Source organism: Amycolatopsis camponoti (assembly GCF_902497555.1).
GTDB classification, from domain to species: domain Bacteria; phylum Actinomycetota; class Actinomycetes; order Mycobacteriales; family Pseudonocardiaceae; genus Amycolatopsis; species Amycolatopsis camponoti.
The window spans coordinates 2,893,877-3,006,384 of sequence record NZ_CABVGP010000001.1 but is presented as its reverse complement, the minus strand read 5'-3'; the positions used below and the strand labels follow the sequence as shown (position 1 = coordinate 3,006,384).

105 protein-coding genes and 1 pseudogene (2 of these 106 running past the window's edge) are annotated in these 112,508 nt (G+C 72.2%); 52 read left to right on the top strand and 54 right to left on the bottom strand.

Annotated elements, in window-relative coordinates:
- Positions 1-1,252: the 5' end (the start) of an ATP-binding protein gene (locus AA23TX_RS14240; protein WP_230862484.1), read on the bottom strand. Its footprint begins 1,904 nt before the window's first position; 1,252 of the gene's 3,156 nt are visible here — the first part of the coding sequence; the start codon lies at positions 1,250-1,252; its stop codon lies off the left edge, out of view.
- A gap of 463 nt (positions 1,253-1,715) precedes the next feature.
- On the opposite strand from AA23TX_RS14240, the gene AA23TX_RS14235 reads away from it, so the two are divergent.
- Positions 1,716-2,999 (top strand): low temperature requirement protein A, encoded by a 1,284-nt coding sequence (locus tag AA23TX_RS14235; RefSeq protein WP_196425317.1) that lies wholly within the window; start codon positions 1,716-1,718, stop codon positions 2,997-2,999.
- Between the two features lie 48 nt (positions 3,000-3,047).
- On the top strand, positions 3,048-3,965 hold the full coding sequence (locus AA23TX_RS14230; protein WP_155543000.1) for a sensor histidine kinase: 918 nt from the start codon (positions 3,048-3,050) through the stop codon (positions 3,963-3,965).
- Positions 3,966-3,990: 25 nt separating this feature from the next.
- On the opposite strand, the gene AA23TX_RS14225 is transcribed toward AA23TX_RS14230, so the two are convergent.
- The gene (locus AA23TX_RS14225) at positions 3,991-4,665 is read right to left on the bottom strand and encodes a TetR/AcrR family transcriptional regulator (RefSeq protein WP_196425316.1); all 675 of its coding nucleotides are present in this window, start codon (positions 4,663-4,665) and stop codon (positions 3,991-3,993) included.
- Between the two features lie 123 nt (positions 4,666-4,788).
- Between AA23TX_RS14225 and AA23TX_RS14220 the strand changes: the two genes are divergently transcribed.
- Positions 4,789-5,694 (top strand): NAD-dependent epimerase/dehydratase family protein, encoded by a 906-nt coding sequence (locus AA23TX_RS14220; protein ID WP_155542998.1) that lies wholly within the window; start codon positions 4,789-4,791, stop codon positions 5,692-5,694.
- A 27-nt stretch (positions 5,695-5,721) separates the two neighbouring features.
- Here AA23TX_RS14220 and AA23TX_RS14215 read toward each other — a convergent pair whose 3' ends face one another.
- The gene (locus AA23TX_RS14215) at positions 5,722-6,144 is read right to left on the bottom strand and encodes an STAS domain-containing protein (protein ID WP_155542997.1); all 423 of its coding nucleotides are present in this window, start codon (positions 6,142-6,144) and stop codon (positions 5,722-5,724) included.
- Positions 6,145-6,449: 305 nt separating this feature from the next.
- Here AA23TX_RS14215 and AA23TX_RS14210 point away from each other — a divergent pair, with 305 nt between their 5' ends.
- The 6 genes from AA23TX_RS14210 (at position 6,450) to AA23TX_RS14185 (ending at position 12,748) form a co-directional block, all read left to right on the top strand.
- Entirely contained in the window at positions 6,450-8,015 is a 1,566-nt protein-coding gene (locus AA23TX_RS14210) for an acyl-CoA synthetase (protein WP_155542996.1), read from the top strand.
- A complete protein-coding gene (locus AA23TX_RS14205; protein ID WP_155542995.1) occupies positions 8,012-8,788 on the top strand; it encodes a crotonase/enoyl-CoA hydratase family protein in 777 nt (258 codons plus the stop codon). Before AA23TX_RS14210 ends, AA23TX_RS14205 begins: the two co-directional genes overlap by 4 nt.
- On the top strand, positions 8,785-10,701 hold the full coding sequence (locus tag AA23TX_RS14200) for an acetoacetate--CoA ligase (protein WP_155542994.1): 1,917 nt from the start codon (positions 8,785-8,787) through the stop codon (positions 10,699-10,701). Before AA23TX_RS14205 ends, AA23TX_RS14200 begins: the two co-directional genes overlap by 4 nt.
- The gene (locus AA23TX_RS14195) at positions 10,698-11,585 is read left to right on the top strand and encodes a 3-hydroxyacyl-CoA dehydrogenase NAD-binding domain-containing protein (RefSeq protein ID WP_155542993.1); all 888 of its coding nucleotides are present in this window, start codon (positions 10,698-10,700) and stop codon (positions 11,583-11,585) included. The genes AA23TX_RS14200 and AA23TX_RS14195 overlap by 4 nt, the downstream gene beginning before the upstream one ends.
- Positions 11,586-11,598: 13 nt before the next feature.
- Entirely contained in the window at positions 11,599-12,465 is an 867-nt protein-coding gene (couO, locus tag AA23TX_RS14190) for a 4-hydroxyphenyl-beta-ketoacyl-CoA hydrolase (RefSeq protein WP_155542992.1), read from the top strand.
- A gap of 67 nt (positions 12,466-12,532) precedes the next feature.
- Entirely contained in the window at positions 12,533-12,748 is a 216-nt protein-coding gene (locus AA23TX_RS14185) for a DUF2188 domain-containing protein (RefSeq protein WP_155542991.1), read from the top strand.
- A 112-nt stretch (positions 12,749-12,860) separates the two neighbouring features.
- On the opposite strand, the gene AA23TX_RS14180 is transcribed toward AA23TX_RS14185, so the two are convergent.
- On the bottom strand, positions 12,861-13,580 hold the full coding sequence (locus AA23TX_RS14180) for an ATP-binding protein (protein ID WP_155542990.1): 720 nt from the start codon (positions 13,578-13,580) through the stop codon (positions 12,861-12,863).
- Positions 13,581-13,658: 78 nt separating this feature from the next.
- On the opposite strand from AA23TX_RS14180, the gene AA23TX_RS14175 reads away from it, so the two are divergent.
- From AA23TX_RS14175 to AA23TX_RS14165, 3 genes are all read left to right on the top strand, one after another.
- On the top strand, positions 13,659-14,369 hold the full coding sequence (locus AA23TX_RS14175) for an HAD family hydrolase (RefSeq protein ID WP_155542989.1): 711 nt from the start codon (positions 13,659-13,661) through the stop codon (positions 14,367-14,369).
- A gap of 228 nt (positions 14,370-14,597) precedes the next feature.
- Complete coding sequence (locus tag AA23TX_RS14170) at positions 14,598-14,813, top strand: hypothetical protein (RefSeq protein ID WP_155542988.1); 216 nt, start codon at positions 14,598-14,600, stop codon at positions 14,811-14,813.
- A gap of 11 nt (positions 14,814-14,824) precedes the next feature.
- Positions 14,825-15,349, top strand: coding sequence for a sigma factor-like helix-turn-helix DNA-binding protein (locus AA23TX_RS14165; RefSeq protein WP_196425315.1), 525 nt, complete (start codon positions 14,825-14,827; stop codon positions 15,347-15,349).
- Here AA23TX_RS14165 and AA23TX_RS14160 read toward each other — a convergent pair.
- Both AA23TX_RS14160 and AA23TX_RS14155 read right to left on the bottom strand, forming a co-directional pair.
- Positions 15,342-15,959 (bottom strand): class I SAM-dependent methyltransferase, encoded by a 618-nt coding sequence (locus AA23TX_RS14160; RefSeq protein WP_155542986.1) that lies wholly within the window; start codon positions 15,957-15,959, stop codon positions 15,342-15,344. The genes AA23TX_RS14165 and AA23TX_RS14160 overlap by 8 nt on opposite strands.
- 55 nt (positions 15,960-16,014) lie before the next feature.
- Positions 16,015-16,488, bottom strand: a complete 474-nt coding sequence (locus AA23TX_RS14155) for a carboxymuconolactone decarboxylase family protein (protein WP_155542985.1) — start codon at positions 16,486-16,488, stop codon at positions 16,015-16,017.
- Between the two features lie 142 nt (positions 16,489-16,630).
- On the opposite strand from AA23TX_RS14155, the gene AA23TX_RS14150 reads away from it, so the two are divergent.
- A complete protein-coding gene (locus AA23TX_RS14150) occupies positions 16,631-17,509 on the top strand; it encodes an RNA polymerase sigma-70 factor (protein ID WP_155542984.1) in 879 nt (292 codons plus the stop codon).
- A 99-nt stretch (positions 17,510-17,608) separates the two neighbouring features.
- Here the strand turns inward: AA23TX_RS14150 and AA23TX_RS14145 are convergent, their stop codons facing one another.
- A complete protein-coding gene (locus tag AA23TX_RS14145; RefSeq protein WP_155542983.1) occupies positions 17,609-18,313 on the bottom strand; it encodes an alpha/beta fold hydrolase in 705 nt (234 codons plus the stop codon).
- A gap of 122 nt (positions 18,314-18,435) precedes the next feature.
- Between AA23TX_RS14145 and AA23TX_RS14140 the strand changes: the two genes are divergently transcribed.
- The 8 genes from AA23TX_RS14140 (at position 18,436) to AA23TX_RS14105 (ending at position 27,491) form a co-directional block, all read left to right on the top strand.
- Positions 18,436-18,993 (top strand): TetR/AcrR family transcriptional regulator, encoded by a 558-nt coding sequence (locus AA23TX_RS14140; RefSeq protein WP_155542982.1) that lies wholly within the window; start codon positions 18,436-18,438, stop codon positions 18,991-18,993.
- 87 nt (positions 18,994-19,080) lie between these two features.
- Positions 19,081-21,057, top strand: a complete 1,977-nt coding sequence (gene ligD / locus AA23TX_RS14135; RefSeq protein ID WP_155542981.1) for a DNA ligase D — start codon at positions 19,081-19,083, stop codon at positions 21,055-21,057.
- Positions 21,058-21,327: 270 nt separating this feature from the next.
- Entirely contained in the window at positions 21,328-22,179 is an 852-nt protein-coding gene (locus AA23TX_RS14130) for a geranyl diphosphate 2-C-methyltransferase (protein ID WP_155542980.1), read from the top strand.
- A 25-nt stretch (positions 22,180-22,204) separates the two neighbouring features.
- The gene (locus AA23TX_RS14125) at positions 22,205-23,320 is read left to right on the top strand and encodes a family 2 encapsulin nanocompartment cargo protein terpene cyclase (protein WP_155542979.1); all 1,116 of its coding nucleotides are present in this window, start codon (positions 22,205-22,207) and stop codon (positions 23,318-23,320) included.
- Positions 23,321-23,347: 27 nt separating this feature from the next.
- Positions 23,348-24,751, top strand: a complete 1,404-nt coding sequence (locus AA23TX_RS14120; protein ID WP_155542978.1) for a family 2B encapsulin nanocompartment shell protein — start codon at positions 23,348-23,350, stop codon at positions 24,749-24,751.
- 5 nt (positions 24,752-24,756) lie between these two features.
- Positions 24,757-26,136 carry a family 2B encapsulin nanocompartment shell protein gene (locus AA23TX_RS14115; RefSeq protein ID WP_155542977.1) on the top strand — a complete coding sequence of 460 codons (1,380 nt, stop codon included), beginning with the start codon at positions 24,757-24,759 and terminating at the stop codon, positions 26,134-26,136.
- A 123-nt stretch (positions 26,137-26,259) separates the two neighbouring features.
- Positions 26,260-27,150 carry an NAD-dependent epimerase/dehydratase family protein gene (locus AA23TX_RS14110; RefSeq protein WP_155542976.1) on the top strand — a complete coding sequence of 297 codons (891 nt, stop codon included), beginning with the start codon at positions 26,260-26,262 and terminating at the stop codon, positions 27,148-27,150.
- Positions 27,147-27,491 carry a darcynin family protein gene (locus AA23TX_RS14105; RefSeq protein WP_360488396.1) on the top strand — a complete coding sequence of 115 codons (345 nt, stop codon included), beginning with the start codon at positions 27,147-27,149 and terminating at the stop codon, positions 27,489-27,491. The genes AA23TX_RS14110 and AA23TX_RS14105 overlap by 4 nt, the downstream gene beginning before the upstream one ends.
- Here AA23TX_RS14105 and AA23TX_RS14100 read toward each other — a convergent pair.
- From AA23TX_RS14100 to AA23TX_RS14070, 7 genes and pseudogenes are all read right to left on the bottom strand, one after another.
- Positions 27,488-28,489, bottom strand: coding sequence for a proline racemase family protein (locus AA23TX_RS14100; RefSeq protein ID WP_155542975.1), 1,002 nt, complete (start codon positions 28,487-28,489; stop codon positions 27,488-27,490). The two genes, AA23TX_RS14105 and AA23TX_RS14100, sit on opposite strands and share 4 nt — an antisense overlap.
- Positions 28,490-29,401: a dihydrodipicolinate synthase family protein gene (locus tag AA23TX_RS14095; RefSeq protein WP_155542974.1), complete on the bottom strand. Its 912-nt coding sequence runs from the start codon at positions 29,399-29,401 to the stop codon at positions 28,490-28,492.
- A complete protein-coding gene (locus tag AA23TX_RS14090; protein ID WP_439328768.1) occupies positions 29,398-30,669 on the bottom strand; it encodes an FAD/NAD(P)-dependent oxidoreductase in 1,272 nt (423 codons plus the stop codon). Before AA23TX_RS14090 ends, AA23TX_RS14095 begins: the two co-directional genes overlap by 4 nt.
- 240 nt (positions 30,670-30,909) lie before the next feature.
- Positions 30,910-31,047: pseudogene (locus AA23TX_RS51215) on the bottom strand (FAD-dependent oxidoreductase); the annotation flags it as partial.
- Positions 31,044-31,295 carry a (2Fe-2S)-binding protein gene (locus tag AA23TX_RS14080; protein ID WP_230862624.1) on the bottom strand — a complete coding sequence of 84 codons (252 nt, stop codon included), beginning with the start codon at positions 31,293-31,295 and terminating at the stop codon, positions 31,044-31,046. The pseudogene AA23TX_RS51215 and the gene AA23TX_RS14080, both read right to left, overlap by 4 nt.
- Positions 31,295-32,440: an NAD(P)/FAD-dependent oxidoreductase gene (locus tag AA23TX_RS14075; protein ID WP_155542972.1), complete on the bottom strand. Its 1,146-nt coding sequence runs from the start codon at positions 32,438-32,440 to the stop codon at positions 31,295-31,297. The genes AA23TX_RS14080 and AA23TX_RS14075 overlap by 1 nt, the downstream gene beginning before the upstream one ends.
- Before the next feature lie 60 nt (positions 32,441-32,500).
- The gene (locus AA23TX_RS14070; RefSeq protein ID WP_155542971.1) at positions 32,501-33,133 is read right to left on the bottom strand and encodes a helix-turn-helix domain-containing protein; all 633 of its coding nucleotides are present in this window, start codon (positions 33,131-33,133) and stop codon (positions 32,501-32,503) included.
- Between the two features lie 104 nt (positions 33,134-33,237).
- On the opposite strand from AA23TX_RS14070, the gene AA23TX_RS14065 reads away from it, so the two are divergent.
- Positions 33,238-33,732: a hypothetical protein gene (locus AA23TX_RS14065; RefSeq protein WP_155542970.1), complete on the top strand. Its 495-nt coding sequence runs from the start codon at positions 33,238-33,240 to the stop codon at positions 33,730-33,732.
- On the opposite strand, the gene AA23TX_RS14060 is transcribed toward AA23TX_RS14065, so the two are convergent.
- Positions 33,729-34,679, bottom strand: a complete 951-nt coding sequence (locus tag AA23TX_RS14060) for a threonine ammonia-lyase (RefSeq protein WP_155542969.1) — start codon at positions 34,677-34,679, stop codon at positions 33,729-33,731. The two genes, AA23TX_RS14065 and AA23TX_RS14060, sit on opposite strands and share 4 nt — an antisense overlap.
- Positions 34,660-35,865, bottom strand: a complete 1,206-nt coding sequence (locus AA23TX_RS14055) for an MFS transporter (protein ID WP_155542968.1) — start codon at positions 35,863-35,865, stop codon at positions 34,660-34,662. Before AA23TX_RS14055 ends, AA23TX_RS14060 begins: the two co-directional genes overlap by 20 nt.
- Before the next feature lie 90 nt (positions 35,866-35,955).
- Between AA23TX_RS14055 and AA23TX_RS14050 the strand changes: the two genes are divergently transcribed.
- Together AA23TX_RS14050 and AA23TX_RS14045 are read left to right on the top strand one after the other, a co-directional pair.
- Positions 35,956-36,654, top strand: a complete 699-nt coding sequence (locus tag AA23TX_RS14050) for an ArsR/SmtB family transcription factor (protein ID WP_230862623.1) — start codon at positions 35,956-35,958, stop codon at positions 36,652-36,654.
- Between the two features lie 76 nt (positions 36,655-36,730).
- Entirely contained in the window at positions 36,731-38,248 is a 1,518-nt protein-coding gene (locus AA23TX_RS14045; protein ID WP_155542966.1) for a T6SS phospholipase effector Tle1-like catalytic domain-containing protein, read from the top strand.
- Here the strand turns inward: AA23TX_RS14045 and AA23TX_RS14040 are convergent.
- Positions 38,241-39,029 carry an NAD(P)H-binding protein gene (locus tag AA23TX_RS14040; protein WP_155542965.1) on the bottom strand — a complete coding sequence of 263 codons (789 nt, stop codon included), beginning with the start codon at positions 39,027-39,029 and terminating at the stop codon, positions 38,241-38,243. The genes AA23TX_RS14045 and AA23TX_RS14040 overlap by 8 nt on opposite strands.
- Positions 39,030-39,109: 80 nt before the next feature.
- On the opposite strand from AA23TX_RS14040, the gene AA23TX_RS14035 reads away from it, so the two are divergent.
- Complete coding sequence (locus tag AA23TX_RS14035) at positions 39,110-40,036, top strand: AraC family transcriptional regulator (RefSeq protein ID WP_155542964.1); 927 nt, start codon at positions 39,110-39,112, stop codon at positions 40,034-40,036.
- On the opposite strand, the gene AA23TX_RS14030 is transcribed toward AA23TX_RS14035, so the two are convergent.
- The gene (locus tag AA23TX_RS14030; protein ID WP_155542963.1) at positions 40,026-42,038 is read right to left on the bottom strand and encodes a phosphocholine-specific phospholipase C; all 2,013 of its coding nucleotides are present in this window, start codon (positions 42,036-42,038) and stop codon (positions 40,026-40,028) included. The genes AA23TX_RS14035 and AA23TX_RS14030 overlap by 11 nt on opposite strands.
- 165 nt (positions 42,039-42,203) lie before the next feature.
- On the opposite strand from AA23TX_RS14030, the gene AA23TX_RS14025 reads away from it, so the two are divergent.
- From AA23TX_RS14025 to AA23TX_RS14010, 4 genes are all read left to right on the top strand, one after another.
- Positions 42,204-42,731, top strand: a complete 528-nt coding sequence (locus tag AA23TX_RS14025) for a MarR family winged helix-turn-helix transcriptional regulator (protein WP_155542962.1) — start codon at positions 42,204-42,206, stop codon at positions 42,729-42,731.
- Positions 42,728-43,090, top strand: coding sequence for a nuclear transport factor 2-like protein (locus AA23TX_RS14020; RefSeq protein WP_155542961.1), 363 nt, complete (start codon positions 42,728-42,730; stop codon positions 43,088-43,090). The genes AA23TX_RS14025 and AA23TX_RS14020 overlap by 4 nt, the downstream gene beginning before the upstream one ends.
- Before the next feature lie 179 nt (positions 43,091-43,269).
- On the top strand, positions 43,270-45,198 hold the full coding sequence (locus tag AA23TX_RS14015) for a LamG-like jellyroll fold domain-containing protein (RefSeq protein ID WP_155542960.1): 1,929 nt from the start codon (positions 43,270-43,272) through the stop codon (positions 45,196-45,198).
- Between the two features lie 185 nt (positions 45,199-45,383).
- A complete protein-coding gene (locus AA23TX_RS14010) occupies positions 45,384-46,151 on the top strand; it encodes a glycoside hydrolase family 75 protein (protein WP_155542959.1) in 768 nt (255 codons plus the stop codon).
- Positions 46,152-46,211: 60 nt separating this feature from the next.
- Here the strand turns inward: AA23TX_RS14010 and AA23TX_RS14005 are convergent, their stop codons facing one another.
- The 4 genes from AA23TX_RS14005 to AA23TX_RS13990 form a co-directional block, all read right to left on the bottom strand.
- Positions 46,212-47,063, bottom strand: a complete 852-nt coding sequence (locus AA23TX_RS14005; RefSeq protein ID WP_500676492.1) for a DUF72 domain-containing protein — start codon at positions 47,061-47,063, stop codon at positions 46,212-46,214.
- A gap of 127 nt (positions 47,064-47,190) precedes the next feature.
- On the bottom strand, positions 47,191-47,490 hold the full coding sequence (locus tag AA23TX_RS14000) for a muconolactone Delta-isomerase family protein (protein WP_155542958.1): 300 nt from the start codon (positions 47,488-47,490) through the stop codon (positions 47,191-47,193).
- Between the two features lie 13 nt (positions 47,491-47,503).
- Complete coding sequence (locus AA23TX_RS13995) at positions 47,504-47,851, bottom strand: SgcJ/EcaC family oxidoreductase (protein ID WP_155542957.1); 348 nt, start codon at positions 47,849-47,851, stop codon at positions 47,504-47,506.
- Positions 47,852-47,855: 4 nt separating this feature from the next.
- Positions 47,856-48,563, bottom strand: coding sequence for an SDR family NAD(P)-dependent oxidoreductase (locus tag AA23TX_RS13990; RefSeq protein ID WP_155542956.1), 708 nt, complete (start codon positions 48,561-48,563; stop codon positions 47,856-47,858).
- A gap of 119 nt (positions 48,564-48,682) precedes the next feature.
- Between AA23TX_RS13990 and AA23TX_RS13985 the strand changes: the two genes are divergently transcribed.
- On the top strand, positions 48,683-49,657 hold the full coding sequence (locus AA23TX_RS13985; protein ID WP_155542955.1) for a LysR family transcriptional regulator: 975 nt from the start codon (positions 48,683-48,685) through the stop codon (positions 49,655-49,657).
- Here AA23TX_RS13985 and AA23TX_RS13980 read toward each other — a convergent pair.
- Positions 49,584-50,381 carry an SDR family NAD(P)-dependent oxidoreductase gene (locus tag AA23TX_RS13980; protein WP_155542954.1) on the bottom strand — a complete coding sequence of 266 codons (798 nt, stop codon included), beginning with the start codon at positions 50,379-50,381 and terminating at the stop codon, positions 49,584-49,586. The genes AA23TX_RS13985 and AA23TX_RS13980 overlap by 74 nt on opposite strands.
- Before the next feature lie 79 nt (positions 50,382-50,460).
- On the opposite strand from AA23TX_RS13980, the gene AA23TX_RS13975 reads away from it, so the two are divergent.
- Both AA23TX_RS13975 and AA23TX_RS13970 read left to right on the top strand, forming a co-directional pair.
- Positions 50,461-51,363 carry a LysR family transcriptional regulator gene (locus AA23TX_RS13975; RefSeq protein WP_155542953.1) on the top strand — a complete coding sequence of 301 codons (903 nt, stop codon included), beginning with the start codon at positions 50,461-50,463 and terminating at the stop codon, positions 51,361-51,363.
- Between the two features lie 55 nt (positions 51,364-51,418).
- Positions 51,419-52,270: a helix-turn-helix domain-containing protein gene (locus AA23TX_RS13970; RefSeq protein ID WP_155542952.1), complete on the top strand. Its 852-nt coding sequence runs from the start codon at positions 51,419-51,421 to the stop codon at positions 52,268-52,270.
- Here AA23TX_RS13970 and AA23TX_RS13965 read toward each other — a convergent pair.
- From AA23TX_RS13965 to AA23TX_RS13950, 4 genes are all read right to left on the bottom strand, one after another.
- Positions 52,260-52,760 carry a hypothetical protein gene (locus AA23TX_RS13965; RefSeq protein ID WP_155542951.1) on the bottom strand — a complete coding sequence of 167 codons (501 nt, stop codon included), beginning with the start codon at positions 52,758-52,760 and terminating at the stop codon, positions 52,260-52,262. The two genes, AA23TX_RS13970 and AA23TX_RS13965, sit on opposite strands and share 11 nt — an antisense overlap.
- Positions 52,761-52,895: 135 nt before the next feature.
- Positions 52,896-53,219: a hypothetical protein gene (locus AA23TX_RS13960; RefSeq protein ID WP_155542950.1), complete on the bottom strand. Its 324-nt coding sequence runs from the start codon at positions 53,217-53,219 to the stop codon at positions 52,896-52,898.
- 71 nt (positions 53,220-53,290) lie between these two features.
- On the bottom strand, positions 53,291-54,787 hold the full coding sequence (locus AA23TX_RS13955) for an MFS transporter (RefSeq protein WP_155542949.1): 1,497 nt from the start codon (positions 54,785-54,787) through the stop codon (positions 53,291-53,293).
- A gap of 184 nt (positions 54,788-54,971) precedes the next feature.
- The gene (locus AA23TX_RS13950) at positions 54,972-56,168 is read right to left on the bottom strand and encodes an FAD-dependent oxidoreductase (protein ID WP_155542948.1); all 1,197 of its coding nucleotides are present in this window, start codon (positions 56,166-56,168) and stop codon (positions 54,972-54,974) included.
- A gap of 131 nt (positions 56,169-56,299) precedes the next feature.
- On the opposite strand from AA23TX_RS13950, the gene AA23TX_RS13945 reads away from it, so the two are divergent.
- Positions 56,300-56,983 carry a TetR/AcrR family transcriptional regulator gene (locus AA23TX_RS13945; RefSeq protein ID WP_155542947.1) on the top strand — a complete coding sequence of 228 codons (684 nt, stop codon included), beginning with the start codon at positions 56,300-56,302 and terminating at the stop codon, positions 56,981-56,983.
- A gap of 42 nt (positions 56,984-57,025) precedes the next feature.
- Here the strand turns inward: AA23TX_RS13945 and AA23TX_RS13940 are convergent, their stop codons facing one another.
- On the bottom strand, positions 57,026-59,938 hold the full coding sequence (locus AA23TX_RS13940; RefSeq protein WP_155542946.1) for an AfsR/SARP family transcriptional regulator: 2,913 nt from the start codon (positions 59,936-59,938) through the stop codon (positions 57,026-57,028).
- A 130-nt stretch (positions 59,939-60,068) separates the two neighbouring features.
- Between AA23TX_RS13940 and AA23TX_RS13935 the strand changes: the two genes are divergently transcribed.
- Positions 60,069-60,521 carry a peptidase inhibitor family I36 protein gene (locus AA23TX_RS13935; RefSeq protein ID WP_155542945.1) on the top strand — a complete coding sequence of 151 codons (453 nt, stop codon included), beginning with the start codon at positions 60,069-60,071 and terminating at the stop codon, positions 60,519-60,521.
- 110 nt (positions 60,522-60,631) lie between these two features.
- On the opposite strand, the gene AA23TX_RS13930 is transcribed toward AA23TX_RS13935, so the two are convergent.
- Positions 60,632-61,480, bottom strand: a complete 849-nt coding sequence (locus AA23TX_RS13930) for an LLM class flavin-dependent oxidoreductase (RefSeq protein ID WP_155542944.1) — start codon at positions 61,478-61,480, stop codon at positions 60,632-60,634.
- A gap of 95 nt (positions 61,481-61,575) precedes the next feature.
- Between AA23TX_RS13930 and AA23TX_RS13925 the strand changes: the two genes are divergently transcribed.
- From AA23TX_RS13925 to AA23TX_RS13880, 9 genes are all read left to right on the top strand, one after another.
- Positions 61,576-62,454, top strand: a complete 879-nt coding sequence (locus AA23TX_RS13925) for a LysR family transcriptional regulator (RefSeq protein WP_155542943.1) — start codon at positions 61,576-61,578, stop codon at positions 62,452-62,454.
- 104 nt (positions 62,455-62,558) lie between these two features.
- The gene (locus tag AA23TX_RS13920) at positions 62,559-65,642 is read left to right on the top strand and encodes an MGH1-like glycoside hydrolase domain-containing protein (protein ID WP_230862483.1); all 3,084 of its coding nucleotides are present in this window, start codon (positions 62,559-62,561) and stop codon (positions 65,640-65,642) included.
- A gap of 407 nt (positions 65,643-66,049) precedes the next feature.
- Complete coding sequence (fabG, locus tag AA23TX_RS13910; protein ID WP_155542942.1) at positions 66,050-66,811, top strand: 3-oxoacyl-ACP reductase FabG; 762 nt, start codon at positions 66,050-66,052, stop codon at positions 66,809-66,811.
- Between the two features lie 5 nt (positions 66,812-66,816).
- The gene (locus AA23TX_RS13905) at positions 66,817-67,269 is read left to right on the top strand and encodes a MaoC family dehydratase (protein WP_155542941.1); all 453 of its coding nucleotides are present in this window, start codon (positions 66,817-66,819) and stop codon (positions 67,267-67,269) included.
- A gap of 110 nt (positions 67,270-67,379) precedes the next feature.
- Positions 67,380-68,396 carry a phosphotransferase family protein gene (locus tag AA23TX_RS13900; RefSeq protein ID WP_155542940.1) on the top strand — a complete coding sequence of 339 codons (1,017 nt, stop codon included), beginning with the start codon at positions 67,380-67,382 and terminating at the stop codon, positions 68,394-68,396.
- Positions 68,397-69,620 (top strand): acyl-CoA dehydrogenase family protein, encoded by a 1,224-nt coding sequence (locus tag AA23TX_RS13895; protein ID WP_155542939.1) that lies wholly within the window; start codon positions 68,397-68,399, stop codon positions 69,618-69,620. It begins immediately after the preceding gene.
- A complete protein-coding gene (locus tag AA23TX_RS13890; protein WP_155542938.1) occupies positions 69,617-70,801 on the top strand; it encodes an acyl-CoA dehydrogenase family protein in 1,185 nt (394 codons plus the stop codon). The genes AA23TX_RS13895 and AA23TX_RS13890 overlap by 4 nt, the downstream gene beginning before the upstream one ends.
- A complete protein-coding gene (locus AA23TX_RS13885) occupies positions 70,798-71,892 on the top strand; it encodes an acyl-CoA dehydrogenase family protein (protein ID WP_155542937.1) in 1,095 nt (364 codons plus the stop codon). Before AA23TX_RS13890 ends, AA23TX_RS13885 begins: the two co-directional genes overlap by 4 nt.
- Before the next feature lie 814 nt (positions 71,893-72,706).
- Positions 72,707-73,594 (top strand): alpha/beta fold hydrolase, encoded by an 888-nt coding sequence (locus AA23TX_RS13880; protein ID WP_155542936.1) that lies wholly within the window; start codon positions 72,707-72,709, stop codon positions 73,592-73,594.
- Here the strand turns inward: AA23TX_RS13880 and AA23TX_RS13875 are convergent.
- From AA23TX_RS13875 to AA23TX_RS13860, 4 genes are read right to left on the bottom strand one after another with little or no spacing between them, the layout of a single operon-like run.
- Complete coding sequence (locus AA23TX_RS13875; RefSeq protein ID WP_155542935.1) at positions 73,591-75,792, bottom strand: translocation/assembly module TamB domain-containing protein; 2,202 nt, start codon at positions 75,790-75,792, stop codon at positions 73,591-73,593. The genes AA23TX_RS13880 and AA23TX_RS13875 overlap by 4 nt on opposite strands.
- A complete protein-coding gene (locus AA23TX_RS13870) occupies positions 75,789-76,412 on the bottom strand; it encodes a TetR/AcrR family transcriptional regulator (protein WP_155542934.1) in 624 nt (207 codons plus the stop codon). The genes AA23TX_RS13875 and AA23TX_RS13870 overlap by 4 nt, the downstream gene beginning before the upstream one ends.
- A gap of 43 nt (positions 76,413-76,455) precedes the next feature.
- Positions 76,456-77,424, bottom strand: coding sequence for a phosphotriesterase family protein (locus tag AA23TX_RS13865; RefSeq protein WP_155542933.1), 969 nt, complete (start codon positions 77,422-77,424; stop codon positions 76,456-76,458).
- Entirely contained in the window at positions 77,424-79,076 is a 1,653-nt protein-coding gene (locus AA23TX_RS13860; RefSeq protein ID WP_155542932.1) for an AMP-binding protein, read from the bottom strand. Before AA23TX_RS13860 ends, AA23TX_RS13865 begins: the two co-directional genes overlap by 1 nt.
- Before the next feature lie 288 nt (positions 79,077-79,364).
- Here AA23TX_RS13860 and AA23TX_RS13855 point away from each other — a divergent pair, with 288 nt between their 5' ends.
- Positions 79,365-80,168: a hypothetical protein gene (locus AA23TX_RS13855; protein WP_155542931.1), complete on the top strand. Its 804-nt coding sequence runs from the start codon at positions 79,365-79,367 to the stop codon at positions 80,166-80,168.
- A 3-nt stretch (positions 80,169-80,171) separates the two neighbouring features.
- Here AA23TX_RS13855 and AA23TX_RS13850 read toward each other — a convergent pair whose 3' ends face one another.
- A complete protein-coding gene (locus AA23TX_RS13850; RefSeq protein WP_155542930.1) occupies positions 80,172-83,201 on the bottom strand; it encodes a glycoside hydrolase family 2 TIM barrel-domain containing protein in 3,030 nt (1,009 codons plus the stop codon).
- Between the two features lie 145 nt (positions 83,202-83,346).
- Between AA23TX_RS13850 and AA23TX_RS13845 the strand changes: the two genes are divergently transcribed.
- Entirely contained in the window at positions 83,347-84,144 is a 798-nt protein-coding gene (locus AA23TX_RS13845; RefSeq protein ID WP_155542929.1) for an enoyl-CoA hydratase-related protein, read from the top strand.
- A gap of 71 nt (positions 84,145-84,215) precedes the next feature.
- Here AA23TX_RS13845 and AA23TX_RS13840 read toward each other — a convergent pair whose 3' ends face one another.
- Complete coding sequence (locus AA23TX_RS13840) at positions 84,216-84,467, bottom strand: hypothetical protein (protein WP_155542928.1); 252 nt, start codon at positions 84,465-84,467, stop codon at positions 84,216-84,218.
- 65 nt (positions 84,468-84,532) lie between these two features.
- Complete coding sequence (locus AA23TX_RS13835) at positions 84,533-87,190, bottom strand: lectin (protein ID WP_230862482.1); 2,658 nt, start codon at positions 87,188-87,190, stop codon at positions 84,533-84,535.
- A 190-nt stretch (positions 87,191-87,380) separates the two neighbouring features.
- Here AA23TX_RS13835 and AA23TX_RS13830 point away from each other — a divergent pair, with 190 nt between their 5' ends.
- Entirely contained in the window at positions 87,381-87,905 is a 525-nt protein-coding gene (locus tag AA23TX_RS13830; protein WP_155542927.1) for a dihydrofolate reductase family protein, read from the top strand.
- Between the two features lie 23 nt (positions 87,906-87,928).
- Here AA23TX_RS13830 and AA23TX_RS13825 read toward each other — a convergent pair whose 3' ends face one another.
- The 4 genes from AA23TX_RS13825 to AA23TX_RS13810 form a co-directional block, all read right to left on the bottom strand.
- A complete protein-coding gene (locus AA23TX_RS13825) occupies positions 87,929-89,476 on the bottom strand; it encodes an acyl-CoA carboxylase subunit beta (protein ID WP_155542926.1) in 1,548 nt (515 codons plus the stop codon).
- Complete coding sequence (locus AA23TX_RS13820) at positions 89,473-90,243, bottom strand: SDR family NAD(P)-dependent oxidoreductase (RefSeq protein WP_155542925.1); 771 nt, start codon at positions 90,241-90,243, stop codon at positions 89,473-89,475. The genes AA23TX_RS13825 and AA23TX_RS13820 overlap by 4 nt, the downstream gene beginning before the upstream one ends.
- Positions 90,240-90,992 carry an SDR family oxidoreductase gene (locus tag AA23TX_RS13815; RefSeq protein WP_155542924.1) on the bottom strand — a complete coding sequence of 251 codons (753 nt, stop codon included), beginning with the start codon at positions 90,990-90,992 and terminating at the stop codon, positions 90,240-90,242. The genes AA23TX_RS13820 and AA23TX_RS13815 overlap by 4 nt, the downstream gene beginning before the upstream one ends.
- Positions 90,993-91,116: 124 nt before the next feature.
- Positions 91,117-91,977, bottom strand: a complete 861-nt coding sequence (locus AA23TX_RS13810; protein ID WP_155542923.1) for a helix-turn-helix domain-containing protein — start codon at positions 91,975-91,977, stop codon at positions 91,117-91,119.
- A gap of 101 nt (positions 91,978-92,078) precedes the next feature.
- Here AA23TX_RS13810 and AA23TX_RS13805 point away from each other — a divergent pair, with 101 nt between their 5' ends.
- The gene (locus tag AA23TX_RS13805) at positions 92,079-92,576 is read left to right on the top strand and encodes an SRPBCC family protein (RefSeq protein WP_155542922.1); all 498 of its coding nucleotides are present in this window, start codon (positions 92,079-92,081) and stop codon (positions 92,574-92,576) included.
- Positions 92,577-92,615: 39 nt separating this feature from the next.
- Here AA23TX_RS13805 and AA23TX_RS13800 read toward each other — a convergent pair whose 3' ends face one another.
- From AA23TX_RS13800 to AA23TX_RS13780, 5 genes are all read right to left on the bottom strand, one after another.
- On the bottom strand, positions 92,616-94,031 hold the full coding sequence (locus tag AA23TX_RS13800) for a carboxylesterase/lipase family protein (protein WP_155542921.1): 1,416 nt from the start codon (positions 94,029-94,031) through the stop codon (positions 92,616-92,618).
- Between the two features lie 26 nt (positions 94,032-94,057).
- Positions 94,058-94,975, bottom strand: a complete 918-nt coding sequence (locus AA23TX_RS13795) for an MBL fold metallo-hydrolase (RefSeq protein ID WP_155542920.1) — start codon at positions 94,973-94,975, stop codon at positions 94,058-94,060.
- A 146-nt stretch (positions 94,976-95,121) separates the two neighbouring features.
- Complete coding sequence (locus AA23TX_RS13790; RefSeq protein ID WP_155542919.1) at positions 95,122-96,513, bottom strand: hypothetical protein; 1,392 nt, start codon at positions 96,511-96,513, stop codon at positions 95,122-95,124.
- Between the two features lie 197 nt (positions 96,514-96,710).
- Complete coding sequence (locus AA23TX_RS13785) at positions 96,711-97,451, bottom strand: hypothetical protein (protein ID WP_155542918.1); 741 nt, start codon at positions 97,449-97,451, stop codon at positions 96,711-96,713.
- A 106-nt stretch (positions 97,452-97,557) separates the two neighbouring features.
- Positions 97,558-98,442 carry an SDR family NAD(P)-dependent oxidoreductase gene (locus AA23TX_RS13780; RefSeq protein WP_155542917.1) on the bottom strand — a complete coding sequence of 295 codons (885 nt, stop codon included), beginning with the start codon at positions 98,440-98,442 and terminating at the stop codon, positions 97,558-97,560.
- Between the two features lie 93 nt (positions 98,443-98,535).
- Between AA23TX_RS13780 and AA23TX_RS13775 the strand changes: the two genes are divergently transcribed.
- Positions 98,536-99,198, top strand: a complete 663-nt coding sequence (locus AA23TX_RS13775; protein WP_155542916.1) for a TetR/AcrR family transcriptional regulator — start codon at positions 98,536-98,538, stop codon at positions 99,196-99,198.
- A gap of 3 nt (positions 99,199-99,201) precedes the next feature.
- On the opposite strand, the gene AA23TX_RS13770 is transcribed toward AA23TX_RS13775, so the two are convergent.
- From AA23TX_RS13770 to AA23TX_RS13735, 8 genes are all read right to left on the bottom strand, one after another.
- On the bottom strand, positions 99,202-100,506 hold the full coding sequence (locus AA23TX_RS13770) for a serine/threonine-protein kinase (protein ID WP_155542915.1): 1,305 nt from the start codon (positions 100,504-100,506) through the stop codon (positions 99,202-99,204).
- A 214-nt stretch (positions 100,507-100,720) separates the two neighbouring features.
- Positions 100,721-101,599, bottom strand: a complete 879-nt coding sequence (locus AA23TX_RS13765; protein WP_155542914.1) for an SIS domain-containing protein — start codon at positions 101,597-101,599, stop codon at positions 100,721-100,723.
- Between the two features lie 21 nt (positions 101,600-101,620).
- Complete coding sequence (locus tag AA23TX_RS13760; protein ID WP_155542913.1) at positions 101,621-102,928, bottom strand: alpha-glucosidase/alpha-galactosidase; 1,308 nt, start codon at positions 102,926-102,928, stop codon at positions 101,621-101,623.
- Positions 102,925-103,857, bottom strand: coding sequence for a carbohydrate kinase family protein (locus tag AA23TX_RS13755; RefSeq protein WP_155542912.1), 933 nt, complete (start codon positions 103,855-103,857; stop codon positions 102,925-102,927). Before AA23TX_RS13755 ends, AA23TX_RS13760 begins: the two co-directional genes overlap by 4 nt.
- Before the next feature lie 2 nt (positions 103,858-103,859).
- A complete protein-coding gene (locus tag AA23TX_RS13750) occupies positions 103,860-104,741 on the bottom strand; it encodes a carbohydrate ABC transporter permease (protein ID WP_155542911.1) in 882 nt (293 codons plus the stop codon).
- On the bottom strand, positions 104,738-105,664 hold the full coding sequence (locus tag AA23TX_RS13745; protein WP_196425313.1) for a carbohydrate ABC transporter permease: 927 nt from the start codon (positions 105,662-105,664) through the stop codon (positions 104,738-104,740). The genes AA23TX_RS13750 and AA23TX_RS13745 overlap by 4 nt, the downstream gene beginning before the upstream one ends.
- Before the next feature lie 9 nt (positions 105,665-105,673).
- Positions 105,674-106,942: an ABC transporter substrate-binding protein gene (locus AA23TX_RS13740; RefSeq protein ID WP_155542910.1), complete on the bottom strand. Its 1,269-nt coding sequence runs from the start codon at positions 106,940-106,942 to the stop codon at positions 105,674-105,676.
- Positions 106,942-107,775, bottom strand: a complete 834-nt coding sequence (locus tag AA23TX_RS13735; protein WP_230862481.1) for an endo alpha-1,4 polygalactosaminidase — start codon at positions 107,773-107,775, stop codon at positions 106,942-106,944. The genes AA23TX_RS13740 and AA23TX_RS13735 overlap by 1 nt, the downstream gene beginning before the upstream one ends.
- Before the next feature lie 260 nt (positions 107,776-108,035).
- Here AA23TX_RS13735 and AA23TX_RS50710 point away from each other — a divergent pair, with 260 nt between their 5' ends.
- From AA23TX_RS50710 to AA23TX_RS13715, 4 genes are all read left to right on the top strand, one after another.
- Positions 108,036-109,124: a sensor histidine kinase gene (locus tag AA23TX_RS50710; protein WP_155542909.1), complete on the top strand. Its 1,089-nt coding sequence runs from the start codon at positions 108,036-108,038 to the stop codon at positions 109,122-109,124.
- Between the two features lie 145 nt (positions 109,125-109,269).
- Positions 109,270-110,550, top strand: coding sequence for a hypothetical protein (locus tag AA23TX_RS13725; protein ID WP_230862480.1), 1,281 nt, complete (start codon positions 109,270-109,272; stop codon positions 110,548-110,550).
- On the top strand, positions 110,535-111,185 hold the full coding sequence (locus tag AA23TX_RS13720; RefSeq protein WP_196425312.1) for a response regulator transcription factor: 651 nt from the start codon (positions 110,535-110,537) through the stop codon (positions 111,183-111,185). Before AA23TX_RS13725 ends, AA23TX_RS13720 begins: the two co-directional genes overlap by 16 nt.
- A gap of 167 nt (positions 111,186-111,352) precedes the next feature.
- A complete protein-coding gene (locus AA23TX_RS13715) occupies positions 111,353-111,976 on the top strand; it encodes a hypothetical protein (protein WP_155542908.1) in 624 nt (207 codons plus the stop codon).
- A gap of 54 nt (positions 111,977-112,030) precedes the next feature.
- Here AA23TX_RS13715 and AA23TX_RS13710 read toward each other — a convergent pair whose 3' ends face one another.
- Positions 112,031-112,508, bottom strand: the final stretch of a protein-coding gene (locus AA23TX_RS13710; protein WP_155542907.1) for a bifunctional sugar phosphate isomerase/epimerase/4-hydroxyphenylpyruvate dioxygenase family protein. The gene runs 1,337 nt beyond the window's last position; 478 of the gene's 1,815 nt are visible here — the last part of the coding sequence; its start codon lies beyond the right edge, outside the window; the stop codon is at positions 112,031-112,033.

The following is a 112,508-nucleotide window of genomic DNA, read 5'->3' as shown; positions in this document are numbered from 1 at the left end:
GCGACTGGCTCCGCCGCGACAGCGTCATGAACATCTCGCTGACCTGCTTGCGCAGCTCGGCCTGCTCGACGGCCAGCCGGACCGCCTGGCGGTGCATGTCGTCGAAGGCGCGGGCCAGCTGCCCGATCTCCTCCTCGGTCTTGACGCCGGAGTCGGGCACCGCGCGCCAGTCGACGTCGTGGCCTTCGCGGACCTGCCGGACGGTCTCCGGGAGCTGTTCGTTCGCCGCGCGCAGGGCGGCCGCGCGCAGCCGGCGCACCGGCGTGACGAGCGAACGCACCACCAGCAGGGCGATCGCGAGCGCGCCGAGCAGCGCTCCGAGGACCAGCGCGGTGTCACGCAGGGAGTCCGACCGGGCGCGGTCGGCCGCGGCCGAGACGTCGGAGCTCAGCTTCGCCACGACGTCGGTCAGCACCGCCGTCACCCCGGTGGTCTCGGCGGCGATCGAGGGGGCGAACGACGCGAGCCCCACGTCCCCGCCCGTGCCGGATTCCTGCAGGGTGTCGCTCCGGCCTTCGGCGGAGCTCGTCGCCGCCTTGAAGCGGTTCAGCTGGTCGCCTGAGAGCTGGTGCTCGACCTGCTCGGCGAGCACCTCCTGCTCGGCGGCGGTCTGTACGACGGCCGGGCGCAGCGAAGCGTCGCCCGGGCTGTTCTGCGCCGCCCGCGCGTAGGTCTCCTCGGTGGCCAGCTCGCCCCGCAGGTGCACGATCAGCCGGGCGGTCTCCGCGCCGGAGGCGGTTTCGCTGCCGGCGTCGGCCGGGGCGAACGTGGGCACGAGGTCGCCGAGGGTGGCGATGATGTCGTTGTAGCCGGCGGCTTTCGTGCGGACGTCGCCGCCGCCGACGCCGGCCGCGCGGATGCCCGAGAGCTTGCCCAGCGCGGTGTTCAACGCCCGGCCGGTGTCCGCGGCCAGAGGCGAGAAGCCGATGTCGCGCTGGACCGCGGCCACCTTCGCGTCGACGGCGGCGGTCAGCGTGTCCGGCGCTCCCGCCGGCACCGCCACGGCCGCGACCATCTCCTGGCCCAGGGACGCGGTCAGGTCGATCGTGTCCCGCAGCACCGGCAGCCGGTCGCGCGCCGCGCTGAGCGCGGTCGCGCGGTCGAGCTCGCTCTGGATCCGGATCTCCGCGAGCGCCACCGCGACGAGCACGGGCAACAGCAGGACGACGCTGATCTTGGTGCGGACGCTCCAGTGCGCCGGGGACCACGCGGTGTCCGCCGAGCGGCGGAGCGTGGATCTGCTTTCGTGCATGGTGGAACCGCTCGATTCCCAGCCGCGCGGACGGCTGACGTCGAACTCGGACAGGACGGGGGCCCCAGGGCCGACCACCGACGTCCTGAGTGGTCCGGAAACCCCGGCTCCCGGACCGGGGGAAGACGTGACGTTGATCGAGCCGACCAGCAGAGAACCTCACGCGCGCCATCCTTGTCAACCCTAAGGACCGGCGTTTCCGAACGCGGGTAATGAATTCCTTCCGCGGTTCACGCATTGTGTCCCGACGGTCGCAGCTTGTACACCGTACAACGCTGTTCGCCCAGCTCCGGGGCCTGACACGACGTAAACAACCGACTTCGGCACACTGGCGGCAGAATTACCCACAAGAGCCACCACGACGAATCCAGTGGCGAATCCCGCCATTGTTCGAATGGTGTGTTATTAATTCCCCCGACGCCCGGGTGGGAGCGTGACCGCCGGACCCGGCAGAATCGCCGTCGTGACCGAAGTGGACGTTGACACCGGCGGCGGCCCGGCCCACGGCAAGCGGGTCGGGTGGGTCGAGCTGTACTTCGACCTGGTTTTCGTCTTCGCGGTGGGCCAGGTGGCGCACGGCATCGTCGCGGACCCGCACTGGATGCGCGCCGCCACGGCGCTCGGCCTGTTCGCGACGCTGTGGTGGACGTGGATCGGCTTCGCCGTGCTCTACAACCGCCGCGGCGACGACAGCCGCGCCGCCGACCGGCTGTTCGTGCTCGCGGGCACCATCCCCTGCGGGATCGCCGCGACGCAGGCGCACCACGCGTTCGACGGGCATCCCGCGGTCTTCGCGGCGGCCATGGCCGGGGTGCGCCTGATCCTGGCGGCCGCGCACCGGTGGCCGGCGCGGCCCGGCCTCGACCAGAGCCGGATCAGCTGGGGCTACCTGGTGTCGGCAGCCCTGTTCGGCGTTTCGGCGGTCGTCCCGCACACGTGGGCGCTGTGGGTGTTCGCGCTGCTGGGGGAGGCGGGGTTCCTGCTGCTCGGCGACCGCCGCGGACGGCGTCACCGCGGCGAGTCCCGGGAGCGGCCCTCGCCGGCGGCGCAGTGGCGGGTGCTGCTGAAATCGCCGCGCGACCCGAACCTGGCGGTCGACTCGGCGCACCTCGCCGAGCGCTTCGGCCTGTTCATGATCCTGCTGCTCGGCGAGCTGGTGATCACGGTCGGCACCGCGGCACTGGAACGGCCGGCCGACGACGTCACGTACTGGGCTTCGCTGATCGCCGGCCTGGTGATGGCGGGCGCGCTGTGGTGGCTGTACTTCTCCTCGGCCGCGCGGATCTACGAGCGGCTGCTCGACCTTTCCGGCGGCAACCCCTCGCTCGCGTATTCGCTGTACGCGGTCGGGCACTTCTTCCCGGCCTTCGCGCTGCTGCTCATCGCGGCGGGGGTGAACCTGTCGCTGCACGAGTCCCCGCCCCAGGCCGCGGCGTGGTTCACCACGGTGGGCCTGACGATGTACCTGGCCGGCACCCGGGTCTTCTCGGTGCCCGGCCGCCCGCGCTGGTACGCGAGCGTGGCCCGGATCGCGGCACTGGCGGCCACGGTGTGCCTCGCGTTCCTGAGCCGGGTGCTGCCGGCACCGGCGGTGATCTCGGTGATCGCGGTATGGGCCGTGCTCACCACGGTGGTGGCGGCGGGCATCCGCCACCGCACGCTCGACGGCCTGGGCGACGACCCGGTGGCGTTCCTGCGCGGCATCGAAGAGGAACGGCGGCGCCGGACACGCCCGTCCGAGAGCTGACGGGACGCGCCGCGCATACTGGAGGCGCCCTCGGTCCAAGGAGGCGATGTGAGCGCGGACCCTTTCGCGCACCCGGCGCTGTTCTACCGGGACGACGCCGAGTTCCTGGCCGGCACCGTGCCGTTCGTGGGGCACGGGCTCGCCGCCGGCGAACCGGTCGCCGTCGCCGTGCCGGGGCGCAACCTCGAGCTGCTGCGGCGTGAGCTGGGCACGGACGCCGAAAAGGTCCGTCTGCTGGACATGACCGACGCCGGCCGCAATCCCGGGCGGATCATCCCCCGCGTGCTGCGGGCCTTCGCCGACGCTCACCCCGGCGGTCCGGTGCGGATCATCGGCGAACCGATCTGGGCCGGGCGGTCGGACGTCGAGTACCCGGCGTGCGTGCAGCACGAAGCGCTCATCAACCACGCCTTCACCGGCCGGGACGTGACGATCCTCTGCCCGTACGACGTTTCGAGCCTGGAGGCGGCCGCGCTCGCCGACGCCGAGGCCACCCACCCGGTGCTGATCGACAGCGCGGGCCGGCGTCCCAGCACCGCGTACGCCCCCGACGACGTCGTGGCGCGGTACAACCGGCCGCTTCCGCCGGCGCCCGAACGCGTGGCGGAGCTGGCGGACACGACGGATCTCGCCGCGGCCCGGGCGCTGGCCCACACCCACGCGGCCGCGGGCGGGCTGAGCGCCGACCAGGCCGCCGACGTCGAGGTGGTCGTCACGGAGCTGCTCGCGAACTGCGTCGAACACGGCGGCGGCACCGGCACCGTCCGGCTGTGGACCGAAGACGGCGAGTTCGTCTGCGAAGTCCACGACCGCGGCACGCTGGCCGACCCGCTCGCCGGCCGCCGGCCCGCGACGCCGGAGCAGCACCGCGGCCGCGGGCTGCTGCTCGTCAACTACCTCGCCGACCTGGTCCGGTTGCACACCGGCGACCACGGCACGACGTTCCGCGCGTACTTCCGCACCTGACGAGCCGGCCGTCCGGGCACGCCGATCAGGGCAGGCCGGCGAGGTCGGCCAGCAGGGCCAGGTGGTGCCCGAAGTACTCGGCGCGCGCCTGGACCATGTCGTCGAGGCGGTGGAAGACCTCGAAGTTGACCTGGCCGAACAGGTGCGTCCACGCGAGCAGCGCCCGGTCCAGCCGCTCTTCGGACAGGCCGCCGCCCTGCTCCTCGATCAGGCGGCGCAGGTCCTCGCGGACCGGCCCGGGCAGCGGCGGCCCGGCCGGGACGTCCGGAGCCTCGCCGACGATGGCCGCGAGCAGCAGGATCACCTTCGACGCCGGCCCCACGGTCTCCGGCGGCGCGGCGTACCCGGGCACGGGGTTGCCGTACAGCAGGCCGTACTCGGCCGGGTGCGCCAGCGCCCAGGACCGCACCGCGTGGCACGACGCGAGCCACCGGCCGCGCAGGTCCTCGCGCGGGACCGCCGCTTCCGCCTCGGCCGCCGCCGCGCCGAGCGCCTCGTACGCGTCGATGATCAACGCCGTCAGCAGGGCGTCACGGCTCGGGAAGTACCGGTACAGCGCCGAAGCGACGATGTCCATGTCGCGCGCGACGGCGCGCAGGGACAGGTTCGCGCCCTCCGTGGCGAGGCGACGGCGGGCGGCTTCCTTGATCTCCTGGTGCATCTCCGAGCGGACCCGGGCGCGCAGCGACGAGGCGGACACGGCCTCAGTGTCGCACATCGCGAGAACACCCGGACTCTCACGAGAACACTGTTCTTGACGCAGCCCTGGAGCGGGCAGTACGGTGTTCTTGTCCGAGAACAGTGTTCTCCACTGGGGGTTTCCATGGCTCTGCACGTCATCGTCGGCGCCGGTCCGGTCGGCACGGCCACCGCGCGCCTGCTCGCCGGACGCGGCGAAGAAGTCCGTCTGCTCAGCCGCCGGGGACAAGGCCCCGACGGCGTCCAGCTCGTCGCCGCGGACGCCTCCGACACCGCCACCCTCGCGCGGCACACGGCCGGCGCGACCGCGTTGTACTGCTGCGCGGGCCCGGCGTACCACCGCTGGGCCACCGACTGGCCGCCACTCGGCGCCGCCCTCCTGCACGCGGCCGAAAGCAGCGGCGCGGTGCTCGTCACGACCGGCAACCTTTACGCGTACGGCGCCGTCGACGGCCCGATGACCGAGCGGCTGCCGGCGCGGCCGAACTCGAAGAAGGGCGCGGTGCGGGCCAAGCTCTGGGCCGACGCGCTCGCGGCGCACGAAGCCGGGCGGATCCGCACGGCCGAGGTCCGCGGGTCCGACTACCTCGGCGCGGGCACGCTGTCGGCGTTCACGGCCTTGGTGCTGCCCAAGATCCTGGCGGGCAAGCGCGCGTCGGCCCCGGCCGACCTCGACGCCCCGCACAGCTGGACCTACGTCGGCGACGTGGCCCGCACCCTGATCGCCGTCGCCGCCGACGAGCGGGCGTGGGGCAGGCCGTGGCACGCACCGACCGCACCGGCGAGGTCACTGCGGTCGCTGGCGACCCGGGCGGCGGAGCTGGCGGGCGCACCGGCGGCCCGCCTCACGACGATGCCCGCCGCCGCCCTGCGCCTGGCCGGGCTCTTCACCCCGGCGGCGCGGGAGATGGTGGAGGTCCAGTACCAGCTGCGGGCGCCGTTCGTCCTGGATTCCTCGGCGGCGACGGCGGCGTTCGGCATCGAGCCGACGCCCACCGACGACGCCTTGCTGGAGACGATCAAGAACTGAGCGCGCCGCCGGGTACCGGAAGGCCCGCTAGTTCGGGATCTCCGTCGCCCGCTCCCAGCCCGACGGCAGCCGGCTCAGGTTCAGCGCGTGGTCGAGGCCGCTCCCGGCCAGTGCCCGGCGCACGACGCGGTTGTCGCCGGTGACGATCCGGAGGGTGGTGCTCTCGCGGACCGTCCGGACGTGGATGCCGGCGAGCACCGAAAGCCCGGCCGAGTCCAGGAAGTCGACCTCGGACAGGTCGAGCACCAGGACCGGGAACTTCCGGTGCGCCCACGTGCTCAGGACCGAGGCGAGCTCGGCGGCGCTGTCCTCGCCGAGCGCGCCGCGGATCCGGACCATGACGGCGCCGAAGTACGGCCGGATCACCTGGATGTCGAACGGGCTTCGCTCGATGAGGGGGGACGGCGCCGCCACCGGGATCGCCGTCGCGGGGTGCTGCACGACTAACATCTTCAGTACGCCTTCAGTCGCGGATGGCGTGCCGAGCGGTGTCCACTGCCCGCTCGGACGCCGTAAGTCGAGGGAGGGGCGGCTGCTCCTGAACCGCACCTTTACAGCCTAGTACTTGATCCAAACGGCGCAACCCCGCCAACGGCCGAACCGGCCGTCTCCCGCCGTCCGCCGAAAGCGCGCCTTCCCGGCGTACGTACCAAAAACCGGCGTTCCGACGGCTCACCCTTGACAGCCCGCCCGGGGGACGGTCATGCTCGATGGCGTCTCAGGGTTCCTGATATATAGTGTGGAGGTACTCCGGCGTGACCCGTTCGCCGCACGGCCCGGCCGACTTCGGCCTCGGCAGCTGGCCCGCGCGCCGGGCCCGGATCTCCCCCGGCCGCACCGCGCTCGTCCAGCCCGGCCGCACGCGCACCTACGCGGAGCTCGCCGACCGCGTCGAACGGCTGGCCGGCGCGCTCGCCCGGCTCGGCGTGCGCCCGGGCGACCGCGTGGCCTACCTCGGGGTCAACGACGTCACCGTCTTCGAGACGCTCTTCGCCACCGCCCGCCTCGGCGCGCTCTTCGTCCCGCTCAACTTCCGGCTCTCCCCCGCCGAGATCCGCTACATGCTCGAAGACAGCGGCGCTTCGGTGCTGGTGCACAGCCCGGACACCGACGACCTGCTGGCCGGCCCGCTGCCGGAGACCCTCCGGCACGTCGTCGCGACGGATCCCGCGTCGTGCCCGGCCGGCGGCCTGGACTTCGAGGCCGAGCTGGCCGCCGCCGGCGACCCACCACCCGCCGGGGTGCGGCTGGAGGACCCCTGCCTGCTGCTCTACACCTCCGGCACCACCGGCCGGCCGAAGGCGGCGGTCCTCACCCACGGGAACCTCACCTGGAACACCGTCAACCAGCTCGCCCACCTCGACGTCCTGGGCACCGACAAGGCGCTGTGCATCGCGCCGCTGTTCCACTGCGTCGGGCTGGGCCAGATCACGCTGCCGACGCTGTTCAAGGGCGGCAGCGTGGAACCGGTGGCGAAGTTCGACCCGGGCGCGATCCTCGGCCGGATCGGCGAGGCCGGGATCACGAGCTTCTCCGCGGTCCCCACGATGCTGGAAATGCTGTGCCGCCACGAGGACTGGGACCGCACGGACCTGAGCTCGCTGACGTGCGTGCTCTACGGCGGCTCGCCGGTCGCCGAACGCGTCGCCCGCGCGTGGCTCGACCGCGGCGTGAAACTCCTCCAGGGCTACGGCATGACCGAAGCCTCGCCGGGTGTCTCGATGGCCACCCACGAGGGCACGCTCGACCACCCCGTCGCCGCCGGCGTGCCGCACTTCTTCACCGACGTGGCCGGTCTCGGCCCCGATTTCACGCCCGAGCCGCTCGGCGAGACACCCGCGGAGCTGCTGGTGCGCGGCCCGCACGTGTTCGGCGGCTACTGGAACCGGCCCGAGGAGTCGAAGGCGAGCTTCGTCGACGGCGACTGGTTCCGCACCGGCGACGTCGTCCGCGTCGACGACGACGGCTGGGCCCACGTCGTCGACCGCGTCAAGGACCTGATCATCTCCGGCGGCGAGAACGTCTACCCCGCCGAGATCGAGGCGGTCGCGGTCCGGCTCGACGAGGTCGACGCGTGCGCCGTCGTGGGGGTGGCCGACGAGCGCTGGGGCGAGGTCGGCGCCGCCTTCGTCGTCCGCCGCGCCGGCGCCCAGCTCGGCGAAGCCGCCTTCCGCGCCCACCTCGAACGGCACCTCGCGCGCTTCAAGGTGCCCAAGTACGTGCAGTTCACCGAAACCCTGCCGGTCAACGCCACCGGCAAGATCCGCCGCGTCGAGCTCCGCGCGCGAGCCGCCGCGTCCTTCCCGAACGGACCCGCATGACGATCCCCCTCCTGCCGCCTTCGCTGCACCTGGAGCTGCTCGACGACGTCGCCGTGCTGCGGTTGGCGCGCCCCGAGAAGCGCAACGCCCTCGACGACGCCACCGTGCTCGGCCTCGAAACGTTCTTCGGTGCCCCGCCGCGCGGGGTCAAGGCCGTCGTGCTCGACGCCGTGGGCGAGCACTTCTCCGCCGGGCTCGACCTTTCCGAGCTCACCGAGCGCGACGCGTTCGAGGGCCTGGAGCACTCGATGATGTGGCACCGCGCCTTCGAGCGGCTCGAGCGCGGGCGCGTCCCGGTCGTCGCCGTGCTCCGGGGTGCGGTCGTCGGCGGCGGCCTGGAGCTGGCGGCGGCCGCGCACATCCGCGTCGCCGAGCCGTCGGCGTTCTACGCGCTGCCGGAGGGCCAGCGCGGGCTGTTCGTCGGCGGCGGCGCGTCGGTGCGCGTGCCGCGGCTGATCGGCGCGAGCCGGATGGCCGACATGATGCTCACCGGCCGCGTCCTCGACGCCGACGAAGGCCACGCCGCCGGGCTGTCGCACTACCGCGTCGACGACGGCTTCGAGCACGGGCTCGCCCTGGCCCGCAAGATCGCCACGAACTCGCCGATCACGAACTTCGCCGTCCTGCAGGCACTCCCCCGCATCGCCGAGGCCAACCCGGCCGAGGGCTACTTCATGGAGTCGCTGATGGCCGCGGTGGCGACCGGCAGCGCCGAGGCCAAGGAACGGATGCAGGCCTTCCTCGACAAGCGCGCCGGGAAGGTCGGGCGATGATCCTGCGCCCGGTCGCCCCCGACGTCCGCGAAACCACCGAGATCGGCCGGTACCTGGGGTGGCTGGCCGCCCGCGGCCGTTCGTTCGACGACTACGCCGCGCTCCACCGCTGGTCGGTGACCGACCTCGACGGCTTCTGGGCGTCGATCAAGGACTTCTTCGGCGTCCGCTTCCACTCCCCCGCCGAAAGCGTCGTGCCGGACCGGAGGATGCCCGGCACCGAGTGGTTCCCCGGCGCGACCCTCAACTACGCCGAGCACGCCCTCGGCGGGCCGCCGGATGACGTCGCCGTCATCGCGTACTCCCAGACCCGGGAGCGCGCGGAGCTGACCTGGGGTGAGCTGCGCGAACAGGTCGAGAAGGCCCGCGCGGGCCTCGCCCGGCTCGGGGTCGGGCGCGGCGACCGCGTCGTGGCGTACCTGCCGAACATCCCCGAAACCGTGGTCGCCTACCTCGCGGTCGCGAGCCTCGGCGCGGTCTGGGCGTCCTGCGCGCCCGAGTTCGGCGCCCGCTCGGTCGTCGACCGGTTCGGCCAGATCGAACCCCGCGTGCTGCTGACCGTGTCCGGCTACCGCTACGGCGCCAAGGACGTCGACCGCCGCACCGAGGTGGCCGAGATCCGCGGCGGCCTGCCGACCGTCGAGCACGTCGTCCACGTTCCCTACGGCGACCACGATCTCCCGGACACCTTGGACTGGAGCATCCTCCTCACCGACAGCGCGCCCGGGTTCGAGCCGGTCGGCTTCGCGCACCCGCTGTGCGTGCTGTTCTCCTCCGGCACCACCGGCAAGCCGAAGGCGATCGTGCACGGCCACGGCGGGATCCTGCTGGAGCACCTCAAGAACCACGGCCTCAGCTGGGATCTCGGGCCCGGCGACCGGATCCTGTGGTTCTCCACCACCGCCTGGATGATGTGGAACGCGCTCGTCTCGGGGCTGCTCACCGGCGCGTCGATCGTGCTGGTCGACGGCAACCCGATGCACCCCGACCTGGCGTGGCAGTGGCGGCTCGCCGCCGAAACCCGCGCGACGCTGATGGGCGCGAGCCCGGGCTTCCTGATGGCGTGCCGGAAAGCGGGCCTGAACCCGGCGTCGGAGTTCGACCTGAGCGCGGTGCGGCAGATCGGCGCGGCGGGCAGCCCGCTGCCGGCCGAGGGCTACCACTGGGTGCGGGACGTCTTCGGGCCCGGCGTGCTGCTCAACGTCGGCAGCGGCGGCACCGACGTCTGCAGCGGGATCGTCCAGGGCGGCCCGCTGCAGCCCGTGGTGGCCGGCGAGATCTCCGGGCCGTGCCTCGGCGTCGACGCGAAGGCGTTCGACGAGCACGGCGCCCCGGTGGTCGGCGAGCTGGGCGAGCTGGTGATCACCGCGCCGATGCCGTCCATGCCGGTCGGGTTCTGGGGCGACGACACGGGTGCGCGCTACCGCGAAACGTACTTCGACGTCTATCCCGGGGTCTGGCGCCACGGCGACTGGATCCGGTTCTCCCCGGAGGGGAGCTGCGTCATCGCCGGACGCTCCGACGCGACGCTCAACCGCGGCGGTGTCCGGCTGGGCACCGCCGAGTTCTACGCCGTCGTCGAGGAACTTCCGGAGGTCGACGACTCCCTCGTCGTGCACCTCGAAGACCCCGCCGGCGGCAACGGCGACCTCCGTCTCTACGTCGTCGTCCGGGACGGCACCTTGGACGCGCCGCTGCGCGAGAAGATCACGACGGCGTTGAAGAGCGCGCTGTCGCCGCGGCACGTGCCGGACACGATCACCGCCGTCCCGGTGATCCCCCGCAACCGCACCGGGAAGAAGCTGGAGCTGCCCGTGAAGAAACTCCTGCTCGGCGCCCGGGCCGAGGACGTCGTCGGCCGGGACGTCCTGGCCGATCCCACCGCTCTGGACCACTTCGGGGCGCGCGCATGAGCACCGTCGCGGTCGTCGGCACCGGCGTGATCGGCGCGAGCTGGGCGGGGCTCTTCCTCGCCCACGGCCACGACGTCGTCGCCACCGATCCGGCGCCGGGCGCAGAAGAGCGGTTGCGAGATGCACTCGAAGACACGGATCGGCTGCGGTTCGTCGCCGACGCCGGCGAAGCCGCCGCCGCCGCGGACTTCGTCCAGGAGAACGGTCCCGAGCGCGAGGACGTCAAGCACGCGCTGTTCGCCGTCCTCGACGAGGCCGCGCGGCCGGACGTGATCCTGGCGAGCAGCTCGTCCGGGCTGCTGCCGAGCGTCATCGCCCGCGGCTGCCCGCGCCATCCCGAGCGGGTCGTCATCGGCCACCCGTTCAACCCGCCGCACCTCATCCCGCTCGTCGAGGTGGTGCCCGGCCGCGAGACCGCGCCCGAGGTCGTCGACCGGGCCGTGGCGTTCTACACGTCGCTCGGGAAACGGCCGATCCGGTTGTCGCGGGAAGTGCCCGGCCACGTCGCGAACCGGCTGCAGGCCGCGCTGTGGCAGGAAGCGTATTCGCTCGTGGAACGCGGCATCGCGACGGTCGCGGACATCGACACGGCGATCGCCTACGGGCCCGGGCTGCGCTGGGCCGTGCTCGGCCCGTTCCTCAACCAGCACCTCTCCGGCGGCGCGGGCGGGCTCGCGCACGTCCTGGCGCACCTCGGCCCGCCCACCGAAGAGTGGTGGCGCGACCTGGGCCGCGTCCACCTGACCCCGGAGCTGGCCGAGACACTCGTCGCCGGGGTCGATGCGGAACTCGGCGGCATCGGCGACGATCAGCTCGTCGCCGCGCGCGACGCCGTCCTGAACCGGCTGCTGGCCGCCAAGGCCGCGCAGCCCGACCTGCCCTGAACCTGGAGCTTCCGTGGACCTTTCCGCACTGACCGCCATCGACGTCCACACCCACGTCGAACAGGACGGGCACGGCTGCTTCGCCCTCGACCAGGAGCTGCTGGACGCGTCGGAGAAGTACTTCCGCGCCGGCCAGGACCGGACGCCGACGGTGGCCGCGATCGCCGAGCACTACCGGGCGCGGAACATGGCCGCCGTCGTCTTCACGGTCGAGGCGCCGGCCGCGACCGGGCACCCCGCGCTCTCGAGCGAGGAGATCGCCGACGCGGCCGCCGAGCACGCCGACGTGCTCATCCCATTCGGCTCGGTCGACCCGCACGCCGGGAAGGCCGCCGTGCGCCGCGCGCGGGCACTGGTCGAGGGGCACGGCGTCCGCGGCTTCAAGTTCCACCCCAGCCTGCAGGCGTTCGAGCCGAACGACGTCCGGTACTACCCGTTGTACGACGCCATCCGGGAGCTGGGCGTCCCGGCGCTGTTCCACACCGGGCAGACGGGGATCGGCGCCGGGCTGCCGGGCGGGCACGGCATCAAGCTGCGCTACTCGAACCCGATGCTGCTCGACGACGTCGCCGCCGACTTCCCGGAGCTGACGATCATCCTCGCGCACCCGTCGGTGCCGTGGCAGGACGAGGCGATCTCGGTCGCGACGCACAAGGCCAACGTCTACATCGACCTGTCCGGCTGGTCCCCGAAGTACTTCCCGCCGCAGCTGGTCCGCGCGGCGAACTCGCTGCTCAAGCGGAAGGTGCTGTTCGGCTCGGACTTCCCGGTGATCACCCCGGACCGCTGGCTCGCCGACTTCGCCGCCCTCGACCTCAAGGAGGAAGTGCGGCCGCTGATCCTCAAGGACAACGCCGTGCGGGTACTCGGCCTTTCCTGAAGGTTTGTCCGCATCGTTCCCGGGCACCCGTTCCGTCTGGCGCTTTTGCGGACGGGAGGCGGAAATCGTGGCCGAGGGTGACGTGCACACCTACTTCGAAAACGGGCTGTGGAAGAACCGCGTCGAGGGCGGGCACCGGGCTTCCAACACCTCGCCGCGCCGGACCGACGCCGTGCTCGCCGGCCGGCTGATCGCGAAGAAACGGCGGGTCGGGCACGTGGTCCACACCCCGGAAGGCGACGTCGAAACCGAACGCGACTTCCGGCCGCGGCGTCCACAGTAGACGAAGACCCGCCCCGCCCGGCGAAGGCCGGGGGTGGACCTGCGAGCGGAGGCGGGAGCTTCTGTCCGTTCCCACGCGGGAAACACCGGTGTTCCCCGGCGTGACGCGGACCTCAAGCGCGGCGCAGCACGGCCCACACGGTCTTGCCGCCGGAGCGGCGCCGGCTGCTCCCCCACACCTTCGCGACCTTGGCGACCATCCGCAGCCCGAGCCCCGTCTCGGTCAGGTCGAGCCCTTCGCGCACCACCGCGGGACGCGGGCTTTCGTCGGCCACCTCGACCGACAGCCGGCGACGGCGCAGCTCCAGCCGCAGCCGGGGCACGGAATCCGTGTGCCGCAGGGCGTTTTCGACGAGCTCGGTCGCGACCAGCTCGGCGTCCTCGGCCAGCTCGGGCACCCGCCACTCGGCACAGGTCCGCCGCACGAACGCGCGGGCGGACGTCGAAGTACGGGACGAGCGGGTCAGCACGCGGCGCGCGCGTTTCCGTGCGGGGCGCTCCAGCGCGGCTTCGGCCGAGGCGGCGTCGGCGTACACGGGCGCGCTCTGGGCGGCCAGCACCGCTCGCTGGTCGGGCCGGCCGGTCACCAGCACGAAGGGCACGGCCGGCCAGTCGCCGAGCCGCAGCGCGACGAACGAGAACACCTTGACGAGTTCGCGGTCTTCGAGCTCGAGGCCTTCGACGTCGACGAGGACGCCGTCATCGGACTCGGCGGCGAGTTCGAGCAAGCTGTCGCGCAGCCGCGGACCAGTCGTCCGATCGAGGACGCCGACGACCGCGGTCGTCGAGCCGTGCCGGGGAACCAGCCGGACGGAATTGTGCCGGGCGAGCACCGGGGACCACCTCCTGCCGGGTCTCCCGATCGGGTCCCCCGTCTCGGAGCACTCAAACGGTGACGTGTACTCCCGTCCGTGCGGGGTACCCGAGCGGACCTGCGAACCCGAGGAGCCATCATCGCCACCGCGGTCCTGTTCGACATCGACGGCACGCTCGTCGACTCCAACTACCTCCACGTCCACGCCTGGCGGCGGGCGTTCCACGAGCTGGACCGCCCCGTCGACTCCTGGCGCGTGCACCGCGCGCTCGGCAAGGGCTCCGGCAAGCTGCTGAGCACCCTGCTCGGCGACGACGACGCCGAGCGCGTCGGCGACGAGGTCGAGGACCTCCACAGCCGCTTCTACCTGGAGACGGCCGATCTGCTGCGGCCGTTCGCCCAGGCCCCGGAGCTGATCCGGGCGCTCGCCGCGAAGGGCGTGCGGGTCGTCCTGGCGACGTCGGCGGCGCCCGACGAGCTGGCCGAGCTGCGCCGCGTCCTCGGGGTGGACGACGTGGTGAAGGACGTCGTCGCGGGCGCCGACGTCGACGCGACGAAACCGGACCCGGAACCGGTGCTGGTGGCGCTGGAGAAGGCCGGCACGGCCCCGGCGGACACGATGTTCGTCGGCGACGCGGTCTGGGACGTGCGAGCCGCCTCGAAGGCCGGCGTGCGCACGATCGGCGTCCTGTCGGGCGGAGTCGGCGCGGCGGAACTGGAAGAGGCGGGCGCGATCGCGACCTACGACGATGTCGCGGCCTTGCTCGCGAACCTCGAGAAGAGCCCGCTGGCCGAGCTGTTCAGCTGACGCGTTACGAAAGTTTGTGTCCCGTGAGGTGACACTCTTTCAGTCGCTCTGACCTGCGATAATCCGCGATCATTGTCCCTCCGGGGCGTTTTCCCGGCTGTGCTGTGGTTATCGCCAGTTCGGGAACAAGTGTGCCCGCAAGCCCCCGCCTCTCCGGCAGGGGCTTTTTTTCTGCCCTTTCCGCCGTCGGCCCGCCCACGGCGATTTCGTCGTGCCCGGAGGTTCCCTTTGCTGACGTTGCTCGTCTACCTGTCACCGATGCTCCTGCTCATCATCATCTTCGGCGTGGTCGCGATCGTGGCGCTGTGCCAGGCCAAGCCCGAAGATGTCCCGCGGGTGTTCACCGAAGCCACCAAGGTGTTCCACCGGCTGACCAGCCGCCGTGCGCAAAGGACTACGCACACCGGTGATACTGAGGGGAGCGAAGAGGAGACAAGGCCGTGACGCGTCGGAAGGTGACCGTGCTGGACGGGAGCAGACACGTCACCGCCGTCCTCACGCTGGCCCAGCTCGAGTCCGTGCTCGAATCCCTTTCCTGCCGTCAAGCCGAGCTCGTCACCCTGCGGTACGGATTGCGGGACGGCGCCCCCCGGTCTCGTGCGGAAACGGCGGCGCTCCTCGGTCTTTCCGCGGCTCAAGTGACACGGCTGGAGGAGGAGGCTTTCCGGTTGATGCGCCACCCCAGCCGGTCGCAGCACCTCCGCGACTATGTCGACTCCGATGTGGCGGTCGTCCCGGACACGGTTCGCGCAGGGATCATGGGCAAGGCCGATGCCCCAACTCTCGGTCGTTGTGCACGTCACGGGTACTTTGAACTGGCCACCGGATCCGCGCTCTGCTCGATCTGCCCGTGCCCGATCACCGCGGCGCGTTCGGCGGCCTCCCACCTCGGCCGGCCACGAGACTACTGTTCCAATGCCTGCCGACAAGCGTCCTACCGCCGACGTCGGCAGGCCCGAAAGGATCTTGGCTTCAGCTGACCTTCCGGGCCACCAGCCGTTCGACGAGTCCCAGCTTGAACCGTTCCCGCCGCTCGATCGGCAACCCGTGTGCCTCCACCAGCTTCAGCGGACGCCGCCGGAAGTGCTCGCCCGCCAAGGGAACGCTCGCCAGCTCCACCAGCCACTGGGCCGCGCGCACCGCGAACGACGAGCCCGCCACGTGGTCGACCAGGATCAGCCTCCCGCCGGGACGCAGGACGCGGGCCATCTCCGCGACCGCCGTCGCGGGGTCCGGGATCGCGCAGAGGCCGAACGTGCACACGACCGTGTCGAAGGACGCCTCGGTGAACGGCAGCGCGTGCGCGCTGCCCTGCGCCAAGGTGACCGCGCGGCCGAGTTCGCGGGCTCGCGACCGGGCGATGTCGAGCATCCCGGCGCTCAGGTCGAGCCCGGTGAGCGTCACCTCGGCGGGGTACCAGGCCAGGTTGAGCCCGGTCCCGACGGCGACCTCCAGGACCTCGCCGGCCGCCTGGCCGCAGGCCCACTCCCGCGAGTCGCCGAAGAGGCGGCGGTCCCAGACGCCCATCTCCGCGTCGTAGCTCGCCGACTTGCGGTCCCAGTGCCGGTTCCACCGCTCCGCCTTCGCCATGCCCCCAGCGAAGCACGAACCGGCCCGGGATCGGGTGATCCCGGGCCGGTTCCGCTCAGCCGAACATGCCGGGCTCGTACGAGCCGCCCTTCTGGTGCAGGATCACCGCGAGCCGGTTGGCCGAGTTCATCTGGGCCACGAGGGCGACCAGCGCGGCGGTCCGGTCGTCGTCGTAGTGCTCGCGCACGCGCTCCCAGGTGTCGTCGGAGACGCCGGGGCTCGCGTCGGCGATCCGGGTGCCCTCCTCGGCCAGCGCCAGCGCGGCCTGCTCGGCCTCGCTGAACACCGTGGCCTCGCGCCAGGCGGCGACCAGGTTGATCCGCACCGCGGTCTCCCCGGCGGCCGCCAGCTCCTTCGTGTGGATGTCGACGCACCAGCCGCAGCCGTTGATCTGGCTGACGCGCAGCGATACCAGCTCCTGCGTGACCTTCGGCAGCGGCGACTGGACGATGGCCAGGCTCGCGGTGCCGAACCGCTTGGCGAACTTGGCGCCGATCTCGGTGCCGGTCAGGCTGAAACGGGGTTCCATGGTTCCTCTTCCGTGGTCGTGAACCGGACGACCACGAGATGCCGGGCCACCCCGGCCCCGTGACCGTGACGACGGTCACGGTCACAAAGCGACCCCGACGAGCATCTGGTGGGAAACTCCGCGAGACGAAAGAGGGATCCCCATGGCCGACGCCGCCACCGAGGCGTTCCTCGCGCACCGGAACCTGCTGTTCACCGTCGCCTACCAGATGCTCGGCTCGGCGGCCGACGCCGAAGACGTCCTGCAGGAGACCTGGCTGCGCTGGGTGGGCGTGGACCTCGACGCCGTGCGTGACGAGCGCGCGTATCTGGTCCGGATCACCACCCGCCTGGCGCTCATGCGGCTGCGGACGCTCGGCCGGCGCAAGGAGTCCTACGTCGGCCCGTGGCTGCCCGAGCCGCTGCTGACCGCGCCCGACGTGGCCGAGGACGTCGAGCTGGCCGACAGCGTCTCGATGGCGATGCTGCTGGTGCTGGAGACGCTGACGCCGGCCGAGCGGGCCGTGTTCGTGCTGCGCGAGGTGTTCGACCTGGGCTACGACGAGATCGCCGAAGCCGTCGGCAAGACCCCGGCCACGGTCCGCCAGATCGCGCACCGGGCCCGCTCCCACGTCGCCGCGCGCCGCCCTCGCGGCGCCGTCTCCCCCGCCACGTCCCGCCACGCGCTGGAGGCGTTCCAGCGCGCGGTCGAGACGGGCGATCTGCAGCACCTGCTGGACATCCTCGCCCCGGACGTGGTGTTCCTCGGCGACGGCGGCGGTGTGGTGCAGGCGGTGCTGGAGCCCGTGGTCGGTGCGTCCGACGTGAGCCGGCTGCTGGCCGCCGGCCTGGGCAACTTCGCCGCGGGGTCCCTGGCCGCGGTCCAGGTCAACGGCTACCCGGCGTTGCTCCTGCGCCGCGACGGCGAGGTCGACACGGTGCTGGCGGTCCGCATCGACGACGGGCTCATCACGGGCCTGTACGCGGTGCGCAACCCGGCGAAGCTGTCCCGTTTGGACGAAGAGACGACGCTGCGGCGCTAGCGCTTTTCCTTGAGGTCCTTCGCTTTGACGCCGACCAGGAGCACGACCACGGCGAGCCGTGCGGACCGGGACGGGCTCCCGGTCCGCACGAGCCGGGACTCACTCCGTGGCGTCGGCCGCCGCCACGATCACCTCGGCCACCGTCGCCGGCTGGGACACCGCCACCGCGTGGGAGGCGTCGATCCGGCGGACCGTCGACGACGCGCGGTCGGCCATGAACTCCTGTGCCGCCGCCGGGATCGCGTTGTCCTGGTTGGCGATCAGCGTCCACGACGGCAGCTTCGTCCACGCCGGCGTGCCCTCGAAGGGGGCCGCCAGCGCCTGCTGGGCGACCGCCCGCTGGGTGACCGCCAGGATCGCCGCGGTCTGCGCCGGGACGTCGGCCGCGAACACCTCGGCGAAGTCCGCCGGCTTGATCGACAGCTCGGGCGTCCCGTCGTGGACGAGGACGTTCGTCGTCTCCGGGCCGAGCTTCGCGCCCGGGTAACGGCCGGACAGCTCGAACACGCTCTCGCCGGCGTCGGGCTGGAACGCCGCGATGTAGACCAGCGCGCGCACGTTCGGCGTCTCGGTCGCCGCGCGGGTGATCAGCGCGCCGCCGTACGAGTGGCCGGCGAGGACAACCGGGCCTTCGACGCTCTTGACGACGTCCGCGACGTACGCCGCGTCCGACTCGACGCCGCGAAGCGGGTTCGCCACCGCGACGACCGGGAAGCCCTGCTCCTGCAGCTTGGCGACGACGCCGGTCCAGCTCGACGAGTCGGCGAAAGCGCCGTGGACCAGGACGATGGTGGGCTTGCTCATGACTGGCTCCTCAGAGAGAACGACTGGTCTTTCTGTCTCCACACTCTGGCCGTCCGAGGACGCCTTGGCAATGTGACGTAGCCGATCTAGCAGAACGACCAGTCTTTCTCTATGCTGGCCGGATGAAGTCTGCCGACGTGCACCCGAAAGATCGGCTGCTGGCGACCGCGTCGCGCCTCTTCTACGCGGAGGGCATCCACGCGGTCGGGGTCGAGCGCCTGGTCTCCGAGGCATCCGTGACGCGGGCGACGTTCTACCGGCACTACCCCACGAAGGACGACTTGGTCGCGGCGTACCTCGCCGAGACGAGCCGCCAGATCCGCACGGCCGTCGACGCGGCCCGAGCGGGCAAGCCACCGCGCGAGGCGCTCGCCTCGGCGCTGTCGGTGGTGGGCGAGGCGACGTGCGGCGAGGATTTCCGCGGCTGCCAGTTCCTCAACGCGGCGGCGGAGTACCCCGACGCCGACTCCCAGGTCCGCCGGGTGATCGACGACCACCGCCAGTGGTTCTTCGAGGTCCTCCGGAGCGAGGCGGCGGCCGCGGGCCACCCGGAGCCGGACCACGCGGCCCGGGTCCTGGTCCTCCTTCGCGACGGCGCCCTGCACGGCGGAGAACTGGACGACGCCGAAACCGTGCGGACGACCCTCCGGCGGGCGGTCGAGGACTTCTTCCCCGCCTGACGCCGACCCGCCCACGTTCACCTGCGAAAACCCGGCAGAACTAGGCCGAACGGGTTACCGTCGAAGCAGCACAGACGGAGGTTCGGCATGGCTGCTCACGACGCGTCCCGCGTCCCCGCGTGGGTCGAGCCGATGCTGGCCAAGGCCGACGGCGGCCGCTTGCGCAGCGGCGCCGAGTGGGCCTACGAGTACAAGCTGGACGGCTACCGCGCCGCCATGCGGATCGCCCCGGACGGCACCACCGTCCTCACCAGCCGCAACAACATCGACTTCACCGCCGAGTTCCGGGAACTCGCCGGAGTGCTCGACCTCGACGGGCAGGCCGCGATCCTCGACGGCGAGATCGTCGTCTACGGCGACGACGGCCGGATCGACTTCGAGCTCATGCAGGAACGTCGCGGCCGCTGGGTCCGGCACCAGAGCGCGTCCCCGGGCCGGGCGTTCGACGACGTCCCGGTCCGCTTCCTCGCCTTCGACCTGCTGCGGCTCGGCGACCGCGACCTGCTCAAGGAGCCGTACGACGAACGCCGCCGGCTGCTGGCCGGCCTGCCGATGCCCGATCCCTACCGCGTCTCGGTGGTCCGCGCCGTCACCTTCGACGAGCTCGCCGCGGACCGCCGCACACCGGCGGACTTCCTGGCCCACGCCGCGTCCGCGGGCTACGAAGGCGTCGTGGCGAAGCTCCGCAGCTCCGCCTACCTGCCCGGGCAGCGGCCGGACGCCTGGCTGAAGCACCCGCTGATCCGCACCCAGGAGGTCATCATCTGCGGCTGGCGCCCCGGCCAGCGCAGCTTCAGCGGCACCCTCGGCGGCCTCCTGCTCGGCGCGCACGATCCCGCCAGTGGCGACCTCGTCTACATCGGCGACGTCGGCACCGGCTTCAGCCAGGCCGCCCGCGCCGACCTCAAGGACCGGCTCCAGCGGCTCGAACGCCGCACCCACCCGTTCGCGACGCCGCCGCCGCGCGAGGACACCGCCCGCGCCCGCTGGGTCGAACCGCGGCTCGTCGGCGAGATCGTCTACCGCCAGTTCACGCGCGCGGGGCGCGTCCGCCACACCGCCTGGCGCGGCCTGCGGGCGGACAAGGAACCCGCGGACGTCCTCGCCCCGCGCGCGGCACCGGCGGAACCGGCCGCGCCTCCGCCGCCCGAGCCGGTGGGCCGGAAGATCACCGTGCAGGCCGGCAACCGGCAGCTCACCCTGTCCAATTTGGACAAGGTGCTGTACCCGGCGGACGGGTTCACCAAGGGCGAGGTGATCAACTACTACTCGCGGATCGCCGCGGTCCTGCTGCCGCACCTCGCCGGGCGGCCGGTGACGTTCATCCGGTACCCCAACGGGGTCGACGGCGAGAAGTGGTTCGAGAAGAACGTCCCCAACGGCGCGCCGTCGTGGTTGCGCACGGTCCGCTTGCCCAGCACCGGTTCCCGCGGCAGCGGCGACACCATCGACTACCCGCTCCTCGACGACCTGCCGGCGCTGGTCTGGTCGGCCAACATGGCCGCACTGGAGCTGCACGTTCCTCAGTGGACGGTCACTTCAGACGCGACGCCGCAGCCGCCCGACCGCCTGGTGTTCGACCTGGACCCCGGCCCGGGCACGAGCGTCGTCGACTGCTCGCGCGTCGCCGAACGCCTCCACGACGTCCTGGTCGCCGACGGCCTGACGCCGTTCGCGAAGACCTCGGGGTCCAAGGGAATGCAGCTGTACTGCGGCATCCGGACCGACGACCCCGCCGCGCCCTCGGCCTACGCCAAGCGGCTCGCGCAGCGCCTGGCGCGGGAGACGCCGGACTCGGTGACCGCGGTGATGGCCAAGGCGCAGCGCGGCGGACGGGTGTTCATCGACTGGAGCCAGAACAACCCGGCCAAGACGACGATCGCCCCGTACTCCCTGCGCGGCCGCGACCGGCCGACGGTGTCGACGCCGGTGACGTGGGACGAGGTCCGCGCGTGCCGGCACGTGAACCACCTGACCTTCACCGCCGACGAGGTCCTGGACCGCGTCGCCGAGCACGGCGATCTGCTCGCCGGGCTGGCCGGGAGCCGCGCGTCCCTCCCCTGACCCGGCCGTCGCGACCCACGGTCGCAGCGCGTCATCCCAACGAGGTGCCCCGGGTCCCGAAAGAGGCTGCCGAGTGCGTCGCGGACCACCCCGCGCAGGGGTGCCGCTGGGCCAGACGGGCACCGCACGGCCAGCGCGAGTGAAGCTCCTTGTCCGCGGGAATCACTACTCGCTAGCGTCGTCGGGGAGGGGACGAGGCCGGGCGCCCGGTGCGTTTCCTTGCACCCCAAGGGATTTCCCCTTTCAAGAAGACGAACGAGGAGTTTCTCGATGACGGCTCTCGACCAGCCCGTGACCCGCACCGCGTACCAGCAGTCGGTCGCCGACTACTGGAACGCGGAAAAGGACCCGGTGAACCTCCGGCTGGGCGATGTCGACGGTCTCTACCACCACCACTACGGCCTCGGCGACTACGACCCGGCCGTCCTCGACGCCCCCGAAGACCGGCGCGACCAGGCGATCATCGATGAGATGCACCGGCTCGAGACCGCGCAGGCCGACGTCCTCCTCGACCACCTCGGCCCGATCGGGCCCGCCGACCGGCTGCTCGACGCCGGCTGCGGCCGCGGCGGCACCAGCGTCATGGCCCACCAGCGCTTCGGCTGCCAGGTCGACGGGATCTCCATCTCCGAGCAGCAGGTCGGGTTCGCCAACGAGCACGTGCGGCAGCGCGGGATCGACGGCTCGGTGCGCTACCACCTGCGCAACATGCTCGACACCGGCTTCGAATCCGGCGTGTTCCAGGGCATCTGGAACAACGAGAGCACGATGTACGTCGACCTGCACGACCTGTTCGCCGAGCACGCGCGGCAGCTCAAGCCCGGCGGCCGGTACGTCACGATCACCGGCTGCTACAACGACGTCACCGGCGGCCGCTCGCGCGCGGTGAGCCAGATCGACCAGCACTACATCTGCAACATCCACGCCCGCGGCGACTACTTCAAGGCGTTGTCGGACAACGGGTTCGTGCCGATCAACGTCGTCGACCTGACGGCCGCGACGATCCCGTACTGGGAGCTGCGGGAGCGGTCCTCGGTCGCCACCGGGGTGGAGAAACCGTTCCTGACCGCGTACCGCGAAGGCAGCTTCCACTACCTGCTCATCGCCGCCGACCGCGTCTGAGGCGGGCGTGCCGAGGGAGACCGCCATGACGACCGGGACCACGTGTCCACAGTGGACGAACGGGGGTGCCGCGAGCCTGCTCGCGGGCCCGTTCGGCCTCGGCACGGCCGCGGCGCGGATCGCGACCCAGTTCGCGCCCGCGCCCGGGCAGGACCCGGCCTACGCGTACCTGCCGTGGGGTGACGGCAGTGCGACGCCGTTGTACTGCCCGGTTCCGGGACGGATCGACGACGCCCTCGCCGGGGAGGTCGACCGGCGGCTGGTCGCGTGGGCCGAGGACTGTGGGTTCACCGGCAAGGGCCTCGACCAGATCGCCCGGGCCGGGTTCGGCAGGCTGGTGATGCTCGCCCACCCCGACTGCGACGACCCGGACCGCCTGCTCGTCGCGGCGCAGCTGAACGCGACGTGGTGGGCGGCCGACGACTACTACGCCGACGACAGCGCGCTGGGCGCGGCGCCGACCGAACTGCCGCCACGCCTGGCGCTCGTCATGGCGGCCATGGACCCGGTCGCGCCGGCCGGGGAGTTCTCGGCGCCCCTCGAAGAAGCGCTGCGGGCGGACCCGATCCTCGTCGGGCTGCACTCGGCGATCGGCCACCTGGGCCGGCACGGCTCCCCCGTGCTGGTCCAGCGGGTCTGCTATTCGACGTTCGCCATGTTCGTCAGCTGGGACGCCTACGCGGCGTGGCGCCACACCGGCCGCTACCCACCCGCGTGGGAGTACCTGGCGGCCCGCCAGCACGACAGCTTCTACACGTCGATGACCCTGGTCGACGCCGTCGGCGGGTACGAGCTGGCCGCGCCGTTCTACTACGACCCGCGCGTGCGGGAGGCGATGATGCGGGCCGGGACGGCGTCGGTGCTGGTCAACGACCTGCATTCGGTGGCCAAGGACGCCGCCGACGAGAAGCCCGTCTGCAACATGGTCCTGCAGATCGCCGCGGACCGGGGCTGTCCGGTCGAGGAGGCGGTCGAGGCCACCGTCGAGCTGCACAACAAGATCGTCCACGAGTTCGAGGACGGCCACCGCGAGCTGATGGCGGTGGCGTCGCCGGAGCTGCAGCGGTTCCTCGTGGGTGTCCGTTCCTGGATGGGCGGCGGCTTCACCTGGCACGCCACCAATCCCCGTTACCAGTCTTGACCTTCGAATGATTGGGTGGTTCTCGTTGTGACTGTCACCGACCCGGTGGACACCGACCAGGCACCGCTGAGCCTCGGCCGGGCCGCGGCCCGCACCCTGGCCACCACGACCAAGTCGGTCCCGCAGATGCAGGGCATCTCCTCCCGCTGGCTCCTCAAAGTCCTGCCCTGGGTCGAAGTCTCCGGCGGTGCCTACCGCGTCAACCGCCGCCTGTCCTACTCCGTCGGCGACGGCCGCGTCACCTTCACCACCACCGGCGCCGACGTCCGCGTCATCCCACCCGAACTCGGCGAACTCGCCCCCCTGCGCGGCTACGACGACGACGACGTCCTCACCGAACTCGCCTCCCGCTTCACCCAGCACGAATACGTCCCCGGCGACACCCTCGTCGAGTTCGGCTCCCGCGCCGACCAGGTGTTCCTCATCGCCCACGGCAAAATCACCAAAGTCGGCACCGGCGCCTACGGCGACCAGACCGTCCTGGGCACCCTCGCCGACGGCGACTACTTCGGCGAAACCGCCCTGATCCGCACCGACGGAATCTGGGAGTTCACCGCCAAAGCCGTCACCACCTGCACCGTCCTGACCCTGCCCCGCGCCGCGTTCCAGGACGTCCTGTCCCGCTCGGAGACCCTGCAAGCCCACCTCGACGCCTTCACCGCCGACGGCTCATCCGCCCGCAACGACCACGGCGAAGCCGAGATCTCGCTGGCCTCCGGGCACGACGGCGAGCCGACGCTGCCGGGCACGTTCGTCGACTACGACGCCCAGCCCCGGGAATACGAACTCTCGGTCGCCCAGACCGTCCTGCGGGTGCACTCCCGCGTCGCGGATCTCTACAACCAGCCGATGAACCAGATCGAGCAGCAGCTGCGGCTGACCATCGAAGCCCTGCGGGAACGCCAGGAACACGAGCTGGTCAACAACACCGACTTCGGGCTCCTGCACAACGCCGACTTCGCCCAGCGCATCCCCACCCGCACCGGCCCACCCACTCCCGACGACCTGGACGAGCTGCTGGCGTTGGTGTGGAAGGACCCCGGGTTCTTCCTCGCCCACCCCAAGACCATCGCCGCGTTCGGGCGGGAATGCACCAAGGCCGGGCTCTACCCCGACGCCGTCGACTTCGGCGGGCACCACGTCCCGGCCTGGCGGGGGGTGCCGATCCTGCCCTGCAACAAGATCCCCGTCACCGAGACCCGCACCAGCTCGATCCTGCTGATGCGAACCGGGGAACAGGCCCAGGGCGTGGTGGGGTTGCACCAGACCGGACTCCCGGACGAATACCAGCCCGGGCTCAACGTCCGGTTCATGGGCGTGTCGGAGCAGGCGATCATGTCGTACCTGGTGTCGGCCTACTACTCGGCCGCGGTGCTGGTGCCGGATGCGTTGGCGGTGCTGGAAAGCGCCGAACTCGGCCGAGAAGGCTGACACCGATGACGGTGACGGAAGAGCTCCAGCTGTCCCTGAGCGTCAAAGCCGCGCGGACACTCACCACGACCACCAAGACCCTGCCGCAGATGCGCGGCATCACCACCCGCTGGCTGCTCTCCCAGCTCCCCTGGGTCGACGTCCCCGCCGGCAGCTACCGCGTCAACCGCCGCCTCACCTACACCATCGGCGACGGCAAAGTCTCCTTCTACACCACCGGCGCCCGCGTCCACGTCGTCCCCGCCGAACTCACCGAACTCGAACTCCTGCGCGGCTTCACCGACGAGACCGCGTTGACAGCCCTCGCCGAAGCCTTCGAACAACGCGAATACGAACCCGGCGACACCATCGTCACCGCGGGCCGCCCCCTCGACACGCTCATCCTCATCGCCCACGGCAAAGTCACCCGCCACGCCCGCGGCGAATACGGCGACGAAACCACCCTCGGCACCGCCACCGACGGCGACCACCTCGGCGCCGAACTCCTCGCCCACGACGACGCCACCTGGGACTACACCGCCCGCGCCGCCACCCACGTCATCGCCCTCGCGCTACCCGCCGAAACCTACGCCCGCCTCAACGGCCGCTCCGAACCACTCCGCGCCCACGTCGCCGAAGCCATCACACGACCACGGAAACCCCAGAACCCCAAAGGCGAAGCCAGCATCGACCTCTCCGCCGGCCACGACGGCGAACCGATCCTCTCCGGCACCTACGTCGACTACGACCCCTCACCCCGCGAATACGACCTCGCCGTCGCCCAAACGATCCTGCGGGTCCACAACCGCGTCACCGACCTCTACAACCAGCCCATGAACCAGCTCGAACAACAGCTCCGGCTCACCGTCGAAGCGTTGCGGGAACGCCAGGAACACGAACTGGTCAACAACACCGACTTCGGGCTGCTGCACAACACCGATCTCAAGCAGCGCCTCACCACCCGCACCGGCCCACCCACACCCCTCGACATGGACGACCTGCTCTGCCGCCGCCGCAAGACGAAATTCTTCCTCGCCCACCCCCGCGCCATCGCCGCGTTCGGCCGCGAATGCACCCGAGCGCGGATCTACCCAGAACCCGCCACCCTCGACGGCAAACGCGTGACGGCCTGGCGCGGCGTCCCCATCCTGCCCTGCGACAAAATCCCGATCACCGACACCGGCACCACGTCGATCCTGGCCATGCGCACCGGCGAAGACGACGCCGGCGTCATCGGCCTCCGCCCCAAGTCACTGCCGGACGAGTACCAGCCCGGGTTGAACGTCCGGTTCATGGGCATCAACGACCGCGCCGTCACGTCCTACCTGGTCAGCGCCTACCACTCCGCCGCCGTCCTGGTCCCGGACGCACTCGGCGTCCTCGACCACGTCGAGACCGGCTCATGACCCGGGTGGACGCGAGAACTTGCGCTTGACGCAACTCTTGATTACCGAACTTGCGTGGCGCGAACACTGCCGTCGCTCCTAGCTTCGTACTCGTAACGAGTAATCCGAAGAAGGAGCAGCACCATGCACGTGTTCGTCACCGGAGCGACGGGGTGGATCGGCACGGCCGTCGTCGGCGAACTGCTCGGCGCCGGGCACGAGGTCACCGGCCTCGCCCGCTCGGACGCCGCGGCCCTCAAGCTCGCCAAGGCGGGTGCCCGCATCCGCCGCGGCGATCTCGACGACCTCGACGGCCTCCGCGACGGCGCGCTCGACGCCCAGGCCGTCATCCACCTCGGCAACAAGCACGACTGGGGCAACCCGGCCGAGAACAACCGGACCGAGCGGGCCGCCATCGAGACCATGGCGGGCGCGCTCGCCGGCACCGACCGGCCGTTCGTGCTGGCCGGCGCGCTCGCGGGCCTGGTACGGGGCCGGCCCGCGGTCGAGACCGACGTGTCCCCGGCGGTCGGCCCGGACTCGATGCGCGGCGGCGGTGAAAACCTCGCGCTCGAGTACGCCGACAAGGGCGTCCGGGTGGTCAGCGTCCGCTTCGCGCCGTCGGTGCACGGCGCCGGCGACCCCGGGTTCCTGGCGTCCCTCACGGCGGCGGCGCGTCAGCACGGAGTGTCCGCCTACCTCGGCGACGGCGACGCGGCGTGGTCCGCGGTGCACCGCCCGGCCGCGGCCCGGCTCGTCCGGCTCGCCGTCGAAGGCGCACCGGCCGGTTCGCGGGTGCACGCCGTCGCCGAAGAAGCGGTCACGACGCGGGAGATCGCCGAGGCGATCGGGCGCGCGTTCGACCTGCCGGTGGTCTCGGTCGCGCCGGAGAACGCCGTCGAGCACTTCGGCTTCCTCGGCCGGTTCTTCGGCCTGGACATGTCCGCGTCGAACGCGCACACGCGGGACCTGCTCGGCTGGACGCCGTCCGGGCCGACCCTGGTCGAGGACATCGAAGCGGGTGCGTACGCGTGACGGTCACCGCGTTCATGCTGGTCAAGACGACACCCGAGTGGCTGGCCCTGACGGTCGAGGAGCGGATCGAGGCGTTCCGCACCGAGGTCGTCCCGGCGATCGAGGAAAAGGCGAAAGGCGTCCGGTCGCGCTTCTACGACACCGAGTTCTACTCGGCGCGCGTGACCGACGTCTGGGTCTGGGAGGCCGTCGACCACGCGGCGTACCAGCGCCTGGTCGACGCCCTGCGCGAAACCCCGTTCTGGGACCGCTGGTTCGAGGTCGCCGAGATCCTCGTCGGCGTCGAAAACGGGTACGCGGACAACTACGGCGTCGACGCGGTCGCCAGTATCACCACCTAGAGCACGAAGCCGGTCGGGAAGGGGTCGTCCGGGTCGAGGAGGTAGGTCGCCGTGCCGGTGATCCACGCGCGGCCCGAGAACTCGGGGATCACCGCCGGCACCCCTCCCACCTCGGTCTCCGCCACCAGCTCGCCGGTGAACGTCGTGCCGATGAACGAGCTGTTCTCGAACGGCGTGTGCAGCGGCAGCTCGCCGCGTGCGTGCAGCTGGGCCATCCGGGCGGACGTGCCGGTGCCGCAGGGCGACCGGTCGAACCAGCCCGGGTGGATGGCCATCGCGTTCCGCGACGCCCGCGCGTCCGAGCCGGGGGCGAGGAACTGGACGTGCTTGCAGCCACCGATCAGCGGGTCGGCCGGGTGCTTCGGCGGGCGCTGCTCGTTGATCGCGGCCATGATGTCCAGGCCCGCGCCGAGAATCCGGTCCTTTTCGGACCGCTCGAACGGGATGTCCACTTGCGAAAGTTCGAGGATGGCGTAGAAGTTCCCGCCGTAGGCCAGGTCGTAGCGGACCTCGCCGAGACCGGGCACGTCCACGACGGCGTCGCGCTCGGCGAGGAACGACGCGACGTTGCGGAGCTTGACCCGTTCGGCCCGGCCGTCGCGAACGGTGACCTCCGCGTGGACGAGCCCGGCCGGGGTGTCCAGGCGCACCACGGTCGTCGGCTCGGTCACCTCGACCATGCCGGTCTCCACCAGCACCGTCGCGACGCCGATGGTGCCGTGGCCGCACATCGGCAGGCAGCCCGACACCTCGATGTACACGACGCCCCAGTCGGCGTCGTCGCGGCAGGGCGGCTGCAGGATCGCGCCGCTCATCGCCGAGTGCCCGCGCGGCTCGTGCATGAGGAACTGGCGGATGTGGTCGAGGTGCTCCATGAAGTACCGGCGGCGCTCGGCCATCGTGGCACCGGGGATCGTGCCGACGCCGCCGGTCACCACCCGCGTCGGCATGCCTTCGGTGTGCGAATCGACCGCCGTGATCGCCCGTGACGACCGCACCTACGCCACCCCCAGCGAGGCCAGCGCGCGGCCCATGTCGGCGCGGACCTGCTCGCGCTGGACGTCGGTCAGCGGGCCCCGCGGCGGGCGGCACGGCCCGCCGTACCGGCCGACCATGTCCATGCCGAACTTGATGGCCTGGACGAACTCGGTGCGCGAGTCCCAGCGGAACGCGGCCACGAGCGGCTCGTACAGCGCGCGGGCCTCGTCGAGCTTGCCCCCCGTGGCCAGCTCGAACAGGCGCGCCGACTCGGCCGGGAAGACGTTCGGGAACCCGGCGAACCAGCCGGTCGCGCCCATCAGCAGGCTCTCCAGGACGACGTCGTCCGCGCCGCTGATCACGGCCAGCTCCGGGGCCCGTTCGCGGATCTCGAGCACGCGCCGGACGTCACCGGAGAACTCCTTGACGGCGACGACGTTGTCGATCTGCGCGATTTCGGCCAGGAGGTCGGGCGTGAGGTCGACCTTGGTGTCGAAGGGGTTGTTGTAGACCATCACGGGCAGGCCGACCGACGCGACGGCTTCGAAGTGGGCCAGCACCTCACCGTGGTTGGCGCGGTAGAGCGTCGGCGGGAGACAGAGGACGCCGTGCGCACCGTCTTCGGCGGCCGCTTCGGCCCACTGCTTGGCCTGGTGCGCACCGGGTCCGTGGACACCTACGACGACGATCCCGTTTTCGCCGACGGCCTCGATCGCGGTGCGGGCGACGCGGCGGCGTTCGTCGTCGGTGAGCGAGGAGTACTCGCCGAGGGAACCGTTCGGGCCGACGCCGCGGCAGCCGTTGTCGACGAGCCAGCGGCAGTGCTCGGCATAGGCGTCGTAGTCGACGGCGAGTCCGGCGGGCGCGGCGTCGTCGGCCCGGTACGGCAGCGCGGCGGCGACGACCACGCCCCCGAGGTCGCGGGTGCTCATGCTGGGGTCTCCTTCGGGTCGGCGAGCTCGCCCAGGCGGATCGGCTGGGCGATCGGACGGTGGTGGCGCTCGGTGGTGCCGCAGAGTTCGGCGACGGTGGGCCCGCAGATCCGGCTTTGGCACGGTCCGAGCCCGGCGCGGGTGCCGAGCTTGAGGGCGTGGGGGCCGGGTTTTGCCGGGTCGCCGGCGGCGGCTTTCAGTTCTCCGTAGGAGGTTTCTTCGCAGCGGCAGACGATCGTGTCGTCGCGCAGCCAGCCGGGCCAGGCAGCGCCGATGGGATGGGCTTTTCCCAGCCGCCGGGCGAAGTCGCGAGTGCGGTCACGCTCGCGGAGCAGGTCAGGGCCCGGCGTACCCCCGGCGGCGACGCAGCCGGCGACGGCCCCCTCGGCTCTGGCGGCGTCCGCACCGCCGATCCCGGTGATCTCACCGGCGGCGAAGACGTTTTCGACGCCGGTGCGCTGGCTCTCGTCCGTTCGGACGAATCCGCCGTCGAGAACACAGCCGGCGGCGACGGCGAGTTCGGGTTGGGGTGTGAAGCCGTGCCCGACGCAGACGGCGTCGACCGCGTAGGTGCGTTCGGTGCCGGGCACGACGGACCAGTCCGCCCGGACGCGGGCGGTGACGACTTCGCGGACCCGGTCGTCCCCGCGAGCCTCGACGACCACGCGGCCGAAGTGATAGGGGACGCGGTGACGGGCGAGGGTGGCGACGTAGCGGGCGAGCTCGCCGGTCTTGCGGAGGTGCAACCCCCATCCTTTGAGGACGGTCGAGGCGCGGTTGGCTTCGAGGACTCCCACCACGGTCGCCCCGACGGCGAGCAGCGATTCGGCGACGGGAAGCAGGAAGGGCCCGGCTCCGGCAACGAGCACCCGCCGGCCGACAGCGACCCGTTCGCCCTTGGCCAGCGCCTGCGCGGCGCCCGCGGTGAAGACGCCGGGCAGCTGCCAGCCGGGGAAGGGCAGGGTGCGGTCGTGCGCGCCGGTGGCGAGGATCAGGGCGTCGGGTTCGAGGACGTGCCGGGTGCGGGCGGAGCCATCGGCCGGGCCGCGGAGCACGTGGAGCCGGAGCCGGCCGCGCGGCCTCCCGGCTTCCGCCGCTCCCTCGCCGCCACCCGATTCGGCGGCCGCCGCAGCCCCGCCACTCACGAGAGCGCCCGACTGTCCCGCTTCCGCCAAATCTCGGCCACCCGCTCCGGGACCACCGAGCGCGGCAACTTCCGCCGCAACACCGCCACCCGCGGCAACGCCGGGCAAACCCGCTTCCGCCAAATCTCGGCCACCGGCTCCGGGACCACCGAGCGTGGCAACTTCCGCCGCAGCCCCGCCGCTTGCCGCGACGCGATCGTCCGCCGTTCCCTCACCGCCGGTTGCGCGATCGCCGTCGTGGGCGCCGCGAACCTCGGCCTCCATCGCGCCGCCACGATCGCCCGCGGCGGCTTCCAGCGCCCACACCGTGCTTTCCGGCCACCACTCGCGCCGCTCCAGCAATCCCTCGAAGCCGTGCGGCCGGCCGTGCGTCCCCCGGTGGTACTGCCCGCCCGGAGCGTCCGACTGGTCCAGGACCGTCACCCGCGCCCCCGACCGCAGGGCGTGCTCGGCGGCCGCCAGGCCTGCTGGGCCCGCTCCGATGATCACCACCCGCCTCATGCGTTCTCCTGGCGGGACTGGGTGTGGATCTCGTCGCCGTCCGTGGCGCGGCGGCGGCACGCGCGGACGTCCGGTACTCCGTTCACCGTCAGCAGGCAGTCGAAGCACGCGCCGATTCCGCAGAACACTCCGCGTGGTGCCCCGGAGCGCGTCGTGCGCCACGACAGCCGGCCGGCGGCCAGCAGCACCGCCGCCACCGTCTGCCCCTCGGTGCCCGTCACCGGCTCGCCGTCCACGCTGATTTCGATCACGCGAGCACCGCCGGACGGTCCACCGTGAACTCGTCGACCGGCATCGACGGCGGCACCCCGGTCAGCAGTTCGCGCAGCAGCCGAGCCGTGCCGACGCTCAGGCCGATGCCCGCTCCCTCGTGTCCCGTTGCGTGCCAAAGGTTTTCCAGCCGCGGGTCCTCGCCGAGGACCGGGAGGTGATCGTCCACGTAGGGCCGGAACCCACCGTAGGCGCGCATCACCGCCGCGGAAGCCAGCGACGGGAACAGCCGCAGCGCCTTGGCCGCGATCGCGCTCAGCACGTCCGGCACGATCGCGTCGTCGAAGCCCACGCGGCGGCGCGACGAGCCGATCAGGATCGTGCCGCCCCGCGTCGACTCCACGACGGCGGAAGTCTGCAGCTCGCCGTCGCCGGAGCCGACCGCCCCGACGTAGTCCGCGTCGTAGACCTTGTGCCGCACCACCCCGGGCATCGGCGTCGTCACCAGCACCTCGCCGCGCCGGGGCCGGACCGCGATCGGGGCGCCCAGCCGCGTCGAGACCTCCCCCGCCCACGGGCCCGCCGCGTTGACGACGATGTCGGCGTCGATGACTTCGGCCGGGACGCGGACCCCGGTGATCCGGCCACCGCGAACGACGGCGCCGGTGACTTCCGTGCCGGTGCGCAGGCGGGCGCCGTGCGCGAGGGCCGAGCCGAGCAGGGCCAGGGTCGCGCCGGCCGGCTGGACCTGCGCGTCCTCCGGGTAGCGGACCGCGGCGGCCACCTCGCGGGTCAACGCGGGTTCGGCCGCCGCAAGGTCCACTGTGGACACAGTTTCGGTGCGCACGCCGGCTTCGGCCTGCTCGGCGGCGAACGCCGAGAGCGCGCGGGCGCCCGCTTCGGTGGTGGCCACGACGATGCCGCCCTTGGGGTCGAACTCGCAGGCGTCGCCGAGTTCGGCCGCGATCTCCGGCCACAGCCGCGCCGAAAGCTGCGCGAGCCGGAGTTCGGCACCCGGCCCCTTGTCCGAAACGAGGAGGTTGCCTTCGCCGTGCGAAGTGGTGCCGCCCGCGGGCCGGCCGCGGTCGAGGACCAGGACGTCGAACCCGGCGAGGCTCAGCTCCCGGGCACATGCCGCCCCGACGACGCCGGCCCCGATCACCACCGCCCGCGTTCGGTTCATCGACCCTCCGGTGTTCGGTAAAGCGAACGATCGGAGGTTAAGACTTCGGAGGCGCGGGTGTCAATCCGGCAAGACGGGGTGGGGACGCCCGTCGAGCCGTTCGCCGTCCCGGTACTGGAGCAGCAGCACGGAGTGGACGGGCGCTTCGAGCGCGGTGTAGCCGTGCGGCTCGCGCGCGTCGAAGGCGACGTAGTCCCCCGGCCCGAGGTCGACCGTCCGCCCGCCGACCTCGACGCGCAGCCCGCCGGCCTGGACGATCGTGTGCTCGACCCCGACGTGCCCCTGCGACCGCTGCGGCGCGTCGCCGCGGACGACCTGGTCGTAGACCTCGAAAACGCTGTTCTCGGCCTCGATCCGGCGCAGCGGCCGCAGGTCGACGCCCTCGCCGCGGAGCACTTCGACGTCGGCTCCGCGCACGACGGTCAGCCCGCCGCGCGGCCGGTGGTCGAGCAGGTCGGAGATGGCCACCTCGAGCGCGCGGGACAGGCTGAAGACGGTTTCGATGGTCGGGTTGCCGGTGCCGGCTTCCAGCTGCGAGAGGGTGGCCTTGCCGATCCCGGACCGCCGCGAGAGCTCGGACAGCGACAGGCCCCGCGCCGCCCGCGCGGCCCGCAGGTTGACGGCGAGCATGTCCCGGATCGACGGCCCGCCGTCTTCGGCCACGCGCGTCCCGGCGTTCGGTAAAGCGTCCATCGAGCCCGGTCTCCGTTCGGTTTGCCGATCGGGGCAGGGGTCATGATGCCACGCCGGACGTCGTGCCAGAATCAGCGCGGCCGATCGCTCTGGGGGAACCGTCCGTGGACATCTCGATTTCTTTCGTCTTCACGCCCGAAATGGCGAAGCAGTCGTATCGCGCCTGTTACCCGAGCGCGCCGGTGGCCCGGTGGCTGCCCGCCGGGATCTACGTGGTGCTCGGAGTGCTGGCACTGACCGAAGCGCTCCGGGGCGCGGAGCCGGACCCGGTCGGGCTCGCCGTCGGCGGCGTGGTCCTCCTGCTGGGCCTCGGGTGGCCGGTTCTCCAGGCGCGGCGGATCACCCGGCGGTTGCGCGCCTACACGGAGCCGGGGACCACCCGGCTCGTCCTGACCGACGCCGAGTACGCGGCCGAGGTTCCCGGGCGGACGACGACCCTGCTGTGGACGACGTTCAAGAACGTCGCGCTGGTCCGGGGGTTCTGGGTCCTGAAGATCGCGTCCGAGGGCAAGGTCGCGTTCCCGGCGAACGCCCTCGACGCCTCGCAGACCGAAGTGTTCCGGGCGGCCATGCGCGAAAAGGGCCTGCTGGCCCGCTAAGAGCCGACCCAGCCGCGGTAGGCGGGCAGATCGACGTTGCCGCCGCAGACGATCGTCACCACGTGGCGCCCCGCGAACCGGTCGCGGTCTTCGAGGATCGCCGCGAGGCCGAGGGCCGCCGACGGCTCGACCACCAGGCCGGCGTGCTCCAGGAACAGCCGGATCCCCGCGATGATCGACGCCTCCGTCACCAGGACGGCGTCGTCGGCCGCGGCCAGCAGGTCGTCGAGGACCTCCCGGATGGGGAACCGGCCCGCGACGCCGTCGGCGATCGTGTCGGCCGTGTCCGTCGTGACGACGCGCCGAGCGCGCCAGGACAGCGTCATCGCCGGTGCGCCCGCCGGCTGGACGGTGATCACCTCGGTCCCGGGGGCGAGGGTCTTCAGGACGTGCCCGACCCCGGTGGCCAGCGCCCCGCCGCCGAGGGCGACGAGGACCGCGTCGAACGGCCCGGCGGCCGCCAGTTCGAGGCCGATCGTCGCCGCGCCTTCGCACGTCTCGACGTCCAGGCTGTCCTCGACCAGCCGCACGCCTCGCTCCTTCGCCAGCGCCACCGCCCGTTCGCGGGCCAGTTCGAAGTCGCCGTCCACCAGTTCGAGGCGGGCACCCAGCGCCCGGATGCGCTCGAGCTTCGCCGCGGGCGCGAACCGCGACGCCACGACGGTGACGTCGATCCCGCGGGACCGTCCGGAGAGGGCGAGGGCCTGGCCGAGGTTGCCCGCGCTGGCGCAGACCGCGGCCCGGCCGGCGAGGCCGTGCACGACGAGTTCGGTGCCGCGGCCCTTGAAGCTGCGGACCGGGTTCGCCGTTTCGAGCTTGATGCTCACCCGGCAGCCGAGCACGCGTTCGAGGGGTTCGCAGCGGTAGAGCGGACTCTCGAGGAAGACCGGATCGATCACCCGGCGGGCGGCCCGGATCCGGCCGAGGTCAAGACGCGTCTCCGGCACGGTCGCCGAGCATAGCCGCCGGTTCGCGGGTCCGGGCCGCCCAGCGGGCCAGCCGGGGAATCGGCGCGACGGCGACCAGGAACACCCCCGCGACCAGCACCCACCCCCAGGCCCCGAGACCGCCGATCGCCAGCGTGAACACCCCGGGCCCGACCATCTGGACCGTCGCCGTGGCCGCTTCGCTCGCCCCTTGGTAGGCACCTTTCGCCTCTTCGCGCATGAGCCGGACCGACAGTCCCCAGTTCGCGGCCACGTAGCTCAGCTCGCCCACGACGTGCAGCACCGCGGCGAGCACCACCACCGTCACCGCACCGGCTCCCGCGCCGCCGGACGTCGTCGCCAGCAGCAGGCAGCTCGCCGCGAGCAGCACCCCGGACACCACCGCCGTCCGCGCCGCCCGGGTCGTGGTGCGCCCGAACCGGGCGAACGGCACCTGGAACACCGCGATGCCCACCGAGCTGAGCACGACGACGATCCCGCCCAGCCCCAGCGGCAACCGCGTCGAGCCGGACAGCCACAGCGGCAGCCCGGCCGACAACATCGCCCAGCACAGGGACAGCACCGCGGTGACCCCCGCGACGCACAGGTACGGCCGGTCGCCGAGGACGGCCCGCGCGCCGGAGCGCCGCGCCGGGACCGCGGCGGGCGCGGGCACCAGCAACGTCGTGCCGGCCAGGACCAGGAAGCTGACCACGTTGCCCGCGATGGCCAGGGTGTACGCCCACGGCGCGTCGGCGGTCAGCACGAGCGCCCCGAGACCGGCACCCACGGCGTACCCGACGTGCTGGGCGACCCGCTGCTGCGCCAGCACGCGCATCCGGCACGCCGGGTCGGCGACCAGCCCGGTGACCAGCGCCGTCCGGACCGCGGTCCCTCCGGTGGCCAGCGCGGTGAACAGGATGGTCACGGCCAGGAACGACCAGGTCCCGCGCACCGCCGGGTACCCGGCCATCGCGGCGGCGCGCACCAGCGTCACGACGACCAGCACCGACCGGGTGCCGGCGCGGTCGGCGAACGCGCCGAGCGGCACCGCGGCGGCCATGCCCACGGCGCTCGCCACCGCCATCCCCGCGCCCACCGTCACCGGGGACAGGCCGAGGATCCGCGTGAAGTACAGCGCCCAGATCGTGAACCACAGGCCGTCGCCGAGCGCGGACACCCCGCGTCCCCACAGAAGACTCCTCATGCATCCACCCTTCATGAGAGCGTGAATGGTAAGCACGACAGGCACCGTTCAGCAAACCATGAACGGTGTTAGGATCGCGTCGTGAGCGGAATGGTCGAACCGGGAAACCCCGTCCAGGGCGCGATCGTCGGGCTGACGCGGGAGCTGTCCGACCCCGTGCGGCTCACGGCGCTGCAGCTGCTGGCCGCCGAGGGCCCGCACACCATGGTGCAGCTGGCCGACGCGCTGGGCGTCACCGCGCCGCGGCTGGGCAACCACCTCGCGCGGCTGCGCGCCGCCGGGCTGGTGACGGCCGAGCACACCGGGCGCCACGCGCTGTACCGCGTCGGCCGCGACGACCTCCTGCCCGTGCTCACCGCCCTCGCCCGCTACGGCGGCAACGACTCCCTCGCCCCGCCCCACCCGACCGAGTCCACAGTGGACATCGCGCACACGTGCTACGACCACACCGCCGGCCGGCTCGGCGTGACGGTGTTCGCCATGCTCGTCGACCGCGGCGCGCTGCGGCCGCCGGACGGTTCCGCGGCCGGCCTGACACTGGGCAGCGACGTCTCGGCCTTCCACGACCTCGGCGTCGACCCGGCCACGGTGGACCCCGGACGCCGCCGGCTCGCGACCGCGTGCCTCGACCGGACCAACCGCGTCCCCCACCTCGGCGGCGTCCTCGGCCACGAGGTCCTGGCGGCGTTCCTGACGGCCGGCCTGGTCCGGCGCGGTGACGGCGACCGGGAACTGGCCGTCACCCCGCGCGGCCGCCGGCGGCTGGGCGCGCTGGTGCCCGGCTTCTGATCAGGACCGGGCCGTATCCCGGCCGCCGCTCACCGTCTCCTACTCTCGAGATCCCGAGTGGAGCGAAGGTGAACGGATGAGCGAGCCGCACCCGGCCAGGCGGCACCTGGTCGTCTGCTGCGACGGCACGTGGAACACGCCGGACCAGGAGCACCAGGGCCGGCCGTCGCCGACGAACGTCGCGCGGATCCACCACACCGTCGCGAACCTCGGCACCCAGCCGCGGTACTACCACCCCGGTGTCGGCACCGGACCCGGGCTGCTCGACCACCTCGAAGGCGGGCTCGTCGGCAAGGGCCTCGCCGAGAACATCAAGAGCGCCTACGGCTGGCTCGCGCGCACCTACTCCCCCGGTGATGCGATCCACCTCTTCGGGTTCAGCCGCGGGGCGTTCACCGTCCGCAGCCTCGGCGGCATGATCAGCCGGTGCGGCCTGCCGGCGGACCTCAAGACCGCCGGGTCCACCGAGTTCTGGGCCGAGGTCGACCGGCTCTTCACCACCGTCTACCGGGCCGGGGCCGGCGAGGCCGCCGACCCGGTCCCGATCGAGTTCCTCGGCGTCTGGGACACCGTCGGCTCGCTCGGCATCCCGGACTGGCTCGGCCCGCTGAAGCTCGTCGAAGACCACGTCGGGCACCTCCCCCGGTTCCACGACACCCAGCTCGGCCCGCACGTCAAGCACGCCCGGCAAGCCCTCGCGATCGACGAGATGCGCGGCCCGTTCATGCCGACCCTGTGGTCGAACCTGGACGAGGTGGACGGCGACCGCACCGCGAAGCAGGTCTGGTTCCCGGGCGACCACAGCGACGTCGGCGGCGGCCACGACCACACCGGCCTGTCCGACGCGGCCCTGCGGTGGATGATCGACGAGTGCCGCGCGGTCGTGCCGGACCTGGTCTTCGACGACGCGATGGACCGGCAGATCCGGCCGGACGCCCAGGACGTGCTGCACAACTCGCTCCACAGCGTGTACACGGTCCTCTGCCCGGCGCCGCGCGCCTTCCCGTTCATCGCCGCCGGTTCCGACGACGTCGCCCCGTCCGCCGTGGACCGGCAGGCGACGCCGCCGATCACCACCGGCCCCTACCGCGCAGGGCGTCGCCTCGCGGCCGGCGAGTCGGTGGCGGTCGATGTCTACGCCGGAAAGCCGTGGAACTGGACGGGCGTCCACCTCGAGCCCGGCGAGTACGCGTTCGGCGCCGAGGGCACCTGGCTGAACGGCAAGATCGCGCACCACCCGGACGGCACCGAGGCGGACGCCCGGCTCGACTTCCAGGACGTGCTGCACGCACTCGCCACGTCGTCGGCCTGGCTCCAGACCCAGCTCGCCCGGCTCAACGACACCGAGGCCCGCGCTTTCGGCGGCCGCCGCAGCGAAGACGCGAAGTGGATGGCGCTGATCGGCGCGGTGGCGGCCCGGGACCTCGACGCCCACGACGTGCAGCAGCCGTACGAGGCGTTCCCGATCGGCAGCCTGCTGGAGAAGTGGGTCGTCGAGAAGCCGGGCTACTTCTACGCGTACGCCAACGACAGCTGGCTGGGGTATTCGAGCAACCGGGGTTCGTTGCGGCTGACGATCGAGCGGCTCAAGTGACGTCGCGGGTCCAGGTCGTCGCGGCGACGAAGTCCTCGAACGACCGCGGCGGCCGGCCGAGGGCTCGCTCGACGCCGTCCCCGAGGTCGGCGCCCCGGCCGTCGCGCAGGTCCGTCAGCAGGCCGGTGAGCAGGCTCGCCACGGTCCGCGGGACGCCGTGGGCGGTTTGCCGCTCGATGAACGCTTCGGGGTCGACGTCGACGTAGCCGATCTTCCGCCCGGCGGCCCGGGCGATCAGGTCGACCGCTTCGCCGAAGCCGACCGCCCGCGGACCGGTCAGTGCGTAGACCTCGCCGTGGTGCCGGTCGTCGGTCAGCGCCGCCGCGGCGACCTCGGCGATGTCCTCGGCGTCGACGAACGGCGCGCGTCCGTCCCCGGTCGGCAGGGTCAGGACGCCGTCGCGGATCCCCGGCGCCCACGGGCCTTCGCTGAAGTTCTGCGCGAACCAGTTCGGGTGCAGGATGGTCCAGCCGACGCCGGATTCGCGCACGGCCCGTTCGGCCGCGTGCAGCGGATGACCCTCCTCGCCGGCGCGCGGCGCGGACAGCAGCACCAGCCGCCGGGCCCCCGCCGCCACCGCTTCGGTCACCAACCGCGGGAGCCGGGGTCCGGCCCGCAGGTCCGGTTCGACGAGGTAGACGGCCGTGACGCCGTCCAGTGCCCAGCTCGACGGATCGCCGAGGTCGAAACCGGTGCCGCGGGAGGCGATTCGGGCGTGGTCGACGCGCTGGGCGACGCGGCGGCCGGTCTTGCCGGTTCCGCCGAGGATCAGGATGCTCATGCCGTCAGACAACCGCGGATGCGCGAGACGATCCATGGGAGGAAGTCGATGGTTCCTTTGTGATCGTCTAGGGTCGGCGCATGGACGTGCTGAGCGACCTGCTGCACCGGGCCCACGCCTCGGACGCGCTGGTCCGGCAGCTGATCCAGCGGCCGCCGTGGTCGTTGACCTTCGCGGACGCCCCGCCGCTGACCCTGGTCGCGACGCTCGGCGGGCACGCGTTCCTCGGCCTCGGCTCCGGACCGCCGGTGCGCCTGGCCGCCGGGGACATCGCGCTGATCAAGGTGCCCGGCTACACGATCGCCGACGACCCGGCCACCGCGCCCCAGGTCGTGATCCGGGGCGGGCGGAAGTACCCGCTCACCGGCACCGCAGAGGTGAGCGCCCGGGCCCCGCGCACCTACGGCGACGGCGCACCCGGGGCCACGACGATGCTGCGCGGCGCGTACGAACTCCACGGCGTCGCCGCCGAGCGGCTGCTGGCGATGCTCCCGCCGTCGGCCGTCGTACCCGCCGGGCCCCGCACCCGGGCGGCCCTCGACCTGCTCGCCACCGAGGTCGGCCGCGACGAACCGGGCCAGGACGCCGTGCTGCGCCGGGTGCTGGACCTCGTGCTCGTCCTGGCGCTGCGGGCGTGGTGCGCCGCGGCGGAAGCACCACCGGCCTGGTTCCGGGCGCTGGACGACGCCGGCGTCGGGGAAGCCCTGCGCCTGCTGCACGCCGAACCCGCCCGCCGGTGGACGGTCGCGGCGCTGGCCGCCCGGGCCGGGCTGTCCCGGGCGGCGTTCGCCGCGCGGTTCGCGCGCCTCGTCGGCGAGCCGCCGCTGACGTACCTCACGGGCTGGCGGATGACCTTGGCCGCGGATCTGTTGCGCGACACCGAAGACAGCGTCGCGGCGGTGGCGAAGGCGGTCGGCTACGAAGACCCGTTCGCCTTCAGCGTGGCGTTCAAGCGCCACCGCGGCGCCAGCCCGTCGGACTGGCGCCGCGGCCGCCTCACTTCGTGAGCGTCGCCGGGTCGCTCGTGCTCGGGCGCCCGGTCTCCCCGTGCCCCGCCAGCCGGCGCAGGAACTTCGGGTCGCGGTCCGACGAAACCGACACGTCGTACCAGTTGTTGCTGTGCCGGGTGTCCACGTGCTCGACGACCCGCGCGCCCGGACGCAGGCGGTGCGTGGACGAGCAGCGGCCGTACGCGTCCGTCACCTTCAGCTGCACCGTCGTCGTGCCACTGTTCGTCAGCACCAGTGCCAGCTCGGCGCCGTCCTGGCGGAGGCTCACCTCCGGCCCCGCGTCGGTGCCGCGGAACTGGCGCACGAACCCGTTGGGCCCGTACGCGGTGTAGTCGTAGGCCCCGGCGGCGGGCAACGCGGCCGGCAAGGACGTGCCGGCGCCGGCCGTGTACGTCCGCGGCTCGCCCGAGGGCGTCACGACGTAGAACGTCGCGCCCGCGCGGCCGTGGCTGGCGAACGTCACCGTCAGGGTTCCGCCGGCCAGCCGGGCGTCGGCCGACAGGTCGTACGGCAGGGCCCGCGCCGGCCGCAGCCCGCGTTCCTGCTTCGGCAGCACGTTGTTCGCCGGGACCGCGGGCACGTAGTCCGGGTGCCGGACGCGGTCCGGCGGCTCGTAACCCGCGGTGTCCGGCAGCGCCGGCACGCGGACGTCGGTGCGCGCGAAGTCGAACGCCGACGTCAGGTCACCGCACACCGACCGCCGCCACGGCGTGATGTTCGGCTCCCGCACGCCGAAGCGCCGCTCGATGAACCGGATGATCGACGTGTGGTCGAACGTCTCCGAGCACACGTAACCGCCCTTGCTCCACGGCGACACCACGAGCATCGGGACGCGCTGCCCGAGCCCGTACGGCCCCGCCGGGTTCGTCGCCGACCCCGCGAAGATCTCCCCCGTCGTGTCCACAGTGGACTGGCCAGCCGCGGCGTACGGCGGGACCACGTGGTCGAAGAAGCCGTCGTTCTCGTCGTAGGTGATGAGCAGCGCGGTCTTGCTCCACACCTCCGGGTTCGACGTCAGCGCGTCGAGCACCTGCGCGATGTACCAGGCGCCGTAGTTCACCGGCCAGTTCGGGTGCTCGCAGAACGCTTCCGGCGCGGTGATCCACGAGACCTGCGGCAGCTTCCCGGCCTTGACGTCGGCGCGCAGCCGGTCGAAGTAGCCGTCGCCGGCCTTCGCGTTCGTGCCGGTGCGGGCCTTTTCGTACAGCGGGTCGCCGGGCTTCGCGTCGCGGTAGGAGTTGAAGTACAGCAACGAGTTGTCGCCGTAGTTGCCGCGGTAGGCGTCGTCGATCCAGCCCCAGCCGCCGGCGGCGTCGAGACCGTCGCCGACGTCCTGGTAGATCTTCCACGACACGCCGGCCTTCTCCAGCCGCTCCGGGTAGGTCGTCCAGGAGTAGCCCTTCTCGTCGTTGCCGAGGACCGGGCCGCCACCCTTGCCGTCGTTGCCCGTGTAGCCCGTCCACATGTAGTAGCGGTTCGGGTCGGTCGAGCCCATGAACGAGCAGTGGTAGGCGTCGCAGATCGTGAAGGCGTCGGCCAGCGCGTAGTGGAACGGGATGTCCTCGCGCGTCAGGTACGCCATGGTGGTCGAGCCCTTCGCGGGCACCCACTTGTCGTACTTGCCGCCGTTCCACGCCGCGTGCGTGTCGTTCCAGCCGTGCGGCAGGTCCTGGATGAACTGCAGGCCCAGGTTGTCCGCTTCGGGGCGGAAGGGCAGGATGTCGCGCTTGCCGTCGGACTGCGCCCAGACGGACTTGCCGGAGGCCAGCGTCGCCGGCCGCGGGTCACCGAAACCGCGGACGCCACGCAGCGTGCCGAAGTAGTGGTCGAACGACCGGTTCTCCTGCATGAGGACCACGATGTGCTCGATGTCCTGCAAGGACCCGGTACGCCGGTGGGCGGGGATTTCGGCGGCGCGGGCGATGCTGGTGGAGAGTGCGGAAAGGGCGGCGGTGCCGCCGGCCAGCTGCAGGAAACGCCGTCGGTTGACGTCCGTCATGGGGACTCCGGGGGTGTCGTGGTGGAGAGCCGGGTCAGTATGTGCGGGACTTCGAGAACCTGTGCCGGGCCCGAGGCTAACGCCGGGCGAAACCCTGGTAAACGACTGCGGTCGGACATGATCTTGACAGAGTTACGGAAGTACGTACTAATGTAGTACTTCACTATGAATGACTTCGCCAAAGATCCGGACGACCACCTCTACTCCCCCGACGTCCGCGACGCGCTGGCCGGGTTCACCCTCGGTGAGGACACCGGCGTGCTCGAAGCCGCGGCGGCGGTCCGCGTCGCCGCGCGGAGCCTCGACCAGCTGCGTTCGCTCGGCACCGGCAGCCGCGGCCTGAGCCCCGGCGCCCTCGACATCCTGATCCGGCTGAGCGGCACGGAAGCGAACATCAAGGACCTCGCCGCGTCCGCCGGCGTCAGCTCGCGCAACGTCACCGGCCTGGTCGACACCCTCGAGCGGGCCGGGCACGCGGTGCGGGTCCCCGACCCGCGCGACCGGCGGTCGGTGCTGGTCCGCATCACCGAAGACGGCCGGACGTGGCTCGCGGAGTTCCGCCGTCCGTCGCAGCTGGCGATGGCGGCGCTCTTCCGCGGCTTCACCGCCGCCGAGACGACCCAGCTGCGCCACCTCTGCCTGCGTCTCGCCGAGAACCAGCAGCACCTCGCCCGTCACCTGGAGGACCGATGACCACCCGTGAGACCGTCCTGGCCTACTCCCGCGCCCGCTTCGCCGGCGACGTCACCGCCGCGGCCGACCAGCTCGCCGCCACCTTCACCTTCCGCAGCCCGCTGATCGGCTCCGACGACGCCCGCGGCCACCTCGCCGGGCTCGGCGGGTTCGTCAGCGTGGTCACCGGGGTGGACATGCTCAGCGAGCTCTACGGCGAGTCGGAGGCGACGCTGGTGTACGACGTGCACACGGCGACCCCGGTCGGCACCCAGCGCACGGCCGAGCACTTCCGGCTGAGCGACGGCAAGATCACGGCCATCACGCTGATCTTCGACGCCACCCCGTGGCACCCGGTCATGGCGGCCGCCGGCCTCTGACCGCGGCGCCCGGAAACCACGGTGTGGCCGGAAATCCGGCGCGAGACAGGAATTGTCACCACGCAAGCGCAGCGCCCCCGACGCGAACAGGCCACCTGCTGTTCGCGTCGGCTCCAGCAGGCGGGAATAGCGTCCGGGTCGGCGAACAATTCTCCCCGGAAACCCGAATGAGGCAGATCATGCGCGAAAACCAGGCAGGCCCGACCAGACGGTCCTTCCTGCGCAACGCGGGGCTGGCCGGCGCCGGCGCGACGGCGCTGGGCGCGCTCGGCGTCGCACCGGCCGAAGCCGGCACCCCGGACACCGCGGACAGCGCTCGCAAAGGCGGCGGCAGGTGGAACCCGGACGGCGAGAGCCGCCAGTTCACCGTCGCCGTGATGCCGGACACCCAGTACCTCTACTGGGGCAGCCAGAACAGCATCAACCCGGAGCCGCAGGAAGCGTCGCTGCGGTACGTCATCGAGAACAGCGGCAAACCGGACAACAACATCGTCTTCCTGGCCCACCTCGGCGACCTGACGCAGGACGCCGACATCACGTCGTTCCAGGCCGTGGACAAGACGTTCGAGATCGCCGACTCCGCCGGCGTCGCCTACAGCGTGCTCGCGGGCAACCACGACGTCTCCGGTGACGACACCCGCGGCACCACGCCGTACCTCCGGACGATGGGCCCGCAGCGGTTCCGCCGGCAGAAGTCGTTCCTCGGCTCCGACGCCAGTGGCTACAACACCGCGCACGTCTTCCGTGCCGCCGGGCAGGAGTGGCTGCTGCTGGCCATGGACTGGCGCACGTCGCCCGCGGGCTTCGCGTGGGCCAACGACGTGATCAAGAAGCACCCGCGGCTGCCGGTGATCCTCACCTGCCACGAGATCGTCGGATCGACCTACGGTGACGAGGTCTACCCGTACGAGTCGGGCGATCCCGAGAACAACGCCGAGTTCTCCGGTTACGGCCAGACCGTGTGGGACTCGCTGATCAAGGACAACGACCAGATCTTCCTCACGCTCAACGGCCACTACTGGCCTTCGGGTCGCATGACGAAGAAGAACGCCGCCGGCCACGACGTGCACCTGCACATCACGAACTACCAGAACCGGTACATGAGCGGCGGCGGCATGCTGCGCCTGTACCACTTCGACCTCGAGCGCGCCACGATCGACGTCGAGACGATCTCGCCGTGGATCCTCGAGAAGGATCCCGCGAAGCGCAACCGCATGGAGGTGCTGGAGTCGCGGCTCACCACGGCGGTCGACCGCTTCTCGATCCCGTTCGACTTCGAGCGGCGCTTCGCCGGCTTCATCCCCGTGCCGGTCCGCCCGGCGCGGCCGGCCGGCAAGGTGCTCGTGCCGGGCACGCTCGCGTACTGGCGTTTTGACAACGTTGGCGCGAACGGCAGCGCGGTCACGGCCGGCCAGCAGGTCCGCGACCTGTCCGGCCACGGCAACGACCTCACGCTGCAGGCCGTCGCCGGCACCGCCCCGGACGCACTGACCTGGACCGACGACCACCACCCCGACCAGCCGGGGCACGCCAGCCTCCGGTTCGCCGGCGGCCGGAACCCGCTGCACGGCGCGTACCTGACCACGGGCGCGAGCGCGCCGCTGAACGCCGAGACGTTCAAGCGCGGCTACACCATCGAGACGTTCGTGAAGATCCCGCGCGACTGGGACGGCGGGAACAACGGCAACATGCCGGTCCTGGTCCGCCGCGGCGCGTCCGGCGACGCGGGCAAGCACGGCGAGAACACCGATCCGAAGGAGCCGGTGGCCCAGCTCATGACCACGAACAACGGTCGTGAGGTGCAGTTCAACTGCTACCCGCTCAGCCAGACGTACCCGACCACCAACTGGAGCCACGGCCTGGCCGAGGACCAGTGGTGGCACATCGCGGTCGTCAACGACGGGCACCACACGAAGGTCTACGTCGAAAGCTCCCCGGTGGCCGACAACCCCTCCACCGACTCGGTCGGCATCGCGTCGCTGGGCCGCACGTGGCTCCTCGGCGGCCACGAGTACGGCGGCGCACTCGACAACGTGTTCCACGGCTGGATCGGCGACGTCCGGATCGTCGACCGGGCGCTGCGGCCGGAAGAGTTCCTGACCAGGTGACCCATCGGCAGCGGGTGACCCCGGCGGTCACCCGCTGCCGCCCCGCACGCGGCGCTCATCCACGCGATGCTCCGAAGACCGGGACATTTGACTAAAATCTTCGTAAAAGTCCTTACGTGACCGGGGTCACCGGTGGTCTCCTCAGTTAGGAAAGGTTCCTAACGATCGACGGAGGCACCGCACCCATGACATCCCGTACGCGCTTGGCCGCGGCAACCGCCGCGGCTCTCACGCTCGTCACGCCGTTCGCCGTCAAATCCGCCGACGCCGCCACGACCAACACCACCGCCCAAGCCGAAGCGACGTACACGCCCGCCCAGGTTCTGGCCGGTGTCAAGAAGAACAGCACGACCGCGCACAAGGTCAACTCCAAGCCCCACATCAACACCATGACGCGGTCCCAGAACGTGAACGTCTACCAGGTGGCGACGGGCGTCTACGCCTACAGCTCCGGCTTGGCCGTCGACGACGACGGCAGCGACCCCGATCCCGACCCCGACCACCAGGGCCAGACGACTTTCCAGGACAGCAACGGGAAGCAGCTGGCCGCGCACCACGTCCCCTTCTACGTGCTGGGCGACGACTGCTACGACCGCAAGTCCCCCTGCCCGCACTTCTTCTACAAGGAACACAACATCAAGGGCAGGCAGTTCGCGCTGATGTTCTACAAGAGCAAGGTGATCGGCGCGATCTTCGGCGACACGCAGACCGGGAACAACCAGACCACTTCGGACAACGACTCCCGCGAACTGGGCGAGGCGTCCGTGAAGTCGGCCTCGCTGCTCGGCATTCCCAGCAGCGGCACCACCGGTGGTGTCGACAACGGCGTGACCGTGGTGATCTTCTCCGGCTCGTCCTGGGTCGTGAACGGCACCAACTCGAACCTGAACAGCAACGCCCAGGCCCTCGTCGACAAGGCGCTGAACAGCCTCGGCGCGAGCATGGGCCTCTAGCCCGGTCCTCGGCCGGCGCACCGACCGCTGCGCCGGCCGCGGGTCGAGTCTCCCGCTCGCTCAGAACAGCGTCGCGGGCTCGATCGGCTCCGGGTCGGGCAATGCTTCGAGGTCGGGCACCAGCGCTCGCACGTCGTCGTGGAATCGGCGGGCGAGCGCCGGTGCGTCGTCGTTGTCGGGGGTGTGCAGGAACACCGTCGGCGACCGGCCCTCGCGCAGCCACCCCGCGACCACCGCCGTCCACGGCCGCCACCCCTCGACCGTCTCCTCGACCGAGTCCCGGCCCAGGTACCGGACGACCGGCCGGTCGGTCAGCGCGCGCGTCCGCCGTGGCAGCCGGGGTTTCTTGGCCCAGGCGTCCTGCTCGGCTTCGCTGGTCGGCGGGCGCCGGAAGAAGACGGTGGTGTCGAACGGCACCCATTCGGCGTTCGCGTCGGCGAGCACTCTCTCCAGCAACGATGTCGAGGCGGCGTCGGTGAAGAACTCCGGGTGCCGCACCTCCACGGCGCGCCGGCGGTCGGCGGGGAGCCGGCGCAGGAAGCGGCCGAGGGCGTCGACGTCGGACGGGCCGAACGAGGCCGGCAGCTGGGTCCACAGGACCGCCCGTTCGCCGAGGGGTTCGATCGCGTCCAGGAACGTCCGCATCTCGGCCTCGACCCCGGCGAACCGGCGTTCGTGCGTGACGACCTTGGGCAGCTTGACCACGAACCGGAAGCCGGCGCCGGTCTGCTCCGCCCACGTCGCGACGGTGGCCCGGGCGGGAGTCGCGTAGAAGGTGGTGTTGCCTTCGACCGCGGTGCACCAGCCGGCGTAGGCCCGCAGACGCTCCTTGGCCGGCAGCGACGGCGGCAGGAAGCGCCCGGGCCACGCCTTGTGGGTCCACATCGCGCAGCCGACGTGCAGACGTGCCACTGGCGTCTTCTCCCGTCGATCGTGACGGGAGAAAACTACTACCCGGGCCCCGGTTTCGCTGCACGGCCCCGGTGACGCGGACGGCGCGAGAACCCTCGGCTTCCGCAGCGGCGGCGGCGATGGCGGGTCAGGGCCGTCCCACGCCGGGGTCGCCGGGGTGGGGCTTCAGCGGCGTCACCGTCACGGCCATCCACCCGTGCAGTGGCATCGACTCGAGGACCCGCCGCAGTTCCGCCTCGTCCGCCGCGGCGAACAGCCCGATCGTGTGCCACTCCCCCGGCCCCTCCGGTGGCTTCCACAGCCGCAGGATGTGGCCCCGCGCCGCGAGTTCCCCGCTGCGCACGGCCTCGCGCCGCCGGGTGTCCGCCACCGTCTCGTCCGACGTGCCCGGCGGCACCGTCGTCCGCATGTCGACGAGGAACTCCATCGTCGTGCTCCCTTCAGAGCCGCGAGACCTGGTAGTGGGCGATCAGCCAAGCGTCGCCGACCCGGCGCACGATCACGCTGAGGTGCACCGAAAGCACCGGCCGGTCGGTGAACGCGAAGTCCACGCTCGAATACCCGAGGATCACGTCCTCGGCCAGGCGCCGGGTCTCCAGGATCCGGTACTCGGCCGTCATGCCCGGCGGCTGCGAGTCGTAGTACGCCGCCACACCGTCCCGGCCGACGCTGTACGGGTGCAGCCCCTGGAAGATCGCGTCCTCGGTGAAGGACGCCGCGACGCGCTCCGGGTCGTGCGCGTCGACCGCCGACTTCCAGGCGTCCAGCACTCCGGTGAGGATGTCCATGACGTCAGTGTCCCGCGCTCTGGCCGCCGTCGACGTGCAGGATCTCGCCGGTGACGAACGGCGCGCCCTCCAGGTAGACGACCGCGTCGACGATGTCGCCGATCTCGCCCATCCGGCCGACCGGGTGCAGGCTCGCGAGCGCGTCGTGCGTCGGCGCGGGGTGCATCGGGGTGCGGATGATGCCGGGCGACACGGCGTTCACGCGGACGCCCCGCGTCGCGTACTCGATCGCGAGGGACTTCGTGACCGCGTTCAGGCCGCCCTTGGTCAGCGACGCCAGCGCCGAGGGCACCGCGCTGTTGGCGTGGTCGGTCAGGCTGGTCGTGACGTTGACGACGTGGCCGCCGCCGACCTCCAGCATCGCGGCGATGGCGCGCTGGGTGACCTCGAAGAAGCCGCGCAGGTTGACGCCGGTCACGAGGTCGAAGTCGTCCGCCGTGTAGTCGGTGAACGGCTTGGCGACGAAGACGCCGGCGTTGTTGACCAGCGCGTCGACGCGGCCGAACGTCGCCAGCGCCCGGTCGATCACCGAGGCGCCGACGGCGGGGTCGGCGATGTCGCCCGCGACGGCCAGAATTCCGGCGTCGCCCGACGGGGTGATGGAGCGCGAGTTCGCGACCACGGCGTAGCCGAGCTTGCGGTACGCCTCGACCACGGCCGCGCCGATGCCCTGCGAGGCGCCGGTGACGACCGCGACCTTCTGGGTGTTCATGGTTTTCCTCCTGGTGGGTGTGCTTCCTGAGCCGAGGATGTGCCGCGCGGAACCGGGCCGCCACGACCGGTTCGCTCTCAGCTGGAAGGCCCGGGCTCCCACCGCACTAAGCTCCCGGTATGGAGCTACGCCAGCTTCGGTACTTCGTGGCCGTCGCCACAGAGCTGAACTTCGGCCGGGCCGCGGAGCGGCTGCGGATCGCCGGGCCTTCGCTGTCCCAGCAGATCAAGGCGCTCGAACGCGACCTCGGCGTCCGCCTCTTCGACCGCGACCGCCGCTCGGTGCGGCTCACCGAATGCGGCGAGTCGCTGCTGCCGCGGGTGCTCGCGTTGCTCGACCAGGCGGACGAACTGCGGCGCTCGGCCGCGGGGATCGCCGCGCGCGAGCCGGTGCGGCTGGGGTACGTCAACTGGCACCCCGCCGACCTGCTCGACCGCGTCGCGGGCGTCGCGCACCTGCACGTCGACACGTGGGTGCTGCCCTCGCACGCGCAGCTGCGGCGGGTCGCCGACCAGAGCATCGACCTGGCGATCTGCTGGGCGCTCACCGCCGACCTGGCCGAGCACGACCTCGAAGCCCGCCTGCTCGGCGCGGACCGCCTCCACGCGATCGGCACCGGGGCCGCCGAAGTGGCGGCGCGGGACGTCGTCGTGCTCGTCGACGCCGACACCGACAGCTGGGCGTCCTGGAACCGCTACGCCGAGGAGTTCGCGCGGGTCACCGGCGCCCAGGTCGTGCCCACCCACGACGGCGGCGTCACCGGCCCGGCGTTCTTCGACCACGTCCGCCGGCTGCGGCGCCCGGTCCTCAACTCCCCGAAGGGCCAGACGACGCCGGTCCCGCCCGACCTCGGGCGCCGTCCGGTCACCGGCCCGGCGCCGCTGTGGACGTGGTCGCTGGTGTCCCGCCGCGACGAGACCCGCGCTCCGGTACTGGCGACGATCGAGGCGCTGACCCGGGACGTCGGACCGCTGGACCTGGACGCCGGCTGGGTGCCCGCCGACGACCCGCACGCGGAGCTCAGCCGAACGCCCGCACCGCCACGGCCTGCCAGTCTTCCCACGTCTTCAGCCGCGCCCGGTACTCCTCGGTGACCGCGGCGAGGGACTTGCCGAGGAACATCCGCAGCGGCGGGTCGGCGGCGTCGACGAGCTCGAGGATCGCGGCCCGGGTGGCGTGCGGGTCGCCGACGTCCCAGTGCCCCTCCGGCACTGGCGGGTAGTCCGGGTTCGGGGTACTCCGGCGCGCGCCCACGGCCAGCCAGTCGGTGGCGTAGGGGCCGGGCTCCAGGTTGGTGACGTGGATGCCGAACTCGGCGACCTCCTGGGCCAGGGACTGGGAAAGCCCTTCCAGCGCCCACTTCGACGCGTGGTAGGCGCCGATGCCCGGGAACGCGACGACGCCGCCCTCGCTCGTGACCTGGATGACGTGCCCGCGGCGCTGCTCGCGCAGGATCGGCAGCGCCGCCTGGGTGACCCAGAGCGCGCCGAAGAAGTTCGTCTCCAGCTGGGCGCGGACGTCGGCTTCGCTCAGTTCTTCGACCCGGCCGAAGTGGCCGTAGCCGGCGTTGTTGACCACGACGTCCAGGCCGCCGAAGTGATCGGCGGCGCGCCGGACGGCGGCGAACGCGGCGTCGCGGTCGGTGACGTCGAGCTCGAGCGGGAGGACCGCGTCGCCGTACCGCCGCACGAGGTCGTCGAGCTGAGCGGGGGTGCGTGCGGTGGCGGCGACGCGGTCGCCGCGGTCGAGGGCGGCCTCGGCCCAGTGGCGGCCGAAGCCCTTCGAAGATCCTGTGATGAACCAAATCATGTCTTCCATGCTGCGCGGTACGAGGCATGAGCACCAGCGATGTCTTCGCACTGGCGCTGTGCGTATTGCTCATGGCTAAGCTGGCCGCATGGCAGAAGTGACGCTGACCGGCCTGCGGGTGATCCGCGAAGTGGCGGCCACGGGCTCGTTCACCGCGGCGGCCGCGTCCCTCGGTTACACGCAGTCCGCCATCTCGCGGCAGGTCGCGATGATGGAAGCCGCCGCGGGCACGGCGTTGTTCGAGCGGCACGCCCGCGGGGTGCGGCCGAGCCCGGCCGGGGCGCTCCTGGTCCGGCACGCCACCGCCGCGCTGGCCGTCGTCGACACCGCGGAGCAGGAGCTGGCCGGCCTGCGCGACCGGCTGGCGGGACGTCTGTCGATCGGCGCGTTCCCGGCCGCGGCGGCGGTCCTCGTCCCCCGCGCGATCGCCGTGCTGCGCACCCGGCACCCCGGGCTGGCCGTCACGCTCGAGGAAGCGGCGACCCCGGCGCTGCTCGCCCGGCTCCGCGGCGGGCGCACCGAGGTCGTCGTGATCGGGGTCGGCGCCGGGCTGCCCGGCTACGACCTCGCGGGCCTGCAGCAGGACGTCCTGGTCGAGGACGACCTGCGCGTCGCGGTCCCGGCCGGGCACCGGCTCGCCCACCGGCGGCGGGTGGACGTCGCCGACCTGCGCGACGAGACGTGGATCGCCGGCCGCGGCGGACGCGGAGAGCCCCAGTTCGGCGCTTGGCCGACCCTGGCCGAGCCGCGCATCGGCCACGCGGTCCGCAGCTGGACGACCCGTCTGGGCATGGTGGCGGCCGGGCTGGGCGTCGCGCTGCTCCCGGGCGTGGCGGCGGCCTCTGTACCGGCCGGTGTCGCGGTGGTCGCGGTCGAGGACCCGGCGTGGCGCGGCCGGGCGGCGGTCGTGGTCACCCGGCACGGACGTTCGGCGGGGGCCACCGCCGTCGTCGGCGCCCTCCGGGAGCAGGCCGCCGACCGGCCCGGCTGACCGGGGGAAGAAACCTGCCCACGCGGGACCGGCGGCCCCCGGGGACAATCGGGGCATGGAGCCCACCGGTCAGCCCAAGGAGCTCGGCGACTTCCTGAAGGCGCGCCGCGCGCAGCTGAGCCCGCGGGACGTCGGCCTGCCGGAACCCGCTTCGCCGCGCCGCGTGGCCGGGCTCCGCCGGGAGGAGGTCGCCGGGCTGGCCGCGATCAGCGTCGACTACCTGACGCGGCTCGAACAGGGGCGCGTGCAGGCGTCATCGTCGGTCCTCGCCACGCTGGCCCGCGCGCTCCGGCTCAGCGACGACCAGCAGTCCTATGTGTACGAACTGGCCGGCAAGCCCTTCCGCCGGCCGCGGCGCCGGGCGGGCGAGAAGCTGCGCCCCGCCATGAAGAGGCTCCTCGACCGGCTGGCGGAGACGCCCGCGATGGTGCTGGGCCGCCGGCTGGACGTGGTGGCGTGGAACGCAGCGGCGGCGGCGCTGTTCACCGACTTCGCCCGCTACCCGGCGAACCGCCGCAACTACGTGTACCTGCTCTTCGCGGACGCCTCGGTGCGCGCGCTCCACACCGACTGGGAAGAGGCGGCCCGCACGGCGGTGGCGGCCCTGCACCTGGAGGCCGCGCGCGACCCGGACGCGCCGGAGCTGGCCGAGCTCGTCGGCGAGCTTTCGGTGCACCACCCGGAGTTCCGCACGTGGTGGGCGGCCCACCACGTCACGAGCGCGGGCTACGGGGTGAAGCGCTACCGCCACCCGGTGGTCGGCGACCTGACCCTGGACTGCGACATGTGGGAAAGCCCCGACGGCAGCGGCCAGCGGCTGATGGTCCTGACGGCGGAACCGGGCTCGGCGGCGCACGAAGCGTTGCGCATCTTGGCTTCGTGGACCGCCGAGCCGGTCACCGGGTGAGGGCGACGTAGCCGTCGGCGAGCAGATTGCCGGTGTGGCTGCTCCAGAGCGTTCCCGAGGCGATGAACTTGTAGTGGCCGCTGACCCCGTCGATCTTGGGGGTCCAGCAGCGTCGCTGCCCCGGCAGCACTTCGCCGTTGCCGCCCGGGCTTTCGCACCGGAGGACGTTCTGGACGTTGCCGTCGCGGTAGCGGGCGATCTCCGCGTCGCCGTACTGGCTCACGGTCGGCGGGTTGTCCAGCAGGATGAACGCCCAGTACTGGTAGCCGCTGTCCCGGCACAGCTCGATCCGACCGACACTCGCCGAGTGGTTGCCCGGCGGCGAGTAGATCGGATCCGAGTCGACGAGGTAGCCGTAGCCGGAGCCGAACTGGCAGTGCGGTGCCGCCTGCGTCGACGCGGTCGCGGACGACACCGGCACCATCACCGCGGCCGCGGCGGCGAGACCCGCCGCGATCAACTTCCGGATCGTTCGCCGCGCTTCGCTCATCGAAATCCCCTTCGCAGTCCGGCTGGTGTCGCGGTCACCACGCCGGCCTCCGGGCCTCGGTTGAGCCCGGGACGGGGACATCACCCGGACGGACGATCGCCGGACCCGGGTGGCCCGGCGATCCGCGCGCGTGGGTCAGCTGCCGTGCACGTCGTACGTCATGTGGTAGTCCGCGCCCGCCAAGGCGTTGAAGAACGCCGTCAGCGTGCCGATTCCCGCCTGCGAGTCGGTGATCGTCACCGTGCCGAGGGTGTCGTCCTTGCCGCCGTCCTCGTCGATCAGCGTCACCTTCGCCGAACTCGTGAACGAGCGCAGCGTGTTGAGCGTGACGCTGTCGCCCTTGCCCAGCTTGTGCGGGCCCGAGACGGTGCCGCCGTTCACCTGCACGACGACCTCGTCCTTGCCGATCAGGTCGTCCTTCTTGACGCACTTCAGGGTCTTGATGTGCAACTCGGTCATTCGGGTTCCCTCCAGGACATTCTTCGGTTTCCTGAAGACAAAGGGACCCGCGCCCGCCCCCAGATACACGCTCAGCGGCGGACCAGCACCGCGGCCGCGACGATGCCCGCCACCACGACGGCCGCCAGCGCCAGCATGCTGATCCCCATGCCGTGCGCGAAGGCCGTGCGCGCGGCCGCCGCCAAGTGTTCGCCCGCCGGGCCTTCCGCCACCGCGAGCGCGCCCGCCAGCGAGCCTTCCGCCGCCTCGCGCGCGGGTGGCGCGAGTGCCGCCGTCGCCGAGCGGACCGAGTCCCGGTAGCCGGCGGCCAGCACACTGCCCACCAGCGCGATCCCCAGTGCCGCACCGACTTCGCGCGTCGCGTCGTTGACCGCCGACGCCACGCCGTACTGCGACGGCGGCACGTTGTCGAGGATCGCGCTCGTCGCCGCCGGGGCCGTCACCCCGATCCCCGCGCCCAGCACGCACACCGCGATCGCCAAGGCGGCATAACCGCTTCCCGCGTCCAGCTGTCCGATGAGGACCATCCCGGCGACGACGACGGCGAGGCCGGCGCACGTCACCGCCCCCAGCCCGAACCGGCGCACCAGCGGCGCCGAAGCCAGCGACAGCGGGAACAGCGTCACCGCGACGGGCCACAGCGCCAGTCCCGAGTCCAGCGCCGAATACCCCTGCACCAGCTGCAGGTACTGCGCCAGCGCGTAGAACATCCCGAACGCCGCGGTGAACTGCACGGTCACCGAAACCGACCCGGCCGCGAAGGCCGCGTTGCCGAACAGCCGGACGTCCAGCAGCGGGGACGCGTGCCGCAGCTCGTACCCGGTGAACAGCGCGCCCAGCACCAGCCCGCCCGCGATCGACCCGAGCACGGTTCCGTCGCCCCAGCCGAGATCGGCGACGCGCAGGATGCCGAACACCACCGCGCCGATCGCGAGGGCGCTGAGCACCGCGCCGACGACGTCGAACGCGTGCGGGTGGCGGTCGCGCGACGTCGGCACCGTCAGGCTCGCGGCCACCAGGACCACGGACAGCACCGCCGGCCCGAGGAACACCGAATGCCACGAGAAGTGCTCCAGCAGCACCCCGGCGAGCACCAGCCCGCCGAGCCCGCCGACGCCGGCCACCGCGGCCCAGGTCCCGATGGCCCGGCCGCGCCGCTCCGGCGAGAAGCTCGCGGTGATGATCGACAGCGTGGCCGGCATGATCATCGCCGCGCCGAGCCCGGTGACGGCCCGGGCCGCGATGATCCACGCCGACGTGTCCAGGAAGACCGGCGCGGCGCAGCCGGCGGCGAACACGAGCAGGCCGGCGACGAGCACGCCGCGGCGGCCGTGCCGGTCGCCCAGCGCGCCGGCCGGCAGCACCAGCGCGGCCAGCACCAGCGTGTAGACGTCGACGATCCAAGTCTGTTCGGCCTGGCTCGCGCCGGTGTCGGCGGCCAGCGCGGGCAGCGCCGCGTTCACGATCGTCACCATGGCGATCACCAGGCCGACCGCGGTGCACATCACGCCGACCGTCCACGCGCGGCGGCCGGTCGACAGCGCCACCTCGTCGGACTGCGCCCGCATGCACCCCACCCTTCGGTCTCCCCCGACGCTAGTTCCGGGTACCGAGACTGACGGCGGGGTCCGGTCTCGGTTCCCATCGCCGAGCGGATCGGGTAGTCGACGCCGACGAGGTGCGCGGTGTCCTTGGGAGGCGACCGTCAGTTCCACGGCGCCCAGCGTCAGTTCGCGTCCAGCCGACCGGTCGTCATTTCTTGTTCTCCTTGTTCGTGCCGGCGAAAAGGCGCTCGAACGGTTTGGTCAGCGTCGACAAGACCGACATACCCTTGAAGAACATGATCATCTTCCTCGGGCGGCCGTCGACGAACATCAGGTCGAGACCCTTCTGCGACGCCGCGGCCGCTTTGGCGCCGCGCGGGAACATCGTGTTCTCGTAGCGGGTGAGTGCGGTTTCGACGTCGGGACTGCCGAGGATCTCCCGGGCCAGGTCGGCGCCGTCGATCAGCGCGATGTTGGCGCCTTCGCCCGCGAACGGCGACATGAGGTGCGCGGCGTCGCCGACCAGGGTCACGCCGGGAACCCGCTCCCAGGTGAGACCGGTCGGCAGCGCGTAGATCGGCCGGGGCCAGAGGGCGCCGTCATCGCACTCGCGGATCAGGTCGGTCAGGGCCGGGGCCCAGTCGGGGAACTCGCGCAGCAGCCCCGCACGAACGGATTCCGGTTCGCGCCACTCGATACCGCTGTCGGCGACCCAGTTCTCGGGGACGCGCAGGCCGCAGCCGAACGCGATGGTGTTCCCGCCGTGCCCGCCGATGTACCTGTTGTCCGACAGCGCGAAGAAGTTCCCCCGGCCGGTGAGCGCGAGCGCGTCCGGGTGTTCGGCCACCGCGTCGGTCAGGCGCATCTCGACCAGGGTGATCCCGGTGTAGCCGGGCTTCTCCGGAGTCAGCAGGGGCCGGATCCTCGACCACGCGCCGTCCGCGCCGACGACGAGATCGGCGCGGAGCGCGGAGCCGTCCGCGAACTCGAGTACGTGTCCCGCCGTGACGGGCCGCGCGGCGACGACCTTGCGCCCCCAGTCGATCGTGCCCGGCTTCAGCGACTCGACGAGCAGCTGCCGCAGTTCCGTCCGGTCGATTTCCGGCCGGCCACGGCCGCCGGCCGGTTCGCGCGTGTCGATGTGCACCCGCCCGGTCTTGTCGAGCAGGCGCATATCCTCGCCGCCGACGTGCGTACGAGCGCGGAACTCCTCGTAAAGGCCGGCTTCCTCGAGCGCGATCTGCCCACTGTCCTCGTGAATGTCGAGCGAGCCGCCCTGCTGCCGGGAATCCGGTGTGGCGTCCGCTTCGTAGACGGTGACGGGTATTCCGTTCCGCTGGAGGATCCGGGCGCAGACGAGACCGCTCAGGCCCGCGCCCACGATGGCGATAGTGCGGGTGGACATGCTGATTCACCCCTTCCTGATGGAGAGCGTTTCCGTGGCGGGCACCGCGGCGGCCACCTGACGAACGGTATTCGTGACGAACCCTGTTCGTCAAGTTGACGAACAGGGTTCGCGACGAATAGCGTTTGCCGGTGCCCCCGCGTGATCCCTTCGGCGCCCCAGAGGTCCAGAGCCGCCGCACCCGACCGGCGAAACCGCCGCTGAGCCGCGACGCGATCGTCGAGGAGGCGCTGCGTCAGATCACCGCGGAAGACGGCGGGGCCATGAGCCTCCGCAAGATCGCGAAGGTCCTCGACACGGGCCCGGCCTCGCTCTACGCCTACGTCAACGACCTGACCGAACTCCAGGCGCTCGTGCTCGACCGCGCGCTGGAAGCCGTCGAGGTCGGCGGGGCCGCGGGCTCATGGCGCGACCGGCTCGAAGCGCTCCTCCGCTCCTACGCCGAAGTCCTGCTGGGCAGCCCGGCTGTCGCCCTGATGGCCTTCCGGACCACCGCCGTGGGACCCAACGCACTGCGCATCGCCGAAGCCCTTCTGGAAATCCTCGCGGAAGCCGGCGTCGACCAGGCGAATGCGGCCTGGGCCATCGACATGCTGACCATGTTCGTCACCGCGGTCGCCGCCGAACACGCACACGGCTCGGACCCGGCCGCACCGGACGGCCCCGTCGCCCAGGCGATCAACCGCGCTCCGGCGAACGAGTACCCCCGCGTCCACGCCGCGCGGACCGAGATCATGTCCGGCACCGGCGAGCAGAGGTTCGCCTGGTCGCTCGACGTCCTCATCCGCGGCATCCTCTCGCGCGCGCGGCTCTGAGCGAGCCGACGACCACGGGTTCGACCGCGCGGGCTTGGTGTTTCACCAGCCGGCGGGACGAAGGTGAGGAAGCGGTTTCGGACACGTCAGGCCGAGTCGGACGGCCAGGTCCGCGGCGGCCTGCCGGTGTTTTCGGGCCTCTCCGGGATTGTCACCCGCGTAGGTACGGGCGAGTTCGTCATGCGCCTGAGCCTGTTCGCGGAGGTGACCACCGCGCACCGCGACGGCGAGGGCGAGCTCGTGCTGCCGAACAGCTTCGGTCCCGTTCCCCAGATCAGCGAGCGTGCGGCCGAGTTCGAGGCGGGCGTAAACCCGCAGCCGAGAGCCGTCGTCGAGCAGGATCATGGCCGTCCGCTGGGATTTCAGGGCACGGCCGGCATCTCCCATCGCGCGGTGCGCTGTTCCGATGAGAGTCAGCGCTTCCGCTTCCCCGGCCCGGTCCCCGATCCGCCGGCGAAGTTCGCGGGCCCGGCGAAGGTGGTCGAGGGCTTCGTCGGCGGCGCTCAGCTCGATGAGACATCGCGCCAGCGCCGTGAGCACGTGGTCGTTGGGGCTGAGCTGGCCCAGGTCGCCGCAGAGCGCGTAGGCCGTCCGCAGGTGGGCCAGTGCCGTCTCGGGCGAGCCTTCCAGCCACCGGACGACGCCCCGGGTCCAGTGCGTGATGATCTTGGCGTCGATGCCGAGCGGGGACAGCTCGGCCAGCTCCGCGAGCTCGTCGAAGGCCGCCTGCGCGTGCTGCGCGGCTTGGGTGTGCGCGCCTCGGTGCAGGTGCATCAACGCGAGCAGGGCGAGGGTGTGCGCGTGCGATTCGGTGTGCGCGCGCTGCATGGCCGACGTGGTCAGCAGGTCGTAGGCGCGGGCGGTGTGGCCGGCGGACCAGTGGGCCAGCGCCAGCAACGTGCGCAGCAGGTCCTCGCCGCCCTCGGCCGTCTCTCGCGCGGCCGCCAGGCCGTGCTCGAGCAGTTCGATCGAGTCACCGGCGAGGTCGCGACCCAGGACGTGCCAGAGGGAGATCGCCAGCTGCCACGCATAGCCGCCTTGCCCTTCGGCCGCGGCGCAGCGGGTCGCCGCCAGGACGTTGGCGCGCTCGGCCATCAGCCAGGCCCGCGCGGCCCCCGTCCCCGGGCCGTTCTCCTCGATGCAGGCCGCTGCCTCCGTGATGGCCGTCAGGTAGTGGTCGAGCATCTTCTCGGTCATGCGCGGGTCGTCCGACATGCCGCGGGCGAACTGCCGCAGCAAGTCGTGTTGCCGGTACCGGCCGGGTGCCGGTTCCTCGGCCAGGTGGACGTCGACCAGCCGCTGCAGGGCTTCGTCGGCCCGTCCGTCCGGCACTCCGATCATCGCCGCCAGGACGGCGGTGTCCGCGTCGGCGCCGGGGTGCCGGCCCAGTGCGGCGAAGAGCTGCTGGTCGATCGGGGACAGCTGCTCGTGCGACATGCGGAACGCCAGTGCCACCTCGCGGTCGGTGAACAGCTTCGGCAGCCGGCGGCGCGCGCGGGCCAGCTGCGCGGACAGGTGCGCGATCGGCCAGGTCGTGCGGTGCGCCAGCCTTGCTCCGGACAGCCGGAGCGCGAGCGGCAGGCCGGCGCACAGCCGGACGATCTGCGCCACGGCCTCAGGCTCGGCGCTCGCGCGGTCGGCGCCCACCAAGTGCGTGAAGAACGCCTCGGCCTCGGCCTCCGCCAAAACGGTCAGGGACAGCGGCCGCGCACCGTCCAGCTCCAGCAGTCTCGCGCGGCTCGTCACGATCACCAGGCTGGGCCCGGTCGGCAGCAGTGGCACCACCTGCGTCTCGTCGACAGCGTTGTCGAAAACGACCAGGAGCCGCAGCGCCGCGGTCTTCGCCCGCCACTGTGCCCGGACGTCCCCGCCCGGTGTGACTCCGAGCTGTCCGAGGAGGACGTTCAGGATCTCTTCGACGGTCAGCGGCGTCTTCCCCGCACTGTGCCCCTGCAGATCGACGAAGAGAGCACCGTCCGGGAACCGCTCGGCCAGCAGGTGACCGGCGTGGACAGCGAACGCGGTCTTGCCCACGCCCGCCATCCCGTCCACGGTGTGAACGGTGGCCCGGTCGTCCGCCGACACCGTCAACCTGGCGAGCTCGTCGTTTCGCCCCGCGAAGTACGGGAGATCGCGCGGAAGGAAATTGCGCTGCGCAGCGGGAATGTCCGCGGGCAGCGGCCGGATTTCCTTCGCGGGGGTCGAGCCGAGCGCGGGGTCCGCGCGCAGGATCCGGGCGTGGACGCGTTGCAGACCGTGCCCGGGACTGGCGCCGAGCTCATCGGCCAGCAGCCGCCGGATCTCGTCGAAGACGGCGAGGGCATCCCCTTGGCGGCCACTGCGGTAGAGCGCGACCATCAGCAGCTCACGCGCGCGTTCGCGGTACGGGTGCTCGGCCGCGAGCCGGGACAGCTCGGGGATCGCCGGTGCGTGCTCCCCGCGCAGCAGATCGAGCTCGGCGAGGTCTTCCAGCGCGCCGGCGCGGTAGTCGTCCAGCCGGGCCCGTTCGGTGGCTGCCGCGGGGGTGTCGATGCCGGCGAAGGCAGGTCCGCGCCACAGCGCCATCGCGCCGGCGAGGTGCTGCCTGGCCGCGGCCAGGTCACCGTCGCTCTTCTTCTCCCGCGCCCGCACGAGCCCGGAGGTGAACTGGACGCTGTCGAGCTGGTCGGCGGCCACGCGCAGCAGGTACCCGGTGCCCACGGTCTGCAGCGAGCCGTCGTCCAGCGCCAGGGACCGGCGCACGTCGCCGACGTACTTCTGGACGAGGTTCACCGCGCTTCTCGGCGGATTCCCGCCCCAGACGCCCTCGATGATCTCCTCGCGCTCCACCCGATGGTTCGCGTGCAGCAGCAGTATCCCGAGCACTCGGAGGCACTTGCCGGACCCCATCTCGACCGCGTCCGTCCCACGCCAGCCGGCGACGGGTCCGAGTACACCGAACCGAACATCGGGCATGCCAACGCCCCCCTCCCTGGCTGGATCGTACCTCCGACCAGCTACTTTCCGTAAGACTGCAGTGCGGCTGCAGCGACCACTGCGAGGCTTCCGTCGTCAAGGAACACGTGGTGACGAGAGGGAGATCCAGATGGGAACCAGCACGAAGGTGCGCCGCTCCGGCGGCTCGAGGACAGCCAGGCTGGTGGCCGTGGCCGGCGCCGTCGTCGGGTTGGCGATACCCCTGGCCGGCACGGCCCACGCGGGCACCGCGCGCAACGGCATCTGCGAGTCCGGAGAGTTCTGCCTGTTCTACTACCCGACGGGCGTGTCCGGCGGGGCGGTGTCCGACTTCGCCGTCGGCGACATTCCCAACCTCGGTCCGAACCAGCCGTCCTGCTACGAGTTCCGTGGAAGCGGAACCGGCAGCGGGCTGTGCGTCTGGCAAAACGCCAGGTCGGCGCGAAACCTCACGGACCACAACGTCCGGGTGTTCACCAACGTCAACTACAAGAGCACCTCGGACCTGTTCACCGCCAACGGGCAGCAATCGGATCTGTACCAGGCGAAATTTCTCGATGAGTCCATCAAATTCGTGAGTTGACGCAGAGTCGCGGTGTCGCGCTCGAGGTCGTCACCGGGCCCATGCCGGGAAATCCGGTACCCGCCCGGCATGGGCTCGCGTGTGTGGTTCGGGTGGTCAGCGCAGCCGGTTCAGGTGCGCAGGAGGTCCAGTGTGCGGCTCCGGTCGTTGAGGGGAACGACGATCAAGTCGGTCACCCCGGCGTCCTGATAGCGCTTCACCGCGTCGGTCACGGTTGTCTCGTCGCCGATGACCAGCGTGTCGGCGGGGCCGGCGAGTCCCGCGCGGTCGAGTGATGCGCGGTACGCGGGCATCCGGCCGACCGCGGCGAGCTGTCCGGCGAAGTCGCCGCGGGCGCGGTCGGGGTCCGGGCTGAGCAGGGTGACGGCCTGGGCCACGATGCGCGCGCCGGGGGCCGCGCGCGGGGCGATGTGCTCGGCCACCATGTCCGGCGTGACCCAGGCGGCGGCCACCCCGTCGGCGAGGTCGTGGGCCAGCTCGAGCATGCGTGGACCGAGCGCCGACAGCAGGAGGGCGGGTGCCGGGGCGGTGATCTCGAGACGGGTGTCGACGGTGAAGAACTCGCCGTCGAACCGCACGGGTTCGCCGCGCAGCAGGGGGCGCAGCACGGTGAGGTATTCGCGGGTGTGCCGCAACGGGGAGGTGTACGGGAGACCGAGCTGGTCTTGGACGTACCAGGCGTGGCTGGGGCCGACGCCCAGGGTGAGACCGCCGGCGGCGGCCTGGACGGTCAGTGCTTCGGTCGCGGTGGTCACGGGGTGGCGGGGGTAGGTGGCGACGATGGCCGTGCCGACCTCGGCCGGCCGGCGGCGCAGGGAGGCCAGCAGGGTCAGGGGGTCCCACCCGCCGGGGTTTTGGTTGGTCCAGAAGCTGTCGAGGCCGCGGTCGGCGGCGTCGGCCGCCGCGGCCACCACCTCGGACGGGGACGGGGGACTGATCAAGCCGGTGCCGATGTGCATGCCTCCATCCCAGCCGGAGGCGCCCGGCGGAACCAGACCCACCTAGACTGCTCAGCGATCACTTTTTGTCATCGTGGCGGTGCTGGGGAGGGGCCGTGGAACTGCGCGCGCTGCGGTACTTCGTGACCGTTGCCGAGGAGCTGCACTTCGGCCGGGCCGCCGAGCGGCTCGACATCGTGCAGCCGGCGGTGAGCCACCAGATCGCGCGGCTCGAACGGGACCTCGGCATCCGGCTGTTCGACCGCTCGCCGCGGCACGTCCGGCTCACCCCGGCCGGTGTACGCGTCCTGGAGGCCGCCCGGGAGACGCTCGCCGCCGCGGCGCGCGTGCGCGTGGTCGCCGGAGAACCCGCCGCCCACCTGCGGATCGGTGTCGCGCCAGGCCTGACCGCGCGGCTGGAACGCGCCGCGGAGCTCCTGCTCGACGAGGTCCGGCCCGCTCAGGTGTCGCTCGTGGACCTGCCGGTTCCCGCCCGGCTCGCGGCGGTCCGGGGCGGCGAGCTGGACCTGGCGCTGGTGCGGGGTCAGGTGGAGGCGGACGGCGTCCGGGTGGTGCGCGCGTGGTCCGAGTCGCTGCTGGCCGTGGTGTCCGACGAGCACCCGGCGGCCGGCCTGCCGGCGGTGTCGTTGACCAACCTGGACCGAGCCGACCTGCGCCTGCCCGCCCGTGAGGAGGATCCGGCGTCGCACGACGCGGTCACCTCGGCCCTGCACCGGGCCGGCCCGGGGGCGACGGGACGGTCGGGCGGCTCGGTCCTCACCGTCCTCATCGAGATCGGCGGCGGGCACGGGTCCTGGACGCTGCTGACGGCGGAACAACTGGCCGGGTTCGCCGCGCGCCGGGTCCGCGCGGTGCCGCTCGACCCGCCGCTGAGCATCGACGGGCACATCGTCGCGTCGCTGCGAACTCCGGAGGTCTGCGTGTCTTCGTTCGTCCGGGCGTTCACCGACAGCCCGGACACCGAGATGGCCTAGTGCTCGCGGACAGCTTCGCCATCGGAGTGTTCCTTTTTGAGTCTTCTTGAGCGATAGTGGTCGAGTCTGTGTTTTACAACGTTGTAAAGCTCTCGGGAGGCTCGATGCGCAGGCAGCTGTCGTGGAGACGTAACCGGCGCGGACCCGGCGCGATCGGCTGGCTGGCCACCGCTTGCCTCGCTGCCCAGGTCGCGCTCTCCGGCGTCGCCGGCGCGGCACCCGGGGACCGCCCGGCACCGGTGGCGGCGACGGGGACGCATTTCCTCGACCACGCCTCCGCCCTCGCCGGCTACGCCGATCCTGCCTGGTACGAAACGAACATCCCGTTCGTGGACCTGCCCGACGCCACGATGCAGAGCGTCTACTACTACCGCTGGCGCGTCTTCAAGGAGCACCTGCGCTACACCAACCCCGCCGACGGCTGGATCTCGACGGAGTTCCTCGACTGCTGCGGGTACGCCGCGCCCTACCAGGCGATCAACGCCGCCGCCGGACACCAGCTGACCGAGGGACGCTGGCTGCGCGATCCCGGCTACAGCCAGGACTACCTCAAGTTCTGGCTCACCGGCCCCGGCGCGGGCGCCAAGCCCGCCACCGAGGACGTCAACGCCGACACCACCGACTGGGCGCACGAGTACAGCGTCTGGCTCGCCACCTCCGCCTACGGCCAAGCCCAGGTGACCGGCGATTTCACGCCGCTGCGCGAACTGCTCCCGGCCCTCGTGCGCCAGTACCGCGGCTGGGACAAGCAGTACAACCCCGACCTGGGCCTCTACTGGTCGGTCCCGGTGTGGGACGCCATGGAGTTCTCCGCCTCGTCCTACGAGTCACCCAACCCGTACCACGGCGGTGCCGGGTACCGGCCGACGCTCAACTCCTACCAGTACGGCGACGCCGTCGCGATCAGCAGGATCGCGGACTCCACCGGCGACCACCGGCTCGCCACCGAGTACGCCCAGCGCGCCGCCCAGCTCAAGACCGCCTTGCGGAAATGGCTGTGGGACCCGAAACGCGGCTTCTACTACGCCATGGCCCGCGACGACAACCCGAGCCACCGGCTGTCCGGCAGCCGCGAGCAGATCGGCTACCTCCCCTGGATGTTCGGCGCCGCCCAACCGGCCGACAGCACGGCGTGGTCCCAGCTGCTCGACCCCAGCGGGTTCGCGAGCACCTACGGCCCGACCACCGCCGAGCGCCGCAGCCCGTTCTTCATGAAGGACGCCGGCAACTGCTGCCGCTGGGACGGACCGAGCTGGCCCTTCGCCACCTCGCAGACCCTCACCGGCATGGCGAACCTGCTCGACGACTACCCCGCGCAGGCCACGATCTCCCGGGACGACTACGCGAAGGCGCTGGCCACGTACGCGAAGACCCAGACCAAGAACGGCAAACCGTACGTCGCCGAGGCCCACGACCCGGACCGCGACGCGTGGATCTACGACGGCGCCGGCCACAGCGAGGACTACAACCACTCCACCTACACCGACCTCGTCCTTTCCGGACTGATCGGCCTCCGCCCGCAAACCGGCGACACCTTGGCGATCCGGCCGCTCACACCGTCCACATGGGACCATTTCGCCGCCGAGAACGTGCCCTACCACGGGCACAACGTCACCGTGCTGTGGGACCGCGACGGCCAGCACTACGGGCAGGGCGCCGGGATGAACCTCTACCTCGACGGGAAGCTCGTCCGGCACTCCACGACCTTGCGCGACACCACCATCGACGTCGGCCGTCCCCTCCTCCCCCCGTCCGACGACCTCGTCAACGACGCCGCCAACCCGCTGCGCACGGGCTACCCCCGGCCGATCACCTCCTACACCTGGACCTACGACAACGCGTGGAACGCCCTCGACGGCAAGGTCTGGTACAACGAGGTGCCGGAAAACACCCGCTGGACCAACTACGCCTCACCGAACGCCAGCGACTTCTACGGCGTCGACTTCGGCGCCCCCACACCGGTTTCCGACATCCGCTGGCACGGCTACGACGACGGCGGCGGGGTCAAGCCGGCCGCCGCCTACCGCCTCGAGTACTGGACCGGCTCGGCCTGGCAGGAGGTGCCCGGCCAGGTCCGCGCGCCGGCGAGCCCGGTCGGCAACGGCGTCAACCGCATCACGTTCCCCACGCTGACCACCAGCAAGGTCCGGCTCGTGTTCACCAACCCGCCGGGTGCCTTCGTCGGCGTCACCGAGTTCCAGTCGTGGACGCCGTCGAGCCCGGACGCCCGGATCGCCGTCGGGCCGGCCAACGCCAACGGTGTCGTGACGGTCGACCGCAGCACACCGCTCGACGTCACGGTGACCAACACGAGCCGAAGCCCGCTCATCGCCCCGAGGGTGAGCCTCGCCCTACCGGACGGCTGGTCGGCCACCCCCGCCGGCGCGCCCGCCGCCGCGATCCCGCCCGGCCAGGCCCGGACGTGGCGCTACACCCTGACCGCCCCGGCGGGCGCCGAGCCGGGCAGCGCCGCGACGCTGATCGCGAAAGCGTCCTACCGCGGCCCCGCCGGCGGCACGAAAACCACGCACCAGCGGCAGAACGTCCAGGTCGCCCACCCGGCCGGCCGGCACGACCCGGTCGGCGCCTGGCGACTCGACGAGGGCGCCGGCGCGATCGCCCACGACACCGCCGGGTCCCACGACGCCACCCTGACCGGCTCCCCCGCCTGGGTTCCCGGCGTGACCGGCACGGCGCTGCAGCTCGACGGGTCGAGCCAGTACGCGCAGACGAGCGGGCCCGTCCTGGACACCACCGGCAACTACTCGGTCAGCGCGTGGGTCCGGCTGGACCACACGGGTTCGTGGGCGACCGCGGTCAGCCAGGACGGCGACCCGAGCAGCGGGTTCTACCTCCAGTATTCGGCCGCCGACGACCGCCTGGCGTTCTCGACCAGCTCGGGCAGAGCCCTGTCGGACGCGGCGCCGCAAGCCGGGCGCTGGTACCACCTGACCGGCGTGCACGACGCCGACGCCGGCACCTACGTGCTGTACGTCGACGGCGTGGCGCAGGCCAAGACGTGGACCCAGCTCACGGGCGACGCGGCACCCGGCCCACTAGCGATCGGCCGCGCGGTATCGGGCGGCCGGCACAGCGACTTCTGGCCCGGCGGCGTCGACGACGTCGTGGTGTGGAACCGGGCGCTGACCCCGGCCGACATCACCTCGGGAGGCACCCGGACGAGGTGATCGGGGAAGCACCGGACCAGCCTTTCGCAGAGGTGCGAGGCAGCATCGAGGCCGGCCGGACACCTGACGAAGGAGGACCTCGACCCCCTGGTTCAGGACGCGGTGCGGTACCGCCCGGCGCGCATGGGCGGGCGCGACCTTCTCCTGTCTCTCGGCCGACGACGTCGCCCAGGAGCACGCGCAAGGCAGCCTCGGCCGCCGCGCTGGAGGAATGAGCGCGCCGTGTGACCTTGGCCACCGGCGCCGGGCCGCACCCCGGGCTTCCTCGGCAAACCCGCGCGGGCCGGGCGGCCGAGCGGAATCCTGCGTACGTTGGCACCGGAAAACCGGGCCGAAGCCGTAGGCTCGGTGACCAACCGCTTAGTAGGCTCAAGCGAACCCGCTTCTCAACGACGAGGAGGTCCTCCGTGACCGATTCCCCTTCCCGTGTCGCCGTGGTCACCGGTGCCGGCCGCGGCATCGGTGCCGCCGTTGCCGCGCGGCTGGCCGATGACGGCTTCGCCGTCGCGCTGCTGGACTTGGACGAGGCCGGCGTCAAGCAGGGTGCCGAAGCCATCGTCGCCAAGGGCGGCAAGGCCGTCGGGGTCGCCCTGGACGTCAGTGACGCCGAACAGGTCGAGGCCGCCGTCACCCGCGTCGCCGATGAGCTCGGCCCGCCCGTCGTGCTGATCAACAACGCCGGCATCACCCGCGACAACCTGATCTTCAAGATGACCGAGCAGGACTGGGACTCCGTGCTCGGCGTGCACCTCAAGGGCTCGTTCCTGATGACTCGCGCGGTGCAGAAGTACATGACCCAGGAGAAGTACGGCCGGATCGTCAACCTCTCCAGCACGTCGGCGCTGGGCAACCGCGGCCAGGTCAACTACTCCGCCGCGAAGGCCGGCATGCAGGGCTTCACCAAGACCCTCGCCATCGAGCTGGGCAAGTTCAACGTCACCGCCAACGCGATCGCGCCGGGGTTCATCGCCACCGACATGACCGCCGCGACGGCCGAGCGCCTCGGCATGGGCTTCGAGGACTTCAAGGCCGCGGCCGCGACGCAGATCCCGGTGCAGCGCGTCGGCACGCCCGACGACATCGCGAACCTGGCCTCGTTCCTGGTCAGCGAGGGCGCCGGGTTCATCTCCGGCCAGGTCATCTACGCCGCCGGCGGACCGAAGGACTGAGGCCGATGCGCGAATTCGAGAACCTGGACGCCTTCGCCGCCGCGGTCGGCGAGCACCTCGGGTACAGCGAGTGGCTGAAGGTCACCCAGGACCGGGTGAACCTGTTCGCCGACGCCACCGACGACCACCAGTGGATCCACGTCGACGAGCCGATGGCGACCGCGGGCCCGTTCGGCGGCACCATCGCCCACGGCTTCCTGACGCTGTCGCTCCTCTCGGCGTTCGGCCCGAAGATCTACAAGGTCAACGGCATCAAGATGGGCATCAACTACGGCCTCAACAAGGTCCGCTTCCCGCAGCCGGTGAAGGTCGGCTCGAAGGTGCGCGCCGGGGCCGAGCTGGTGGAGGTCACCGACATCCCCGGCGGCAAGCAGGCGGTGTCGAAGTGGACCGTCGAGATCGACGGCGAGGCGAAGCCCGCTTGCGTCGCCGAGTGGGTGACGCGTTTCCTGGCGTGATGCCATCCGGGAAGCGTCACTTTCCCCGCGAAAGTGACGCTTCCCGGTGCACTCTGTACGTCATACCGACTAGTCGGTATGCTCCCTCGCAACATGCTTGAGGAGGCTGGATGAACCCGCCAGGACTCGACCTGGACCGCCTGCGTGCCCACCTGGACGCGCACCGGCCCGGCCTGGTCGCCGGGGACCTGACCGCGGACGTCGTCGAGGGCGGCCGGTCGAACCTCACCTACGTGGTGAGCGACGGCCGGTCGCGCTGGGTGGTGCGCCGCCCGCCGCTCGGGCACGTGCTGCCCACCGCGCACGACATGACCCGCGAGTTCCGGGTGATCTCCGGCCTGCGCGACACCGCCGTGCCGGTGCCCGAAGCGATCCTGCTCTGCGAGGACGCCGACGTCGTCGGCGCGCAGTTCTACGTCATGAGCTTCGTCGAGGGTACGCCCTACCGCAGTGCCGAGGAGCTCGCGGAGCTCGGCGAGGCCCGCACCCGGGTCATCGCCGACGCGCTGGTCGACACGCTCGTCGACCTGCACGCCGTCGACCCGGCCGCCGTCGGGCTCGGGGACTTCGGCCGTCCCGAGGGCTTCCTGGAACGGCAGCTGCGACGCTGGAAGAAGCAGCTCGACGCCTCGCGCAGCCGCGACCTGGACGGCATCGAGGAGCTGCACGACCGGCTCGCCGCGACCGTCCCGGTGTCCGGCAAGCCGTCGATCATCCACGGCGACTACCGGCTCGACAACGTCCTGGTCGACAAGAACGACACCATCTCGGCGGTGCTCGACTGGGAGATGTCGACGCTGGGCGATCCGCTGACCGACCTCGCGCTGCTGGTGGCCTACGCCGAGCGCGACAAGGTGTCGCTGCAGTTCGTGTCCAACGCCAGCTCGGCACCGGGCTACCCGACCACCGACCAGGTCGTCGCCCGCTACGCCGAACGCTCGGGCCGGGACGTAGCGCAGCTCGACTGGTACGTCAGCTTCGCGTTCTTCAAGCTCGCCGTGATCCTGGAAGGCATCCACTACCGCCACAGCAAGGGCCAGACGGTCGGAGCGGGCTTCGAGGGCGTCGGGGCCGGCGTCCCGCTGCTCATCACGCACGGCAACGAGATTCTCAAAGAGGAGAAGTAAATGGACTTCGCGTTCGACGAGAAGACCGAGGAGCTGCGCGGGAAGCTCCTCGAGTTCATGGACTCGCACATCTACCCCGCCGAGCCGGTGTTCGAGCGGCAGCTGGCCGAACGCGACGACCCGTGGGCCATCCCGCCGGTCATGGACGAGCTCAAGGCCGAGGCCCGCAAGCGCGGCCTGTGGAACTTCTTCCTCCCCGGCGAGCACGGCGCGGGCCTGACGAACCTGCAGTACGCGCCGCTGGCGGAGATCACCGGCCGCAGCATCCGGCTCGCCCCGACCGCGGTCAACTGCGCGGCCCCGGACACCGGGAACATGGAAGTGCTCTCGATGTTCGGCAACGAGCAGCAGCAGAAGCAGTGGCTGGAACCGTTGCTCAACGGCGAGATCCGCTCCGCGTTCGCGATGACCGAGCCGGACGTCGCCTCCTCCGACGCCCGCAACATCGAGACCAGCATCCGCCGCGACGGCGACGAGTACGTGATCAACGGCCGCAAGTGGTACATCTCCGGCGCGATGAACCCCGCGTGCAAGATCTTCATCGTCATGGGCAAGACCGACCCGGAGGCCGCGCCGCACAAGCAGCAGAGCATGATCCTGGTCCCCCGCGACGCCCCGGGCCTGACGGTCAAGCGCGGCATGCACGTCTTCGGCTACGACGACAGCGACCACGGCGGCCACGCCGAGGTGCTCTTCGAGGACGTCCGCGTGCCGGTGGAGAACCTGATCGCCGGTGAGGGCGACGGCTTCGCGATCGCCCAGGCCCGGCTCGGCCCGGGCCGCATCCACCACTGCATGCGCGCCATCGGCATGGCCGAGCGCGCGCTGGAGCTGATGTGCCGCCGGGCGATCTCGCGCGAGGCGTTCGGCAAGCCGATCGCGCAGCAGGGCGTCGTGCAGGACTGGATCGCCGAGTCGCGCGTGAAGATCGAGCAGCAGCGGCTGCTCGTGCTCAAGACGGCGTGGCTGATGGACACCGTCGGCAACCAGGGCGCGCACACCGAGATCCAGGCGATCAAGATCTCGACGCCGATCACCGTCGAGTGGATCCTCGACAAGGCCGTCCAGGTGCACGGCGCGGGCGGCGTCAGCCAGGACTTCCCGCTGGCCGCGATGTGGGCCGGGAACCGCACGCTGCGCCTGGCCGACGGGCCGGACGAGGTCCACAAGCGGTCGCTGGCCCGGCGTGAGCTGAAGAAGTACCTCTCGGAGGGCGCGAAGTGACTGTCACGGCCGAAGACCTGACCCGCCAGGCGACCGAGTTCCTCGCCTCGCACGACCCCGCGTCGACCGACCGCATGGACTTCCTGCGGGCCCGGTTCGACGCCGGCCTCGCGTGGATCCACTTCCCCGCCGGCCTCGGCGGGCAGAACGCGCCGCGCGCGCTGCAGTCCGTTGTGGACGCTGTCTTCACCGAAGCGGGCGCGCCGGACAACAACCCGCGCCGGATCGGCATCGGCCTCGGCATGGCCGCGCCGACCATCCTCGCGTTCGGCACGCCGGAGCAGCACGAGCGCTTCCTGCGTCCACTGTGGACCGGCGAAGAGGTGTGGTGCCAGCTGTTCTCCGAGCCGGGCGCCGGCTCCGACCTCGCGGCGCTGGGCACGCGGGCGGTGCGCGACGGCGACGACTGGATCGTCACCGGCCAGAAGGTGTGGACGTCGGGCGCGCACGAGTCGCAGTGGGCGATCCTGGTCACCCGCACCGACCCGGACGTGCCGAAGCACCAGGGCATGACGTACTTCCTGTGCGACATGACCGCCCCGGGCGTCGAGGTCCGGCCGCTGCGCCAGATCACCGGCGAGGCCGAGTTCAACGAGGTGTTCCTGACCGAGGTCCGGATCCCGGACACCCAGCGCCTCGGCGCGGTCGGCGAGGGCTGGAAGGTCGCGCAGACCACGTTGATGAACGAGCGCGTCGCGATCGGCGGGCACGTGCAGCCGCGCGAAGGCGGGCTGATCGGCATCGTCACGAAGACCTGGCGCGAGCGGCCCGAGCTGCGCACGCCGGAGCTGCGTGACCGGCTCGTGCAGCGCTGGGTCGAGGCCGAGACGCTGCGGCTGGCCGGCACCCGGCTGCGCCAGCAGCTGACCGCGGGCGCGCCCGGGCCGGAGGGCTCGGCCATGAAGGTCGCGTTCTCGGAGCTGAACCAGGCGCTCACCGGCCTGGAGGTCGAGCTGCTCGGCGAAGAGGGCCTGGCGTACGACGACTGGACGTTCCGGCGCCCGGCGATCGTCGACTTCACCGGCCGCGAAGCCGGCTACCGCTACCTGCGCGCGAAGGGGAACTCCATCGAGGGCGGCACCTCGGAGGTCCTGCGCAACATCATCGCCGAGCGCGTGCTGGGGCTGCCCTCGGAGCCGCGCGTCGACAAGGACGTCGCCTGGAAGGACCTCCCCCGATGACCGACCTGCTGTATTCCGACGTCGAGGAAGATCTGCGAGCCTCCGTCCGGGACCTGCTCAAGGCGAAGGCCACTCCCGAGGCGCTGCTGGCGCGCGTCGAAACGGCCGAGGGTTACGACCTGAAGCTGTGGCGCACGCTGGCCGACGAGGTCGGCGTGGCCGGGCTGGCGGTGCCCGAGGAGCTGGGCGGGCACGGCGCGTCGGCCCGCGAGGTCGCCGTGGTGGCCGAGGAACTGGGCCGGAGCGTCGCACCGGTGCCGTTCCTGGGCAGCGTCGTGCTGGCGACGACGGCGCTGGTCCGCGCGGGCGCGGGCGGCTTCGTCCGCCGGCTGGCGGCGGGATCGGCGATCGGCGCGCTGGCCGTGCCGTTGTCGACGGCGCCGGGCGCGGGCTTCCCGTCGTCGGTGACCGTTTCGGCCGACGGCAAGCTGTCCGGCCGGGTGGGCACGGTCGCCGACGCGTCGGTGGCGGACCTGCTGGTCGTCCCGGCCGCGGGCCCGGACGGGCCGGGCCTGTACGTGGTCGAAGCCTCGGCGGCGACGGTGACCGAGCTGGTGTCGTTCGACCTGACGCGCCGGGTGGCCGACGTGGTGCTCGACAACGCGCCGGCGGTCCTGGTGGCCTCGGGACCGGACGCGGCTTCGGCGCTGGAGGAAGCGCTGCTGTCCGGCGCGGGGATCCTGGCTTCGGAGCAGACCGGCGTCGCCGAATGGGCGCTGACCGAGACGGTTTCGTACCTGAAGGGCCGGTACCAGTTCGGCCGTCCGGTGGGCGGGTTCCAGTCGCTGAAGCACCGCCTGGCGAACCTGTACACGGACCTGGTGCTGGCCCGGGCGGCGGCGCGCTACGCGGCGGACTCGCTGGCGACGGGCACCGACGTGCCGATCGCGGTGGCGGTCGCGCAGGCGCGGGTCTCGCCGATCGCGGTCCACGCGACGGAGGAGGCGATCCAGCTGCACGGCGGCATCGGGATGACGTGGGAGCACCCGGCCCACCTGTACCTGAAGCGCGCGAAGGCGGACGAGCTGGCGTTGGGGACTCCGGGGAAGCACCGGGCCCGGCTGGCGGAGCTGGTGAACCTGCCCGCTTGACCCAAGCGTCACTTCTCGCCTCCGCGGGGGTGCTGCCGGGCGGCAGCACCCCCGCGGAGGCGTTGGGGGGCTTGACGCACCGAACGCCAGGCTTCAGGCGGAGGCCGACGTTCGACGGGTGGCGTCCGGTTCGCCGGCCGGCCCGCCATGGCAGACCACGCCGCCCCGGCCGCGGACGACCCGTTCGGCGGGTCTCCGATGTCGGACGGCCGCCGTCCACTGGCACCCCCCGCGCCGTGGCCCCCGGTTCCCACGGCCGGCCGCCTGACGATCCGATGGTGCCGGGCGGCGGCTGAAGCCGGGTAAAACCCGGTTCGGTGGGGCTGGGGCCGGGAGATCGCCGGGGTTTGCGGCGGTGGACCGGATGAGCGGACCAGCGAGCATCCTCCCAGGCCGCCTCGCCGCAATCCACGGACCAGCGAGCATCCGCCTCGACAGCGCCACCCCGGTCGCGAGTGCGCCTCACCAGCAATCCACCCGCCGCTCGGCCCACCCCGCACCAGCGGACATCCGACCGGCCGCACCACTCCGATCATGCACGGCGCCACGCAACGGCGAGCCCGACCCGGCTGGGGCAGGTCACCTCGCCGAACAGGTGAAACCCACCCGGCCGCGAACCCGAGGCGCACCACCCACCGGCCTCCCACGCCGGGCGCATCAACCCCCGATTTCGTGAATACTATTCAGTTTTTCTCGCATTTTCGCTCATCTGAGCGAAAATTCTGTGAGCCAGGACACCCCCAGCGCAAAAGGGAGGCAAAAATGCCCTTCTTCCCATGGTTCTCCCCACCCGTCGCGATCTAGCCTGGGCGCCATGGAATTCGCCGTCGCGCCGACGGATGCCGGTATGGCCGCCGCCTTGGAGGAATTGACCGTCGTTGTCGGCGGTCATCGGCACAGCGCCCTCGCGGCCGGGCCCGAAGCGGGCGAACTGGTCCTGTTGCTGCACGGCTGGCCCGAATTCGCCGACGCCTGGACCGAGCAGCTGCACGCCCTCGGCGAGGCCGGCTACCGCGCCATCGCCGTCGACCAGCGCGGGTACGCCCGGCAGGCGCGTCCGGACGGTGTCGAGCACTACTCGATCGAGCACCTGGTCGGCGACGCCCTCGCCTTCGCCGACAGCCAGGGCGCCGACCGGTTCCACCTGGTCGCGCGCGACTGGGGCGGCATGGTCGCCTGGGCGCTCGCCACCGCTCATCCCAGCCGGTTGCGGTCGCTGACCGTGCTCTCCACCCCGCACCCGTCGGCGCTGCAGCGCGCGGCCGCCACCGACGACGGGCAGTTCCACGACCTCGGCTACATCCGCTTCTTCCGCCGTGGCGTCGGCAAAGCCGAGAAATTCCTCTTACGCGACGAAGCCGCGCAATTACGCGCTGTCTACAACCGGCGGATTCCGGCCGAATTCGTCGAGAGCGCCGTCGCCCGCCTTTCCGAACCGGGCGCGCTGACCGCGACGCTGAATTGGTACCGCGGCGCGACGAACGACGTATTCGACGTCCCGGCCGGCCGCATCACCGTCCCGACCCTCTACCTGTGGGGCAGCGAGGACCCGTACCTCGGCCAGAGCGCCGCGGAGCTGACGGTCCACCACATCGACGCGGAGTACCGCTTCCAGATCGTCGAGGGCGCGAGCCAGTGGATGGCGATGGAAGCCCCTGACGAGGTCAGCGCCCACCTCCTGGACCACCTCCGGGAGCACTAGCCGGTCTTGCGGACCAGCCCCGTGTAGCCGACCAGCGCCAGCGTGGCCAGTGCCCAGATCGCGGCCTGCACCAGCCAGATCGCCACCGTGAAGACCTGTCCCGCGGTGATCCCGGTGTTGAGGTCGCACCGCCCGCGCACCCCCGGCGACAGCGGCAGCCCGCGATCCAGGCCGACGCCGATCAGCTCCACGGTCGTACACGGCGTCCCGGCGGCGGCCGTCAGGTCCGCGGTCCGCTCGGCAGCGTGGTGCCGCCCGTCGCCGACGTGCCCGGCCCAGAGCCCCAGTCCCCCGGCGGCGACCACGGCGAGCAGCAACGCGGCCGCCGTCCGGCGGGCCCGGTAGCCGTACCCGGCCAACGCGCCCCACAGCCAGTGGAACCGCCGGGCCGGCCAGCCGCCGATCGCTTCGGGGGATCGCCGCTGCAGGTCCCGTTGCTGGGCGATGAGGATCTGGCGCGCGTTGCCGTCGTGCCCGGCGGCTCGTTCCGACGCGGCCAGCCGCTGGTACGGCCCCGGCCGGTAGGCGGCGGTGTGCGAGCGGATCACGTCCAGCCACTCGCGCCAGGTGACGTCACCGAGCGAACCGAACCGGAAGCCGTCGAGGTCCGCCAAGCCGCCGGAGAGCAGCGAGGCGGGCAGCAAGACCGGCCCGTCGACCACGGCGTCTTCGAGGCTCACGAGGGTATCGGTGGAAACGATCTCCGCGCCGGTGAAGCTCAGCTGCCCCGCGATCCGGACGCCCAGCAGGCTGACCGTGGCGGGTTCGCCGGTCCCGGCCGCCCGTAGCTCGGTCAACCACACGTTTTCCCGGACTCGGCACCCTTCGGCGACCAGCGCGGGCCCGGTCTCGTTCGCGAGTACGGCGCTGTCGAGAGCGAGCCGGCCGGCGACCTCGGCGCGGTTCAGGGCGAGTGCACCCCGGGGGCCCGCACCGGTCAGCCGCACGTCGTCGAGGTCCAGGGGACCGTCGACGTGCAGGTCGTCGGCGTCCAGCGCAGGGCCGGCATCCGAGGTGACCCGGGCGCCTGCGAAGTTCGCGTGGCCACCGACGCGCGCGCCGTCGAGGTCGACCGTGCCGGTCGCCGTCAGCCTGGTCAGGCGCAGGCCGCCGTCCACCCGGAGCCGGTCGCCGCTCAACGCCACTCCGGTGGCGCCGGCGAGTTCGGCGTCCGTCAGGTAGAGCTCACCGCTCACCTGGGTGCCCATCAGGCTGAGCGTTCCACTCGCCCGCAGCCCGATGGCGTGGACGCTGCCTTCGATCCGGGCGTTGTCGGCGCTCAGCGCGCGGCCGCCGGGGTGGGCGAGCACCGCGCCGCCGAGGTTGACCTGCCCCTCGATCCGGGCGCCGAGCAGCGAGAACGCCCCGGTCACAGCGACCCCGGTCGCGTACAGGCCGCCGGCCCGGAGGCGGTCGGCGCCGACGGCCGGGCCGCTGTCGTTCACGAGCGTGGCGTCGCCGAGGTCGAGCTGGCCGCCGACCCGGGCCCCGAGCAGGCGGAGCGCGCCGGTCACCGTGGCGCCGGCCAGGTTCAGGTCGCCGTCGACCACCGCGCTGTCGGCGTGCACCGCGGGCCCGGATTCGTTGGCGAGCACCGCTTCGCCCAGGAAGACCTCTCGGGACACGTGCGCCCCGAGCAGGCGGATCGCGCCGCTGTCGCCGGCACCGGTCGCCCGCAGGCCGATGCCTTTGACGGCCCGGCATTCGAGGTCGTCGAGGTACAGGGCGGGGCCGTCGCCGCTGTGGATCTCCGCGCGGGCGAAGACGGCGAGGCCGTCGATCCGGGCGTCCCGCAGGCAGATCACGCCGAAGTCCCCGGAGCCGGTCGCGCGGACTCCGGTCAGGTCGAGGTCGTGGCCGATCCGGACGGCGGTGCCGTCGAGTCCGGCGATCCGGCTGCCGGCCAGGTCGAGCCACGGGAGCCGGGCGTGTCGCGCGCTGATCGCGTTCACGAGCACGCACTCGACGAGCGCGAGGCCGGTGCCCGCTTCGACGTGGTCGAGGTTCAGCGTCCCGGCGATCCGGGCGCCCCCGAGCCGTACCCCGCGAGGGTCCACCGGGCCGCGGAGGCCGAGCAGCAGCTCGCGCAGCACCACGGCCCGCACCGGGGCGTCGGTCACGCAAGCGTCGCCGCGACGGGCCGCGTCGACCAGCTCTCGCTCCGCTCCGGTCAGCTTGTCGAGGACGGGCAGCGTCACCCGGGTGGCCGCAAGGCGTCCAGCAGCAGGTCCGCGTAGTGGTCGCCGACCTGGCGCGCCGACAACGTCCCGCCGCGGCGGTACCACGACCCGAGGTGGTGGACCGAGCCGAAGAAGAAGTCGACGACGACGTCGGCCGGCTTGTCCGTGCGGAACTCGCCCGATTCCTGGCCTTCCTCGACCAGGCCGCGGAAGCGCTCGTGGTACTTGCGGCGCTCGGCGCGCACCGCCTTCTGCTTGTCCGGCGACAGCTGGTGCATCGACTGCAGGAAGATCGTGTTGTCGTCGAGGTTGTCGATGCTGGACACGACGACGTCGGACGCGGCCGCGGCGAGGCGTTCGCGCAGCGGCGCGCTCGACGAGGCGACGCTCTCCAGCTGGCGGGTCTGCTCGCGCAGGACGCGGGCGTAGATCTCGTAGAGGAGGTCGTCCTTCGAGCCGAAGTAGTGGTACATCGCGCCCTTGGTGACGCCCGCGGCTTCGACGATCTCCTGCACGGACGTGCGGTCGAAGCCCTTCTTGGCGAACAGCTTCGTGGCGTGCTCCAGCAGCCGGCGCGGCACGGCGGCCTGGTCGTCACCGCCCGCCTCACCCGGCTTACGGGTGCTTGCTCGGGTCACGGCAAGTACCCCCTCTCGAATCAGGACGCATCAGGATAACGGCTCAGTCCCGCCAGGACAGGAACCGCCGCGGATTGTCCACGAGCATGGTCGTGATGTCCGTTTCGGACACCCCGCGCTCCCGCAGCGCGGGCAGCACGTCCCGCGTGATGTGCAGGTAGTGCCAGTTCGGCGTCAACACGGGCAGCTGGTCCTCCGGCAGCCAGTCGATGTAGCACGACGCGTCGTGCGAGAGCACCATGCTGCCCGCGTAGCCGCGTTCGCACAGCGCCGCGACGGTGTTCACCCGTTCCTCGAACGGCAGCAGCAGGTCGAGCCCGAAGCGGTCCATGCCGAGCAGCGACCCGCGGTCGGCCAGCTCGGTCAGGTAGCCCAGGTCGGTCGAGTCGCCGGAGTGCCCGACCAGCACGCGGCTCAGGTCGACGCCCTCGTCTTCGAAGATCGCCTGCTGCTCCAGCCCGCGCTTCGTGCCGGCGTGCGTGTGCGTCATGATCGGCGCGCCGGTCTCGACGTGGGCCTTCGCCACCGCGCGCAGCACGCGCTCGACGCCCGGGGTCACACCCGGTTCGTCGGTGGCGCACTTGAGCAGCCCCGCCTTGACGCCGGTGCCCGAGATGCCCTCGCGGATGTCCCCGACGAACATCCCGACGAGCGGGTCCTCGCCCTGCAGCATCGTGCCGGGCCCGCGGAAGTGCAGGTAGTGCGGCACGTCGTTGTAGGTGTAGAGCCCGGTGGCGACGACGATGTTGACCTCGACCTCGGCGGCGACCCGCTGCACGCGCGGGATGTAGCGGCCCAGGCCGATCACCGTCGGGTCGACGATCGTGTCGATTCCGGCGTCCTTCAGCTCCTTGAGCCGCCGGATCGCCTCGGGGACGTGTTCGTCCTCCTTGAACCCCTCGTGCTCGGGGTAGTTGACGGCGAATTCGGGGCTCAGCACGAAGAGGTGCTCGTGCATCAGCACCCGGCCCAGGGCTTCCGGCGCGATCGCACCGCGAACGGTTTCGACCATCAGCCCCTCGCTCGCAGTTCGCGGCGCAGGATCTTGCCGCTGGTGGTCTTCGGCAGCTCGTCGAGGACTTCGATGGTGCGCGGGTACTTGTAGGCGGCGAGCCGTTCCTTGCACCAGGCCACCAGCTCCGCCGGGTCGGCGGTCACGCCGGGCGCGGGACTGACGTACGCCTTGACCGTCTCGCCGCGGTACTCGTCGGCGATCCCGACGACGGCGGCCTCGCGGACGGCCGGGTGCGTGTAGAGGACGTCTTCGACCTCGCGCGGCCAGACCTTGAAGCCGGACGCGTTGATCATGTCCTTCTTGCGGTCGACGACGTAGACCCAGCCGCACTCGTCCATGAACCCGATGTCGCCGGTGAGCAGCCGGCCGCCGGGCAGCGCCTCGGCCGTCGCGTCCGGGCGGTTCCAGTAGCCGGAGACGACCATCGGGCCCTCGACGGCGATCTCGCCCGGCTGCCCGAACGGCAGCTCTTCGCCGTTCTCGCCGAGGATCCGGACGATCGTGTCCGGCACCGGCAGGCCGATCGAGATCGTGCCGGACTCCGGGTCGATCGGCGCTTCGAGGGTGCCGGGGACGACGACGCAGCCGGCTGTCGTCTCAGTGAGGCCGTAGCCGTTGTGGATGTAGTGGCCGGTCTTCGCGCGGAACGCCTCGACGACGGCGGGTGGCAGTGCGGCACCGCCGGAGTAGAGCAGCGCGAACGACTCGAAGTGGTCCCGGCTGAAGGACGGGTGGGCCATCAGCGCCATGTAGGCCGTGGACGGCCCGACCGTGTACGACGGCCGGTGCTCGAGGAAGGCGTCGAGCACGACCCCCGCGTCGAAGCGGTAGGCGAGGGCGAGCGTGCCGCCGATGTCGATCGCCGAGCCGACTTCGCAGACCATGCCGGTGATGTGGAACAGCGGCGCGAGCCCGAAGAGCGTCGAGCCCTCGGGGAGACCGCTGAACGAGCCCAGGCCGGCGGCGTTGATGCCGATGTTGCCGTGGGTGTTGGTGGCGCCCTTGGGCGTACCGCTCGTGCCGGAGGTGTAGCTGATCAGCGCGGTGTCGTCGAGGGCGAAGGCGGGTTCGGGCGGCTTCGGGCCCGGGGTGGCGGCGGCTTCGAGGAGCTCGGTGGCGCCCGGGGTCTCTTCGCGGGTGACCTTGCCCAGCACGCGTTCGTCGTCGCGCGTCTGGAACTCCAGCTCGCTGGTGGTGAGGGCGATGCCGACGCCGTTGTCGCCCGCGGTCTTGCCGATGTAGGCGTTCCAGCCGCGCTGCGAGCAGACGACCGCCTTGACGCCGGCGTCGGTGAAGACGTGGGTCAGCTCGCGCTCGCGGTACATCGGGTTGACCGGCACCACGATCCCGCCGGCCTTCCACGCGCCGAGCAGGGCGATGACGAACTGCGGGATGTTCTGCAGCACCAGGGCGAGCCGGTCGCCGCGGGCGAAGCCGTGCTCCGTGAGGTACCGGGCGACGCCGTCGGAGAGCTCGTCGACCTCGCGGTAGGTCAGCCGCGCGTCGAAGTAGGCGATCGCGGCCCGGTCGGGGACGTGGTCCACCGCCCGGCGGAAGGACTCGGGCAGCGTCGTCGGCTTCGCCGGTTCCGCGTCCCGCACCCGTTCGTCGTAGCTCGCGAGCCAGGGCTTCGCGTCGTACCAGCTCATCCAGTGACCTCCTTTGGACACCGACCGGTCGGTATGCCGACGCTAGGAGGCCGTGGCGGTCCGCGTCAAGACCCGGCTCCGCCGTGAAAATGCAGAAGCCGCGTTTCACCACTGAATACGGACGCCGGTTCGAATTGGTTCAGCTTCTCTCCTTTTCTCGCTTCACTCTGGACAAATCCCTGGTGGAGCCGCCACGATGACATCCGCGGCCGGCTCGGCCGCACCATTCGGAACAACCGCGCGCTGCCCGTGTGGACCCTCTATGTTCACGCTAACTTGGAGTGATTCATGCCTGCTACCGGTGGACGACACCGTCTCTCGCGCCGGACGAAGATCGCGACGGCGGCCCTCGGCCTCGGGATCGCGGCCGGAGCGCTGGTGATCGCGACGACCGTCGGCGACCCGGGCGCCGCCAACGCGGCCGGCGCCGCTTCGAGCGGACAGATCACCTGCCCCGACGTCGCCTCGCGACTCCCCGCGATTCCCGCTCAGGCCCAGGCCGAGGTCCAGCGCAACCTCGACCTGCTGAACACGCAGATCACCGAAGCCAACAACCGGCTGGTCAGCACGACCGGTCAGGGCGGCCCGAACTTCGTGCAGAACGCCATCCTCGGCCCGCTCAAGGACAAACGCGCGTCCACGATCGACCGGATCGCCATCGCCATCGGCCGCCAGGGCGAGAAGCCGCAGAACCTCGGCGGGCTCGCCGCGTGCTCGCTCGGCGGGCAGGCGAACACCGGCACGGTCACCGCCTCGACCGCGCCGGCGCAAGGCACGGGAAACACCGGGAACACGGGTGGCACCGCCGGGCAGATCTCCTGCCCCGACGTCGCCTCGCAGCTCCCCGCGATCCCGGCGTCGGCCCAGGCCGAGGTCCAGCGCAACCTCGACCTGCTGAACACGCAGATCACCGAAGCGAACAACCGGCTCGTCACCAGCGCCGGCGAGGGTGGCGCGAACTTCGTCCAGAACGCCATCCTCGGCCCGCTGGAGGACAAGCGCGTCGCGACGATCAACCGCATCGCCACGGCGATCGGCCGCACCGCCGACAAGCCGCAGGGCCTCGACGCCCTCGCTCCCTGCGGCTTGTGACGGTCAGCGGGCGACCAGTGCGCTGATCCGCAGGAAACCCCGGGTCTTCAGGGTGATCCGGACCTCCGTGGTGGTGACCGGCTCGAACGAGAACGTCGTCGGGTCGTTCGGCCCGGTCCCCCACGCGATCTTCAAGCCGCGCACCGGTTCGAAGCCGCGAGCCGTCCGGTACGCGACTTCGGTGGTCTCCGGCAGCACCAGCGTCGCGTCCACGACGAAGTTCGCCGTGAGCGTGCCGAAGTGCTGCGGCCGCGGCCAGACGAGAGACACCCAGTCCTCCGGCCGCGGCCGGCTCACCGCTTTCAGCGCCGCCGTCGCCTGCTTGACGTAGTGGTTCGACCAGCCGGTGGCCGGGTCGCCGTCCAGCATCGCGGCGGGCACCGTGTCGGGGGCACCCGAATAGCTCGCGTCGGCGGCGAGGACGATCGGAACCTCCGGCTGCTCCACGGCTCGCGCGCCGGGACCGTTGCGTTGTCCGAGGTTCGTCCCCGGCAGTGTGGTCGTCCCCGGTGCCAGGCCCGGTGCGCTCGCCGTCACGGTGATCGCGCCCCGGCCGCCGGTCGCGGCGATGACGGCGACGGCCTGGCCGTGGAACACCGGGATCGTCGGCTGCTGGTAGCTCTGCGCGAGCTCCTGCCTGCCGTTGTCCACCCCGGCGACGCGGCCCGGCCCGCGGACGACGAACCGCAGCACCGGTTCCGCGCCGGGGACGACGACACCCCGGGAGTCCACGACCGACGCCGTCACGAACGCCATCGCGCCGTCGCCACGTGGCTCGGCGGTGAGGGTGACGGCGTGCGGCGGCCCGGCCGTGACGAGCCGGTCGCGAGCCACCTCGCGCCCGCCGGAGCGGGCGATCGCGGTGAGCGTGCCGGGTTCGAACGGCACGGTCCACGTCAGGTGCAGCTTGCCGACGCCGCCGTTCGGGCTGGTGTAGCTGCCGGAGGGGTCGTTCTTGTCGTCGCCGACGGGCTCGGTCGTCTCGAGGTACGAGCGTCCGTCCACAGTGGTCTTCCGGTCGAACTTCTTGACGCCGAGCGACCGTCCGTTGAGGACCAGCTCGACGGTGTCCACAGTGGAGTAGACCCACACCGCGACGGGCTCGCCGGGGCGGTGGGTCGTCCAGTCCATCGGCGTCAGGTGGACCATCGGCGCGGTGGTCCACTGGCTGCGGAAGAGGTGGAAGGCGTCTTTGGGCAGGCCCGCGCTGTCGACCGCGCCGAAGAACGACGTCTTGACCGGGAAGACGTCGTAGGGCGTCGGCTCGCCCAGGTAGTCCTGGCCGGCCCAGAGAAACTGACCCTGGCAGAACTTCCGGTCGCGGTCCTTCTTCAGCGAGTACTCGCCGCTGAACGTCCACGAGGCCAGGTTGTTGTCGTACGACGAGGTCGCGCGCTTGCCCGGAGTGTGATTCTCCCCCGTGTTGAGCAGGTCCGGGTCCTGGTACGCCCCGCGCGTCGAGGTCTCCGACGACGACTCGGACTCGAAGAAGAACTTGTCCGGGTAGGCCGCGTGCAGCCCGTCGATCGACTGCGCGGTGTTGTAGTTGACGCCGAGGCCGTCGAGCTGCCGCAGGATCAGGTCCTGGGGCGAACCGGGCGCGGGCACGCTCCGGTAGCGGTCCGAGCCCATGATGACGGGCCGGGTCGGATCGATCCCGCGGACCGTCTCGACGAGGTCCGCCGCGATGGCCGGGCCACCGGCCATGGACGCGTCCGGCACCTCGTTGCCGATCGACCACAGCACGACCGACGGCGAGTTCTTGGCCGCGTGCACCATTTCGGCGATGTCGCGCGCGCTCCACGCGTCGAAGTCGCGGTGGTAGTCGAACTCGACCTTCCCGGTCCGCCAGCAGTCGAACGCCTCGACCATCATCAGGATCCCGAGCCGGTCGCAGGCCGCGACCAGTTCCGGGGCGGGCGGGTTGTGCGCGGTCCGCAGGGCGTTGACGCCCATCGCGAGCATCAGCCGCAGCTGCCGCTCCAGCGCGGCGGCGTCGATCACAGCGCCGAGCGCGCCCTGGCTCGCGTGCAGGTTGACCCCGCGCAGCTTCATCGGCACGCCGTTGAGCGAGAACCCGTGGTCCGGGTGGAACTCGGTGTGGCGCAAGCCGAAGGCGGTGGTCGTCGTGTCGAGCACCCGCCCGGCCACGACGACGTCGGTGCGCACGCGGTAGAGCCGGGGCTCCTCGACCGACCACGGCTTCGGACCGGCGACGGTCTGCGTGGTGACCGCCGTGACGGTCTTACCCGCGGGCACCGGCACGGTCGCGGAGCCCTTCGCCACCACGCGGCCCGCGGGGTCGGTGACGGCGGTGCGCACCTCGGCCGCGAGTGCCCCGCCGGAGTCGTTCACGACGTCCGTGGCCACCCGGACGGTGCCGCGGCCGGCGGCGATGTCGGGGGTGGTGACGAAGGTGCCGTGCCGGGCGACGTGCACCGGCTCGGTGACGACCAGCCGGACCTTGCGGTAGATGCCGCTGCCGGCGTACCAGCGGCTGCTGGGCAGCGGGTTCACCGCCCGCACGGCGAGGACGTTCGGGGTCCGGCCGTCGGTGTGCAGGCGGCCGGTGAGGTCGAAGGCGAAGCCGGTGTAGGCGTACGGGTGGTTGCCGAGCAGCTCGCCGTTCAGGTGGACGTGCGCGTCCGAGTAGACGCCGTCGAACTCGACCGAGACCCGCTTGCCGGCGAGCGAGGGCGGCAGGGTGAACGCCTTGCGGTACCAGCCGAGGCCGCCGCGGAAGAAGCCGGAGCTGCCGTAGGTGCCGCTTTCGACGGGCGGGAGCTCGATGCTCCAGTCGTGGGGGACGTCGACGAGTTGCCAGCTCGAGTCGTCGAAGGCGGGGTCGGCGAACGGGCCGTCCGGTGCGGTGACGCCGTCGGGGTTCGCGAGGACGAAGCGCCAGCCGTCGGTCAGGTCGGTGGCCCGGCCGAGACCCGGCTCGGCGGCCTTCGCGGCCGGCGCGAGCGCGGAGGTGACGACGGCGGCGCCGAAACCGCCCAGGACCTGGCGTCTGCTCGGGGTGTGCGGCATCGGAGCAGTCCCTTCCGGCGGCGACGCGGGCGGAAAGCACTATCGCACAAGGGTTTCCCCCGAGCCAAAGGGTTCGATAATTTCGAACTGGCAATAACCCAAGCGACCGCTTAGTATGGTCACCGACTCGCCCCGGGAGGCAACTGTGTCCATTGTGGATGGTGTGCGGTACGCGGCGGACGGCCCGGTCGCCACGCTGACGTTCGACAAACCGGACCGCAGCAACGCGATGGACGTCCCGATGCAGGCCCGCTACGGCGGGCTGCTGCGCGAGGCGGACGCGGACCCGTCGGTGCGGGCGGTCGTCGTCACGGGCGAGGGCAAGGCGTTCTGCCCGGGTGCCGACCTGGGGCTGCTCGACGGCATCGCGGCCGCTCCCCCGGCCTCCGGAGGCGGGCATGAGAACTTCCGCGACGTCCTGGCGGCGTCGACGGTGGGAATCCCGGTGGTGGCGGCGATCAACGGCGGCTGCGCGGGGCTGGGGTTCGTGATCGCGTGCTCGGCGGACGTCCGCTTCGCCGCGGCGGGCGCGAAGTTCACGACGGCGTTCTCCCGCCGCGGACTGATCGCGGAGTACGGGATCGCGAAGCTGCTGCCGTCCCTGGTGGGCGAGGGCCGGGCCCGCGACCTGCTTCTTTCGGGGCGGACGTTCACCGCGGAGCAGGCTTTCGACTACGGGCTGGTCCAGGAGGTGGTCCCGGCGGAGGAGCTGCCGTTGCGGACCCACGCGTACGCGACCGAGCTGGCGACGTACAGCGCGCCTCGTTCGATGGCGGTGATGAAGGAGCAGTTCACCCGGGAGGCTTCGCTGTCGCTGGAGGAGGCGGCGCGTGAGGCCACGGGGTTGATGATCGAGTCTTTCGGGCGTCCTGAGCTGGCCGAGGGGCTGGCCAGCTGGAACGAACGTCGCGCACCGGAGTTTCCGCCCTATCCGGCGGGTTGAGTTCGCCGGTTGGCTTGGCAGCGATCGCTCTCCGACTGCCCCGTCGCGCGGTCGATGATCGCGTGACGCCGTCAGTACCCGGTCAGCGGCTTGAACTCCCACGCCCCGTCGTCGTCACGCTCGCCCCGGCGCGCCGGGGCCGCGCGCTCGGTGAGGCCGTCGAACACCCCGTCGACGTCGATCAGGGCGGCCACCTCGTCGGCGACGTGCTGACCGTGCCGGGTTTCGATGTCCTCCAGCCCTTCGCGCAGGGCCGCCGTGGCGGCGCTCCTGGCCTGGCTCTGCAGGGTGCTGGCCAGCTCCGCGGGGGTCGAGTCGCTCATGGCGCCAGCTTAAGGGTCGTGAGTGAGAAACAGCGTTAGAACACTGTTTCTCACTCACGACGGCGTCAGCCGTGGGTCCACTTCTGGGCCGCGCTCTGGTTGCAGTCGTAGATCTGCAGCTGGGTCCCGTCCGTCGTCGTGCTGCCCGGGTCGTCCAGGCAGCGGCCCGACTGCGGGTTCACCAGCGCCCCGCCCGTGCCCGCCTGCCACGTCTGGGCGCCGGATCCGTTGCACTGCCAGAGCTGGACCTTCGTGCCGTTCGCCGTGCCGCTGTTGCTCACGTCGAGGCAGCCGCCCTGGGCCTGGTACGTGCCGTCCGCTCCCGCGAACCACTTCTGCGCCCCCGTGCTGTTGCACGTGTACAGCTGCGCGTGCGTCCCGTTCGCGGTGCCGCTCTGCGCCACGTCCGCGCACTTGCCCGCGATCCCCGACGTCAGCGGGCCCAGGTGCGGCAGCGTCCCGTCGTAGGACGGCGGCGGGTTCGACGCCGCCCACGACGTGTTCGCCGACGTCCCCAGTGCGAACGCGAGAGTCCCGCCCGACGTGAGCGCCGAGGTGGGTGCGTACGCGTTGTTCCAGGCCGCGCCGTTCCAGGACGCGCTCTGGACGTACGGCGCGTTGTCCGCCGCCGCCGGGGCGTTCACCGTCAGCGTGTTACCGCTCGGGAGCGTCACCACCGCCTGCGTGAACAGCGGGCTGCCCAGCGCCAGGTCCGCCGTTCCCGGCGTCATCGGGTAGAAGCCCAGCGCCGAGAACACGTACCACGCGCTCATCGCGCCGAGGTCGTCGTTGCCGGCCAGCCCGCCCGGCGCGTCGGTCCAGATCTGGTCCTGGACCTGCCGGACGACCTTCTGCGTCTTGTACGGCTGCCCGACGTAGTCGTACTCCCAGGGCAGCTCCAGGCTCGGCTCGTTGCCGAGGTCGGCCTGCGACCCGCCGCTGCCGTGGAACCCGGCCAGCACGCTGTCGAGGTAGCTGACCAGCGACGCGTTGCCGCCGCGTGCCGCCGCGAGGCCCGCGACGTTGAACGGCACCATCCCGGTGTACTGCCACGACGTGCCCTCGACGAAGTTCGAGCCGCTCGCCGGGTTGAAGCCGCCGGTCCAGGCACCACTGGCGTCCTTCGGCTGCATGAACCCGCTGGCGGTGTCGAAGGTGTTCTTCCAGTTCTGCGCGCGGCCGGCGTAGAACGCCTGGTTCGCGGTGTCCCCCAGCGCCCCGGCGAACGCCGAGAGCGCGAAGTCCGCCGTGTCGTACTCCAGCTGCGTCGAGACCGGGCCGTAGAAGTTGCAGCACTGGTAGGTGCCGTTCGCCGGCAGGTACCCGGGGGCGTTCGTCGCGTTGAGGCCCGGCCGGACGTTGTTCAGCGCGCTCGCTTCGTGCAGCATCGCCTGCAACGCCGCCGCGGTGTCGAAGTTCCGCGCTCCGAAGGCGTAGTAGCTCGCGAGGATCGCCGTGCCGGGGTCGCCGACCATCACGTACGTCTCGCCGTTGTTCTGCGACCACTTGGGCAGCCCGCCGCCCTGGGCGTAGTCGGCGATCATCGACTGCGCGATGTCACTGGTCTGCGCGGGCGCCAGCAGGGCGGAGAGCTGCGCCTGCGTGCGGTAGATGTCCCAGCCGGAGAAGTTGGCGTAGTGCGCCGAGTGTCCACTCGCGACGGTGTGCACCTGGTTGTCGAACCCGATGTACTGGCCGTTGCGGTCGGAGAACACGTTGGGGTGCAACAGCGAGTGGTACAGCGCGGTGTAGAAGACGCGCTGCTGCGCCGCGGTGCCGCCGGCGACCTGGATCCGGCCGAGCAGGGAGTTCCAGCTGTCGTGCGCGGCCTGCTTGGTCGCGGCGAAGTCGAACGCCGGGATGTCGGCCGCGCGGTTCGCGACCGCGTTGGCCGTCGAGACGTAGGAGATGCCGACCTTGGCCTGCACCGTCGGGTTGGACGTCGTGTCGAACCGGACGTACGCGCTGCCCGGGCCGGCGTCCGCGACGGCCGGTGCGGCGGCGGCGCTGCCGTGCAGCTTGCCCGGCGACGCCTTCGGGGTGACCGCGGCGGCCGCGACCGTGCCGCTGGAGCTGAACGGCCGGTCGAAGACGACGTCGAAGTAGAGCGTGTAGGTGAACCCGGCGCCGCAGAAGTGCCCGGACGTGACCGAACCGGACACTTCGGTCGGGCTGACCACCGTCCACGTCTGGTTCGACGTGCCGTTCTGGCTGCCGTTGAGCTTGAACTGCAGGTTCGCCTGGGACGTCGACGGGAACGTGAACCGGCCGATCCCGGACCGCAGCGCCGCGGTCAGCTCGGTGTTCACGCCGTTGCCGAGGTTCACCGAGTAGGCGCCGGGGCTCGCGGATTCGTTGCTGTGGCTGAAGGAGACGCTCGCGCCGGTGTTCACCGCGCCGACCGTCGGCAGGATCGGGACGTCGCCGTCGGCGCCGCAGCCCGGGCCCGACAGGTGCGTCAGGCTGAAGCCGGTGATGGACGAGTCCTTGTACTCGTACCCGCCGCCATCAGGACGGCTGGGCGTGTCCGGACTCCACTGGACCATGCCGAACGGGACGTCCGCGCCGGGGAAGTCGTCGGCGGCGTTGGAGGTGCCGATGAACGGGTTGACCAGCGACGCCGGATCGGTGACCAGCTGCGCCGCGGACGCGGGGACGGGGATCAGCCCGGCCGATGCCAGGGCGGTGGCGGCGGCAAGCCGCAGGAGGGTACGCAAGACCATGTCACTTGTCCTTCGCCGTTGAGCACAAGCAGTTCAGGCTGCGAATCGGAACGGTCCTCGCGCGCTGACACCGTTGTCAACGGTCCGTGGTGATCCTGTCGCGTTCCGGACACGGCCGGGTGAAGCCGATGACTTTCCACGGCCGCCGACGTCAGTACTGAAGTCCGCGAACCGGCCCAAAGGAGACACCATGGCGAAACTGCTCTACGGCTTCAGCTGCTCGATCGACGGCTTCATCGCCGGCCCCGGCGGCGACATGTCCTGGCTGACCCCGTACCTCGGCCCGGACCCGCTGGTCGACGAGCTGATCCCGGAGATCGGCGCGCTGCTCGTCGGCCGCCGGACGTTCGGCGGCGACGACCCGCACCGCGGCACCGAAGGCGAGGGCAAGGCCTTCGGCGGCGGCTGGGAGGGCCCGCAGTTCGTGCTCACCCACCGGCCCGCGCCGCCGGCGCCCGGGGTGACCTTCGTCGACAACCTTGTCGAAGCCGTCGCGGCCGCGAAGGAGGCGGCGGGCGAGAAGTACGTCAACGTCCTCGGCGCCGACGTCGCCCGGCAGTGCCTCGAAGCCGGCGTCCTCGACGAGATCCTCGCGCTGCCGGTACCGGTGCTGCTCGGGGACGGCGTCCGGATGTTCGACCGGCCCGGCAAGCCCGTGGGCCTCGAACAGCTGCGGCCGCACTGGTTCCGGGTCGTGAGTGAGAAACTGGGTTAGAACACTGTTTCTCACTCACGACCCTAGGGGCGCATGCCGAACGACGGGCGGCCGACCAGCTTCGGCAGCACGGCGTAGGCGTCCGGCACCCAGTCGCACAGCCGGGCGCGGGTTTCGCGCGGGTCGATGACGTCCTCGATCGAGAACCGCTCCGCCGTGCGGAACGGCGAGCGCACCGCGTCCAGGCGGGCCCGGATCTCCTCGATCCGCGCCTCCCGGTCGTCGGCGGCGTCGAGTTCGGCGCGGTACGCCGCTTCGATGCCGCCTTCGACCGGCAGCGAACCCCAGTCGCCGGACGGCCACGCCCAGCGGCGGACCAGGCGGTGGCGGTTGACCTGGCCCGCGCCGCCGACGCCGAACACGCGCCGGACGATCACCTCGGCCATCGGGACCCGCGCTTGGTAGACCGCGGTCACCGCACGGGCACCGTGGCGGATCGCGCCCGCGCGTTCGGCGGCCGCGCCGATCACCATGCCCGCCTGGTCGGTCAGCGACACCAGCGGCAGGTGGAACGTCTCGCAGAGGTCGACCAGCCGGGTCATGACGTCGGCGCCCTCGGGGGTCAGCGTCGCGCCGCGGTACGGGTCGGTGGCCAGGACGCCGACCGGGTGGCCGTTCAGCCGGGCGAGTCCCGCGTAGGCCGAGCCACCTGACACGGCGTAGTCGAACACCGAACCCTCGTCGAAGACGCCGTCGAGCAGCGGCCGCAACCGGTACGGGTGACGCCGGTTGCGCGGCACCAGCGACAGCAGGGCTTCCTCCCGCCGGTCCACCGGGTCCGCGGTGGACCTGACGGGCGGCAGCGAGTCCACAGAGGACGGGAGGTAGGACAGGAACTGTTTCGCCACCGCGAAAGCCTCGGCCTCCGACTCCACGATCCGGTCGATCGCGCCACTGCGCCGGTGGACGTCGGCGCCGCCCAGCTCCTCCTTGGTGAGGTCCTCCCCCGTCGCGTGCTTCACCACCGGCGGCCCGGCGACGAACAGCTGCCCGGCGCCTTCGACCAGGACGTTCAGGTGGGACATCACCGCCCGCGCCGCCCCGAGCCCGGCGACCGGGCCGAGGCAGAGCGCGACCACCGGCACCGCCGAGAGGTTGTCCACCACGAGGTCCCAGCCCGGGTTGACCGGGACGTAGGTGAACCCGTGCTGCTCCAGCATCTTGACGCTGCCGCCGCCCCCGGTGCCCTCGATCAGCCGCACCATCGGCAGGCCCAGCTCGTTGGCCAGGCGCTCGGCGTGGACCTGCTTCTCCATGATCGCGGCGTCGGCGGCGCCGCCGCGGACGGTGAAGTCGTCACCGCCGATCGCCACGCGGCGGCCGTCCAGCCGGGCGGTGCCGATGACGAAGTTGGCCGGGGTGAACGACTCCAGCGAGCCGTCCACATAGGACGCCGTGCCGGCGAGCGCCCCGATCTCGTCGAAGCTGCCGGGGTCGGCGAGGGCGGCGATCCGCTCGCGGACCGTCGACCGCCCGGCGGCGTGCTGGCGGGCCACCTTCTCCGGTCCGCCCATGCGCTCGGCCAGCTCACGCCGCCGGGCGATCTCGTCGACCTCCGGCTGCCAGTTCATTCGGCTCCGAGGGCCGTTTCGACCTTGCGCTGCAGCTTGTTCATGCCGCCGAGCCAGCGGTCGGTCTGCGTCGCGCGGGCCGCGTAGTAGTCCGCGACCTCGGGGTGCGGCAACACCAGGAACCGGTTCGACTCGATGGCCGCGAACAGGGCGTCCGCCACCTGCTCGGGCTCGATCGCCGACGCGGCCATGAGCAGCTGGCCCGCGGTGCCGGTGCTCTCGAGCATCGCCGTGCGCACGCCCTGCGGGCAGATCGCCTGCACGGTGAGGCCGCGGTGCCGGTAGGTCGCGGACAGGTACTCGGCGAACGCCAGCGCGCCGTGCTTGGTCACCGAGTAGGGCGCCGAGCCGAGGCTGGTCAGCAGGCCGGCGGCGGAGACCGTCGCGATGAAGTGGCCCTTGCCGCGCTCGAGCCACGCGGGCAGCAGCAGGTTGGCCGCCCGGACGTGCGCCATGACGTTGACTTCCCAGGTGCGCGCCCAGACGTCCTCGGGGCTTTCCGGACCGCCGAAGGGCGCGATGCCCGCGTTGGCGCAGAAGACGTCGATCTCGCCCAGGGTTTCCCGCGCGCTCTCGACCAGCTTCGCGACGCCGTCGACGCTCGCGACGTCACCCGCGAAGGCCGTCCCCTTGATCTCGGCGGCGATTTCGGCGGCCTTGTCACCGTCGAGGTCGGCCACGACGACCTGGGCGCCTTCGGCGGCGAAGCGACGGGCCAGCGCGGCGCCGATGCCGCCGCCGCCCCCGGTGACGACGACGCCGGTCACAGGCCACCGCCCAGGGTCACGCCGCCGTCGAGCACCATGGTCTGGCCGGTGATCCAGCCCGCGTCGTCGGACAGCAGGAACGCGACGGCGCCGGCGATGTCGGACGGCACGCCGAGGCGCTTCATCGGGTAGGCCGCCGCCACCTCTTCCTCACGGCCTTCGTAGAGCGCGGTGGCGAACTTCGTCTTGACGACGGCGGGCGCGACGGCGTTGACGCGGATCTTCGGCCCCAGCTCGGCGCCGAGCTCGACGGTCAGCCGGATCAGCGCGGCCTTGCTGACGCCGTACATGCCGATGCCGGGCGACGCGCCGAGGCCGGCGACGGAGGCGACGTTGACGACGGCACCGCCGTGCTCCCCCATCCACGCGTCGCGGGCCCGCTTGGTCCAGCCGAGCGGCGCGAGGACGTTGACGCCGAGGATCTTCGCCGCGGCGGCGGGGTCGATGTCGAGGGTGGGCCCGTAGGCGGGGTTGATGCCGGTGTTGTTGACCAGGTAGTCGAGCCGGCCGAAGGTCTCGATCGTCTTCGCGACGGCCTCGTCCTGGTGGTCGGTGTCGTCGGCCTTGCCCGGCACGAACATGGCGACGTCGGGCCCGCCGAGCTCGTTGACGGCCTCTTCGAGGGCCTCGGGCTTGCGCGCGGTGATGCACACCTTGGCCCCGCGTTCGACGAGCGTCTTCGCGATCCCGAGGCCGATGCCCCGGCTGGCCCCGGTGACGATCGCGACGCGATCCTTGAACGAGTTCACGGCAGTGTGTCTCCTTCGCGATGTGGTTCCCGGCACATGCTAAGCGGTCGGTCAGGTGCTCATTATGCGCGATGGAGTCATCCTCTCAAGCCGACCCACGTCACACCGCCCCGCGCGCGAGCGGTCAGCGCCGCTCGGGGACGGTGGCCGCGGCCAGAAGGGTGAGGGCCGCCTGCGAGGACGAGCCGGGCTCCGCCGTGACCACCACGAGCGTCTGCTCGGGGGCGTGCGCGAGTGCGAGGGTCTGCTGGTGCACGGTCAGGTCGCCGACCAGTGGGTGCCGCATGGCGTACCGCGTCGCGGTGCAGGCGATGACCCGGTGGTCGGCCCACAGGGCGGCGAACTCGGCGCTGCCCGTCACGAGCTCGCCGATCAGGGTGCTCAGCAGGCGGTCGCCGGGGTGCTTGCCCGCGGTCAGGCGCAGGTTGCCGACCACCGCGCGGGCCTTCGACGTCCACTGTGGATAGAGGTCGCGGGTGTGCGCGTCGAGGAAGACCAGGCGCGCCATGTTCGGGCGGTCGGCGGGGCGGGCGGGTGCCGAGAAGTCGAGGTGGCCGGCGAAGAACGCGTGGCCGAGCCGGTTCCACGCCAGCACGTCGGTCCGGCGTCCCAGCAGGATCGCCGGCACGTCGCCCAGCCCGGCCAGCAGCTGCGCGGTGACGTCGTCGACGCGCTCGACGGGCGGGCGCTTCGCGGCGCGTCGGCGCACCGGCCGGGCCAGGACGCGCAGGTGCTCGTGCTCGTCCTCGTCCAGCCGGAGCGCGCGGGCGATGCCGTCGACCACCTCGTCGGAGGCGTTCACCGACTGGCCCTGCTCGAGCCGGATGTAGTACGACGCGCTCACGCCGGCGAGGCTCGCGACCTCTTCGCGGCGCAGGCCGGGCACCCGGCGACGCTCGCCGTAGGTGCGCATGCCGACGTCCTCCGGGTGCAGCCGCGCCCGGCACGCCTGCAGGTACTCGGCCAGCTGCCCCTGATCGACCATGATCCCAGTATGCCGGGGCGGCCGCCGCCGAGCCTGCCCCCGCGATGGGTAGGAAACGTCCGGTCTGGCCGCCGTGACCCGGCCCGGGACAGCCTGGCCTCATGACCACTGACACCGTTCCCACCCTCGACCCCGCGTCGTTCGCGTTCGCCAGGCGGGTCTGGGTCCCCGCACCCCCGCAAACCGTCTACGACCTGGTCAGCGACGTCACCAAGATCGAGCTGTGGAGCCCGACGGCGTCCCGCGTGCGCTACGACGAAGGCACCGGCGCGGTGCCCGGGGCGTGGTTCGGCGGCCACAACCGCCGCGGCGAGCGTGAATGGGACACCCGTTCGCAGGTCCTCACCGCCGACGCACCCAGCGAGTTCACCTTCGTCGTCGGCGGTCTCGACGACGGCATCGTGCGCTGGCGGTGGCTCATCGAGGGCGCCGGTCCGGGCTCGGTCGTGACCCAGGAATGGCGGTTGCTGCGGATGGATCCGGTGCTCGGCTCGACCGCGCGCGAGGTGGCCGGGCTTCGAGACGACATGGCGGCCAGCGCGGAAACCACCCTGCTCGCGCTCGCCCGCTGGCTGCACGAACACGCCACGGAGGCGTGAGCGGGACGGGGGCTCGCTCGGCGAGCCCCCGTCCCGTCCTCAGCCGCCGAAGACCTCCACCACGGGCCGTTCCGCGGTGTGGGGCGCCCAGCCCGGGTCCCCGGTGCGGGCGAAACCCACCCACGCCCCGTGCATGCGCGCCGCGAGGTCCGCCGGCGCGGGGTCCGGGCCCAGCAGTCCCGTCTCGCCGTGCAGCCACGGCTCGTCGGCGAGGTCGAAGACGAACGGCAGCTCGACGGTGTGCGCCGCGCCGAGCCGGCCGTCCAGGGCCGTCGAGCGGTGGGCGAACGAGTACACGTGGGCCCGCCCGGGCTCCTGCGCCGCGATCATCGCCGCCGAACCCGCCCCGAACAACGCGTCGCCGAGCAGTGCCGATCGCAGCTCCCCCGGGCTCGCGTCCGGCCGGGACGCCCGCAGCGCGGCCACCGCTGCCTCGGGGTCCGCCCGGGTCGCCGCCGCGGCGGCGAGCACGTCGGCATCCGTGGAGACGGCGAACTTCCCCTGCGGCACCAAGTAGAGGTTCCCCTCCTCGGTGGTGGTTCCGATGAGCAGGCCGACGCCGGCCGGCGCGTCGGCGGGCTGCGCCGGGAGCACCACGCTGAACGGGCTCAGCCCGGCGAGCGGGTCGGTGGCCGTCTCGGTCCGCAAGTCCACACCGGACAGCGCGGGCAGGACGGCCACGAAACGATCGTCCGGGATACCCGCGAAGGCCTCGGCCGTCGGGTCGGCCCCCAGCGCGGTGGCCGCGGCCGACGTGACGCGCCGTGCCTGCTCCGGGGTGAACGCGCCGGTGCCGCTGCCGCTCTGCATGATCGCCCGCCGGAACAGCCCGCTCGACTCCGGGGCCGCCAGCAGGCCGGCGACGAGCGTCGCCCCCGCCGACTGGCCGAACACCGTGACGTTGCCGGGATCGCCGCCGAACGCGCCGGCCGTGTCGCGGACCCAGCGCAGCGCGGCGAGGACGTCCAGCAGGCCGCGGTTGTCCGGCGCGTCGTCCAGGACGAGGAAGCCGGGGATGCCGAGGCGGTAGTTCAGCGTCACCAGGACGACGCCGTCCCTGGCGAAGGCCCGGCCGTCGTACAGCGCGGCGCCGCCGGTCCCGGTGACGAACCCGCCGCCGTGCACGAAGACCATCACCGGCCGCTGCCCGCCGTCGGCGGCCGGCGTGCGGACGTCCACGGTGAGGTACTCCTCGCCGCGCACCCAGCCGGGGCCGAAGTACGGGCTCAGGTCGAGCCGGCCGAAGTCCCGCGACGGCTGCGGCGCGGTGGGCGAAGGCCGGGTGCCGTCCCGGACGCCGGTCCAGCCCGCGTGCGGCACGGGCGCGGCGAAACGGCGTCCGCCGGTCGGAGCGGCCGCGTAAGGAATGGCCCGGTAGCGTTCGCCGAACCGGTCCCGGGTGCCCCGCACCGCACCCGAGGGGAGGTGCACGACCGGGTTTTCTAGCTGGGACAAGGATTTTCCTCCGCTCGGTGCCGAGTTCACGCGACCCGGGCGAAGCCGGCCCAGTCCGTGATCGCGAAGCGGGAACCGTCGCGCCGGACCTGCACCCCGCCGGGCCCGGGCAGGTGGGCCGGGAACACGAGCGCGCCGGTCTCGGCCGCCGCACCGAGCAGCTTGTGCCGCGTCGCGCGGGCCTCCGCCGCGTCCTCGCAGAAGCACGAGTTGACCTCGGGCTCCACGATCTGCTGCGGGGTGTGCACGAGATCGCCGGCGAACAGCGCCCGGTCACCGCCGGATTCCAGGTGCAGCACCGAAGATCCCGGGGTGTGGCCGGGCGCGAGCTCGAGCCGGAGGTTGCCGTCGATGCGGTACGAGCCGTCCCACAGCTCGGTCAGCCCGGCCTCGTGGACCGGCGCGACGCTGTCCTCGAAGACGTTCTGGTTCCCCCGGCCGAACACCGACTTGTGCTCGTTGACGGGGTTCCAGAAGTCGAAGTCCCGCCGCGGCAGCAGGTAGGTCGCGTTGGGGAAGGTCGGGACCCAGGAACGGCCCTCGAGCCGGGTGTTCCAGCCGACGTGGTCGGTGTGCAGGTGGGTGTTGATCACGAGGTCGACGTCCGCCGGGCGCACCCCGGCCGCCGCGAGCGTGTCGAGGAAGGCGGTGTCGCGGTGCCCCCACAACGCGGCGTAGGGCCGCTCCTTGTGGTTGCCGACGCCGGTGTCGACGAGGATGGTGCGGCCTTCGCTGCGCAGCAGCCAGGTCTGGACCGCCGCGTGGACCTCGTCGGTCTCGGGGTTCCAGAAGTCGGGCGCCAGCCAGGCCCGGTTCGCCTCCCAGGAGGCGCGGGGGCTGCCGGGGAAGAACTCGGCCGGCGTCATCTCGACCGAGCCGGAGAACTCCTGGACGCGGGTGACGGTGACGTCCCCCAGCGTGATCTGTTCGGGAATCGCGGTCATGGTGGGCCCCTGGGGATTTCGGAGGATGTCGGACATCTCCAGGGTGGTGGCGGGTGACGGCGGCGAGCCAGACCCCGTGCTGCCTACCCCCGGCAGGGGGTGGCAGGGCTTTCCAGGCGGCCGCGGCCGCCCGGAAAGCCCCCGGCTCAGCCGGCGACGAACCGCAGGTGCCACTCGCCGCCACCGTACGGCGGCGCGAAGACGCCGAGGTCGCCTTCGAACGGGGCCGGTTTCCACGGCCCGGGCACCCGCAGCTGGTAGGTGCCGACCGGCACGTTCTTGAACGTCGCGAAGCCGTTGGCGTCGGTCCTCGCGTAGGCGCAGATGGTGCCGTCCTCGACGAGCACGAGGTTCCGGAACGCCAGGCCCTCGTCGAGGTCCAGCGCGCCGTTGCCGTTCTTGTCGAGCCAGACCTGGCCCCGGGAGTCGGCGACCTTGCCGGGTACCTTGGCCGTGACGACGGCGTACGGGGCACCGCCACTGTGACCGTCGTCGGCGGTGCAGTCGAGCCCGGTCGAGCCGGTGTAGGCCGCCCGGTCGGGCACCTTGGCCGTCGCCGTCAGCACGACCCGCTGTCCCGGGGCCAGCGTGCCCGCACGACGCTGCGAGCCGAACGCGCCCCACTGGTCGTCGGTCACCGGCAGCTCCGAGCCGAAGCCGCCGGCGTCGCAGCTGAGGAAGAGGCCGGTCAGCGGCTGGGTGCCGGAGTTCGAGAGCGTGACCGTCACCTTGCCGGTGTCGCCGGCGGCGTAGGTCGTCTTGTCCAGCGCGAGGGTCTCGTGCAGTACGTCGGACAGCGGCCGGACGGCCCGCACCTCGAGTGCCGTGTAGGCCCCCCGGCCGTCCAGCCGCATCTCCCCCACGGGCTGGTCGACCCAGCCTCCCGGAACCTTCTGGAAGGAGACGTAGGCGTACCGGCTCAGCGGGAGGTTGTCGAAGGAGAAGTGGCCCGTCGCGTCGGTGACGGCGACCATGTCCGTCGTCGTCCCGACCCCGATGAAGTGCGCTTCGGCGCCGGCCAGCGCCTCCCCGGCCGACGGCTTGCCGTCGCCGTTCGCGTCCCCGTACAGCACGCCCGCGACCCGCTCGGTGCCCCGCGCCATCGGCAGCGTGACGAGCCGGACGTTGTCGCTGTAGTCGATGTCCTGCCCGGCGTGGACCTCGACGTGCACGACGGAGTCGCCGTCGAACGTGCCTAGCTGCCCGGTCAGGTGGACGGTCCGGGTCTCCCCCTGCGCGATGGGCGCGCCGGACCCGCCGTCCGACAGGTCCCCCCACTGGTTCCGGTCGATCCGGAGCGGCGTCCCGGATTCCGTGTAGGCGGTGCCGAACGCACCGAAGGCGACGGCGTCACCGAGGTTGCGCACCGTCACGTCGAGCCCGACGGTGTCGCCGGACAGCCACCGGCCTTCCTGCGCGACGACGGAGACCTCGAGGTTCGGCCCGGAAGCGGCCGACGCGGGCGCGGCCGCCGTCCCCGCCATGACGAGTGCCGCGGCCAGCACGGCGGCCGGCCGCACGAATCTGCCTGTAGGCATGGTTTCTTTCCCCCTTCGGGTTGTCCGGACGAATCTAGGACCGGTCCGGACATCCGGGAAGGCGGAACGTTCCGCGAATGTGGCGGGCAACTTTTCCCGCGGCTCGTGCGTTTCGAGCGCCGTGAAACCCGGGCGCGGAACGAAGCCCGGGGCGCTGTCCTGGTGGACAGTGCCCCGGGCTTCGGGCCGGTCGGCTGCTACCGGCTCTTGTTCTCCGTCTTGCCCTTGCCCGCGGCCGCGTGGCCGTTGGCGCCGTTGGCCGGCTTGGGGGCCGGCGGCTTCGGGGTCTCGGGCGGCTTCGGCGCCGCCGCGGCGGGAGCGGCGGGAGCCACCGGAGCCGGCTTCGGCGGTACCGCCTTGTCGGCCGGGGTCACCACCTTGTCCGCCGGCACCGGCCCCGGGGCCTCGTTCTCCGCCAGCGGGTTCGACCGCTTGGCCCGCACGACGGCCGCGACCCCCGCGGCCAGCGCGGCGAAGGCCAGCAGCCACGGCCAGCGCGCCCGCCGGGAACGAGCCCCGCGCGCCACGTTCTTGGCTTCCTCCAGCGCCACGGCCAAGTCTCGCTTCGCCGTCGCGACGGCCTTGCGCCGCTTGCGGTTCGACTCGCCCGTCGAGCTCGCCACCGTCGCGATCGCCTGCGCCGCCTTGCGGCCCGGGTCGCGCAGCTTCACCGCGCGGGACAGCACCTCGTCGCGGGCGGCGACCGAGTGCTTCCGCACGTCCCGGCGGGAAGACCGGGTGCTCTTGTCGAAGTCCTTGGTCGCCGAGCGGCCGACCTTCGCCAGCTCGTCCGCGCTTTCGGACAGCTTGCGGTCGGTGATCTCCACCGCTCGCACGGCCGCGGCCGCCCCGACCCGTGCCGCTTCCGCGGCGAGATCCCGAACACCGGCGGCTGCCGTCTTCACCGATCGCCCGACCGGAGCATCGCCCTGGCTCATTGTGATCACCTCTCACTAGTCCCGCAGGCAGGGCCTGCTCAGCCTCACACCACTGGGCTACCCACGAATCGGCCTTCCGGAACCTCCGACCACCCGTCGGTGTCGGTCAGGCCCGCACGTCGGGCAGGCTCGTGCCCCGCTGGCGGCGCCACGCGTCGCCGGATTCGGCGTGGTCCGTCGACCTGCTCAGGTGGGCCCACTTCGCGTCCGTGTCGACGCGGTGCCGCCACGCCTCGCGGCCGTACTCGTAGGCGTCGCTGCCCGCCAGCAGGCGCAGCGGCGGCTCGTCGAGGGCGGCGACCGTGAGCACCAGGTCGGCGACCTTCCGCGGGTCGCTGTTCGCGTGCTGCTCGAAGTCGGCCATCGCGCGGGCGGACGCGCCGACCGTCGCCTCGTACGGCTCGCTGATCGGCGGGGTGGCCATCGACGCGCCGGCCCAGTCCGTGCGCATCCCGCCCGGCTCGAGCACGGTGATCTTGATGCCCAGCGGGGCGACCTCGGCGGCGAGCGCCTCGCTGAATCCGCCGACCGCCCACTTCGCCGACTGGTAGGCCGTCATCCCCGGGCTGCCGACGCGGCCGCCGACCGACGAGATCTGGATGATCCGCCCGCCGCCTTGCCCGCGCAGCACCGGAACCGCCGCCTTGGTGACGTGGACCGTGCCCAGGAAGTTCGTCTCGATCTGCCGGCGGAAGACGTCGAGCGTCGTGTCTTCGAGGGACGCGCGGTCGCCTTGGCCGGCGTTGTTGACCACGACGTCGATCCGGCCGAACGCGGCGACCCCGGCGGCGACCGCGGCTTCGGCGGCCGCGGCGTCGGTGACGTCCAGCGGCTCGACGTGGACGCGGTCGCCGTGGCGGGCCGCGAGATCGTCCAGGGTCCGCGGGTCCCGGGCGGTGGCGACGACGCGGTGCCCGGCGGCCAGAGCCCGCTCGGCGATCTGCCGGCCGAGCCCGCGCGACGAGCCGGTCACGAAAAACACTGAACTCATGAGAAGCTCCTTCGTTAACGCAATGACTTTGCGTTAAATCGAACGTACGCGTGGCGGCGAGTTAAGTCAAAGCGGTTGCGTTATCGTGGCGGGGTGACCCAGCCCCGCCAACGCGCCCGCTCCGACCAGGACAAAGAGGTCCGCAAGACGGCCTTGCTGACCGCCGCGCGCGAGCTCGCGGCCGAGCGCGGCGTGCGCGAGGTCACCCTCACCGAGGTGACGAGCCGGGTGGGTCTGCACCCCTCGGCGCTGCGCCGGTACTTCGAATCCCGCGAAGAACTGCTGCTCGAACTGGCGCAACAGGGCTGGGCCGACTGGCGTGAGCGCCTGCTCGCCGACCTCGCGGGGCGCCGCTTGGGCCCGATCGAAGTCGCCGAGGTCGTCGCCGGGTCCCTGGACGCGCTGCCCCTGTTCTGCGACCTGCAGACGCACGTGGGGCTCAGCCTGGAGGGCGCGGTCCGGCTGGAGCGGGCGCGAGACTACAAGACCGCCGCGTCGGAGGCGTTCGACGCGATGACGGCGGCCTTGGTCGAGACCGGTGCCGGCCTGGACCCCGAGGGCGCCCGGACCCTCCTGACGGCGGCGATGAGCTGCGCGGCGTACCTGTTCCAGCTGTCGCGGCCGTCGCCGACCCTGCGCCGGCTGTACGACGAGGTGCCGAGGTGGGCGCACAGCGCGTTGCGGTTCCGCGAACAGCTGACGACGCTGCTGCGGGCGGTCGCCCTCGGCGTGCACCGCCCGGCCGAGCCGACCTGACGGTCAGGGACCGCTCTGCCCCTTGCCCTTCACCGGGCCGTTGCCCCGGGTCTTCCCCTTGGCTTTCCCGTTGGCTTCCCCGTTGTCCGCGGCCGGGCCGTTGTCCGCGGCCGGGCCGCTTTCCGCGACCGGGACGCGCACCGCGTCGGACGTGCCCGCACCGGACCGGGGCACCGCCGCCACCGAGGCCTGCGCCTCCCGTGACCCCATCAGGACCGTCGACGCGGGCGCCGGTGCCGGGCTGCCCGGCACGACCGACCCGGTGCCGGGATCCCCGCCCGCGCCGGGTGCCGCGACGTCCGGCCGGGTGAGCAGCACCCCGAGCACCACCGCGGTCGCCGCGGTCACGAGCCCGCCGGCCGCGACCAGCTTCCGCGGCGCCGCGGCCCGGACCGGCGGGAACCGCGCGGAAACCACCGCTGTCCCGGCCGGTTCCGCCAGCAGCCGCACGACCTCGCCGGCCGTGGGACGCCGGGTGGGCTCCCGGTCCGTCATCCGCTCGAGGAGCCCGGCCAGCGGTGCGCCCAGCTCGGCGGGTACCCGGGGCGACCGGTGCAGCCGCGCCGTCGCCGACTCGGCCAGGGTGCCGGGGTACTCGCGCCGCGCGGTCAGGCACTCCAGCAGGATCAGGCCGAGCGCGTAGACGTCGGCCGCCGGGCCGGCGTGCTCGCCGACGACCTGCTCCGGGGCCAGGTACGCGGCCGTGCCGGTCACCAGGCCGGTGCCGGTGACGTGCGTCGAATCCAGCTCGTGCGCGATGCCGAAGTCGGAGACGAGCGGGCCGTCGGCGCCGAGCAGGACGTTGGCGGGCTTGAGGTCCCGGTGCACGATCCGCCGGTCGTGGACGTGGGCCAGCGCTCCGGCGAGCCGGATCGCCAGCTCCGTCACCTCCCCCTCCGGCATCGGCCCGGCGAGCAGGCGCTGCGCGAGGTTCTCCCCCGGCACCAGCTGCATCACCAGGTAGGGCCGGTCGCCGTCGGTGCCGCTGTCGTACAGGGCGACGACGCCGGGGTGGTCGATGCTGGCCTGGATGGCCTTCTCCCGCGCCCGGCGCAGCCGCTCGACGGCCACCGCGCCCCGCTCGTACACCTTGACCGCGACGTCCCGGCGCAACCGCTGGTCGAAGGCCTGGTAGACGCGTGCGGTGCCGCCGCTGCCCATCAGGCCCGCGACCTCGTAGCGCCCGCCGATCACCTCGGGCGGGGCGTCACGGGCCCACCACGGCCGCACGCCGGACACGTCCAGCGAGTACCGGGGAGACGTCGGGGTGGCGCCGGGGTCCTCACCGAACGAGTCCTCACCGAACATCGGCGACCGGCCGTCCGTCGGCTGTTCCGGGGAGCACGGGAAGCCACCTCCGCGGGGTGAGTGCGCGCGCCGGCCGCGAGGCTCGGCGCTGGGCTACGGCTGCTGGGCTGAACCGCGGAACGATCTCGCACCTTACCCCCGGCCCGGCGGTGCCGCCGGTGCTGTGCGGATCCCGACAGCGCCGTTTCGCCCGTGCCCCGGCGGGGAACTCGCGTCAGCTCGCCAGGACCACCGACCGCGTGAGGTGGGCCGGCCGGTCCGGGTCGCGCCCGGCGCGTTCGGCCAGTTCGACGGCCAGCCGCTGGATCGCGACCAGCTCGGCCAGCGGGTCCAGCGCGCCTTGGCGCAGGAATGCGCCCGTCGCCTCGATGCGGGACACCAGGTCGGCGTCGAGCGGGGCCAGGCTCCAGACCGCGCGGCCCGGGGCCGCCACCGCGATCGGGCCGTGGCGGTACTCCATCGCCGAGTACGACTCCGTCCACCACGCCGCGGCCTCGCGGACCTTCAGCGCCGCTTCGTTCGCCAAACCGACGTGCCAATCCGCGCCCAGGAAGGAGATCTGGGACGCCGTGACGAACGCGTCGAGCGGTTCCGCCAGCGCCCGCGTGACGTCACCGAGCGCCCGCTCCACCGGCAAGCCGAGGTGGGCGCGCAGGAGCAGCAGCTGCGTCGTCGGGAACCGGGTCTGCACCACCGAAACCTCGTCGGCGTAGGGCAGGCAGACGACGTCGTCCGACGCGCGGGCCGCGGGCGAATCGGCCACCGCGGTGATCGTCGTGACGCGGGTGCCCGTGCGGACGCGGCCGAGCGCGTCGAGGATCTCCGTCGTCGTGCCGGAGCGGGTCATCGCCAGCACGCGGTCGTAGGGCCGGTCGAGCTTCGCTTCCGACGCCGGGAAGACGTCGGTGACGCCCTGGCCCGCGTCTTCGCGCAGCCGCGCGTAGCTCTGGGCCATGAACAACGACGTCCCGCAGCCGATGACCACGACGCGCTCGCCCGGCGCGGGCAGCGCGGGCGCGTGGTCCGGCAGCTCCCGCAGGACGCGGGCCCAGCACGCGGGCTGGCTGGTGATCTCGTCGAGGGTGTGCGACATGGTTCTCCTGGTTCCGACGGGTCAGCGGCCGAGAACGGCGCGCAGGGCGGGCTGAAGACGGTCGCCGTGCGCGCGGACGAGGTCGTCGCACAGCTCGAAGATCCGCTCGACCGGCAGCGCGGCCGCGGTGGCCGGGTCGGTCATCGCGGCGTGCCGGAGGTGGCGCGGGTCGTCTTCGACGGCCGCGCGCACGACGAGGTCGTTGACGCTCAGGTAAGTCCGGTTGAGCGCGGCCAGCTGCGGCGGGAGCGCCCCGATCCGGGTCGGCCGGACGCCCGTGCCGTCGACCAGGCACGGCACCTCGACCACGCCGCCGGACGGCAGGTTCTCGATCAGGCCCCGGTTGACGACGTTGCCGTAGACGGTCCGCGGGGTGCCGGTGAGGACACTGTGGACGATCTGCGGCGCGTACTCCCCCGTGCCTTCGACGGGCAGCGGCTCGTCGGCCGCGATCGCCCGCCGGGTCCGTTCGTACTCGGCTTCGTTCTCCGCGACGATGTCGAGGTAGGCGCCGATCGGCAGCCGCAGGCGCTCGATTTCGGTGTCGTGCTGGAGGTACCACGGCACGTACTCGGCGGAGTGCTCGCTGGTCTCCGTCGGGTAGTAGCCGAGCCGGTGCAGCATGTCGAACCGGACGCGCCGCCGCAGCTGCTCGTCGGCCGCGGCCAGCTCCCGCAGCCGCGGGTAGAGGTCGGCGCCCGCGTGCTCGAAGCGCAGCACCCACGCCTGGTGGTTGACGCCCGCCGCGACGTAGGTGACCTCGTCGAACGGGACCCCGACCAGCTCGGCGAGCCCGTGCACGGTCCAGTACACCGAGTGGCAGAGCCCGACGACCCGGGTCAGCCCGGTGGCCTCGCTCAGGTACTGGACGTTCATCGCCATCGGGTTGGTGTAGTTCAGCAGCCACGCCTCCGGGCAGACGTCGGCGATGTCCGCGCCGAGTTCCTTGAGGAAGGGGAACGTCCGCAGCGCGCGGAAGATCCCGCCGATGCCGAGGGTGTCGCCGATGGTCTGGCGCAGGCCGTAGCGCGCCGGGACCTCGAAGTCGGTGCGCGTCGCCTCCCCCATGCCGATCTGGACGATGTTCACGACGAAGTCCGCGTCCGCCAGGGCTTCCCGGCGGTCGGCGTGCGCGGTGAGGACCGGCTTGACGCCCCGCACCTCGGCGATCCGCCGGGCCGCGGCCAGCGCCGTCGCCAGCCGGCCGGGGTCGATGTCGTGCAGGGCCACGTGCACGCCGTCCAGCTCCGGGTAGGTGAACAGGTCGGCGAGCAGGCCCTGGGTGAACACGACGCTGCCCGCGCCGACGAGGGTGATCTTGGGGGTCATGCGAGGTCCGATCCGGTGCGTTCGAGGTGGACGAGGACGTCGTCCCACGTGGCCTGGCCGGCCGTGCCGCCGGGCGCGCGCACGGAGGCGGCGCCGCAGACGACGCCGCAGCGCAGGGCCGTCGCGAGCGGCAGCCCGGCCAGGACGGCGGCGAGGAAGCCGGCGTCGAAGCTGTCCCCGGCGCCGACGGTGTCGACGGCTTCGGCCGGGACGCCGGGGGCGAAGGCGAATTCGCCGTCCCGGCAGGAAAAGGCCCCCTCGGCGCCGTCTTTGACCACGATGGCGGGGCCGCGGGCCGCCAGTGCCGCGGCGGCCTGCCGGGCATCGGCCACGCCGGCCAGCCGGACGGCCTCGGCGGCGTTGGGGAGCAGGAAGTCCGTCTCCCGCAGCAGGTCTCCGACGTCCCAGCGGCCGGCGGGGTCGTCGTTGGTGTCCACCGAGGTGGTCGCGCCGTGCCGGCGAGCGGCGCGCAGCAGCGCGGGCAGGCCGGCGGCGAGCTCCGGCAGCAGGAAGTACGACGACGAGTGGACGTGCCGGGCGACGGCCAGCAGCTCCGGCGGGACGTCGGCGGCCGTCGTCGTGGCGAGGGTGCCGGGAGCGGTGACGATGGCGCGGTCGCCGTCGCGGGTGAGCACGGTGGTCAGCGGGGTCGGCCGGTCGGGGTCGGTCCGCAGCGCGCTCGTGTCGACGCCGCGGTCGCCGAGGGCGGCGCGGACGAACCGGCCCGCTTCGTCGTCGCCGACCCGCCCGGCGAAGGCGACCTTCAGGCCCAGCCGGGCGGCGCCGGCGGCGGTGATGGCGCCGGAGCCGCCGAGGGTGAGCGTGCCCGACGCGGCGAGCTGCTCCCGCTGGCCGAACGCGAGGTCCGTCCGGAGTGGACCGATGATGATGTCGGGGTTGGCGTCCCCGACGACCAGGAGGTCGAACATCGTCACCCTTTGAGTCCGCTGGAGGTGATGGACTGGACGAACGCCTTCTGCGCGCCGAGGAAGGCGAGCAACACCGGCAGCACGGTGATGACGTTGCCCGCCATCACCGCGGCCCAGTTCGTGTGGTGCTGGCCCTGGAACGTCGTGAGGCCCAGCTGCAGGGTGTAGACGGTGTCGTGGTTGAGCGCGATCAGCGGCCAGGTCAGGTCGTTCCAGGTGCTCAGGAACGTCAGCACGGCGACCGTGCTCAGCGCGGGCCGGGACAGCGGCAGCACGATCGTGAACAGCACGCGCAGCCGCGAGCAGCCGTCGATCCACGCCGCCTCTTCCAGCTCGCGCGGCAGCGACAGGAAGAACTGGCGCAGCAGGAACACCGCGAACGGCGTCACCAGCGACGGCACGATGAGCGCACCGAGGCTGTCGATCAGGCCGAGCTTCTTCATCACCAGGAACGTCGGGATCATGGTGAGCTGGAACGGGATCGCCATCGTCGCCACCATCAGCGCGAGCAGCGGCCGCGAACCGGCGAACCGCATCCGCGCGAACGCGTACCCGCCCAGAGCGCCGAAGAGGAGGTTCGACCCGACGGTCACCGCCGAGACGATCAGCGAGTTCCCGAACCAGCGCAGGAAGAGCGCGTTCTCGAAGACGTAGCGGTACCCCGAGAAGTCCACCCGGGACGGCCACAGCGCGGGCGGGAACCGGTTGATCTCGGCGTTGCTCATCACGGAACTGAGCAGCAGCCACACCAGCGGCGCCGCGAACACCAGCGCCAGCGGCACGAGCAGCAGGTGCCACGGGCTGAACGGCAGCCGGGGCCGGCGCGGCACGGGCAGCGCGGGGGTCGCGGGCACGTCGAGGCGGGCGGCCCGGGTCGTCGTCATCGGAGGGCCTTCCCGGGCCGGCGCAGCACGCGCAGGACGATCACGACGACCAGCAGGGCGAGCGCGAGCACGTAGGCCGACGCGGCGCCGTAGCCGGCGGTGAAGTTCTTGAACGCCTGCTCCCAGACGAAGTAGACGATCACCGTGGTGGAGCCGAGCGGGCCGCCCTTGGTCGTCACGTACACCAGGTCGAACACCTGCAGCGACGTGATCAGCTGCCACAGCACCAGGAACACCGTCACCGGGGTGATCGCGGGCAGTGTCACGTGCCGCAGCACGCGCCAGGTGCCGGCACCGTCGAGGCGCGCGGCCTCGACCAGCGACGGCGGGACGTCCTGCAGCGCGGCCAGGTACACCACGACGCAGAAGCCGGTGCCGCTCCACAGCGTGATCCCGACCAGCACCAGCAGCGCCTGCGCCGGATCGGTCAGGAAGCCCTGCGGCGACACGCCGAGGTGGTGCAGCAGCGAGTTGGCCGCGCCGAACTGCGGGTCGAGGATGAAGGAGAACAGCACGCCCTGGGCCGTCGCCGACAGCACGAAGGGGACGAACACCAGCGTCCGGTAGACCCCGACGAGACGGATGCGGCGGTTCAGCGCCTGGGCCAGCAGGAAGCCGAAGAAGATGCTGAGCGGGACGTAGAGCACCGTGTACAGCACGGTGTTCCCGACGGCCTGGGCGAAGTGCGGGTCCTGGGCGAGGGCGGCGTAGTTGTCCAGGCCGACCCAGCGGCTCGGGGTCACCAGGTCGTCGACCTGGAAGGACAGCAGCAGCGACCAGGCCACGGGCACCACGCCGAGGCCGAGGATGATGAGCACGGCGGGCGAGACGTAGGCCCAGGCGGCCGCGGTTTCGCGGCGCCGGCGGCTCTTCGCGTGATTCGGGGCTGGGGTGACGGTGATGGGCCTCGGCAGTCCGGGCATGGCGGCTCCCTATCGCGGAACGATCAGGGCGGCGTTCGCGGCCGCGGCGCAGTCGCGCAGCGCGTCGGCCGGCGTCGCCTGGCCGAGCAGCACGGCGACGATCGCGGTGCCGACGGCCGCCGACACCTGGGGGTAGGCCGGGTGCACCGGCCGGACGCGGGCGCTCTCCAGCGCGTCGACGAACACCGGCAGGCCCGGCGTCTCGGCGGTTTTCTCCTGCCACGCGGGCAGTTGCTGCGTCCGGCGGCTCAGCGGGAGGCTGCCCGCGCCGTCGTCCCAGCGGACGTCCTGGGCGGGGTCCGCCAGCCAGGACAGGAACGTGCGCGCCGCCTGGACGCGCTCCTCGCCGTTGTCGAAGAGCGTCCAGGTGTCCGGGCCGGAGATGGTCACCGGGCGGCCGCTGAAGCTGGGCAGCGGCACGATCGCGTAGTCGATCCCGGCGTCGGCGATGTCGGGCAGCTGCCACGGGCCGGTCGGGACCATGCCGATGTGGCCGGCCTCGAACGCCTGGTACATCTGCTCGCTGCCGGTCTTCGGGTCGAGGTAGACGGCCTTGGCCGCGGCGAGGTCGCGGACGACCTCCAGGGCGCGCACGCCCTGGTCCGCGAACCCGATGCCGCGCCCGCCCGCGCCGATGACGTCGCCGCCGAGGTCCCAGATCATCGGCCAGATCCGCCACACGGTGTCCTCGTCGCCGGTGGCGGGCCAGGCGGTGCCGAAGGTGCCGCCGCCCGCGTCGGTGAGTTTCTTCGCCGTGCCGACGAAATCGGCCCACGTCCAGCCGGCGGTGGGCAGGGGCGTGCCGGTCTGCTCGAACAGCGTCTTGTTGCACACCACGGCCAGCGAGTCGAGCAGGGCCGGGACCGCGCGGACGCGGCCGTTGACGGTGACCGCTTCCCGGGCCGGGGCCCAGAAGCCGGGGCCCGCGTCGACGAGGTCGGTGACGTCGACGACGCTCGGGCTGCGCGCGACGCTGGCGAGGTCCGAGCCGAAGACGTAGGCGATGTCCGGGAAGGAGCCCGACGCGAGCGCCGCGGTGACCTTCTGGAGCATCGCGTCGGCGAGCACGCCGCCGCCCAGGTCGATCCGGATCCCGGAGTGGGTCCGGTGGAAGTCCGCGACGAGCGCGTCGAGGACCTTCTTGCCGGTGTCGGTCTGGCCGTGCCAGACCTCGACGGTGACCGGGCCGCCGCCGCTGCTCCGGGCCGGGCCGCAGCCGGCCACGGCGGCGCCGAGGACCAGACCGCCGGCGCCGCGCAGGAATCCGCGCCGGTCCATCAGCAGGTCTTGCGGACGTAGCCGGCTTCGCCCTTCGGGACGACGTCGAGGTCGCGGCGCACGATGCTCAGCGAGCTCCACCGGCTGCAGGCGGTCTTGAGCCCGCTGTCGGTGTACTCGATGACGATCACGTGGTCGCCGAAGGCGGGGGTGAACTCCCCGCAGTTCTTCTGCTGCCCGCACTCTTCCGCGATGGCGAAGTCGAGGCCGTTCGCCTGGCGCTGATCGGACAGCTCGGAGGTGTTCTTCTGCGCGATCGCCAGGCCCTTCGCGTGGGCGTGGGCGGACAGCAGGCGGATGTAGGCCTGGGCGTTGCCGTCGGTGAGAAGTCCCTTGGAGCGCGTGTAACTGTCGTAGTTGTCGGGCTCGATCGCCTGGTAGCCCTTGGCCGCGCAGTCGTCGACCCAGGTGTTGACCTTGGCGGCGACGCGGGTGCGCTTGTCGGCGGTGCGGAGGTCGAGGAGGGCTTCGCCCCAGTCCTCGTCGATGACGACCTTGCCGTTGGCGTCGCGGAGCAGGAGGTCGTTCCACTCCCCCTCGGCGCCGGGCTGGGCCTGGAAAGCGTTGACGTAGCAGATGTTGTAGAGGCCCGCGGCGGGCTGGGCGGTGTGGTCGCGGCTGACGACCTTGACGTCACTCGCCGGGGTGTAGGCGCCGCCGATCTGGTAGTCGAAGCCGGCTTTGACCGGCGGCGGCGTGACGGCTTGGGTGCCGGCGGGTGCCGCGGAGGCGGAACACGCGGTGCCGGCCACCACGACGGCCGCCAAGGCGGCGCCGGCGAGGAACTGAACGCGGGAAGAGGGCATCATCGAACTCCGGATGATGGTGGGCACGACCCCGCCTCGGACCACGTGCGCGTCCTGGCGACTCAGTCCGGGCTCGCGGCGGAGGCCGACATACCGGCTGGGCGTACCTCTGACGTCGGGCGTCCGTTCCGACGTGCTCAGCAGTAAAGCGAGCAACACCGGGCATGTCAAGTGCGTGATAGTGCAGGAAGTTCTCCCTTATTGGACAGAATTACGCGCTGACGCGCGGTGCTGGCGTGCCCTGGTAGAAACAGGACGTCCGATTTCCGCAGTTCGCCGGGGGTGTGATGACGGCCAGCGCGCCGGGGCCGGTCGAGGCGCAGTTCCGGGCGTCGGTCACCCGGTTCGCCGGGCCCGCGCGGGCGGTCGCCACGACGGTCGTCGGCGTGTTCGGTGTCGTGGCCGCACCCGGCGGCGTCCTGCCCTTCGGCCTGCTCGCGGTGACCCTGGCCGCGGGAGCCGCCGACGTCTTCGCCGGGCGGCGCACGTCGTTCGCGCTGTGCGTGCTGCGCGCCGGGGCGGTGGGCGCGTGCCAGCCGTGGATCACGTCGGTGCCCGGCGAGGCGAGCCTGTGGGCGGTGAACGTCCTCACGATCACGGCGATCACCTGGCAGTGGGAGCACCCGCCACGGCTGACGGTGCCGGCGTTGGTGGTGCTGCTGGCGGTGGGGACGGCAGCGGGCGGCGGGGATTGGCTGCCGGTGGCGCTGCGGGTGGTCGTGGAGAGCGTGCTGGCGCGGCTGGCGTTCGTCCTGCTCGTCCGTTCGACGGCCCGCACGGACGCGGCGCGAGCCGAACAGGCGGCACTCGAGCAGACGGCGGCCCTGGACCGCGACCGCCGCCGTCGCGAGCGCGAGTACTTGGCTTTGCTGCACGACACGGCATCGGCGACGTTCCTGGCGGTGGCCTCCGGCGCGGCGGCCGACCCCGGTGCGGTAGCGGGGTACGCGGCCCGCGATCTGGCGATCCTGACGGGCTCGCCCCGGGAGGAGGACACCCCGGTCGACCTGGAAGCCGGCCTGCGCGCGACGCTGGCCGGGCGAGTGCTGCCGGTGGAGGCGGCGTGGGAGCCGGTGCCGCTGATCCCGGCATCGGCGGCGCTGGCGTTGATCCGCGCGGCCGAGGAAGCGCTTCGCAACGCGGAACGCCACTCTGGCGCGGGTTCGGTTTCGGTGCGGTGGGGTGCTGCGCCGGGCGGGGTGGTGGTGACGATCGCGGATGACGGGCGGGGCTTCGACCCGGCTGCGGTTTCTCCGGCGCGGCGCGGGGTGCGGGGGTCGGTGGTGGAGCGGATGCGCGCGGCCGGGGGTACGGCGGAGGTTGCGTCGGCGCCCGGGGCGGGGACGGTCGTGACGTTGAGGTGGTCCCGTGCGTGAGGGTGCGGAGGATCCGGTGGGCGGGGGTGGTGAGGTGGGTGGCGCCTCGGGCACAGCCGACCACCCGGCGCGCCTCGCCACCGAGACGAGACCGACCTCCGGAACCACGCAGGGCCACGCAACCGAGCCTGCCGCCAGCGGCGAAGTGGCCGGCACAGACTCCCCCGACACCACCGACCTCTCGGCGCGCCCCACCAAGACCAGCGGCAGTGAGGTGGCGAGCCCGCGCCACCCCCGCACCGAAAACCCCGCGGCACCACCCACCACCGCGACCGGCCGCGCGCCCGGACGCAAGGCGCCCGCAGAAACCGCACTCACCGAACCCGCCGCCGCCTCAACCGTTCCCGGCGATCCCGCCGTCCGGCTGGCCGCCGCCATCCGGATCGTTCTGCTCGGCGTGCCCGCCGTCATCCAGCCCGGGCTCAGCCTCGCTCCCCTCCTCCGCCACCAAGCCGCCTACCAACCGCCGCTCGTCGCCGATCTCGCCTACGGCATCCTCACCGCGGTCACCGCTCTCTGCGCCTTCTGGGTGCTTCGCCGCAAGCCGCTGCCCGGGAGCGTCGCTCTCTGCGGCACCCTTCTCGTGCTCGTCGCCTCCTCCGCCGCGACCGCCGCCCTTCCCCCTGACTCCTTCTTCCGGGAGCCGCACTGGTCCTTCGGGCTCGTCGGGTGGCATCTGCTCGCGCTGCTCGCCGATCGGCCGCCCGCGCTGCTCGTCGCGCTCGGTGTGCACACCGCCGCCGGCGTTGCCCAGTTCCTGCTCGGCGGCTCCCCCACCCGCACCGAGCTCGGGGACGCCGCGATCGTGCTCTTCGCGGTCACCGTCTTCCAGCTCGCCATCGCCGGGCTGATCCGGCTGCTCGACCGCCGCGCGGGCGAAGCCGCCGCGGCCGCCGCCGGGCGCGAACGGCTCGCCATCCGGGCCGCCCTCGCCGCGCAGGCCGGGCGGGACCTGCGGGCCGGGTTCGCCGAACAGCTCGGGGCCACCCTTCCCCTGCTGGCCGGACTCGCCGACGGCACCGCCGACCCCCGCACGCCGGACACCCGTGCCCGCTGCGCGCTGGCCGCGTCGCAGCTGCGACGGCTCTTCGCCGAGAACGACGACGTGCCCGACCCGCTCGTGCACGAGGTCACCGCGTGCCTCGACGTCGCCGAGCGGCGCGGGGTCGAGGTCGCCCTCGCCGTGAGCGGGGACGTCGTCGACGTCCCCGCGAGAGCCCGCCGAGAGCTGACCGGCCCCGTGCTCACGGCCCTGGCCGCCGCCCGCACGCGGGCGCGCGTCAGCGTGCTGCGCACCCCCGAACTCGTCCGCGTCGCCGTCGTCGCGGACGGCGCGAGCGAACCCGCGGGATCGGCGGCGGTCCCCGTCACGTCCCACACCCGGGACGGGCAGACCTGGATGGAGGCGCGGTGGCGACCCGAGTGACGGCCGTGGTCGTCGACGACCACCCGGCGGTGCGCGCCGGCGTGGCGTACTGGCTGGCCGGCGGCGACCCGCCGATCGACGTCGTCGCCGAGGGCGAGGACGTCAAGGCCGCCTGGCTCGGCGCGGGCGCGTCCGCCGACGTGGTGATCTTCGACCTGCACCTGGGCGGGCCCGCGCCCGCGTTCGGCGACCTGCGGCGCCTGGCCGAGGCCGGGCGCCGGGTGGTCGTCTACTCGATGCGCGCGGACGACGAGGTCGCCCTGCAGTGCCTCGAGCTGGGCGCGCTCTGCTACCTGACGAAGGCCGAAGGCGCCGGGCACCTGGTGGAAGCGACCCGGGCCGCGGCGCAGGACCGGCCCTACACCCCGCCGTCGCTGGCCGGGGCGCTCGCCGGGGACCGCTCGGAGACGCGGCCCGCGCTCTCGGCGCGGGAGGCCGAGGTGCTCGTCGAGTGGTTCCAGTCGGAGTCGAAGGAGTTCGTCGCGCACCGGCTGGGGATCTCCGCCACCACGGTGAACTCGCACCTGGAACGGATCCGGGTCAAGTACGCGCGCATGGGCCGCGAGGCGCCGACCAAGGCCGCGCTCGTCGCCCGGGCCATCCAGGACGGCCTGATCGGCGTCGACGATCTGTGACCTCCGTGTGGTGCGAACGGACCACACCGCCGGTGCGGCGTCCGGGTTAGCGTCCCGCTGACGGAGCCGCGAGGGCGCCCCGTTCCGGCCGCGACCGTCTGGGGGCGGTCGCGGCGCCCGGCTCCGCCCCGGCCGGAACCCGTCCGGCGGGCTGTCCGAGGAGATCCATGAAGCACGTCCGCACCACCGCGCTGCTCGCCGCCTGCGCCGCCACTTTCCTGCTGTCCGCGTGCGGCGAGGAGTCCGGTCAGGCCGCGCCCGCCGCCCCCACCGGCGCTCCGGCCTCGGACTCGGCGACGACTTCCCCGGAGTCGTCCACGGAAGCGGCCGCGCCCGTCGGTGACGTCACGAAGCCCGGCACCGAGCTGAAGGTCGGCGAGCGCGCGGTGGTCCCGTTCAAGTACGGCACGACGAAGTCCGGCACGATCGCGATCACCGTGACGGCGATCGAGAAGGGCGCCAACGCCGACCTCGCGAAGTACGGCGACAAGGCGAAGGGCATCACGCCGTTCTACCTGCGCGCGACCGTCGAGAACGTCGACGGCGCCGACCTGGCCTACTCCTCGGTGAGCCTGCGCGCCCTCGGCGCCGACAGCCGCTCCACCGGCGTGATCATCACCGGCAGCACCGATCAGTGCAAGTCCGGCACGGCGGGCAAGGACTTCACCAAGGCGGGCGCGAAGTTCGAGACGTGCACGCTGCAGGGCGCCCGCGAAGGCAGCGAGGTCGGCTCCGCGACCTACGACAAGGGCGACGGCTACGACAAGTCCCCGGTGGTCTGGAAGAACTGACCCGCGCGGGAACCACCGCCGGGACCGGTTGTGGTTCCCGCTCTCGTCACGGCGTCATGCGTCGCGCCGCTGCCTGCGGTGGGCGGCCATCCGCACCGGGGAGTTCACGGCGCCGTCGCCCGCGTAGCCGCCGATCCGTTGCACCACCTCGAAGAACACGCGGCCGCCGAGCACGACGGTGAAGAAGTGCAGCAGCTCGCCACGCTCGTCGCGGTCGTACAGCACCGACTGCTGCCGCAACGCCGTCAGCAGCGAGGGGTCCGGAGCGAGCCGGGCGTCGAGGTCGTCGTAGTAGTTGCCCGGGATCTCGAGCAGCGGCGCCCCCAGCTCGCGCATCCGGCGGGCGCTCGCCAGTGCGTCGCCGGTGCTCAACGCGATCCGTTGCGGCTCCCGCACCGCCGGCGCCCACTCGCCCCGCCGCAGCAGGGCCGATTCGAGCGCGATGCGGACCCGGCCGGACGGGTCGGCCACCGTGCGGCTGCGCACCAGCCCGAACGGCGCCGCGAACTCCGTCACCGGCTCCGGCTCCAGG

Excerpts from the sequence above, each read along its gene's own strand:
- AA23TX_RS14020 (WP_155542961.1), top strand. The coding sequence starts at position 42,728 with ATGACCACCCGTGAGACCGTCCTGGCCTACTCCCGCGCCCGCTTCGCC.
- AA23TX_RS14205 (WP_155542995.1), top strand. The coding sequence starts at position 8,012 with ATGACGATCCCCCTCCTGCCGCCTTCGCTGCACCTGGAGCTGCTCGAC.
- AA23TX_RS13905 (WP_155542941.1), top strand. The coding sequence starts at position 66,817 with ATGCGCGAATTCGAGAACCTGGACGCCTTCGCCGCCGCGGTCGGCGAG.
- AA23TX_RS14070 (WP_155542971.1), bottom strand. The coding sequence starts at position 33,133 with ATGGACGCTTTACCGAACGCCGGGACGCGCGTGGCCGAAGACGGCGGG.
- AA23TX_RS13860 (WP_155542932.1), bottom strand. The coding sequence starts at position 79,076 with ATGAGCTGGTACGACGCGAAGCCCTGGCTCGCGAGCTACGACGAACGG.
- AA23TX_RS13930 (WP_155542944.1), bottom strand. The coding sequence starts at position 61,480 with ATGCACATCGGCACCGGCTTGATCAGTCCCCCGTCCCCGTCCGAGGTG.
- AA23TX_RS13985 (WP_155542955.1), top strand. The coding sequence starts at position 48,683 with ATGGAGCTACGCCAGCTTCGGTACTTCGTGGCCGTCGCCACAGAGCTG.
- AA23TX_RS13935 (WP_155542945.1), top strand. The coding sequence starts at position 60,069 with ATGGGAACCAGCACGAAGGTGCGCCGCTCCGGCGGCTCGAGGACAGCC.
- AA23TX_RS13865 (WP_155542933.1), bottom strand. The coding sequence starts at position 77,424 with ATGGTCGAAACCGTTCGCGGTGCGATCGCGCCGGAAGCCCTGGGCCGG.
- ligD (WP_155542981.1), top strand. The coding sequence starts at position 19,081 with ATGGCTGCTCACGACGCGTCCCGCGTCCCCGCGTGGGTCGAGCCGATG.
- AA23TX_RS14200 (WP_155542994.1), top strand. The coding sequence starts at position 8,785 with ATGATCCTGCGCCCGGTCGCCCCCGACGTCCGCGAAACCACCGAGATC.
- AA23TX_RS13940 (WP_155542946.1), bottom strand. The coding sequence starts at position 59,938 with ATGCCCGATGTTCGGTTCGGTGTACTCGGACCCGTCGCCGGCTGGCGT.
- AA23TX_RS13950 (WP_155542948.1), bottom strand. The coding sequence starts at position 56,168 with ATGTCCACCCGCACTATCGCCATCGTGGGCGCGGGCCTGAGCGGTCTC.
- AA23TX_RS13765 (WP_155542914.1), bottom strand. The coding sequence starts at position 101,599 with ATGTCGCACACCCTCGACGAGATCACCAGCCAGCCCGCGTGCTGGGCC.
- AA23TX_RS14025 (WP_155542962.1), top strand. The coding sequence starts at position 42,204 with ATGAATGACTTCGCCAAAGATCCGGACGACCACCTCTACTCCCCCGAC.
- AA23TX_RS50710 (WP_155542909.1), top strand. The coding sequence starts at position 108,036 with ATGACGGCCAGCGCGCCGGGGCCGGTCGAGGCGCAGTTCCGGGCGTCG.
- AA23TX_RS13980 (WP_155542954.1), bottom strand. The coding sequence starts at position 50,381 with ATGGAAGACATGATTTGGTTCATCACAGGATCTTCGAAGGGCTTCGGC.
- AA23TX_RS14015 (WP_155542960.1), top strand. The coding sequence starts at position 43,270 with ATGCGCGAAAACCAGGCAGGCCCGACCAGACGGTCCTTCCTGCGCAAC.
- AA23TX_RS14075 (WP_155542972.1), bottom strand. The coding sequence starts at position 32,440 with ATGAACCGAACGCGGGCGGTGGTGATCGGGGCCGGCGTCGTCGGGGCG.
- AA23TX_RS14140 (WP_155542982.1), top strand. The coding sequence starts at position 18,436 with ATGAAGTCTGCCGACGTGCACCCGAAAGATCGGCTGCTGGCGACCGCG.
- AA23TX_RS13830 (WP_155542927.1), top strand. The coding sequence starts at position 87,381 with ATGGCGAAACTGCTCTACGGCTTCAGCTGCTCGATCGACGGCTTCATC.
- AA23TX_RS14095 (WP_155542974.1), bottom strand. The coding sequence starts at position 29,401 with ATGAGCACCCGCGACCTCGGGGGCGTGGTCGTCGCCGCCGCGCTGCCG.
- AA23TX_RS13755 (WP_155542912.1), bottom strand. The coding sequence starts at position 103,857 with ATGTTCGACCTCCTGGTCGTCGGGGACGCCAACCCCGACATCATCATC.
- AA23TX_RS13840 (WP_155542928.1), bottom strand. The coding sequence starts at position 84,467 with ATGAGCGACTCGACCCCCGCGGAGCTGGCCAGCACCCTGCAGAGCCAG.
- AA23TX_RS14045 (WP_155542966.1), top strand. The coding sequence starts at position 36,731 with ATGAGCGAGCCGCACCCGGCCAGGCGGCACCTGGTCGTCTGCTGCGAC.
- AA23TX_RS14010 (WP_155542959.1), top strand. The coding sequence starts at position 45,384 with ATGACATCCCGTACGCGCTTGGCCGCGGCAACCGCCGCGGCTCTCACG.
- AA23TX_RS13895 (WP_155542939.1), top strand. The coding sequence starts at position 68,397 with ATGGACTTCGCGTTCGACGAGAAGACCGAGGAGCTGCGCGGGAAGCTC.
- AA23TX_RS13955 (WP_155542949.1), bottom strand. The coding sequence starts at position 54,787 with ATGCGGGCGCAGTCCGACGAGGTGGCGCTGTCGACCGGCCGCCGCGCG.
- AA23TX_RS13740 (WP_155542910.1), bottom strand. The coding sequence starts at position 106,942 with ATGGACCGGCGCGGATTCCTGCGCGGCGCCGGCGGTCTGGTCCTCGGC.
- AA23TX_RS14160 (WP_155542986.1), bottom strand. The coding sequence starts at position 15,959 with ATGGCGAAGGCGGAGCGGTGGAACCGGCACTGGGACCGCAAGTCGGCG.
- AA23TX_RS13760 (WP_155542913.1), bottom strand. The coding sequence starts at position 102,928 with ATGACCCCCAAGATCACCCTCGTCGGCGCGGGCAGCGTCGTGTTCACC.
- AA23TX_RS14150 (WP_155542984.1), top strand. The coding sequence starts at position 16,631 with ATGGCCGACGCCGCCACCGAGGCGTTCCTCGCGCACCGGAACCTGCTG.
- AA23TX_RS13805 (WP_155542922.1), top strand. The coding sequence starts at position 92,079 with ATGACCACTGACACCGTTCCCACCCTCGACCCCGCGTCGTTCGCGTTC.
- AA23TX_RS14055 (WP_155542968.1), bottom strand. The coding sequence starts at position 35,865 with ATGAGGAGTCTTCTGTGGGGACGCGGGGTGTCCGCGCTCGGCGACGGC.
- AA23TX_RS13900 (WP_155542940.1), top strand. The coding sequence starts at position 67,380 with ATGAACCCGCCAGGACTCGACCTGGACCGCCTGCGTGCCCACCTGGAC.
- AA23TX_RS14000 (WP_155542958.1), bottom strand. The coding sequence starts at position 47,490 with ATGGAGTTCCTCGTCGACATGCGGACGACGGTGCCGCCGGGCACGTCG.
- AA23TX_RS14130 (WP_155542980.1), top strand. The coding sequence starts at position 21,328 with ATGACGGCTCTCGACCAGCCCGTGACCCGCACCGCGTACCAGCAGTCG.
- AA23TX_RS13780 (WP_155542917.1), bottom strand. The coding sequence starts at position 98,442 with ATGAGTTCAGTGTTTTTCGTGACCGGCTCGTCGCGCGGGCTCGGCCGG.
- AA23TX_RS13970 (WP_155542952.1), top strand. The coding sequence starts at position 51,419 with ATGGAGCCCACCGGTCAGCCCAAGGAGCTCGGCGACTTCCTGAAGGCG.
- AA23TX_RS14030 (WP_155542963.1), bottom strand. The coding sequence starts at position 42,038 with ATGACGGACGTCAACCGACGGCGTTTCCTGCAGCTGGCCGGCGGCACC.
- AA23TX_RS14215 (WP_155542997.1), bottom strand. The coding sequence starts at position 6,144 with ATGTTAGTCGTGCAGCACCCCGCGACGGCGATCCCGGTGGCGGCGCCG.
- AA23TX_RS13745 (WP_196425313.1), bottom strand. The coding sequence starts at position 105,664 with ATGCCCGGACTGCCGAGGCCCATCACCGTCACCCCAGCCCCGAATCAC.
- AA23TX_RS13790 (WP_155542919.1), bottom strand. The coding sequence starts at position 96,513 with ATGCCTACAGGCAGATTCGTGCGGCCGGCCGCCGTGCTGGCCGCGGCA.
- AA23TX_RS14110 (WP_155542976.1), top strand. The coding sequence starts at position 26,260 with ATGCACGTGTTCGTCACCGGAGCGACGGGGTGGATCGGCACGGCCGTC.
- AA23TX_RS13960 (WP_155542950.1), bottom strand. The coding sequence starts at position 53,219 with ATGACCGAGTTGCACATCAAGACCCTGAAGTGCGTCAAGAAGGACGAC.
- AA23TX_RS13885 (WP_155542937.1), top strand. The coding sequence starts at position 70,798 with ATGACCGACCTGCTGTATTCCGACGTCGAGGAAGATCTGCGAGCCTCC.
- AA23TX_RS14195 (WP_155542993.1), top strand. The coding sequence starts at position 10,698 with ATGAGCACCGTCGCGGTCGTCGGCACCGGCGTGATCGGCGCGAGCTGG.
- AA23TX_RS13965 (WP_155542951.1), bottom strand. The coding sequence starts at position 52,760 with ATGAGCGAAGCGCGGCGAACGATCCGGAAGTTGATCGCGGCGGGTCTC.
- AA23TX_RS13855 (WP_155542931.1), top strand. The coding sequence starts at position 79,365 with ATGCCTGCTACCGGTGGACGACACCGTCTCTCGCGCCGGACGAAGATC.
- AA23TX_RS13785 (WP_155542918.1), bottom strand. The coding sequence starts at position 97,451 with ATGAGCCAGGGCGATGCTCCGGTCGGGCGATCGGTGAAGACGGCAGCC.
- AA23TX_RS14155 (WP_155542985.1), bottom strand. The coding sequence starts at position 16,488 with ATGGAACCCCGTTTCAGCCTGACCGGCACCGAGATCGGCGCCAAGTTC.
- AA23TX_RS13810 (WP_155542923.1), bottom strand. The coding sequence starts at position 91,977 with ATGGTCGATCAGGGGCAGCTGGCCGAGTACCTGCAGGCGTGCCGGGCG.
- AA23TX_RS14125 (WP_155542979.1), top strand. The coding sequence starts at position 22,205 with ATGACGACCGGGACCACGTGTCCACAGTGGACGAACGGGGGTGCCGCG.
- AA23TX_RS14040 (WP_155542965.1), bottom strand. The coding sequence starts at position 39,029 with ATGAGCATCCTGATCCTCGGCGGAACCGGCAAGACCGGCCGCCGCGTC.
- AA23TX_RS14220 (WP_155542998.1), top strand. The coding sequence starts at position 4,789 with ATGGCTCTGCACGTCATCGTCGGCGCCGGTCCGGTCGGCACGGCCACC.
- AA23TX_RS13770 (WP_155542915.1), bottom strand. The coding sequence starts at position 100,506 with ATGTTCGGTGAGGACTCGTTCGGTGAGGACCCCGGCGCCACCCCGACG.
- AA23TX_RS13835 (WP_230862482.1), bottom strand. The coding sequence starts at position 87,190 with ATGGTCTTGCGTACCCTCCTGCGGCTTGCCGCCGCCACCGCCCTGGCA.
- AA23TX_RS13995 (WP_155542957.1), bottom strand. The coding sequence starts at position 47,851 with ATGGACATCCTCACCGGAGTGCTGGACGCCTGGAAGTCGGCGGTCGAC.
- AA23TX_RS13750 (WP_155542911.1), bottom strand. The coding sequence starts at position 104,741 with ATGACGACGACCCGGGCCGCCCGCCTCGACGTGCCCGCGACCCCCGCG.
- AA23TX_RS14115 (WP_155542977.1), top strand. The coding sequence starts at position 24,757 with ATGACGGTGACGGAAGAGCTCCAGCTGTCCCTGAGCGTCAAAGCCGCG.
- AA23TX_RS13715 (WP_155542908.1), top strand. The coding sequence starts at position 111,353 with ATGAAGCACGTCCGCACCACCGCGCTGCTCGCCGCCTGCGCCGCCACT.
- AA23TX_RS13850 (WP_155542930.1), bottom strand. The coding sequence starts at position 83,201 with ATGCCGCACACCCCGAGCAGACGCCAGGTCCTGGGCGGTTTCGGCGCC.
- AA23TX_RS13990 (WP_155542956.1), bottom strand. The coding sequence starts at position 48,563 with ATGAACACCCAGAAGGTCGCGGTCGTCACCGGCGCCTCGCAGGGCATC.
- AA23TX_RS13795 (WP_155542920.1), bottom strand. The coding sequence starts at position 94,975 with ATGACCGCGATTCCCGAACAGATCACGCTGGGGGACGTCACCGTCACC.
- AA23TX_RS13975 (WP_155542953.1), top strand. The coding sequence starts at position 50,461 with ATGGCAGAAGTGACGCTGACCGGCCTGCGGGTGATCCGCGAAGTGGCG.
- AA23TX_RS14145 (WP_155542983.1), bottom strand. The coding sequence starts at position 18,313 with ATGAGCAAGCCCACCATCGTCCTGGTCCACGGCGCTTTCGCCGACTCG.
- AA23TX_RS13880 (WP_155542936.1), top strand. The coding sequence starts at position 72,707 with ATGGAATTCGCCGTCGCGCCGACGGATGCCGGTATGGCCGCCGCCTTG.
- AA23TX_RS13825 (WP_155542926.1), bottom strand. The coding sequence starts at position 89,476 with ATGAACTGGCAGCCGGAGGTCGACGAGATCGCCCGGCGGCGTGAGCTG.
- AA23TX_RS14035 (WP_155542964.1), top strand. The coding sequence starts at position 39,110 with ATGGACGTGCTGAGCGACCTGCTGCACCGGGCCCACGCCTCGGACGCG.
- AA23TX_RS13920 (WP_230862483.1), top strand. The coding sequence starts at position 62,559 with ATGCGCAGGCAGCTGTCGTGGAGACGTAACCGGCGCGGACCCGGCGCG.
- AA23TX_RS14050 (WP_230862623.1), top strand. The coding sequence starts at position 35,956 with ATGGTCGAACCGGGAAACCCCGTCCAGGGCGCGATCGTCGGGCTGACG.